Here is a 115,343-nt window from a genome sequence, read left to right on the forward strand (position 1 = left end):
ACGGGAGGTTGCTGTCCCCTACGCTCGTATGTGGAAAAACGGCGTAGCACCGGCAATGCTCCGTCAGGACAGAGACGTTGTCCACCTTGCCCAGTCTTCCTACGCCTGGGCCTTTATCGCGACCCGGTTTGATGCCGTTCCTTCGCTCGTCTCCGATTACACCCCGACCGGCGAATTCCAGGCCGTACCGGAAACAACCCGCAACCATCACCTGGTTACGTACAATCCGGCGAAGGGCGGGCATATCATCGACGCCGTGAAGGCCCACAGCTCTTCTTCCCTGGAGTGGCGCCCCATTGTCGGCATGACGCGATCGGAAGTTGTCAACACTCTGCAGGGGTGCGGCCTGTACGTTGACTTGGGCCATCACCCAGGCAAGGACCGTATGCCCCGTGAAGCGACCCTGTCCGGTGCTCTCACTGTGGTTGCGCGGCGCGGCTCCGGGGCTTTCTACGCCGACGTACCCATCCCATGGGAGCACAAAATCACCCCCGGTGAGGACGAAGTCTCCTCAGCTGCGGCCATGCTTCCGCAACTCATCGAGAACTTCGAAGCGGAAGTGGCCAAGCAGGACCGCTACCGTGAAACCATCCTGAACGAGCGTTCGCGCTTCAGGCGCGAAGTTGAAGATGTCTTCGTGAAGGGCCACCTGGGCAAGGACGCGTATGACTACGCTTAGCAACGCCCGGGCTGGGGCGACAACGGCATGATCAGAAGGATCGCGGCTTTCGCCGGTTTACCCCTGCTCGCCTCCCTCGCCTCTTTCATCCTCCTGCCCATCATTGCAAGAGTTGGCGGAACCCCGGCTTGGAACTCCTTGGCTGTGGGCCAAGCCGTCGGTTCCATCGCCGCCATCGTCATTGCACTGGGTTGGCCACTGACCGGGCCTTCCGCTGTGGCGTCCGCACGGGAAGAGGGCGTACGACGACGGCATTATGCCGTCAGCTTCGTCACCCGCTCATTCATGTTCGTCTGCGCTGTCCCGTTGTTGGCACTTGCCCTGATGTTCACCAGCGGAGCGGGCCAGTTTTGGATTGCTTTCCTCATGGCCTCCGCTCAAGCGGCTGCAGGCCTTACTCCAGCCTGGTACTGCATTGCCACCGGTCACGCCGGCCGAATCGCCAAATACGACGTCATCCCGCGGATGATTGCCACCCTCGGTGTAATACCGCTGCTGTTCGCAACGGGTGAGATTTACCTCTACCCTCTGGCGTTACTGGTTCTTGGCCTCGCCGGAACATTCTGGTTCAACAAGGATCACTCGAATCGGCAGGATTACCGTGGGCTGACTCCGGGCCCCATATTGAAGGAAATCTGGAGGTTGCGGGCAGGTGCGGGCATTACCGTTGCTGCGGGGGCCTACGCGTCCACGCCGATACTTGTAGTTCAGTTCGCCGCTTCGGCGGCCGGACTGGCCGCATTCGTGTCAGCCGAAAAGTTCTACCGCATCGGGCAGCTCGCAACGGCTGCCCTCGGCAACAGCCTTCAGGGCTGGGTCAGCGAATTCGGCACGGACCACAGGCGCCGGCGGAAGTTTTCCCTGATGGCCCTCGCTGGGCTGGGCCTTGCTGGCTGGCTGATGCTGGCCTTGCTTGGTCCTTGGGCCAGCGGGCTGCTCTTCGGGTCTGAACGGGCCGCGGATTTCCTGACATGTTTCTGGTTTGGCCTGTCCTTCCTCCTTGTATGCGTGACAACTTCTACCGGAGGCCATTGGCTTGTCCCCGCGAAGCGCATGCGAACCGTGTTTGCCAGCACCATCGCCGGTGCTGTGGTGGGCCTTCCGGCCATGATCATCCTTTCGCACCTCATGGGCGGACAGGGCGGAGCACTTGGCCTTGCCATAGGTGAAGTCGCAGTAACAGCCATCCAGTTGAGAGCCATCCTGGGTCTCCTCCGCGACAAGGCGTCAGATGAAAAAGTTGAGGGAGTGCCTTCATGAGCTGGGTCGGCGTCCTCCCGGCCGTTGTCCTGGCAGCAATGCTGCTATACGTGCCCGGAGCCGTGATTGCGGCCTGCCTCAAATTCAGGTTGGGGGCAATTCTCGGCGTGGCCCCCCTCCACTCGACGGCGGCGGCCGGACTCGCAGGCGTCATCGCTGGTTTGCTGGGTGTCTCTTGGGGCCTCCTGCCGTTTCTGTTGGTAAGTGCCATGCTGGCCGCAACCGCTCTGCTGGTCACCCGCGGATGCCCCTGGCGGATACGCCGGGTGCCCTGGCGCCATGTCCTGCCTTTCACGGCCATTGGCATTGCCACGATCTCGATTAGCTGGCGATTCGTTCAACTGGTCGGTTCCCCTGAGCACCCTTCGCAGGTGTTCGACAATGTCTTTCACCTGAACGCCATCCGGTTCATCCTTGATACGGGTAATGCCTCATCGCTCACACTGGCTTCGCTTCAGGGCGTGTCCGGCCTGGACGCCGTCTACCCCGCGGCATGGCATTCCTTCGCGGCGCTCCTCGTGCAACTGACCGGAGTAGACATCCCGGCTGCTCAAAACGCCCTCAATCTGGTCCTTGCGGCGATCGTCTGGCCGGCTTCCTGCCTGTTTCTGGTGTCCAAGACCATCTCGCGCAGGCCTGCTGCCCTTATCATCGCCTCTGTAATGGCCAGCACCCAAGTCGCATTCCCGTTCCTCATGATCGTCTGGGGGCCATTATTCCCGTATGCCATGGCAATAAGCATGATGCCCGTGGTGATAACGTCACTCGCGGGTCTTGCGCGCTTCAGGCGCACGCGCACCGAACCAGTCCGCAGTTGGACGTCATCCCTCGTTCTTTCTATGGCTGGCCTCGCATTTGCCCATACGAGTGCGATCAACACCACAATCGCGGTCAGCCTTCCCGTCGTGGCGTTACTCTGGTGGCGCCTCGGCAGAGAACGGGCAGCCTGGCGGTCCAGTGACTCCAAGAGCTGGCTTTTCATAGCAGGAACCATGGCTGTCCTTGTGCTGGGAGCTGCCCTCTGGTTTAAATTGCGTCCCGCGCCCTACGACAACTGGGGACCGTCAGTTAAGCCCGGGGCCGCCATCGGTGAAATCCTGACTGTGAGCACGATGCAATCGGCGATCCCGGCGGTCGTTGTCTCGGTACTCTCCGTTGTCGGATTACTCACCGTCTTCCATATGAAGAAGCTCCGATGGGTGGCTGTCGGATATGGAATTGTTGGGGCACTGTACGTAGTCGCAGCATCGTTTCCCAAGGGTCAGCTCCGGGATGCCCTTGTCGGCACCTGGTACCAGGACACCTACCGGTTGGCTGCCCTCTTGCCGCTGTTCGCAACGCCCCTTGCTGTCATCGGTGGGCTCCGTCTTTGGGATTCCTGGCGGGGCTCAGGGTATGGGGCCCAGTTGTCCCACGCACTTGAGGGACGCGTGCCCGGGCTCAAGGACCGGGGACCAGCGGCAACCGCCGTCGCTGCAGTCGCCGTCTTCACACTGCTTGCAACCTTCGCGGGCCCGCTCACGCACTACATCCGCGGCGCATCAACCGTCTACCGGTTCGACGCCTCCTCCGACTTACTGACACCCGATGAACTGGCGTTGCTGGAACGTGTTCCGAATCATGTGCCTGCTGACGCTGTAATAGCAGACAACCCTTGGAACGGAAGCTCACTGGCCTACGCTTACACAGGGAGACGCGTCCTGACAGCCCACCTATTCGCCGCGGACCACGCCGAGACAAAGACTATTGATCAACGGCTGAAGGAATCACCAGATAGCGCTGCTGTCTGCGCCGCGCTGAGAAATCAGAACGTGCAGTTCGTATTGGACTTCGGTTCGCGTTACCTGATCGACTTGCCCGGCTCGAAAACCTATCCCGGCGTAACTGACATAGGGAACGCCCGGGGCTTCACCCTCGTTGACTCGCAGGGCGAAAACGCGAAGCTTTACCGGATTACGGCATGCAACATAACCTGACCTGCTGCAGCTGCAGGCCAGCTTGCCAAATTCTGCTTCCCAACAGCACTAGGCTGGAAAGGTGATTCCCGTTTCCCACCGATCTTCAAGACTCCGGACTGCGGCTGTACTGTCAGGACTTCTATGCCTGACCGCCTGCTCAACCACTCCCCCAGGAACTATTCAAGGAGCCCTTACCGGCATCGGCAGCAACGCCGGGCGGGGAGCGGTAAGTGCCTGGGGAATTGCATGGGGAAATACAGTCAAAGGCACCTCCGTCAGCTACTCGCCCGACGGTTCCGCCGCCGGCCTTAAGGCTTTCCGGGACGGTCAGGCCCACTTTGCAGTAAGTTCTGCCCCACTGTCAGAGAATGATGCACGTGCAGTTGGCGGAATGTGCACTGCCAAAGGTGCTCTATCGATTGCTGCTGGAGTTTTGCCGGTCGGTGTGGCGGTTAAGATCAAGGGGGTGAATGATCTGATTCTCGATGCCCCAACCCTCGCAGCAATTCTTCAAGGCGACATCACACGCTGGAACGATCCCCGCATTCTGGATCTCAACCCGGGAACCTCCTTGCCGGATCTTGCGATCACAGTCATTGTCCAGGAGGGACCATCGGACACCGTAAGACCGATCAATGACTACCTAAGCCAGGAGCCAGGGGTTCAGTGGGAGCCGGAGGGACCGGATCGTTGGCCCTCCGCCGTCATCGGACAAACTTCGTCACCGCCCCTGGATCTCGCCAACAAGTTGGAGGGCACCAACGGAGGCTTGTCCATTCTGGACGGGAGTATCATCGGCAACCGGTTCGTCGCGGCGCAAATCGTCTTCGACGGTCAACCAAGACGCCTGCAGGCTTCCTCCGTGGTCGACGCCGTTACGACCGGCGAAGTGAAAGCATCACCAACCTCCGTAGTTCAGGCCCTTGATGGCCGCTCCGGCTACGCGTTAGGCACAGTCATCTACGTTCATCTCTGCCGGGAATACTCTGAGGAAGCCTTGGGCCGCCTCAGCCAGTCCTTTGGTGAAAATGTCCTAGCCGAGGAGTCGCAAAAGAACGCAAACGCATTTGCCTTTGTGATGTCCCCGAGCAAGAAGGCCGTAACCGAAGGACTGGCACTTGTTAGGACCATTGGAGACGGACAATGAGCATTTTCTCAAGCAAAGTTCAATGGCGGGGGCTTCCCCGTCCCCTCCCTACCTTCGGTCTCCTGACCGCAATCTTCTTCCTGCTGTTCGGGCTGTGGTCCATCGCCACCCCCTTGATGGGGGCTCCGGACGAACCCGCCCACACCATCAAGGCTGCAGCGGTTGTCCGGGGACAAGTCGTGGTGGAAGAGGGGACATCATTCGGCCATGGCGTTCATGTCCGGGTGCCTAACTACATCGCAAGCCTTCATGCCCAAAGCTGCTACAAATTCAACCGGGCACAGGCGGCCGACTGCACGGCCCCCATCTACGCAGACGACACCTTCACAAACATTGCGGTGACTTCTGCAGGGTCATATAACCCCATGTACTACTGGGTCGTGGGGCTGCCGACTCTGTTCATGTCGGGGGCACCGGCCATTTATGCCATGCGACTGGTGAGCGCCATCTTGTGTGCTGTATTCGTGGCCGCCGCTTTCACGGCCCTCACTGAATTAAGACGCCCGAAATATCCCGTCCTGGTGGCTGCACTGTCTATGACCCCGATGATCCTGTTCCTCGGCGGGGGCATCAACCCGAATTCCTTGGAAATCGTGGCCACGATGGCGGCATTCTCAGGATTCGTAGTTGTCCTGGACAACTGGAAGAACACCAAACGCGTGGTTCCTGCCCTGGCCACCGTCGCGGCTGCCACGGTCGTACTCGCCAACGCACGGCAGATTTCGCTGGTCTGGCTACTTTGTGCCCTGATCGTTGGCGTTTGCTCCTTCCGCTTCCGGCGGACACTGGCGGTTTTTTCCGACAAGCGTGTCCTGATGGCCGCGGCACTGGCCATTCCGGGCGCCGTCATGGGATTGCTGTGGATGTATATCTCCGCGAATGGACCCGCGAACGTCGGTGTGGCGCCGGAGGGGATTGCCAACCCGCACCCCGATGCCCCCTTGTACCGGGGGTTCATGATCATGCTTGACCGCACCTACGATTTCTTCCCCCAATACATCGGGATCATGGGTTGGCTGGATACGCCCGCACCCGAGTTGGTGAACCTCGTCTGGGGTGGACTCATGGTTGCTGGCCTGGTAGTGCCGCTTTGCGTCCGGCCACTACGTAACTGGACCGGCTACTGGGTGGCACTCGCCATGCTCTACCTGGTCCCAGCGCTGCTGCAGACCGCCCTTTGGCGCGGTATGGGCTTCATTTGGCAGGGACGCTACACGCTGCCGCTGGTTATCGTTTTATTTGTCAGCGTGGGCCTGGGATTGCGTAAACTCCGGTTCCCGGGCGGTCCTGCGGCCGTTCACGTTTCACGGGTCGTCTACTGGCTGATCGTATTTTGCCATACGCTGACTTTCGTTTACGTCCTGCGACGGTATGTGGTGGGGATTAGCGAAATCGCCAACTGGCAGACGCTTTTCTCATCACCCGATTGGCAGCCACCTCTCGGCTGGCTGCCTTTGACCACGGCCTACCTGCTGGTAACGGCATCGGCAGGCCTGCTCCTGTTCCGCTATCTCCACAATGGACAACCTCTAATACATCACAACACGTCGCGCGGCAATCCGGTGCCGCAACCCGCAGGCAGCGAGCAAGCGCTCGACGGTGCCAGCAGTGGCGCCACATTGGCGCCTGTTCACGCAACTGTGCCGGGGGCGACCCCACGCGAAGTTTCGGCCGCGCCGCGCCAACGCCCGGTTTAGCTTCCCCAGCAGTAGTCCTCGGTTCAGCGGGCGAAGCAGTAGTTTCCATGCAACGCTGGGGAGTTGCGTGCCACCGGTACTAAGTATTAGTACCGGTGGCACGAGTTCTGCGTTTAAGACCCCCTCGTATCGCCAGCCCAGGATCCCACGGTTGGTTCAACGCCCGCGCCCACTCCCTCGGACCCCGGAAAGTCCGCCGCGCATTGGCGTTTCTCTTTCATGGTTGGTGGACCGGGCCGGGGCATCCCACCGGACACCGCCGGGGCCCCTTCACGAAAACCGTTGAGCAGCAGGCTTATGAGGCGTGGGAGCGTCGAAATAATGCGGGCGGTTGGCTGTGTTTGTTTCCGCGCTCAGCGTTGGGCAGTGCCTTGACTGAAACTTAGTCCAGCTGGAAGCCCCAGGCGGCCAAGGCCGTCCGAGGTCAGTAATGCAGTTCCAAAAAACCTAGACTGTTTGCGCGGCTTCGGGGATGCGCTTAAATATCCAGTGCCGGTACAGGAAGTAGTTCCATCCGGTAGTCAGGACGGTAGCGGTGGTCTTGCCAATGATGTAGGACCAACCCAGGGCGTCAAAGCCGGTAACGATGACATCACTGACGACGATGTTCAGGACAACGAGCAACAGGTACTTAACCGCGCTGACGCTTCCCTTATTGGTCGCACGAAAGGTGAAGATCCGCTGCAGGAAGAAGTTGAAGATCAGACTGACGATAAATGCGATGGGGGTGGCAACCCAAAGAGCCACACCGAACGCTTCGTGCAGGAGCGCAAGAAGCCCCAGATCGAGGGCGAATGAAAGACCGCCAACCAGCAGAAACCGTACAACGGCGTTCTGGTACAAACCGACGGCGAAGCCGGGAACAGTGGGTGGCAAAACCTCGGACTCCTCAGGGGAAGACGATGCACTGGAAGCAGAACTGCGCATCGTTTTGTACATCCTCCTGGTTGGCTGAAGCATGCGGATTTGCCCCGCCGAACTCCAAAGTATTGTTAAACCTATCATGCAAAAATTCATCGCCCCATCGCTGTCGCCCGTGCTGAGATCCTCCCCGACCAGAGGAAGGCGGCCATCGCCGATGCGCGTGTTGTTGGTTGCATGGCTGCTGTTTGGCTTACTCGGAAGCGTTTGGAGCTTTGCTTCGCCGCTAATGTCAGTCCCTGACGAACCTGCCCACACAATCAAAGCGGCGGCTGTTGCCCGTGGACAACTGTGGGGAACGAGTTCGGGCGTTCAAGGAGCTCCCTTGACGGTCCAGGTTCCCGGTTACATCGCGGATCTCAACAACCATGTGTGTTTCGCGCAGCGTTCGAACGTGACAGCTGACTGTGCGACCCCGATTGACGCTTCAGACCGGGGCTGGAGAACCGGCAAGACCTCAGCCGGAAACTACAACCCGGTCTACTACGGCATCGTCGGGATGGGTAGCCGGGGCCTGAGCGGTGAGGCGGCAATATACGCAATGCGGCTCATCAGTGCCTGGATGGTGTCATTCTTCCTGGCAGCCATTTTTTGCGCGGCAACCGCCCTCCGCCGCTTCCACCGCCCCGTCATAGCAGCGTCAATTGCACTGACCCCTGCCGTCTTTTTTCTGACCGGGTCCATCAATCCCAATGCCCTTGAAATTGCGACCGCGGGAGCAGTGTTCATGAGCCTTTGCGCCATCTTTGAGCAATCCGCCGGCAAGACCCCCATCAGCAAACTGCTACTGGTGGTCGCTACGTTGTCCGGTACCCTCCTTGCCCATACCAGGCCGCTTTCCCTTCTTTGGCTGGCTATTGCTGCTGTCTCAGCCGTCCTGTGCTATGGAATCAGCACGCTCATCCGCACCCTCACCGTCCGCGGCTTCCAGGTGGCCCTGGTGGTGGTCGGCCTGTCCAGCTTGTTCGCCCTCTGGTGGGTAGTCTCGGCCAAGAGTTTTGACAGCCTCCTTGCCGGCGCCCCCATACCGGCTGAAGATGCTGCTGTGGCAATGCTTGATAAGACTGTCTTTTTTATGGTGGAGTACGTCGGAGTTTTGGGGTGGATCGACACTTTGCCCCCGCCCGCAGCCCTTTACACCTGGGTGCTGGGATTCGGGGCGATGCTCCTGCTGGCCTACACGGCGCGACCTGTCAGAGGACGCTGGGTGATGGCACTGCTGACGCTCACCGTGATTGTCGTTCCCACCGCACTGCAGGCCGGCTCCAGCGAAAAGTTGGGCTGGATCTGGCAAGGCCGTTACACGCTGGCAATGGTCGTAACGCTCATCCTGGCAGCCGGTGTCACCACAAGATTCCGCCCCTACCGGGTTACGCCCTGGACCAAGTCGATGGTGCGCTGGGGGCTGGTCCTCGGAGCCCTCGCACACACCTACGTTTTCCTTGAAGGCCTTAGGCGCTACACGATCGGAATTCAGGGACACACCAACTGGACTGAGATGTTCGAGCCAGTGTGGCAGCCTCCGGGCACGTGGCAAGTGCTCGCTCTCGCCTACATCCTGCTCCTTGCAGTCGCAGGTGCAGGCCTTTACCGCGTGCTGACTACTCCACAAGCCCCTTATCGGCCTCTCGACGCGGTACGCCAAAGGCAGTCATAGCCGTAAGCATTGGGGGGTCATCGGGATATTGCGTCGTTCCTGGCGGCAGGGCCATGCGCATGGCCCTCCGTCGGAGCGCCCTCTTCGAAAGTCCTGCGCCAAGCTTCAATTGATACGAGATCCGGGACAGCCGACCGGTATTCCTCGGCCAAGGCATCCCAATGTCTGTACAGCTGTGCGTGCTGCAGGGCTGACTGCTTGAGCATGGCCCTAAGCTTTGACGGATCACGCTTGTACCAGGATGACCCTGTTCCCTCAGCATTGGATACGATCACTGAGTCGTAATGAGCTATACGGAACCACCTATTATCAATGTGCGCGAGGTACGCCTGAGGACGCTCCAGCGACTCCTTGGCAGGTTGCTTCAGCAATTGCCGGGCGACTGTGACCAGACCCCACTTGACCATGTCCTTTTTGGCAGGCATTCCCACGTCCGCTGCTGTAGAGAGGCCGGCACCGATGGCCGGGGCCGGGAATTCATCCACATCTTCGCGCATCTGCGCATCGGAGTAGGACCTGCGCAGATCGTTGATCCAGCCAAGCTTGGTGCGGAGTGAAGGGTGGAGATGCCCTGGTCCTGTCAAAAGGTCATTCCTGGCTGCAAGGCGGTTGTGAGCAGTGAAGTACTGCAGAGACACGAGATGTTTGACGTCTTCTTGGAACGACTCCCGAAGCACATTTCCGCCCTTCGGATGAGGGCTGTGCAAAAGTGCAGTAATAAGCCGGTTGCGGTTGTGGAAATATGCTTGCCAACCCACGAGATCGTCTTTATCTATCCACGAGATGTGCCAAAGTGCAGCCCCGGGGAGCGACACTGTCCGGAATCCGGCAGCCCGCGCGCGGAGTCCGTATTCTGAGTCATCCCATTTGATGAAAAGGGGCAGGGGAAGGCCGACGTCGCGGATAACAGCCGTAGGGATCATGCACATCCACCAACCGTTGTAGTCGACATCGAAACGCCTATGCAGCCAAGGCGTCTGCCGAAGGTTGGATACGCTGAAGTCATGCCGCATCTGCATGTCCGGGTGTGGCTGGCTTGGTGAGAAGCGGCGTGCATCAATGGTCTCGCCCATCGAGTACAGGGTGCTTCTGCTGTACAGGTCGAACATGTGACCGCCGACGATGGTTGGGCTCTTGCACCGGCCGGAAAAGGCCATCATCCGCATGATGCTCTCGGGCTCCATCACCACGTCGTCGTCCAGTAAGAGGACGTAGTCGCTGCCGTTTTCGACGGCCTCATACATCCCGCGGGCGAAACCGCCGGAACCTCCTAGATTGGCCTGGTTAATGACCCGAAGCTTTGGGCCAAGAAGAGCTGCAACTTCCGCGAACCCGGGCTGGTCCACCACCTTACGGGAGCCCTGGTCAACGATGATCACTTCTTTGGCGAGTTCAAGCGCGTCGGGGTGGTCAGCGAGTGTACGTACATTAGCCAGACAGAAGTCCGGCTTGTCCATGGTCGTAATTTGTATCGTTACCGTTTCCCCTGTGCGCAGGGGCGGAGCGCCCTCCCATCGGGCTTCCTTCAAGACCAGGTCCCCGGCGCTTGCAGCAACGTCGAACCAGTACCAGCCACCGTCGCCAAACGGCCTTATCGACAATTCGAACTCGGTTTTGGACTCGCCGTCCACGCGCGCGCCATCCACGCGTTGTATGGTGCCGCGGGCATTCGACTTGTAAACGGCCACAGAGCCGTGCCCCGAAGTTTCCACAACCAGCCGAATGTCCCTAAGGTGGGTCCAACGGCGCCAATAGCTGGCTGGAAAGGCGTTGAAGTAGGTTCCCAGTGACAGCTGCTCACCTGATCGCACCCTGATGGAGTGGCGCGATAACAAATCATCGAAATGCACCTCGCGTTGGCCCGAACCCACGAGGTGCAACTTTTCAGCCACGGGCTTCGGGTTGCGTGCAAATTCGTCGCTCTCCTTAAAGCGAACGCCCGTTGCCGGGCCGGCGTCAGCGTAGAGGGACATCGTGTCCACCCCGGACTCCGGGGGGAAAATTACCCGCTGAAGTGTCGCCCAGCCCGGCGGGACAGTCATGCGTCCACGCCTCCGCTTTCCAGCTTTACGCCGCTCTCATAATGCGGCCGGATCTTGTTATCGAACATGCTCAGCGCAGAGCCGATGGCCATGTGCATGTCCAGGTACTTATAAGTGCCCAGCCGCCCGCCGAACAGGACGTCCTTCTCAGCAGCCGCCAGATCGCGGTACTTCAGTAGCCGCTCACGGTCCGCTGAAGTATTGATGGGGTAGTACGGCTCGTCGTCCTTCTCCGCAAAGCGCGAATATTCGCGCATGATGACGGTTTTCTCCGTCTGATAGTCCCGCTCGGGGTGAAAGTGGCGGGGTTCGATGACGCGGGTGTAGGGCACGTCGTCGTCGTTGTAGTTGACCACGGAGGTGCCCTGGAAGTCCTCCATGTTGAGCACTTCTTCTTCAAAGTCGATGGTGCGCCAGGAGAGGTCACCCTCGGCGTAGTCGAAGTAGCGGTCAACGGGGCCCGTGTAGACCACGGGGATGTTGCCAACAACTTTGTTCTTGCTGTATTCGTGCGACTCGTCGAAGAAGTCGGTGTTGAGTCGAACCTCGATGTTCGGGTGCTCGGCCATCTTCTCGATCCAGGCGGTGTAGCCGTTCGTCGGCAGGCCCTCGTACTTGTCGTTGAAGTACCGGTTGTCGTAGTTGTATCGCACCGGGAGCCGCGAAATGATGCCGGCAGGCAGGTCCTTGGGATCCGTCTGCCACTGCTTGCCCGTGTAGTGCTTGATGAACGCCTCGTACAAAGGCCGGCCGATGAGCTGAATACCCTTGTCGTTGAGGTTCTGTGGATCGGTTCCCGCAAGCTCGCCGGCCTGTTCCTGAATAAGATCCCTGGCCTGGCCCGGCGTGAGGTTGGCGCGGAAAAACTGGTTGATGGTGGCCAGGTTAATCGGCAGGGAGTAGACCTCGCCCTTGTGCACGCCGTATACCTTGTGAACGTAGTCCGTGAAGGTAGTGAACCTGTTGACGTACTCCCATACACGCTCGTTGGACGTGTGGAACAGGTGGGCACCATAGCGGTGCACCTCAATACCTGTCTGTTCTTCCTTTTCGCTGTAAGCATTGCCGCCGATGTGGTGGCGACGGTCGAGGACAACGACCTTTAAGCCGAGCTCAGTGGCGGCCTGTTCTGCGATTGTCAGGCCAAAAAAGCCGGACCCTACAATGACGAGGTCAGCGGTCACAAAATCTCCTGGTTTGAATGCGGGCAGCGCAACGGTACGCATTGTCTGCTGCTCTAGCCTACCCGAGGCGCTGCGGCGGCCGTCGAATCAGGCGCCGACGCGCCCATCGAGAGGTTGCTCCGGGCTCCGCAAGTGAAGTCGCAGCTTGCAGCGATCCTCACCGCCGTCGCCCGCGTTTTCCACATACGGAAACCCGTTCAACCGGCGCGGCGTACCGCTCACTAGCGTGGTTTAAAAGGCCGTGAGGATCTGTACCGATGAAACTCCATTGCACGCTGGTCCGCAGCCCGGGGTCCGGGCTGCAGGACCCACCACTCGAACTCACCATCAACGCGCCCGAAGGGACAACCGGCGAGGACGTTCATGCCCAACTGATCCGGAAGTTCGGGACGGGTCCTGTCTCCATCCAGGGTAAGGACATCGATTCGCTGAGCGTGGGAACGGCCCCACTGGTGAACGGTGCCATTCTTGTGGATGGGGATTGCCTGCGGAACGTCAAGAAGTCACGAGGACGGATGCCTGGCGAAGATGCCCAACTCGCCCTCGCAGTCCACACCGGCGTCGGGGCGGGTACCGTGGTGCCCTTGCGGCGAGGCTCCTACACCATCGGGCGGAGCGGAACCCGCATCGTAATCCCCGACCCCGAGCTTTCCCGCGAACATGCCCGCCTCGTTGTCACCGAGACGGACATTATGATCGTTGACCTCGACAGCGCCAACGGCATCCACGTCGACGGCGAGCGCGTCCGCTACGCCGTTGTCTCCACCGAGTCGAGCATCCGTTGCGGCAACACAACGATGTCGCTGGCTTTTATGGACGTGACGGAAAAAGCAATTGCCGACGCCGGGACCTCCACGCAGCCGCCCCTTACCGTCCTTGGCCGAACGGATGCCGGCAACAGGGCCTTGCTCCTGTTAACCGCCGTTCTTCCGTTAGTCATCGGGGTAGGACTTGCGTTGCTCACCGGCGTCTGGATGTTCCTGGCGTTTGCCGCCGCCTCGGCAGTGTCCGTTCTGGTCCCCCTCGCTTCGGGACGGCGGCAGCGCCGGGACCTCAGACAAGCCGTGGCAGCCGCCGTGGCAGAAGACCGGGAACGACGACGGCGGTCCGGCCCGTCCCTGGCACTCCTGGCCCTGGCTGCCGGTCAAAACCGCGGCACCACTGCTGTTTCCCCCGGTGAGGACGGGGTTTGGCTGCGGCTCGGGGAGGCTCGGCAGCCGGTTAATGTGAAAGTCGAACCGCCCACACCGTCGGTGACCCTTCCCTGCCTGGACGCGGTTCCCGTGACCTTGGACCCTGCAATGTCCATAAAATTCCGCGGGCCGGACATCGTGGCTGACGGCATCATCCGTTCCCTCCTGATGCAGCTGGCGGGCTACCCGAGGGGCCACGGCACACGAATCATCATTTACGGCGAAGCAGGTCGCCTTCCTTTGGCTGCCCGGTACCTGCGTAGCGTCACCCTCGCCGCTTCTGCGGTGGACACACTTCCCATCCTTAAGGAGGGCTTCGGGCGGGGCTACCAACACGGCGTCATCCTGCTGTTGGAAACTTCCTCCGGAGAGGACGACCGCAGCAGGATTGCCGAAAGCGCGGCGGCACTCGGTTGGCAGGTCCTCCGGTTTTCGGGGGCGGAAAGCGCCGGCACCTTTGACGTGGAACTTACCGAGCGGAAATCCCTCCTGCGGCTCGCGGCCGGCGACGTTGAATTCGTCCCGGATCTGGCACCGGGCGACGTATTCGTGAGTTTCTGTAGACGACTCGCCGCGCATCCGGAGCGGCGGGATATCGAGGAGCCGGCTGTCCCCACTGTGTGTGCACTCCCGGAGGTGCTGCCGCTCTCTCCGCACCATACTGCTGCCCGATGGAAAGCGAGCACCCGGGACCACGGCCTGCACGTTCCCTTGGGGCTCACCGCCACGGGAGTGCGCACCCTGGACCTCCAGACCGACGGCCCCCACCTCCTGGTCGCCGGCACCACCGGCTCCGGCAAGTCTGAACTGCTCCGCACCCTTACCTTGGCTTTGGCCCTCAGCCACCCACCCGACCGGGTCAATTTCCTCTTCGTTGACTTCAAGGGCGGTTCCGGGCTCGGTCCCCTCACGGAACTGGTCCACTGTGTCGGGCTGCTGACTGACTTGTCCACGCACGAACTCGAACGCACCCTTACTTCCCTCCGCGCGGAAATCCGGCTGCGCGAGGAGGCTCTCGCTTCCGCCCGGGTCCCGGACCTCGCCTCTTACCGTTCCACCGGTGCCTCACAGAACTTCCCACTCCCCCATCTGGTCATCGTCATTGATGAGTTCCGCATGCTCGTGGATGATGCCCCGGAAGTGCTCCGCGAACTGCTGCGGATCGCGGCGATTGGGCGATCGCTAGGAATTCATCTGGTTATGGCCACCCAACGGCCCCAGGGCGCCCTCACGGCGGATATCCGGGCGAACGTTACCTCAAGCATTGCCCTGAGGGTGCAATCGGAGATGGAGTCCATGGACATCATCAGTTCCAAAGCGGCCGCCGGCATCAGCGTTGACGCGCCGGGGCGGGCCTTCCTGGTTCGCGGCATGGAGGCTCCCCGGGAATTCCAGACCGCATCCCTGGGGCTAATCCGTAGTGGTGGCTCCCGCTCTGCGGGTGCCGTCAAGGTGGAGCTCGCCGTGGACTGCCTTGTACCAGCCGAGAGGGGCGGGCCTGAAAGTCCCCTCCCCGCCGGGCAAACACCTGCCCAGGCAGCAGCCCCGCTCGTAACTATGGCGCGGGACCTATGGCGTGAGCGGAAGGGACCGGCCTCCAGGTTGCCGGTCGCCCCTCCCCTCCCTTCGTTCCTGCCGGCCCCTCCCGAGACCACTTCGGCATCTCCAGCAAGCACTCGCAGGATCGCGGAATGGTCGATTCAGCTCGGACTGTTGGACCTGCCGGAACAGCAGAGACTGGTGCCCCTTGTGTGGAGTCCGGCGGCAGACAGTCACTTGGCCCTTATCGGTGCTCCGTCTTCCGGTGCCACAGAGGCCCTCGAATTGGCTGTTTCGCAGGTGCTGCTCAACCCCGTCGAAGCACACGGCTACATCCTCGACGCCGGTGGTACTTTCCCGGCTTTGGCCAAGCACCCGGCCATCGGGGCGCATGCGGGCCTGCATGAGCTGCGGCGCGCCGTCCGGGTACTTGAGCGTCTGAAGAAGGAGTTGGCACGCCGGCTGGGCCAAGGTGGCGGGCAGGGCGAAGTGCCGTTGGTACTCGTCATTTCCGGCTGGGGTTCGTGGGTGTCAGCATTTCGGGCCGGGCCTCTGGCCTGGGCAGAAGATCTTGTCCAGGACCTGGCCCGTGACGGGGGGCGAGCTGGGATTATTGTGATGGTTGCCGGCGACCGTGAACTGGTCAACTCCAGGGCATTGTCGGCATTTCCGAACCGGCTCTACTTCCCCACCGGCTCCAACACGGACAGCCGCGTTGCCTGGCCGCGGATGCCGGCCACTGCGGAGATCAAAGGGCGTGCCGTGGTGTTCGGTCCCGTTTCCGGAGCAGTGCCTGCCGTCTGCCAGCTGTACAGCGTCAGCCACCAGCACGCTGGGGATTCAGGACCAGCGGACCGCGGCCCGGAGAGCGCTGCGAGGGTGGACGGCCTGGAGAACGTGGGGAAGGCGGAGAGCCGGCTTTCCAAACGCCCCTTCCGCATCGACCCACTCCCGGCGTTGGTGCCTGGAGTGAAAATACGGGAATGGAAACCTTCCGGCCTCAGCGCACAGGACCTGACGGAGCGGGGAAAACGCGCTCCGGGCCGTCCCAGGTTGCAGGACATCCTCCTTGGCATTGGCGGTGAGGAACTCGAGCCAACCTCCTGCAGGTTGCAGGCGGCAGGGGTGTTCACTGTCCTGGGCGGACCTGGATCAGGGAAAACCAATTTCCTTCGCGCCCTGCCGGTCATGAATCCCGAAGGCCGCCAGTGGCTCTATCCCAAAAATGGCACCAACCCCCGCGACTTCTGGGAGCGGTCGCTTGCCACCGCGGCAGCAGGTAAAACACCAAAAGGTACAGTGGCGCTGGTCGATAACGCTGACCTTCTCCCCGCCGAAACCATGCGGGATGTGTCGGCCTTTAACACCTTGGGCCATCCGGTGGTCCTCACCGCGACCTACAGCCCACTGCTCCTGCAACGCGTGCCGCTGGTTATGGGCTCCCGTTCGGCCGGCATCGGCCTGCTGCTTGCACCCCGTTCCCTGTCCGACGGTGATCTTTTCGGAGTCCGGTTCGAGGTGGAGGCCAACGCACCACCGGGCAGGGGAATCCTCATTACGCAGGGCCTCGCCCGGAGCATTCAGGTGGGCTGGGCTGGTCCTGGGGCCGGGCCCGAGGCAGAGGTCGAACCCGAGGCCGAGGCATGACGCTGCGGAGCAGCGATCACCTGCAACCGCGGCGAACGAAGCCAGGGCGCAAGGAATGAGGAGCAGTGGCTGGCCCAAAAAACGCTAAACGGCCCGCGCGGTCAGAGGGCCGGCGTCGCGCTTCCGGTGCGGGATGCGAAACTGATGACTTTGTGGTGGAACAGCAGCACAATGGCGGTGACGGCCGGGACCACCATCGCCATTCCAGCGAAAGGAAGACCGCCAGTGAAAGTGGGAAAACCGATGGTCAGAACGAATAGTTGAGCCACCAGTGCGGCAGCCCTGGTCCACCGGTAACCCCGGTAAAGGAACACCGCGACGGAATACAGCCAGGCCGAAAATGCGAGCAGCAGCCCAAGGGTGAACACTGCACCCCAGAAGGAAAGCACCGGGCTGCCAGCTGCCAGCTGGTAGCCGTACCAGGCAGCAGCTGCCAGCAGGGCTGTCGCCTCCACTGCAACAATCAGCGCCACCAGAAGAACAGCTGCCGGCCGTGCAGGGTGGGCGTCACCACCGGCATGCTGCTCCGGGTCCGGCCCTTCTGACGCGTTCGGCGGGTCGGCGGGGTACTCAGGGGGTCTTGACACACTGGCACCCTACCGGACATAGTCGGACAGTGGTGAGGGCCAATACCGCCACTGTGACGTATCGCTCAGCGTTCCCGGGATTTCAAGCCTTATTACCCCTTGTTTACACAGCGTTAACATGACAGGCTTGATTCAGATGACCAACGGGGCCCTGCCGGGCCCCTTTCCTTTGTAGCTACTAGTGAATAATTTCACAAAGGGCTTTTCCCAGAAATGGAGCAACTGATCAGCATGGATTGGCGTAACCGCGCAGCGTGCCTCGAAAAGGACCCGGAACTGTTTTTCCCCGTAGGGAACACAGGCCCGGCGCTCCTGCAGATTGAGGAAGCGAAAAGCGTCTGCCGCCGGTGCCCGGTAGTGGACACTTGCCTGCAGTGGGCTCTCGAGTCGGGCCAGGATGCGGGCGTCTGGGGCGGCATGAGCGAAGACGAGCGCCGCGCCCTGAAGCGCCGCGCCGCCCGCGCCCGCCGGGCTTCCTGATTTCAATACGCATACAGGCGTAGCGAAACAGCTTTCGGACACCAAAAGGCCCTGGCCGCAAACCTGCAAGGTTGCTGCCAGGGCCTTTTGCTGTCTTACTTGGCCGCCAGGCTGAGTCGGATTTGAACGGCAGTTCCGCCGCCCTCCCGCGGCTGCCACTGGATGGTGCCGCCCAGTTCGCTGGTCACCAGGGTACGGACAATCTGCAGCCCGAGGCCTTCGACGTGGGGTGTGTCAGGCAGACCCACGCCGTCGTCGGCAATGGTGACGGTCAGCTCCTCGCCGTCGTCCCCTTCGGAGCGGTCAGCCAGCAGCCATACGGTACCTGTACGCCCCTCAAGGCCATGCTCAACAGCATTGGTGACCAGTTCATTGATGACCAGCGCCAAGGGAGTGGCGAAGTCGCTGGGCAGTTCCCCGAACATTCCCGAGCGCTCGGTCCTGACCTGCTGTGATGGCGAGGCTACTTCCGCGGACAGCCGGAACTGCCGCCCGATCAGCTCGTCAAAGTCCACGCTTTGCGTCAGGCCCTGGGACAACGTTTCGTGGACCAGCGCGATGGTGGCCACCCGGCGCATCGCCTGCTCAAGTCCCTGTTTTGCCTCGTCGCTGACCATGCGGCGGGACTGCATGCGCAGCAGCGCCGCGACAGTCTGCAGGTTGTTCTTGACCCGGTGGTGGATTTCGCGGATGGTGGCGTCCTTGGTCACCAACTCCATCTCCCGCCGCCGCAGTTCGGACACATCGCGGCAAAGGACCAGCGCGCCGAACCGCTGCTGCTCGTCGCGCAGCGGAATCGCCCGCAGGGACAGGCTCACACCGCGTGATTCAATCTCGCTGCGCCAGGGCATCCTGCCCGTGACCACCAGGGGCAACGTCTCGTCCACCATCCGGCGGTCTTTAAGCAGGCTGGCGGTGACCTCGGCCAGCGAGCGGCCCTCCAGCGCTTCACCATCGCCGAGGCGCCGGAAGGCCGAGACACCGTTCGGGCTGGCGTACTGGACTATGCCCTCGGCGTCCAGCCTAATCAGCCCGTCGCCCACACGGGGGGCGCCGCGGCGGGAACCCGTGGGCGAAGCGAAGTCGGGCCACAGCCCAAGGGTGCCCATTCGTAGGAGGTCATATGCGCACTGCCGGTAGGTCAGTTCCAGCCGGGACGGCATCCGCGAGCTCGACAGGTCCATATGTGTGGTGACCACCGCCAGGGTGCGGCCGTTCCGGACCATGGGTACGGCCTCAACCCGCAACGCCATGTCACTGCTCCAGTTGGTTTCGCTCGAGCGTTCGATGGAGCGGCTGTTCCAGGCCTTGTCCACGAGGGGCTGCAGATCCGAGCGGATGGGTTCCCCCACGAAGTCGCCGTGGAACACGGTATGCGTGGTGGAGGGCCGGACATGCGCCAGCGCCACGTACCCATGGTCCGGGTGGGGGAACCAGAGCGCCAGGTCCGCGAACGCCAGGTCCGCGACCATTTGCCAGTCCCCCACCAGGAGGTGCAGCCATTCCGCATCCCCCGGCCCGAAATCAGCATGCTCCCTGATGGGGTCGGTAAAGATTGCCACTGCACCTCCATTTGCAACGCCGCACTCGCTAGCGTCGAACGATTGACCTCAAGAGCCTCAATGCTACCGACAGTGAGGCCATGTCGTCGGCCTCGAGGGCATTGACCTCATCAAACATGCTCTTCGCCCGACCCAACTGCTCCGCGTTCCGCGCCTCCCAATCCTTCAGCCGCGCCTCCGGCGAGTCCGCGGCATCAGTAGCGTCCAGCACCGCCGTCGTCATGTCCGAGATGGTGGAATACAGGTCATCACGCAAGGCCGCCCTGGCCAGTGCCTGCCACCTGTCCTGCCGCGGCAGGCTGCTGATGCGCTCCAGCAGGGAGTCCGCATGGAACCGGTTAAAGACGGTGTAGTAGACGGCGGCAATCTCCTCCACGGGATCCTTGCGGACACGGGCGATCTTGGCGATATCCAGCAGGACGAAGCTTTCGAAGAGCTCCGCCCACCGCAGGGCGAGTCCTTCCGGAAGCTCCCATTCGCGCGCTTTCTCCAGCCAGCCGGTAACCCTGTCCCGGTCATCACCGCGCAGGTAGTCCAGCAGGCGGGCCCGCATGGGATCCATGAGGGGTTTGAATTCAGTCACGACGTCGGCAATCGGCCGGGAGACGCTGCCCTGACCCAGCAGCCAGCGGACAGCCCGGTCCAGCAGCCGCCGGATGTCAAGGTGGACAGTGCTCCAGTGCTCCGTGGGGAACGACGCCGGCAGGCTGTTCAGTTCCTCGACCATAACGTCGAGCTCGTAAACCTCCCTCAGCGCGACAAACGCTTTGGCGACAGCAACTTCCGAGGCCGACGTTTCTTCCATGGTCCGGAAGGCGAACGTGATGCCGCCCATGTTGATCATGTCGTTGGCCACGATGGTTGCAATGATTTCGCGGCGCAGCGGATGGGTGTCCAGCTCCGCGTTAAACCGTTCGCGCAACTGCTCGGGGAAGTAGGCCCGCAGCGTCTTCCTGAACCAGGGGTCGTCAGCCAGGTCGCTGTCACGCAGTGCGGAGGTCAGCTCGATTTTGGCGTAGGCGGCCAGCACGGACAGCTCCGGGGACGTCAGCCCCTGGCCCTGCTGCAACCGCTCCCTCAGCACCTCAGTGGTGGGAAGCGCCTCCAGCTCCCGGTTCAGGTCGGCCTTCTTCTCCAGCCAGTCCATCAGCCGTTCGTAGCTTGGGCTCCATTCGGCCACGCGCGTGCGGTCATTCAGCAGCAGGATGTTCTGGTCGATGTTGTCTTCGAGCACCAGCCGGCCCACCTCATCGGTCATCGATGCGAGGAAGCCTGCGCGCTCTTCGGCGCTGAGCTTCCCGGCAGCAACCATCCGGTCAACGAAGATCTTGATGTTGACCTCATGGTCGGAGCAGTCGACCCCGGCGGAGTTGTCGATGGCATCGGTGTTGAGGATGACCCCCTGCAGTGCGGCTTCGATGCGGCCGCGCTGCGTCATGCCCAGGTTTCCGCCCTCGCCCACCACCTTGACGCGCAAGTCCCTGCCGTCCACGCGGATGGCGTCGTTGGCTTTGTCACCCACGGAGGCGTTGGACTCAGTGCTTGCCTTGACGTAGGTTCCGATGCCGCCGTTATAGAGGAGGTCGGCGGGAGAAAGCAGGATTGCACGCAGGAGTTCCGGCGGGCTAAGTTCCGTTGTTTCCGCGGGAAGCCCCAGGGCAACGCGTACCTGTGCTGTTACGGGAATCGATTTTGCCTGGCGGGGGAACACTCCGCCACCTTCGCTGATGAGCGACTTGTTGTAGTCGTCCCACGATGACCTTGGCAACTCGAACAACCGCTGCCGCTCCACGAAGGAAGTTTCTTCGTCCGGGTTGGGGTCCAGGAAGATGTGGCGGTGGTCGAACGCTGCGAGAAGCCGGATGTGGCGCGAAAGGAGCATGCCGTTGCCGAACACGTCACCGGACATGTCACCCACGCCCACTACGGTGAACGGCTGGGTCTGCGTGTCCAGGTCAAGCTCGCTGAAATGCCGCTTTACGGATTCCCACGCACCCCGGGCAGTAATGCCCATCGCCTTGTGGTCGTAGCCCACGGATCCGCCGGAAGCGAATGCGTCGCCGAGCCAGAATCCGTATTCCTTGGCCAGCCCGTTCGCGATGTCCGAGAAGGTCGCGGTTCCCTTGTCGGCCGCGACCACAAGGTAGGAATCGTCGTCGTCGTGCCTTACAACGTCCGACGGCGGCACCAGCCTTTCGCTGCCACCCTCGGTGACCAGGTTGTCAGTGACGTCAAGGAGGCCGCGGATGAAGGTTTTGTAGCTTTCGATACCTTCCGCCATCCAGGCGGACCGGTCTGCTGTGGGGTCCGGAAGCTGCTTGGCGAAGAAGCCGCCCTTGGCCCCGGTGGGCACGATGACGGCGTTCTTCACTGTCTGTGCTTTGACCAAACCCAGGACTTCGGTGCGGAAATCCTCCCGGCGGTCGGACCAGCGCAGGCCGCCTCGGGCCACCTTGCCGAAGCGGAGGTGGACGCCCTCGACGCGGGGCGCATAGACCCAGATTTCGAACATGGGGCGGGGGAAGGGCAGCCCTTCAATCCGGGCGGGATCGAGTTTGAAGCTGAGGTGGGGCTTGTCCTGGTAAAAGTTGGTCCGGAGCGTTGACTCGATCAGGTTCACGAAAGTCCGCAGTACCCGGTCGGCATCAAGCGTGGCCACCTTTTCAATGGCCGCAGCCAAGTCCGCACGCACGGAAGCCTGCGCCTCCAGCCGTGCTTCAGCGTCCAGGGAAGGATCGAAGCGGGCGGCAAAGAGCGCGCTCAGCCCCTTGGTCACCTCCGGGTTCGCCAGCAGGGTATCGGCCATAAAGCCGAAGGAGTTGGCATTGCCCATCTGGCGCATGTAGCGGGCGTAGGCGCGCAGCACCGTGATCTGCCGCCACTGCAGTCCCTCGCGCAAAACCAGCCGGTCAAAGGCATCCGATTCAGCGGCGCCGGTAACGGCGGCTGAGAAGGAATCAGCCAGCAGTTGGCCGGTGGAGACGGGATCAACGCCCGCCGGATACTTCAACCCCAGGTCGTAGAGGAAGAAATCCCTTCGGTCCGCGGTCTCGATTTCGAAAGGCCGCTCGTCCAGCACCTCCAGCCCAAGGTTGTGGAAGAAAGGCAGGATCTGGCTCAGGCTCTTGGGCTCCAGCATGTAGAGCTTGACACGGGCGTCTTCCTCCAGCGTCGCCCCCGCTCCCTCCGGGAGGTAGACATGCACGCCGGGCCGTTCCTGCTTGGCACCGGCAGTTCGCTCCGCCGCCGCGCCGTACTTCTCGAAGCGGGCGATGTCTTCAAGGGCGTCCTCAACCTCGTAATCCACCCGGTAGCTTGCGGGGAAGGCCTCCGACCAGATGGCTGCCAGTTCCTTGGCCTCTGCAACATCGCGCCCTTCACGCAGGACTTCGGCGATGCCTTCGCTCCACGAGCGGGCAGCACGCACCAGACGTCTCTCCAATTCCTCGGCGTTGACGTTGCTGACGTCGGCACCCTTGGGCAGGCGGATACGGAAGAACAGCCGGGCGAGGGCCGACTCCGTCATCCGTGCCTCGTAATCAATGGACACGGCCTGGAATGTCTCGCGCAGTTCCTGCTCGATGCGCAGCCGGACGTTGGTGGTGTACCTGTCCCTGGGAAGGTAGACGACGGCGGACATAAACCGGCCGTAAATGTCGGGCCGCAGGAAGAGCCGGGTCCGCCGGCGCTCCTGCAGCTTTTGGATGCCAAGCGCGGTGGCGGCGAGGTCCGGAACCTCGATTTGGAAGAGTTCATCCCGCGGATACGTCTCCAGGATTCCCAGCAGATCCTTTCCGGAGTGGGAATCCGGCGGGAAGCCAGCGCTGCTCAGGACCGCATCCACTTTCTCCCGCACTATGGGGATGTTACGAACAGAGCCCGTATAGGCGCTGGTGGCAAAGAGGCCGATGAAGCGCCGTTCCCCATTGACGTTACCTGCAGAGTCAAAACTCTTGACCCCGATGTAGTCAAGGTATGCCGAACGGTGGACCGTGGAGCGGGAGTTGGCCTTGGTGATGACAAGGGCGCGCTTTTCGCGCGCCTTTCTCCGGCCCGTGTCCGTGAGGTGCTGGATATGCGGTGAGTCCGCAGCGGCGCGCAGCAGCCCCAGGCCACTGTCTTCCCGCAGCTCCAGGACATCTTCCCCGCCCACGTTGACCAGATCGTATTCGCGGTAGCCGAGGAAGGTGAAGTTGCCGTCGTCAAGCCAGTGAAGGAGGTCCTGGGCCTGCCTGAGCTCAGCGATCTGCGCCGGATTCGCAACCTTGTCCAGGCTCTCGGCGATCTGGAGCGCCTTTTGCCGCATATGCGGCCAGTCCTCCACCGCTGCCCGGACATCACTCAGTACGCGCTGCAGGCCTTCCAGCAGCGCCGCCTTGGCTTCGTCGGAGACGCGGTTAATTTCGACGGCGATCCATGACTCCATGTACGAGGCGTTTTCACCCTGCGCAATGAGGTGGGAGAGGTTGGGCATGGCAGCGGTATCGCCGCTGGAGATGCCGAGGTGGGAGGGGACCTTGTTGACCTTCACCAGGGCAGCCGTTTCCCTGCTGCGGGTGGCCACAAATAGGGGGTGGACCACCAGCCTGATGGCTGCGTGCTGCCGGACCAGTTCAGCGTTGACGGAGTCTACGAGGAAGGGCATATCGTCGGTAACGACGAAGACAACGCTGCTGTCTTCCTCATCGACGATGGCAATATTTGCATGGCCCGGTTTCCGTACCGACGCCGCCTCCCGGTGCGCTTCCGCACGTGCGGTCAGCACGTCTCCCGGATAACTCCGCGCGTCCTCTTCGGCTAGGTGCTGATAGTAGTCCCCGATAAAGCCCTCGTGGCCTTCTATCGAAAGGGGCTGATCCTCCACACTGGATCCAGACGACATGGACACACGCCTCCATCACAAGATTCTTGCTGCTTCCTTGCAGCTCTTACGGCGAGCCTAGCCTTTTAGCCTGCGCCCTGCTGTGGAAGAAAATACAGAGGTTTTGGTTTTTTGCTGGGCGTGTGCACAAACAAGTTCTGCGATGGCACGGCGGAGGGGCGATTCGGGTGCCGCTTCCAGCAGCAGCGACCCTCGCAGCAGTGCCGCATCTGCCGCTGCGCTGTCCTCCGGAAGGAAAGCCTTCAGTTCGGACGCCGGCCCGAATCGTTGCCATGCATCCCTCAGCTGCCGCTCCGGGCTACGGCCCACCGAGGAGGCCCTGACTTTGTTCATCACCACGATGGGTGCAGTCTGTGGAACGGCAGACTCAAGTTCGGCCAGACCCCGCACGAGTCTGGGCACGCCGACAGGATCAGCGGCGCCGACAGCGTAAACAGTGTCAGCCAGCTCCAGGGAGCGCAGAGTGGCCGCGTTTCTGCGGGGAGCCATGGTGTCAAAACTCAGCTCCTCGTCAGCCTCAAGGCAAAATCCAGTGTCTACCACAACCACCTCGGCAATTTGTTTCGCTCGTTCCAGGACCAGGGCAAGGGCGGATGCCCGGAGCTCGGTCCAGCGGTCCGCGCGGGTGATTCCGGTGAGGACCCGGAAAGAACCGAGTTTCGTGGCGACCGGTGTGGCCACCCGCTTCAGCGCGTCCGCGTCCAGCAGGCCCTGGTCAGCGAGCCTGCAGGCCTGTGCCAGGCCGGCGGACTCATCCATCAGGCCGAGCACAGCGGCTATGCTCGCGCCGTAGCTGTCGGCGTCGACGAGGATAACGGACTTTCCCTCGGCGGCCAGTTCACCGGCGATGTTCGCCGCAAGGACGGTCCGTCCTGGAGCCCCGGCCGGGCCCCAAACCGCGATGATCCGCCCTGGCCCTGGCTCCTCCGGGCTGCTTGGTGGCTCCGCCGGGACAGGGTTGAGGGCAGCGCCCGGGTCGGCAGCGCTGCTCCAGTGTGCGTCCCGGGCCCCGCCACCCGTCAGCTGGGCCACTGCCTCAGCAATCCTGTCTGACAGAACCGCCGATTCCACTCCTGTCAGGGCAGAAGCCACTCCTATCCCCCGCAGCCTTGCCGCTTCATCCGCCGAATCGGTCAGGGCAATGATGGCGACACCAACGGCTCCAAGCCGGTCCACCAGGGAAGCGGTCAGGCCCTCCGAACCGTCGGCAACCACCGCTGCCCTCGCCAGCCCGCTCTGGCACGCGGCCAGCAGTTCGGGCAGTTCGGCGCATCTTCGGACCACTGTGACGGGACCGTGCAGGCGTTCCAGCCCGCCGACCAGATCTTCCCGGCTCTGCCCGACGGTGACGACGGGAATACTCATCGGGCGCCGCCCCCCGGGTTCCAGACCACTGAAATTTTTGCTTCATTCGCCTGCGCTCCAAGCAGGCCGGGCATTTGGCTGTCTTCCACCAGCACCATCAGAACGGTGGTCCGGGACGACCCCAAGGCGGTGGACCCATCGGTCACTTCCGCTATTTCGGCACCTGGCAGGAGAAGCTTTGGTTCGCTGAAGCCGTTGCGGGCATCTGGCTGGGCTACCCATACATCCACCCTTGCGCCTGCCACTGCCTGCGCTGGAAGGGTCTCCTCGATGGTCAAGGCCACGGGCTTGCGGTCCAGTTCGTCCACTGCACCGAGGCTTGCGCGGGGAACGAGTTGGTCTTTGCCGATCCTTTGCACCGCAACCACATTCTCCGGCAGTCCGGACTCGGCGGTAATGTATTGCGCCTCCGTCTCCCCCAGGCGCACCTTGGCCCGGACCACGTTCTCCGACGTCAGCTTTTCGCCCACAGCGATGCCGTCGCGGGCCGCGTAAACCTCCGTGGTCCGGTCAGCGCTTGCCACCAGGAAGACGACCCCCGCCACGGATGCCAGCACAAGGAGAATTCCTACCAGCAAGCGGGGGTCTTTCCATGACGGTCGTTTCAGCCTTGCCGCCGTGGCAGATGACTCAGGAACCATTACCGTTTCTCCCCCTAGGTGCACCGTGTCTGCTCGCTGAGTCCTCATTGTTGCGGCAGCGGCGCAGGAACAAAAGACAAAATTTCAAACAAGACCAAATTGTGGATAACGACAGCAAACTGTCCGTTCCGGTGGCAATATGAATACATGCCCAGGTTTCTCACGCTTGCAGATGTCGCCGAGCAGCTTCAGATCAACTCTCCAGCCGCCTACGCCCTGGTCCGGAGCGGCGAGCTCAAGGCTATCCAGGTTGGCGGCCGCGGCCAATGGCGGGTCGAAGAAAAGATGCTTGAGCAGTACATCGAGGAACGGTATGCCGAAGCAAGCCGCATGATCCAGGAATCCAAGTCCAAGTCGGTGTGACTTCCTCCCCGCGAATTGCGTTCCCGCTTTCCGTCTCGCCCAAGCGGTTCGCCGGCACCTAAAGCTCATTGGTCCGCCGTGACCTGATCACAGCCAGTGCCGTGAAGGGAATAGTCGCAATGTGGCTGACCTGGTGGCTGCGGCGCACTTCGCCGGGAGTAAGTACAGCAAGGTCAATGTAGTCCCTTCCTACCCGGTCGATAACGCCTGCCAGCCGGACCAGTCCGACGGAGTTCCCGGTGAGTACCGACAGCTCCGCTCGGTCCCGGGCCATGCCGCGCAGGGCGTTCGCGAGCCCAATAGCCCGGCGCACAGACGATTTTTCCGCCACTGACAGGCGGCCCAGGCCAACGTAGCGCACCGCTGCTGTGTAGGGAATGAGCAGCTGGTGCTGTTCTTCATCCAGCACTAATGCCTCCCCGCCAGCGTGTGTAAGCGTGCCGGAAAAAGACTCCCCCGCCGCCAGGTAAACAGTTAGCCTGCAGCCCAGGACGGCCCGCAGCCGGTCGGCCAGTTCCAGGCCCACCATTTCCGCCCGTGCCCGCTCATTGATCTCGGAATCAAGGGCCTGTCGGTCCCCTTCCGCGAATTGGCTTTCGAGGTCGGTGAAAAGTGCATCCCAGCGCATCCGGCCAGCGTAGGGCTAAGGCTTCAACGGGTCAATGACCAGCACTTTTTCGCTCCAGCGTCTGGACAAACAAAGAACAAGAGGAGGAAACTTGCTCTATTGATGCCAAACAGCATCAAACTGCATCAAAGGAACAACGATGACGACACCAGCAGGACCCCGGCGATCCACCGACGCCATCAACGCGGCTGCCATCCTGCTGCTGGGTGCCCTTCTTTACGCCGCAGGTTCCGGGATCATGGAGCAATGGCAGCAGTCTTCCGCCCGGCAGCAGGGACTTCATCCGGAGCACCTCCTTGGGGCAGCCGCGGCCGCCGGCGGGGCCGCCCTGGTCAGCTGGTGGTGCCTCGCATTTGTCTTCGCGGGAGCCGCTGCAATTTTGGAGCGCACCGGCAGGATCCGCGCGGCGGCAGTGACCCGGAAACTTTCGCCCGCCCTAATGCAGCGGCTGGTGCTGGCTGGGCTTTCGTTGCAGCTGCTGTCCGGTCCGGCCGCACATGCCGCCGTGACGGTGCCCGGACCGGAGTGGACGCCCACGCAGGGCCGTGTTGCGTCGGCCCCTTCGGATACCGGGAGCGAAGCTCAGGAGTTCATGGGGCAGGCTCCGGCAGTCGAGGGTGCCACGGAGACAGCTCCTGCGGGATCAGTACAACAGGCGGCGGCTCCCGCTCAAGCAATATCAGGAGAGCGGGACAATCCTTCCCCGTCCGTTGAGGAACCCGCCGGTACCGACTCACTGTCAGTGCAGGAACCTCTGTCAGTGGAGGAACGCCGGGAAAACCCCGCAACACCCCCATCGGGCTTAGCCCCGGGCTGGCAGCCCGCTGCCCCGGTGGCCAGCCCTGGATTGCTGGCTGCACCGGCAGCACGCGCAGCCGACGACGCAGGAAGCGAAGCCGGTGCCGTGACCGTCCTGGCGGGAGACACGCTGTGGGATATCGCCGCACAGGCGATGGGACCAGGGGCCTCTGATGTGGAGATCGCCATGCACTGGCCCCGCTGGTACGAGGCCAACCGGGCAATCATCGGCCAAAATCCCGACGTGCTGCTCCCGGGACAAATTCTTCAACCGCCCTCCGGAGCCCATTAACGGCGGCAGCCTTCAAGTTATCCATAACCCCAGCCACTACCAAAGGAAAAGCACATGAGCGCAGCCACACCTATCCGAGCCGTCGAAGTGCCAGGGAGGACGGGGAACCCGGTGATCAGGAAGGTTCCGCCGCCGGCCCCAACCAGGATTCCCCCTCCAGGCCAGGCCGGGGCACCTCCGGTCCTGCGTCCGGTCGATGAGTTGTCAGAAGTACGAGCGGTCGCCCGCGGTACCGTCCAGGCGGCCATGGAAGTGCTTGCGGGTATTCGCCCCGTCCACCAGCTGGCGCGGCGGCTTGATCCCCGATGCCTGGCAGCCCTGCAGCACCGCGCCTGCCTGATCCGGCGCGAAATCACCCGGACGGGCAACCCCGCGCTGGCCCGGCTGCACCGGAATTCCATCGTCCGCTCGGTCCGCGTTTGCGAAGTGGCGGACGGCATTTACGAAGCCAGCGCCGTTGTAGTGGACGATGCCCGTGCGCGGGCTGTAGCGGTCCGGCTTGAGCGGGGCAAGCAGGTGTGGCGGGTGACTGAGCTTGTCATTGGCTGACGGGCCTGCAGCAGAGAACCAGGGCAGTGACGGGCTCATGCAGATTCACGTGCAGACGCAGGCAGGGCCGGGGAACGATGCCCCGGCCCTGCCCCTCATTCAATAATCGGTTTTTTGCAACCTGCGTGTCAGCGCTTCTTCTTCTTGGCAGATCGCCTCGTTGCGTCCTGTGCCGCCGCCTTTGCAGGATTACCTGAGCGGCCGGAGGACCGGGTTTCCACGCGGGTCTGGGTGCCGCCATCCTCACGGGGAGCAGTGTACTGCAGCTGGGCAGGCTGTTTCGGGGCTTCCAGCCCGGCGGCCCGCACCTGCGGCTCGACGTGCTCTGTGTGTCCGCCCTGTGCGTCTTCGACAACGACGTCCTGGGCAGGGGTGACTTCCACTTCGAGGTTGAAGAGGAATCCTACGCTTTCCTCCCGGATGGCCTCCATCATGCTCTGGAACAGGGTAAATCCCTCACGCTGGTACTCAACAAGAGGATCACGCTGTGCCATCGCGCGCAGGCCGATCCCCTCCTTGAGGTAGTCCATCTCGTAAAGGTGTTCCTGCCACTTGCGGCCAATCACTGACAGGACAACGCGGCGTTCCAGCTCCCTCATGCTCTCCGCGCCGAGAGCCTCCTCCCGGGCCTGGTAAACCAGCCGCGCATCGGACAGCAGTTCCTCTTTCAGGAACTCAACCGTAAGCCTGGACTTGCCGCCGGCTTCCTCGATGATCTCGTCCGCTGTAACGCTGACCGGATACAACGTCTTGAGGTTGGTCCAGAGCTGGTTGTAGTCCCAGTCGTCGCCGTTGCCCTCGGCCGTGGCTGCATCGATGAGGGCCGTGATGGTGTCCTCGATAAAGAACTGCACTTTTTCGTGCAGGTCATCGCCTTCAAGGATGCGGCGCCGGTCACCGTAAATGGCCTCACGCTGCCGGTTGAGGACGTCGTCGTACTTCAAAACGTTTTTGCGCTGTTCGGCGTTGCGGCCCTCCACCTGGCCCTGCGCGGAAGCGATGGCACGGGAGACGAGCTTGGATTCCAGCGCAACGTCGTCCGGCACCGAGCTGTTCATCAGTCGCTCCGCAGCGCCGGAATTGAAGAGCCGCATAAGGTCGTCAGTCAGCGAAAGGTAGAAACGGGACTCGCCGGGGTCGCCCTGGCGGCCGGAACGGCCGCGCAGCTGGTTGTCGATGCGGCGCGACTCATGCCGTTCGGTACCCAGCACGTACAGGCCGCCCAGGTCCAAAACTTCCTCGTGCTCGTCCTTGACGGACTGCTTGGCAGCTTCAAGGGCGGCCGGCCAGGCCGATTCGTATTCCTCGGAGTTCTCTTCCGGATCAAGGCCGCGCTTCGCCAGCTCCGCCACGGCAGTGAATTCGGCATTACCGCCAAGCATGATGTCCGTACCGCGGCCAGCCATGTTGGTTGCCACGGTGACGGCGCTCTTCCGGCCTGCCTGCGCCACGATGGCTGCTTCCCGGGCGTGGTTCTTCGCGTTCAGGACTTCGTGGCGGATTCCTTCCTTGGCCAGGAGCCGGGACAGGTACTCGCTCTTTTCCACGCTCGTGGTGCCCACCAGGACCGGCTGGCCCTTTTCGTGCCGCTCGGCAATGTCCTTCACGACGGCGTCGAACTTGACCGTTTCATTCTTGAAGACCAGGTCGGACTGGTCGATCCGCTGCATGTCGCGGTTGGTGGGAATGGCAACCACACCGAGCTTATAGGTGCTCATGAATTCCGCTGCCTCGGTTTCGGCAGTTCCGGTCATGCCCGAGAGTTTGCCGTACATACGGAAGTAGTTCTGCAGCGTTACGGTGGCCAGAGTCTGGTTCTCGGCCTTGATCTCCACGCCTTCCTTGGCCTCGATGGCCTGGTGCATGCCCTCGTTGTAGCGGCGGCCGGCCAGGATACGGCCGGTGTGCTCATCAACGATCAGCACCTCGCCGTCGAGGATGACGTAGTCCTTGTCCCGCTTGAAAAGTTCCTTGGCCTTGATGGCGTTGTTGAGGAACCCGATGAGGGGCGTGTTGGCGGATTCGTAAAGGTTCTGGATACCGAGGTAGTCCTCGACCTTCTCGATGCCGCTTTCCAGGACACCGACGGTGCGCTTCTTTTCGTCGACTTCGTAGTCCTTCTCCGGCTGGAGCCGCGTGACCACCTTGGCGAATTCGCTGTACCAGCGGTTGGTGTCGCCCTGGGCAGGACCGGAAATGATCAGCGGGGTACGGGCTTCATCGATGAGGATGGAGTCGACTTCGTCAACGATGGCGAAGTTGTGCCCGCGCTGGACCAGTTCGGATTTGTCCCAGGCCATATTGTCGCGCAGGTAGTCGAAACCGAACTCGTTGTTGGTGCCGTAGGTGATGTCCGCGGCGTACTGGTGGCGCCGCACCGCCGGGTCCTGGTTCGCGAGGATGCAGCCGCTGGTCAGGCCTAGGAATCGGTAGACACGGCCCATGAGGTCCGACTGGTATTCGGCCAGGTAGTCATTAACGGTGATGACGTGGACGCCTTTGCCGGTGAGCGCATTGAGGTAGGCAGGAGCAGTTGCCACCAGGGTCTTGCCTTCACCGGTCTTCATTTCCGCGATGTTGCCCAGGTGCAGGGCTGCGCCGCCCATCAGCTGAACGTCGAAGTGGCGCATCCCCAAGGTCCGTGAGGCCGCTTCCCGGACCGCGGCAAAGGCCTCGGGAAGCAGGTCATCAAGCTTCTCGCCATCCTGGTGGCGTTCGCGCAGCCGGTCCGTTTCCTCGCGGAGTTCGGCATCCGTGAAGGTCTTGAACGAATCTTCCAGGGCATTGATGGAGTCGGCATAGTTCCGCAGTTGCCGGAGCGTTTTTTTGTCACCGGTGCGGAGAAGTTTTTCGATAAGTGATGCCACGTGAAGATGCTCCCAGTCCTATGCCGCTGAATTCTGGCGTTTTTAGTCTACGGGAGAGACACAGCCCCGGGCCCCGTTTGTTCCCTCAGAGCGGATACGGGCTACAAGCCGGCAACAGCGTTCGCAAGGGCCCCGGACAGATCGCCGCGGCAACCTACCTCCACGTCACGAAGTCCGAGCCAGTCCGCCATCAAGCGAAGCTCGGCGGCGAGTTCGACGGCGGTGTCCAGCGGAGCGTCCGGCTCGGCGAAGGCGGACTTGGCCAACAGTTTCCCGCCTGTGCGGTCAGCCTTCAGGTCCACCCGCGCCACAATCCTGTCCCTCAGGAGGAAGGGAAGCACGTAGTACCCATAGCGCCTCTTGTGCTCAGGTGTGTAAATCTCAATGCGGTAGTGGAAGCCAAACAGTTCTTCCAGCCTGCGGCGTTCAAAGACCAGGGAATCAAACGGGCTCAGGAGGGCACGGCCGGACGCACTGCGTGGAAGCGTGGCCTTCACGTGACGAAACACCTCACGGTTCCAGCCGGCCACCTGCACCCGCTCCAGCCTCCCGCAAGCCACCAACTGCTCCACGGATGCGCCTGCGGCCTTGACCGGCGTTCGGAAGTAGTCGGCGAAACACCTCACCGTTCCGATGCCGTGTGCCTGGGCGGCGGCGTCAATAAGGCGGTTCAGCGCAGGAGCGCGACCAGCTTCCCGCTCCCCTGTTAGGGGCACGCCCGGCAGCACCTTGGCAGTCAACGTGTACTTGCGCTCAAACTGGTCAGTCCTGGAAGCCGCCGAAACCAGGCCCTCCTCAAACAGGTGTTCCAGTACCCGCTTGACGGCACTCCAGTTCCAGCCCCAATTGACCGCCTGCTTTTCCTCGACGTGGCCAATCCTCGCCGCTATTTCAGCAGCAGTCATGGGGCGGGCTGAAACGAGCGTTTCCAGGATCCTGGCGGAGATGGTTGCCCGCACAGCCGGGTCCATACCGGCGGCGCCTACCCATGCCCTTTTCTGCCAGAGCCGGAGGTCGGGAAAGTGTTCAGGGCGGATATAGCTGGCTTCGTGCGCCCAGTACTCCACCATGCGCCGCGGATGGGTACCCGACATCCGCTGGAGGATGCTGCGGTCGTAGTTCCCCAACCGGGAGAAGAAAGGGAGGAAGTGACTTCGGGCGAGGACATTGACGGAATCGATCTGGACGAGCTGGAGCCGGGCAAAGGTGCGGCCCACCGTCCGTGATGTCACGGGGCCGGCGGGCCGTCCTTTGTCGAGTCCCTGTGCTGCCAGAGCAATCCGCCGGGCCTGGTCCAGGCTCAGCGTCGCCGGCACATCAGTCCTCTCTGTGGATGGTGTTCACCATCCTAGGCCTTGGCTGCTGCGTCGTCCGCTCGGTACGCGATTACTTTTTCTTCAACGACGGTGTCACCCGGTTCGCATTCGTGGTCGAGGGTGATGACCCCATAGGTCCAGCCGCGGCGCCGGTACACGACGGACGGCGTATTCGTAGCCTTATCCACGAAAAGGTAGAAATCATGACCGACGAGTTCCATGTTGTCCACGGCATCGTCGAGGGAAAGCGAGGCGGCCGGGAAGACCTTGCGCCGTATCAGGACCGGGGAATCACCGGCCGGGATGTCATTGTCAACCTCATAGGGAGACTTCTCCGCGGGGGCCGGCGCGGTTTCGTTCCGGTGGCTCGCCTCGACATAGATCGGTTCGTGGGCGCTGGCAGGCTCCAGCGCGGCGGTTGCTTCGCGGACAGCTTTAGGGGTGTGCCGTCCGTGATGGACCTTCTTGCGGTCCTTGGCGCGGCGGAGCCGCTCAAGGAGCTTGTTGTACGCGAGGTCGAATGCAGCGAACTTATCGGCGGCGCTCGCTTCGGCACGGATCACCGGTCCCCTGCCCAGAACTGTCACCTCAACGGTCAGCTGGTCGCCGGTCTGCCGGGAACTGGTCTCCTTGGAAACCTTTGCATCAACCCGCTGGACTTTGTCCCCCAGCGACTCGATCTTTGATATCTTCTCCCCGGCATATTCGCGGAACCGGTCTGAAACTGTCAGATTTCGTCCGCTGATCATAAACTCCATGGTGCCCTCCAAATGACTTCGGTGACACGACGGCAGCACTTCCCTGGGCCGATCTGTTTGACAGTCAAGCCCCTCTCCGAGCCGCCATCGACAGGTACATTCTGTTCTTGGTACCCACCACCGACGTTAGTTCATAGCCTTCCGTTATTCATCCTTTCCTGGTTTATTTTTTTCTAAGTCACCCGCCCTTCCCCGGCCTTCGGCGGATGTGGCGCCGGAGCCTGAAGAATCGGTTGGGCGTGTCGCAGCCAGCACAATTGCGCCAGTCACTACTGCACCTGCGAGGTGCAGCGCTCGCGCTGCTTCCGCGAGTGTTGCGCCGGTGGTGAGGACGTCGTCGACGATGATGCAGCGTTGTCCGGGAACCTGGTTCCGCCCGCGGTGGCGGACCTGCATGGAGCCCCGTACGCGCTTTGCGCGGCCGCCGCGGTCCAGGCCTTTTTGCCCTCCGGGCAGCTGCAGGCCGCCCGTCCTGGTCTTTCCCAGCACGTCCTGCACCGCAAGTCCAGGCACGTGGCGCGACACCTCCCGCAGGAGCAGGTTGACGGGGCTGAAACCGCGTTTCAGGAAGGCAGCGTTGCTGCTCGGCACCGGGACCAGGCAGCCGACTTCCATTCCGGCTGCGGCAGAACGGACAGCACCGGCGAGCGCCCGCCCCAGACTGCTCCTGAGTGGATACTGGCCGTGCCGTTTAAAGGACAGCAGGGCCTGGGCGAGCTCCTCCCGGTAAACACCGGCAGCCACGACGGGCAGCAGCACGGTCCCGCCAACGTCCATCAGGGCAGGGGCTCCGCTTTCGGCCCGGAAGGGGTCGCGCGTCAGGCGGCGGATGTGGCGGTCGCATTGAACGCAGAGGGCCCGGTCTTCGGCTCCGCAGCACACGCAGTCAACCGGAACAGCAAGCGCAAGGAGGTCGGCGGCAGCCCCGGCCGCGTTGTCCATCAGGCGCAGGAGTGCGCCCTGATATTCGGAGCGGTGCGAGGCGGACCGTTCTGCTGCGGGTGCAAGGTCCGGGTCCAGCCGCAGCCTTCTTCCCGGCCCGGCTTCAGGGATGGATCTGTTGCTCACCGGACAAGGATCTGCCCGTCTGCCCTCCGAGGACAGGCCGCTTCCCGTCTATGTGGACAACGGCCGCAGGGGAAACGGCAAATCAGCCGGGGAACGAAGGGTCGATGGGTCCCTTGATCTGCGGCGACCAGCCGTTTCCGAGTCGCTGGAAGACGCCCTCCGCGGACTGCGCATAGATTTCCTCAGGGCCGTTTCCGGCGCTGAGTGCGACCAGGCCGGGCCATGGGGCCAGCTGTTGCGGCTGCCCCGAGGTGAGGGACAGCAGCTCAGGGGTGACGTTGGACGCCGCGGCCCCCTTCATCACGGCCACGGTGGTGTCGCTGACCCACACGCCCTGGTCCGGTTCGCTGTCGGTGGACAGGGTAACAGGCGGTGTCAGTTCCCGCGGTGTTCCGTCCCCGGCCCGGATGATGCCGCTGACCTGTACGCGGATCTTCCCGTTTTGTTCGGAGATCACCAGCGCCCGGACTCCTTCCCGCGAGATCCGAAAGTCCTTGACGGTTCGTCCCGCCAGCCAGGCAGGCGTCAGTGTTACCGACGGTACGGTGGCTCCCTCGGCCACGCCGGTGGGGCGGTAAGCAACAACTTCGGTTTCCCCTGAAGCTCCCGGCCCTGCAGACCACACCCATTCGCTCAGACCGAAGGAGGGGCGGGTCAGTGTGCTCCGCGTGGTCAATGCCCGTGCCGGCTGGCCGGGATTGATGCTGTACAGGGTGGTGCGGCTTTCGTTGAGGAAGGCCGCGGTCTGCGACACCGGGGATTCTGCGGGGAACCGCGGATTGAGGGAAGATACCGGCTGCATATCCGGCAGCGGCGACACCCTATTGTTCTCGTAGCGCACCAGGTCGTTGCCGCTGACGGCAATCTGGCGTGCGGGCACGCTCTTGTCCAGCAACGGCGGCAGGACGGAGCCGTTGTCCTCCACGCGGACCAGGTCCTGGTTGGCGCGCAGCTCGACGTTGACCACATCCGGCTGGCTGCGAAATGTCAGGGTCAGCTGCATCTGCATCCGGAGGCGGTCTTCGGGCGAGGTTTCAGTGAGCTCCTTGGCTGTCAGGTCCACCTGTGCCGCGCCTGAGACCACCGGCACCGACTCCCGGGCCAACTTGATGCCCGAGGGAAAGGCACTCACCACCGCACCGCGGAGGTAGGGGGCAGGCCCGGCCAGCAGCGCACTGGTCATCGCCTTGACGGTCTTGTTCTTGATGAACCAGCGGACATCAGGCACCGCGTACGTGAAGCTGGGGTCATAGAAGTAGATGGGGTAGGCACCGTAGATTACCTTGAACGTTTCTTCAGCAATGGCTGTGCCGTCCGGAAGGTCGGAGATCCGCCATTCCCCGTCCACCTGGGTGACCGTCACCGGGATCTTCTCGACAGTACCCTTTGGTGACTGGGTGGCGATGCCGTCGGCATCGACCGTGTAGGCGACGTCAAGCTCGTAGTTGTAGACATTTTCGGCCTCACCCGCCACCACCCGCGCTTCCCGGTACACAAGGGCCCGCTGGTCCGGCTTCCAGGAGACGGATGACGCCTGGGTCAAATACTGGCGTGCGACGGCGTAGTCGTCCTCGTAACCGCTGCCCGCCCGGTAAAAGTAGTCAATGATCGTTTCGGGTGTGGCGCCTGCCTGCGGCGCCGCCGGCAGGAACACGGGTGCGCTGAGGTTGCCCGCGCTGCCCTCATTGCTTTTGCCTATCGGACCGGAGGTGGGAATGCGGGCACAGGCGGCCAGCACAACGACCAGCAGGACCAGCAGTAAAGCCACCGGCTTTGCCCGGCGCAGGGCGTAGCCCGTCATGGGGTCTCCTTCGACGTCGACGCGGGAGCAAAGGCCGCTCCGCCGGCTTCCAGCACCACCATGTTTTTGTTATCCGCCTCATCGGGGAGCGTGATGTCATTGGGCTCCAGCTGGACCGGCGACTTGTCGATCTCTTGACCCTGGCGAAGTGGCAGAGTCAGCCGGAAGTTCGCCCCGTTGCCCTTTTTGCCCCACGCCTGGAGCCAGCCCTTATGGAGCTTGGTGTCCTCCATCGCTATGGACAGGCCAAGGCCGCTGCCCCCGGTGGTGCGGGCGCGGGCAGGGTCTGCACGCCAGAACCTGTCAAAGACGCGGGCGCCTTCAGCCGGGGTCATGCCGATGCCGTGGTCCCGGACTGCTATCCCGACGGCGGTCTGGCTGGCTGCCACCGTGACCCTTACGGGCTTGCCCTCGCCGTGCTCCACAGCATTGAGGATGAGGTTCCGAAGGATCCTGTCAATCCTGCGGGCATCCATTTCAACGATGATGCCGCCGCCGGGGGCGCTGAGGATGATTTCAGAGCCGTATTCGGCTGCCACGGGGGCCGCACCTTCAATGACGTGGGCCACCACCTGCAGGATGTCCTCCGGTTCAGCATCCAGCATGGCCACACCGGCGTCGAAGCGGGAAATCTCCAGCAGGTCCGAGAGGAGGGACTGGAAACGCTCCACCTGGTTGTACAGGAGTTCGGCGGAGCGTTTGTTGATGGGATCGAATTCTTCGCGGGCGTCGTAGAGCACTTCCGCGGCCATCCGCACCGTTGTCAGCGGAGTCCGCAGTTCATGGGAGACGTCGGACACGAAGCGCTGCTGCATCTGGGACAGTGTGGCCAGCTGGGTGATCTGCTCCTGGAGGCTGGCTGCCATGTGGTTGAAGGAGGCGCCGAGGCGGGCCACTTCGTCCTCGCCCCGGACCACCATGCGCTCCTGCAGCTGGCCGGCCGCGAGTTTTTCGGACACCATCGCCGCGTGGCTGACCGGACTGACGACGTTACGGGTGACGTACCAGGCGATGGCACCGATCATCAGGACCAGCACGGCACCTCCTGCCCACAACACGCTTTGGATCTCGTCGAGCGTCTGCTGGGCTGTGTTCAGATCGTATATAAGGTACAACTCGTAAACGGTGCCGTTGAAGGTCACTTTGTTGCCCACAGCAATGCCGGGACGGTCCTCGGTCCCCACCGGGATCACGGTGGAGGCCCAGTACTGGTCCTTCCCCGACTCCTGCACGGCCTTACGCAGTTCCGGCGGAATAACGCTGACGGTCAGCTGGTCCGACGCCCGTGACTCTACCCACCGGTTGCGGGGTTTGGTCTGTTCGGGCATGGCCTCGAAGACGTACCTCCGCTGGATGACCGAGCCTCGGCCCTCCACCGCATTGAGGGTGTCGTACACCAGGGTGATCACGCTGGACTGATCGGTGACCTGGGCGCCGTCGAACGTTTCCTGTACCTGCTTGACGTTGTAGCGGGTCTCCGACTCGGCCTGGGTCAGCCGCTCCTGGAACAGGTTGTTCGCGATCTGGTTGGACAAGTACGCGCCCACCACGGCAAACGAGGTGACCGCGAGCATCAGGGTGGTGAGGACCGTGCGGAACTGCAGCGACCGGCGCCACCGCCGGTGCAGGGCACGCCCAAGATAGCGGAGCGCCGGAAGGAACCGCCGAATTCCTGTTCGCACCAGCCGGGCAACGCGCAGGGTGACAATCAGGGTACGGCGCTGCCAGATCCGGGCGCGGAAGGACAGCCTCTGGAAGCCGGCTGTTACGGCGTCGGTGTGCTCCGGGGCCTTATGGGGCTCAGGCCGTTCAGGCCCGCCGTGGGATTCCGGAGAGTTTCCGGCAGCGGGCGCGTTGGCAGGTCCCCCCTTGGGAACTGCGGGGTCAGGCCCCTGCTTTGTAGCCGACACCACGCACCGTTAATACGACTTCCGGAGCTTCCGGATCCTGCTCGATTTTTGACCGAAGGCGCTGGACATGCACATTGACCAGCCGCGTGTCCGCGGCGTGGCGGTAGCCCCAGACCTGCTCGAGCAGCAGTTCGCGGGTGAATACCTGCCACGGCTTGCGGGCAAGGGCCACCAGGAGGTCGAACTCCAATGGCGTCAGGGAGATCCGCTCATTGCCCCTGCTGACGGTGTGCCCCGCGACGTCGATGGTGATGTCCGCAATCTTCAGGGTTTCCGGGGCCTTCTGGTCACCGGGCCGAAGCCGGGCACGGACGCGTGCCACCAGTTCGGCCGGTTTGAACGGCTTGGGCACGTAGTCGTCAGCTCCCGATTCCAGGCCGCGGACGACGTCGGAGGTGTCTGCCTTGGCAGTGAGCATCACGATGGGCACGTCCGACTCCGCGCGGATCTGCCGGCAAACCTCGATGCCGTCCACGCCGGGAAGCATAAGGTCCAACAGCACAAGGTCCGGCCTGGATGAGCGGAAAACGTCAAGCGCCTTGGCGCCGTCGGCGCAGAAGACCGGCTCGAAGCCGTCATTGCGAAGAACAATCCCAATCATTTCGGCCAGCGCTTCGTCATCGTCTACCACCAGAATGCGTGCCTTCATAGTTATATATTCCCTTATCCGGCAGGCTTTGTCCTGTTCAGGGCCCTGCGGCATGGCGAAAACGCTAGGTGGCCCGCCTGCGGAACTATAGGCTGGAGCCATGCCGGACGTCCCGGCGCCTATCCGTGTGCTGCGGCCCGGGCGGCGGCAGCGAGGCACTGGTACAGGGGGAAGGAACACGGGTGTCACAACAGGATCCGGGCGCGCACCAGCCCCAGGGCTGGCACACGCCCGCGGAAGGCGGTGGCGCCGGCAGCAAAGGCCCCGGCGCTGACGGCAGCCCGGGCGCCCGCAACAATGCCAGCGACGACGGCGACGACGGCGGACCCGGCTTGGGCCCGAACGTTCAGCCCGCGCCTCCCCCTCATGACGCGCCTCCCCCTAATGACCAGCCACGTTGGGGTGCCGCGCCCGCATGGGGCGGGCAGCCTCAGTGGGGCGGGCAGTCCCAGTGGGGCGGGCCACCCGCTTGGGGATCCGGGCCAGGGCAGCCGCAGTGGGGCACGCCGCAGTCTCTTTACCAGGGCCCGCAGTTAGGCCAACCGCCTTACGGCCAGCAACCCTACAGCCAGCCGCCTTACGGCCAGCCCCGCTACGTGGCCCCGCCCAAACCCGGCATCGTCCCGCTGCGCCCCTTGATGTTCGGTGAAATCCTGGACGGTTCCTTCCAGACGATCCGGCGGAACGCAAGGGCCATGCTGGGCGCCGCCGTTCTCGCGCAATCCCTCGCAGCAATCCTCGGCGCGGTGATCACGGCCGTAACAGCCACTTCCCTGGTCTCCTTCGAGGCGTGGGCGGAGAGCGCCAGTCCCGCCGATCTTGCTTCCCTCGGCCTGGGATTTCTGGCCGCCATCCTCCTGGTTCTTGTCCTGACGCTTTTTATCTCAGCCGTACTCCAGGGCGCAATGGTGGTGCCGGTGGCACGGTCCCTCCTCAACCGCCCCACCGGCTTCAGGCAGATGTGGGGTTTGGCACGGTCACGGGCCTGGGCGCTGGTACGCCTGGCCGCGCTGATTATGGCGGCGGTCCTGCTCGGATTCCTGGTCCTGGCGGCGGCCGCCGTGGGGCTGGTTGCCGGCATGGAAGGCGCGGGAGCCCTGCTGCTCATTCCCCTGGTGCCTGCTTTTATTGCCGTGTTCGTGTGGCTCTATATCAAGCTGATGGTGGCCCCTGCCGCCGTCGTCATTGAAGAACTTGGCGCCCTCGATGGCCTGCGCCGCTCCTGGGCACTCACCCGCGCCAACTGGTGGCGGATCTTCGGCATCACCCTGGTGGTGGCCATCATGGTGGGCATCATCGGGCAAGTGGTGATGATCCCGGTGAGCCTGCTGCCCACCTTCCTTGGCGGTTTTATCTCCCCGCATGGCGGGACTGAGCAGGAGGTAACCATCGCCATTGCAGTCGGCGTGGCCACGGCCGTCCTGGGTGCATTGATCGGCGCCGTCGGCTATGCCTTCCAAACGTCGGTGATGGCGTTGATCTACATGGATCTCCGAATGCGGAAGGACGGGCTGGACATTGCCTTGCTCCGCCTGCTGGAAACCGGTGCCGATTCGGAAGGAATCCCCGGACGCGGGATGACTGCCCCAGGGCCGGGCCCTCTTCCCGGGACGGGCCCCGGCGGAGCCTGGCCGCATGTCAGCTGAACCTCCGGTGCTCCCGGGGGCTGAGGAAGCCCGGCGCTGGGCAGCGGAGGAACTCGCCAAGTCCGAATACCGGGACGCCGAGCCCGGCTGGCTGGATTCGTTGTGGCGAAGTTTCCTGGACTGGCTGCTGTCCCTGGACGGGCCCGCCGGTGAAGCGGGCCCTGTGCCGAGCCCGGTCATCGGCATCGTTATTGCGGTCATCATTGCCGTCGCCGTGCTCCTGGCCCGGCCCCGCCTGAACCCGAAGACGCGGCAGCGCAAGCAGGTCTTCGAACCGGACAGTGAACTGAGAGCTTCCGACTACCGGCACCGTGCGGAGGCCGCGGCAGCGGCAGGCAAGTGGGGGGACGCCGTCGTCGACCGCTTCCGCGCGCTGGTCCGGTCGGCGGAAGACCGTACAGTCCTTGATCCGCAGCCGGGCCGGACCGCTGATGAAGTGGTCCTCGCCCTGTCAGTCCCGTTCCCCGTCGAAGCGGCACGCCTCGAGCAGGCCGCCAGGACCTTCGACGCAGTCCGCTACGGAAACTGGACGGCGGGCAGTTCTGACTACCAGGCAATCGCCACCCTCGATCACACTCTTGAGGCGATGAAGCCCGCCAGGAGCGTGGACCAGCAGGATGACGCCCGGCAGCAGGATCGGGCGGCGCTGCCGTGACCCCGATCGTTTCCGAAGCTGCGGGCACGGAGGGGGCCAGCGCCGAAACCAGGATTTCCGGCAGGAATTTGTTCCGGTGGCTCCGCCGGCACCGCGCCCTTGCTGCCCTGGGAGCAGTCGTTGCCGTGGCCTTGGTGCTGGTTGTCTGGGGACAGCTCGCCCCGAAGGGCGACGGCGTTTCCTTGTCCGTCCAAAACCCCGGACCGGAGGGGGCACGGGCTGTCGCCCAAATTTTGGGCCGTTACGGGGTTGATGTCCGGGGCGCCGATACGTTCGAAGGCGCGATGGCCGCCCTGGCCGGCGCGGACTCCCCCACCCTCCTGCTGTACGACCCGGACGGGTTCCTGGATGACTCCCGGCTGCGCGAGTTGTCCGGGGCCGTGGAGCGCGTGGTGGTTGTTGCGCCCCGGCTGCAGACACTTGCCGCGCTGGACAGCGGGATCAGCCAGGCCGGCGTGGTGCCCGAGACAACGTCCGTACTGGAACCCGGCTGCGCGCTTCCGGATGCGGAAGCTGCGGGTGCAGTCTCCGGCGAGGACGGCTTCGTGTACGACGGCGGGACGTCCTGCTACCGGCCCACGGGCTCCGCCGCCGGGCTGCTGGCGGTAAGCGGCGACGGGCACGTTTCGGTCCTGGGCAGCACGGCGATCCTCAGCAACGAACGGCTCGATGAGCTGGGTAACGCCGCCCTCGCCATCCGGACCCTGGGCACTTCGCCGGACCTGGTCTGGTACCTGCCCTCGGTGGCCGACCTGGATACGTCCGGTTCCCCGCAAACACTTGATGAGCTCGCACCGGACTGGGCCCGTTTCCTCGGCCTCTGGCTCGCCCTGGTGGCACTGGCGGCAATCCTTTGGCGGGGCCGGCGTCACGGGCCGCTGGTTTTCGAGCCGCTGCCCGTGGTGGTCAAGGCTGTGGAGACTGCAGAGGGCAGGGCCCGGCTGTACCACGACTCGCATGCAATCGAACAAGCCCGGGACAACCTTCGGGCCGGCACGCTGGTGCGGCTGGCCCGGAAGCTGCGGCTGGGGCCAGGTGCCACCGCGGACGACACGGCGGAAGCGACGGCCCGGTTCCTGGACCGGCCGTCGCAGGACATCAGACAACTCCTCAACGAACGTCCCCGCAGCGAGGCCCGGCTTGTGGCCTGGTCGCAGGAACTGGACACCCTAGAGAAAGAGGTCAGTAGCCGATGAGCGAACAAGGCAGCGGCCCCCGGGTCCTTGACAGTACCCATGATTCCGCCCGGCAGGCGCTGCTGGACGTGCGTCATGAGGTGGCAAAGGCAGTGGTGGGGCAGGATGCCACCGTCACCGGCCTGCTGATTGCCCTGCTGTCTCAGGGGCATGTGCTGCTGGAAGGTGTGCCGGGTGTGGCCAAGACCCTGCTGGTGCGGGCGTTGTCCGCAGCCCTGAGCCTTGACACCAAACGGGTGCAGTTCACCCCGGACCTGATGCCGGGAGACGTCACCGGGTCCCTCGTGTACGACTCCCACAGCTCCGAGTTCTCCTTTCGGGAGGGGCCGGTGTTCACCAACCTCCTGCTGGCCGACGAAATCAACCGGACCCCGCCCAAGACGCAGGCGTCGCTGCTCGAGGCCATGGAGGAGCGGCAGGTCTCGGTGGACGGTGTTTCCCGCCCGCTGCCCTCACCTTTCCTTGTTGCCGCCACCCAGAACCCGGTGGAGTACGAGGGCACTTATCCCCTCCCCGAGGCCCAGCTGGACCGCTTCCTGCTGAAGCTCACCATGCCGCTGCCGGAGCGCCGGGATGAGATCGAAGTCATCAGGCGCCACGCCCTCGGCTTCGATCCGCGTGACCTTGCAGCCGCCGGTGTCCGGGCGGTGGCAGGTGCGGCGGACCTGGAGCGGGCCCGGCAGGCGGTGGCCACCGTCGCAGTCGAGCCTGAAATCATTGCGTACATCGTGGACCTGGCGCGGGCCACCCGCTCGGCGCCGTCCTTCCACCTGGGCGTCTCACCCCGCGGTGCCACCGCCCTGCTGAACACGTCGCGGTCCTGGGCGTGGCTGTCCGGCCGGAGTTTTGTCACCCCGGACGACGTCAAGGCCCTGGCATTGCCCTGCCTGCGGCACCGGGTGATGCTGCAGCCTGAAGCGCAGATGGACGGGGTGCGGGTGGACGACGTCCTGGCCAGCATCCTCGCTTCCGTAGCCGTACCGCGCTGATGGCCATTTCCGGGCGCTTTGTGGTGCTGGTGCTGCTGGGCCTGGTGCCGGTCCTGCTGATGCCCGGATGGGGAACGGTCTGCCTCGTGGCCGGCTGCCTGCTTGCCCTGGCAGCCGTGGACCTGGCCCTCGCCGGTTCGCTCCGCCACGTCCGGGTGGTGCGCCGGGAGCCCGGCAACGTGACGCTGCATGGGACCGCGAACTCTGTTCTTACTGTCCGCAACGATGGACGGCGCCGGTTGCGCGGAACCTTGCGTGATGCCTGGCAACCCTCGGCTGGGGCCCAAAATCCCATCCAGGACATCGACGTTCCTGCCGGCGAAGGCCGGCGGTCCGTTGTGCGGCTGCAGCCTGCCAGGCGCGGAGACCTCAAGGCCCCCCACGTCACCGTCCGCTCCTACGGGCCATTGCTGCTGGCAGCCCGCCAGCGGACCGTCAGCTGCCCCGGCGTACTGCGGGTCCTGCCTCCTTTTAACTCCCGCAGGCACCTGCCGTCCAAACTGCGCAAGCTCCGCGAGCTCGACGGTAAAGCCGCCGTCCAGATCAGGGGTGCCGGCACCGAGTTTGATTCCCTGCGTGACTACGTCCGCGGCGACGACGTCCGGTCCATAGACTGGCGGGCTACGGCCCGCCGGTCTGCCGTAGTGGTGCGCACCTGGCGGCCGGAACGCGACCGGCGCGTTGTGGTGGTGCTGGACACGTCCAGGACCTCGGCAGCAAGGATCGACGACGAGCCCCGGCTGGATACCGGCATGGAAGCGGCCCTCCTGCTGGGAGTCCTTGCGGAAAGGGGCGGCGACCGGGTGGACTTCCTGGCCTTTGACCGCCGGACCCGGGCCAGGGCGGGATCTGCCGGGCAGGGCAATCTCCTCGGCCAGCTGGTCCAGGCGATGGCTCCGCTGGAAGCCGAACTGATCGAACTGGACTGGTCCGCGATCCCGGGGCAGGTCCGCGCTGTGTCCGCCCACCGGTCCCTGGTGGTGCTGCTGACCTCGCTGGAGGGCGGCGCACCTGAGGAGGGCCTCATTCCCACGGCGGTGCGGCTGGCACGCCAGCACGTGGTGGTGGTGGCTTCCGTCCGGGACCCCCAGCTCGGGACGATGCTGCGGGAACGTGACAGTGCAGCCGGTGTCTTCCGCGCCGCTGCCGCCGAACGCGCGCTTCTGCAGCGCGCAGCGGTCACCGCCGAACTCCGGCAGCATGGCGTGGAAGTGGTGGACGCCGAGCCGCAGGAGCTCCCGCCGCAGCTGGCGGATATGTACATCAGGCTCAAGGCTGCAGGTAGATTGTGAAGTCCCTATCGCTGTCCGTGCCCTCACGAGGAGGTCCCCCATGAACCTACCGATCTACCAGCAGGCCCTGGGATCGGACTTTAGCCGGCTGCAGCCCGAACTGCAGGAGTACTTTGCCCTGGCGCCGGGCAGTGGCCGTTACGGCGTGGGCGAGGGCACGTTCGACGTTGTGGGCTGCCGCCAGGACTGGCTGCGTCCGCTGCTGCGGCTGACCGGCGGGGAGGAGGCCTTTTTTCCGGAGTATGGGGAGAACATTCCGTTCCGGATCGAAAACCACGCCCACCAGGATCCCTTTGGCCGCTCCAGCCTCACCGCGCGGCGGGAAATCCGTTTCCCGGGGCGAACGCGGATCTTCCAGGACACCACCAGCGTGGCCCGCCCCGACGGCGCCACCCGGCTGGTTGACTACGTGGGGAGGTACCGGCGGCTGGTGACTGACCTGAACCTGAGCGTCACGGAAGAGGGACGGCTCCGCGGCGTTTCCGAGGCTTCACGGCTTTTCCTGGGTCCCCTCCGGATCCCCCTGCCCGCAGCTTTGGACGCCAAAGCCTATGCCGAACAGTGGTGGGACCCGGCCGAAGGCAGCAACGGCAAGCACCGCATCCAGGTCAAGGTGATCCAGCCGCAGATCGGCCTGGTGCTGGTCTATGCCGGCAGCTTCGATTACAGGCTGCGCGCCTACACCGGCGGGAGCGCCGCGCAGAGCTTCCTGCCGCGGTACGCGCAGCCGGACCGCTGGGAAAACCGGGTCTGACGCTCCTAGCCCTGCGCCAGCTGGTTCAGCCCGTCAGCGAGCTGCGTGAGCCGGCCCAGGACTGCCGTAGCGTCAGCCGGGCTGCGGCCGGCGAGACCTGCGGAGGGCGTCACGCGCACAGTGCTGAGGGCCGTCACCAGCAGGCCCAGCTGGTGCCAGGGGCGCCGTACCGCCTCGACGCAGTCAGACACCCTCGGCAGGGAGTTCCCCGCCAAGTCCACGGCCCCGATCCACAGACGTTTATCTGATTCCACGGCCCCGGCCAGCTGCTCCCATTGCCGGGCGGTCAGCGCCTTCACCGGAACAGCGATGCCGTCGGCTCCCGCCGCGAGGATCTGCTCGAAGGGCGCCTCAATTTCCGGAACAGCAATCACGATCTCGACGGCGCCTGCGGCCCGTAAAGCGTCCAAAACGATACGCCAGGACTCCCGCGCCTCGGAGGCTTGAACGGCACGCAGTGTGCGGTAACCGCTGGAGGTGGGAATCGTGCCGGCCAGGATAGCTGCGATGTCGGGCTCATCCACCTGTACCACCAGCCGGGCACCTGGAACCGCTGCCGAGACCCGGGAAAGATAAGTGCCGACGCCGGCAGCGAGTGAAGCTGCGAGGTCCCGCCGGGCACCGTAGTCGATGAGGGCGCGCTCGCCGTTGTGCAGGTGGAGGCCGGCCGCAAGGCTCATCGGCCCCACCAGCTGGACCTTCACCTCGGCAGCCTGCTTCTCTTCCGCACCGGCGACGTCGGCCAGGATGTTGATGTCAGTGGCAAGGGCCGAGGCAGCGCGGCGGAAGTCCTTGCCGGGACGGTCCACGAGCCGCCAACCGTAGGGCTGGACGTCCACCGCCAACTCCTCGAGGAGGCAAGCAGTACGCCCCACGGCATCTGAACCGACGCCCCGGTCCGGCAGCTCGGCGAGGAATGGCAGATGGGGGCTGCCCAGCTCGCCCCGGATGATCTTTGCCGCCTCCACCGGATCCTCGCCCGGCCAGGGCCCAAGTCCGGTGGCCGTTACCTCCCGCGGAAGCGCCTGGTTCCCGCTCGCGGCTTCGGGACCGGCTTCGTGCCGTTCTCCGGTCCTCACGCGAGTGCTGATGCCTGCGGGTGCTGTCCCGAGGCCGCCTCATGGTCTTCGGCGATCGCCTCGTGATGCCGGATGACCTCACCGATGATGAAATTCAGGAACTTCTCCGCGAATGCAGGGTCCAGATGGGCGTCTTCGGCCAGCCTGCGCAGCCGTGCGATTTGAGCCGCCTCGCGCCCCGGGTCGCCTGCCGGCAGCCGGTGGGTGGCCTTGAGGAATCCGACTTTCTGGGTTGCCTTGAAGCGCTCAGCCAGGAGATAGACCAGGGTGGCGTCGATATTGTCGATGCTGGAGCGGATGGAGAGCAGCTCAGCCATCACCGAGTTGTCCACCTGGCCGGCCAGGGAACTGGCGGAGGGGTCGTAGTCACCGGAGTCAGGAGCGTGGAGGTTGTGCTGCGTCATGGTTCAAGTCTATGGGAGGGCTCCCGTTTCGACCGGGTGTTAAGCGCCGGTGCCGGTATCCGGCACCGGCGCTTAACTAAGGCTCAGGCATCAGATCCCGAGCAATGCCCGGTGCTCTTCCCGACGTCTGGCCTGTTCCTGCGGATCCGGTACGGGAAGGGAGGCGATGAGCCGCCGGGTGTAATCATGCTGCGGGTTTCCCATCACCTGGCTCCCGATCCCCTGCTCCACCAGCCTGCCCTTGTACAGCACGCCCACCCAGGAGGACAGGATGTCCACCACGGCGAGGTCATGGCTGATGAAGAGGCAGGCGAAGCCGAACTCCTGCTGGATGTCCTTGAACAGCTCCAAGACCTTGGCCTGCACTGATACGTCCAGGGCCGACGTCGGCTCATCAGCTATCAGCAGCCGCGGGTTAAGGCTGAGGGCCCGCGCCAGGGATGCCCGCTGGCGCTGCCCGCCGGACAGCTCGTGCGGGTACCGTCCTGCGTACGACGCCGGCAGCTGGACTGATTCGAGCAGCTCGCCGACGCGTTTGCGCAGCTGCGCCGGGCTTGGCTTCGTGTGGATGACCATGGGTTCGGCGATGCAGTCCCCGATCGTCAGTTGCGGGTTGAAGGAGGCAGCAGGGTCCTGGAACACAAAGCCGATGTCCTTTCGGAGCGGTTTGAAGGTCCGCTCCCGGAGGTTCAGCATTTCGTAGCCCAGCACTTTGAGGCTGCCGCCGGTGGTCCTGTTCAGGCCTGCGATGGCCCTGCCGATGGTGGTCTTTCCGGAACCGGACTCCCCCACCAGTCCGAACACTTCACCCCGGGACAGGGTGAAGCTGACCCCGTCTACCGCCTTGAATGCGGGCGTTCCGAGCCTGCCGGGGTACTCGATGGTCAGGTCTCTGGCTTCCACCAGGACTTCCTCTTCCTGGTGCGCCCGGGCGGTCAGTCCTTGCGAGGCGGAGTTGTGCCCGAGATGGGGTACCGCGGCGAGCAGTTTTCGGGTGTAGTCCTGCCGCGGTTCCGCAAACAGGGTGTGGGCGGGCGCCTCCTCAACAACGTCCCCCTGGTACATCACCACCACACGGTCCGCGAGGTCCGCCACCACCCCCATGTTGTGCGTGATGAGCACAATGGACGTGCCGTACTTGTCCCGCAGGTCCCGCAGCAGTTCCAGGATCTCGGCCTGGACTGTGACGTCCAGCGCGGTGGTGGGTTCGTCGGCAACGATCAGTCCGGGATTCAGTGCCAGTGCAGCGGCGATCACCACCCGTTGCTTCTGTCCTCCGGAGAACTGGTGCGGGTAGTAGTTGACGCGGTGTTCCGGATCGGGGATGCCGACCTTGCGCAGCGCTTCAACGGCCCGGGACTTCGCTTCCTTGGCCGAAACCCGCTTTCCGCCGCCGCTTCCCGCATGGGCCCTGATGCCCTCGGCGATCTGCCAGCCCACCGTGAACACCGGGTTCAGTGCCGTGGAGGGTTCCTGGAACACCATGGCAACGTCGCGGCCGCGGATCTGGCGCAGACGCGCGGCGCTCACGCTGATCACGTTGGCCCCATTGATCAGCACGGTGCCGGAGCTGGTGGCGGTCTCGGGAAGCAGGCCCAGGATGGTTTTGGCGGTAACCGTTTTGCCGGACCCGGACTCCCCCACGATGGCGAGCACTTCACCCTTTCCGACCTCCAGGCTGACGTCCTTGACGGCATGGACGGGACCGCCGTCGGTGGCGAAAGTGACCTGGAGGTGGTCGATATCGAGAACCGGGCGGCCGCCGACGGACTCACCACCGTCAGAATGCTGCCCGGACAGCGGGTCGATGTTGACAGTCATGATGCCCTCACTTCTGTTGCGATGGCGGCGGTGTCCACCGGCGCCGGGGAGCTGCCCCCTGTGCTCTTGCGGCCGCGCAGGCGCGGGTCATTGAGGTCGTTGATGCTCTCGCCCACGAGCGTCAGGCCCACCACGGTCAGCACGATGGCCAGGCCGGGGAACATGCCGGTCCACCAAATCCCGGAGGTGGTGTCGGCAAGGGCCTTGTTGAGGTCGAAGCCCCATTCCGCGGCCGAGCTGGGTTCGATGCCGAAACCGAGGAACCCCAGGCCTGCGAGGGTGAGGATGGCCTCGGAGGCGTTGAGCGTGAAGATCAGCGGCAGGGTGCGGGTGGCGTTGCGGTAGATATGGCGGCTCATGATGCGGATGTTGGAGGCACCCACCACTTTTGCGGACTCCACGAACGGCTCGGCCTTCAACCTGACAGTCTCGGCGCGAATAACCCGGAAATACTGAGGAATGAACACCAGCGTGATGGCGGTGCCGGCGGCGAAGATGCCCCCGATGAGGCTGGACTGGCCCCCGCTGATAACGATGGCCATCACGATGGCCACCAGCAGCGACGGAAAGGCGTAGACAGCGTCGGCGATGACCACCAGGATCCGGTCGAGCCACCCGCCCAGGTAGCCGCTGACCAGACCAAGGACGACGCCGACGACGATGGACATGGCCACGGCGACGACAATCACCAGGATCGCGGTCTGCGCTCCCCAGATCACCCGCGACAGGACGTCGTAGCCTCCTACGGTTGTGCCCAGGAGGTGCTTGCCGCCCGGGGCCTGCTGGGTGGGGAAGTTGCCTTCGGCGTCGGAAAGCTGGGCGAAGCCGTAGGGCGCCAGCAGCGGGGCGAGGATCGCCGTCAGGACAAAAGCGGCGGTCAGGATCAGGCCTGCCACCAGCATGCCGCGCTGGAGCCCAACGCTTTTGTTGACATGCGAGATGACCGGCAGGCGCCGGTACCAGGGGGCCCGGGGACTTTCCATGGGGACGGGAACGGCTGGAATGCCCATGTCAGTACCTCACGCGGGGGTCGATCAGCGCGGCGATAATGTCCACGATGAAGTTGGTCATGGCGACGATGATGGCGAGCAGCACCACAATGCCCTGGACGGCGACGAAGTCACGCGCGGTGAGGTAGTTGGCCAGCTGGAATCCCAGGCCCTTCCACTCAAACGTCTTTTCGGTCAGCACTGCGCCGCCGAGCATCACGGCGATCTGCAGCCCCATCACGGTGATGATCGGAATCAGGGCGGGCTTGTAGGCATGCTTGGTGACCAGGCGGTATTCGCTCACTCCCCTGGACCGGCCGGCCTCCACGTAGTCCCTGCCCAGGGTCCCGATGACGTTGGTGCGGACAAGGCGCAGGAAGATCCCGGCCGTCAGGAGTCCCAGCGCCACCGCGGGCAGGACGGCATGGGCCATTACGTCGCTGAGCGCTGCCATGTTTCCGCTCCGAAGCGCGTCCAGCCAGTAGATTCCGGTGGGGGCCGCCAGGGATGTCAGGGCGAGTTCGCTGGATGTTTTGGCCCTGCCTGCCACCGGCAGCCAGCCCAGCCACACTGAGAAGGTCAGCTTCAGCAGCATCCCGGCGAAGAACACGGGGGTGGCGTAGCAAAGAATGGCGAAGACCCGCAGGACGGCGTCGGGCGCCTTGTCCCGGCGGTGCGCCGCCACCATGCCGAGCGGGATGCCTACCAGGAGGGCGACGAGCAGGGCGTTAATGGTTAGCTCCAGTGTTGCTGACCCGTAGGTGGTGAGCATTTCGACGACGGCCCGGTTGTCCGTGAGGGTGCGGCCGAAGTTTCCGGTGGCCAACTGGCCGAGGTATTCAAAGTATTGGACCAGGAGGGGCCGGTCGTAGCCGGCCGCCTGGATGCGCTCCTGAAGCTGGTCGGCGGGCAGCCGCCCGCCCATGGCCGCCGTGATGGGGTCCCCGGTGATCCTCATCAGGAAGAAAACCATGGTGACGAGGATGAAGATGGTGGGGAAGATCAGCAGGAAACGGATCAGGATGTACTGTCCCAGTCCCCCGCCGGAAGATTTTTTGGAGATTGGGAGAAGGCCGTCCGCGTCGCTTGGGGGCGCATCGATGAGTGTTGTCATGGGTACCTAAAGTTGTCGTTGCCGGCGCCGCGGCGCAGGAGTACAGCACCGTGACCAGCGCGGTGGGGCGGGACACGTACGCCTGGTTGCAGGTGCACGTCGTCCCGCCCCGTGTGCGGTCAGAGCCGGATGGTCGCTGGACCTACTTGGACATCACGCCAAGACGGGTTTTGAACGACGCGTCCAGGGTCTTTTCGACTCCCTGGACATCCGTTCCGGCCACCATGACCTGGGCACCCTGCAGCAGCGGCAGCGTGGACAGATCCTTGGCGATCGCTTCCTGGGCCTGGCCCAGCAGTTCACTCCGCTCTGCCTTGTCCGTGGTTACCAGCTGCTTCTTAACGATGTCCGTCACGGCAGGATTCTCGTAGTGGTTCCCGAGGAAGTTGCCGGGGATGAAGAACGGCGTCAGGTAGTTGTCGGCGTCCGAGTAGTCCGGGAACCAGCCGAGCTGGTAGACCGGATAGGCGTCCGCGCGGCGTTCCTTGGTGTAGGTGGTCCACTCCGTGGACTTGAGGTCCACGGTAAAGAGACCTGACTTCTCAAGCTGTTCCTTCACCAGGGCGTATTCGTCTGCAGCGGATGTGCCGTACCGGTCCGTGTACTGCAGCTTGAGGTCAACAGCCGAGGTGATGCCGGCGTCGGCCAGGACCTTCTTGGCCTTGTCCAGGCTGGGCTTGCCGCTGCCGTCACCGTAGAGGCTCTTCAGCGGTTCCGCGGCTCCCTCGAATTCCTTGGGGACGTAGGAGTAGACGGGAGTGTAGGTGTTCTTGAACACCTGGGAGGCGATGACGTCGCGGTCAACGAGGTGCGCGATGGCCTGGCGCACGGCCAGCGCCTTGGCGGGATCGGCCTCGGGTGTCTTGGCGCCGAACGGCATGGTGTCGAAGTTGAACACCATGTAGCGCAGTTCCCCGCCGGGGCCCTTGTGGACCTTGACCTTGGAGTCCTCTTCCAGGTCGGCCACATCGGTGGCCGTCAGGATGCGGCCCGCCACGTCGATGTTGCCCTGCTGAACGTCGAGTTTCAGGTTGTTGGGGTCCGCGTAGTGCTTGAGGGTGGCGCCATCGTTAGCGGCTTTACCCAGCATCCCTTGGTAGTCAGCGTTGGGTTTGAAACTGACCAGTTCGTTCTTCTTGTAGCTTTCAATGGTGTACTGGCCGGCAAAAGGCTTGGCGGCGATGATGGCGTCATCATCCATGATTTTGTCCGCGGGGAAGACTTCCTCGTCCACAATGGGTCCGGGGTTGGACGCGAGGACACCCGGGAACACCTGGTCGTTTGCGGCTCCGAGGGTGAACACCACGGTGTTGGGATCTGTCGCTTCGATCTTGTCCATATTGGCCAGCAGCGAAGCGGGGCCGTTGGGATCGTCGATGGCCTTCACGCGGTTGAACGAGAAAACGACGTCGGAGGAGTCAAGGGTGTGGCCGTTGGCGAACTTCAGGTCCGGCTTAAGCTTCACTGTGAATTCGGTAGGGCTGGTGAAGGAAGCCGACTCAGCGATGTCCGGGGTGGCCTCGGCGGTGCCGGGCTTGTAGTTGAGCAGGAAGGGGTAGATCTGGTTCATCACCATAAACGAACCGCCGTCGTAGGAGCCGGCGGGATCCAGCGTGACCACCTTGTCAGTGGTTCCGTAGGTGATGGCGCCACCGCCGGCGTCGCCGGTGGAGGTTCCGCCGCCGCCCGAGGGGCCTGTGCAGGCTGTCAGTGCAAGCGCGGAGATGCCTGCCAGCGCGATCGCGCCGTGCAGGGCCTTGTTGCTCTTCGTCATCTGTGAACTTTCTGTTCGATGAGTACGCGCCCGCCGGCCATCGTTGGGTGCCTTTGCCTGGACGGGAGCGCGCTGTGCTGATGCCTAGATTCAATCAGAGAGTCAACCCCCAACACGGACCATTTTGTGAGTTGAGACACAAAATTTACCTGAATGATCTGGTGCTCTCATTTGCTGGCGGCACAACGAAGAACGCCGCCCCGGCTGGACCGGGGCGGCGTGCGAAAAACTTTGGTTCTAGAGCGCTGCGCGCTGCAGGGAGCGGGCGGCGTCGATGGTCGCCTGGCCCAAGACCCTGCTGCCCTGGTAGAGGACAACCGTCTGACCGGGCGCGACGCCGCGCAGCGGGTTGGTCAACGTCACCACCAGCTGGGCGCCGGCACCTTCTTCGGAAGGCTCCATGCGGGCCGTTGCGGGAACGGGGTCCCCGTGCGCCCGGACCTGGGCGTAGCAGTCGAACTCTTCGCCTGTTTCCACTTCGGCAATGGGCAGCCCGGCCCAGGACACCTTGATGCCCCTGATTTCGTTGATGGCCAGCAGGGCCTCGGGACCCACCACCACCTTGTTTTCCTTGGGCCGGATCTCGAGGACAAACCGGGGCTTGCCGTCGGCGGCGGGGGTGCCCAGTTTCAGGCCGCGGCGCTGGCCCACGGTGAAGGCGTTGGCGCCGGGATGCTCCCCCACCTTGGTGCCTGTTTCATCCACGATGTCACCGGTGGTCATGTCGATCTTTTCGGCAAGCCAGCCGGCGGTGTCGCCGTCGGGGATGAAGCAGATGTCGTGGCTGTCGGGCTTGTTGGCCACGGAGAGTCCGCGGCGCTCAGCTTCTGCGCGCACTTCAGCCTTGGAGGGCGTGTCGGCCAGCGGGAACATGGAGTGCTTGAGCTGCTCGTGGGTCAGGACGCCCAGGACGTAGCTCTGGTCCTTGGCCCAGTCCGCGGCCCGGTGCAGTTCGCGGTTGCCGTTGGCGTCCTCGATGACCTTGGCATAGTGTCCCGTGCAGACGGCATCGAAGCCCAGGGCGATCGCCTTTTCCAGCAGCGCCGCGAACTTGATCCGCTCATTGCAGCGCATGCACGGGTTAGGCGTGCGGCCGGCCGCGTATTCGTCGATGAAGTCCTGGACGACGTCTTCTTTGAAGCGTTCGGAGAAGTCCCAGACGTAGTACGGAATGCCCAGCACGTCGCAGGCGCGCCATGCGTCACGGGAGTCCTCGATGGTGCAGCAGCCGCGGCTTCCGGTGCGCAGGGTGCCGGGCATGCGGGAGAGCGCCAAGTGGACCCCGACGACGTCGTGTCCCGCTTCAACGGCGCGGGCGGCGGCGACGGCGGAATCGACTCCGCCGCTCATGGCTGCTAGAACTCGCATACTGGCTTTCTGTTGGGGTATTTCCGGCTCCTGGCCGGATGGTGCTGCAGGAAAACGCTGGCTGAGCGTGCTGGTTGAAAAGGCAGGCTCGCGGAAACGATCTTCGCCTATCTATTCTACGGCCTCTGGCAAATGCAGGGTCAGCGAGCGCCCAAACCCTGCCGGGCAACGGTACCGGCCGTCTGGATGGAGGATTCGTGGCCGGCCATTCCTGCCTGCCGCGCCCGCGAATAGGCACCGGGAAGGGCGGCCAGCAGCGCATCGACGTCCTCTGCCTTGGAGGAGTGCCCCAGGGTGAAGCGCTGGGCCCCGCGCGCTGTTTCCTCGTCCAGTCCCATGGCGAGGAGTACGTGGGAGGGCCGGGGCACGCCCGCGGTGCAGGCTGACCCGGTGGACGATTCCACCCCTGCCAGATCCAGGAGGAACAGCAGGGAGTCCCCCTCGCAGCCGGGGAAGGTGAAGTGGGCGTTGCCGGGGAGCCTGCCAGGGGCGGGCGCACCGCGGAGGACTGCCTCCGGCACCTGCTCGCGGACGCCGTCGATCAGTCGGTCGCGGAGGGCGGCGATGCGCGCTGATTCAGCGCCGAGGTTCGCCGTGGCGGTTTCGGCCGCGGCGGCGAAAGCGGCGATCGAGGCGGTGTCCAGGGTGCCGGACCGGACGTCCCGTTCCTGGCCTCCGCCGTGCTGGACCGGGGTGAGTTTGACCGCCCTTCCCAGCAATAGGGCGCCAACCCCTACGGGTCCGCCGATTTTGTGCCCGGAGATGGACATCGCGTCCAAGCCTGACGCCTTGAAGCCCACCGGCAGCGATCCGAACGCCTGGACGGCATCGGAGTGCACGGGAACACCCACCGCGTGAGCCAGTTCCACCACGCGCTCGACGGGCTGGATGGTACCTACCTCATTGTTCGCCCACATTACGGTCACCAGGGCGATGGTGTCCGGGTCACGGCAAAGCTCAGCTTCCAGGAACCCCAGGTCCACCACCCCGTCACTGTCCACCGGAAGCCAGGTGACCTCGGCGCCCTCGTGCCGCTCCAGCCATTCCACGGTGTCCATCACTGCGTGGTGTTCGACGGCGGAGCACAGGATGCGCCGACGCGCGGGGTTTTCGGCGACGCGGGACCAGTACAGGCCCTTGACGGCAAGGTTGTCCGCTTCGGTGCCGCCGGAAGTGAAAATCACTTCGGAAGGATGGGCGCCTGCCGCTGCGGCAAGGGCTTCCCGTGCATCTTCCACGGCGCGGCGGGCCCTGCGGCCGGCGCCGTGCAGGGAGGAGGGGTTCCCGGTGCGGGCAAGTTCACGCGTCAGGGCTGCCAGGGCCTCGGGTGAGAGAGGCGTTGTGGCGGCATGGTCGAGGTAAACGGGCACCCTGTAATTCTAGCCGCCCTCACCTCCAGGCTGCCCGGGGCAGCTTTGGAGCCGCTTCAGGCCGGCGGCAGGATCCTGGCGCAGCAATGGCCAGGCACCTCTGCCGGTGCGACGCGGTCCGCGGAAGCGTCGAAGCGGCTTGCGGCGCCCCGCAGGAAAGCGCCGTTCATGGTGCACACCACGGCCGGATGCCCGTCGGAAAGGCGGTGGAAAGGGCAGTTCGGCAGGAGGAAACCGCCGTCGCCATCCGGCTCCGGACGGTAGCCGCACTGAACGAGGAAGTCCTCTAAAGTCTCGGCCGTTTCGGCCAGGGAACAGCCCTTCTGAAATGACTCCGCAGGCAGTGCGTTGCGGACGGGCTCGCCTTCGGTGGTGGACCGCTCGATCGCTGCTGCCATCAGCTCGCCGGCAAGGTCGTAGTTCCGGTCGGGAACTGACGCCCCGATTTCACCTGCCACCGGCCGGTACATTTTGGCCGGGCGGCCCGAGCCCGGTCCGGACTTCCCCGGCGGCTTGTGGAACTCCACCGCCAGCAGGCCGTCCTGAACCAGCCGGTCCAGGTGAAAGGAGACCGTGCTGCGGGGAATTCCGGTGGCACCGGCCACCTCGTCCCGGCCGACGGCTGCCGGGGAAGCGGCGACGAGCTCGAAAAGCTGGCGGCGCTTTTCATCACCAAGGGAGGCGAGTGCGGCCATCCGGCCCGCCCAGGAAAGTCTGCTCATCGTCCACCAATCCAAAGTCAAGATCTATTGATTATAGACCCTTCCAGGTTCTAAAATAGTAGAACCTACTTTTAGAAGGAGTTAGTTGTGAAAACCACATCAGCACTGGGCGTTAATGGCACAACAGTCATGGACCCGGCCCGGCAGGCCTTCCTGTTGCTGCGGACAGTTTTTACCGTCGCACCCATCGTCTTCGGACTGGACAAGTTTGTGAACGTGCTTGCGGACTGGACCATCTACCTCGCCCCGCACGCCACCGCCCTGGTGCCATTGCCCGCCCAAACCCTGATGTACGTCGTCGGGGTGGTGGAAATTGTTGCCGGCATCGCCGTAGCGGTCCGTCCGCAGTTCGGGTCGCTCCTCGTGGCCGCTTGGCTGGGCGGAATCATCCTCAACCTGCTGCTGCTCGGAGCCTTCTTCGACGTGGCACTTCGTGACTTTGGGCTGCTTGTCGGCGCCCTGGCCCTGAACCGGCTGTCCCGGCGGACCGCCACGCCGTCCAGCAGCTAGCTATCCGCCTCGGGATACGGGCCCGCGGGAGCCAAACCCGGGGCCGGGAACCCTGAAGGCCGGCAGGATCGTTGTCAGGGCAAAGGTCGATAAACTAGGCCGACAGGGCTGCCCCCGCGGACTGGCCACACCGACAGAAGGATGAGTGCTTGACCGAGAGCAGCTCGCATTACCAGGTGCTTCGGGTGGCAGTCACCGCCACCGAGAAGGAAATCAAGGTAGCCTATCGGCGCGCCGCCCGCATTGCCCACCCTGACCACGGCGGGGACGCTGCCGCCTTCCGTCGGGTAACCAGCGCCTACGAAACACTGATCGACCCCCAGCGCCGGAAAGCCTACGACCGCTCCTACGCGGCCGGTACCGCCGGGGAGAACCAGGATTCAGAGCCGCACTTTGATGCACCGCCAGCGGGCAGCCGGGCTTCGGCCACCGTGCACAGGACCGGCGGCAGCCGCAACACTGCGGGAGACCCTCCGATTTACGTCCCGCCCTACGGTTCCCCCGACGACGGCGTGGTCCCCCTCATCCCGCTGGCTGAAGCGAGCCAGCAGGTGCACGGCATGCCGCGCAAGCGCGGGATCTTCGGGGCCGAAGCCCGGATCCAGCGTGAGATGCGCACGGTCCAGCTGCTGACCCGCCAGGTGCTCCCCGCCATCCCTGCGGCGCGGCTCATCAACGGCCTCCAGTCGCCAGCCGACAACAGCCACATCGACCACGCCGTGCTGTCCGGCTACCGGCTGGCGCTGATCGGCTCCATGCTTTTGCCCAAGGGCGCCTACGCGTGGGATGGCAGGACGCTGAACCACGGCGGACGCTCCGTTGCCCCGCCGCAGCTGGCACACCTGGTCCGGGCCATGCAGGACATCTTTCCGGAACTGAACGTCACCGGCTGGACAGTAGTGCACAGCCCGGGCGGGAACCTGCACGAGCCCGTGATCGACCAGCACCGCCGGTCAGCCGGCGCCCTGGAGTCCGTCCGGATCGTCAACGCCGCGGGGATGGTCCGGGGGCTGAAGGAGTTCCTCGCATCCGGGCCGGCTCCCAACACCGTCAACGTTCCTGTCCTGGCCAGGTTGCTGCGCGGCATGCACTGACTGCGTTGACTAGGATGGGATGGTGTTCCGCATCCTCTTCCACGCCCCCGAAATCCCCGGCAATACCGGTAACGCAATCCGGCTGGCAGCCATCACCGGCGCTGAACTGCATCTGGTGGAGCCACTGGGGTTCGACTTCTCGGATGCGAAACTCCGCCGGGCCGGCCTCGATTACCACGACCTCGCCGTCGTCACCGTGCACCGGAGCATCGAAGACGCCTGGCAGCATCTCCAGCCGGAACACGTCTACGCCTTCACGTCAGATGGAACGGCCAGCTACACGGACATCGCGTACCAGCCCGGCGATGTCCTGATGTTCGGCCGGGAATCCGTGGGCCTGCCGCCTGAACTAAAAACGGATCCCCACGTCACTGCCACAGTGCGGCTGCCGATGCTGCCCGCGCTGCGCTCGCTCAACCTCGCCAACGCCGCCTCCATCGCCGTCTACGAAGCCTGGCGCCAGCAGGGTTTCGCCGGTGCGAGGACCTAAGACTCCGCGTCTGGTTCACTACGGCCTGCAAGAGTGCCACACCCTTGGCATGGGCTACTAAAACATTATGGGGCCCGGCCCATCCACCCCCGCAGCTGTGCCGAATCACTTCTGAGAACAATCCACAGCGATCAAGGAGCGGCAGGTGACACTTCTCCGGGAAGGTCCCAGGACAGACCACCGCATCCCCGGCGGCACTGCTAAGGATTCATCTCCTGGAGACTTATGCTTGGTAGTGATGGAAACTCCCAACGCGCCTCATTCCGAGGCTCCGGCCACGGTGACGGAAACACCGGCCGACGTCAGCAACCGACTTGTTGCCCTGCTGCAGCAGATAGGCGAGGGTGACAGCGCTGCTTTCGCGGAGTTCTACCGGCTGACATCCCGCCGCGTCTACGGTATGGCGCGCCGGGTCCTTATCGATGCTGAACTCAGCGAGGACACCACGCAGGAGGTATTTCTGCAGGTATGGCAAAACGCGGGCAAGTTCGATCCGACCGCCGGCAGCCCGCTCGCATGGCTCATGACCATCTCGCACCGGCGTGCAGTGGATAAGGTCCGGTCGTCCCAGTCGGCCACTGACCGCGAAGCCCGCTACGGTGCCAGCACCCAGGACATCGACCATGACAGCGTTTCCGACGAAGTGGGGAGCAGGCTTGAGGCCGAGGCCGTGGTCCGTTGTCTTGGCACCCTGACCGAGACGCAGCAGGAATCGGTCCGCCTCGCCTACTACGGCGGGCTCACCTATCGCGAAGTCGCAGAACGCCTGAACGCCGCAGTACCTACCATCAAGTCCCGCATCCGCGACGGACTGATCCGCTTGAAAACCTGCCTGGGGGTGAGTTGAAATGACCGAAATGAATAACGGACGCAGCGCCCGCCCGGGCGCCTTCGGTGACACCGTCCCGGCTGATCTCGCGTCCGGACGCGCCGTTGACCTGGCCGAGCTGTATGCACTGGATGCAGTGACGGACGAAGAACGCCATGCCATTGAGCAGTACATTTCAACGGCACCGGCGGCTGAACGGGACGCATTCCATGAACGGGTCCGCCAGTCCAGGGAAACGCTGACGCGCACGTTCAAGGTGGAGGAAGAGCCGCCGGCTGACCTTTTCGACCGCATCATCGCCCAGTTGCCCGCCCAGGATGGGCCCCGGGATTCCGGTGCGCCCGCCCCTTCAGCCAGCTTCCCGGCCGCCGGGGAAGACTCCCATGACGAGCTGGCCAAGGCGCGGCAGCGCCGGGCGGAACGGGGCCGTCCGGCCGGCGCCCGCCGCTGGCTCGCCGGAATCGCAGCGGCAGCAGCGATAGCTTTGGGCGGAGTTGGCGTCGGGTCCTACCTTGCGGACCAGAACAACCCCCTGAACCAGGTGGTCCGGGCAGGTGACCTCCGGGAGGCCTCAGTGAACGTGGCCGGGGGCGGTACCGCCAACCTCCAGATCTCCGCATCAGAGGACGCAGCCGTTATCAGGATGAAAGACGTTCCTGCCCCGCCCGAGGGCAAGGTTTACCAGATGTGGTTGATTCCCAAGGACGGTTCAGCACCCGTCTCGCAGGGGTTGATGGACGCCGAAGCACTCTCGAAACCTGCAGTGGTGGAGGGCATCTCCTCTGCCGCAGCGCTCGGGATCACCGTCGAGCCCGTCGGTGGCTCCGTCTCACCCACCCTGCCCACGGTCGCCGCCGCGCCCTTGGACGCATAGAACCGGCCTGGTAGAACCGTTCTGGCAAAGCATCAAAAAGCGCCCCGCGGCCTTCCGGAAGGAAAGCCGCGGGGCGCCTTTGTGTGCCCGGAACGCCTAGAAACCGGCTATGGTTCCGGGCCCGTTGACCGCTACCACATGGAACGCTTCAGCGCTGTGACCCGCAGGAAGCCCGGCACGTGCAGCATTGGCGTGCATGCCCTGGCGCACTGCCGATTCCATGGCTTCGACGTCCGGATGCTGGCTAACGTGGACATGGATTGCCTCCAGCTTGGCCTCCACATGCCCGGTGACGTCGACAAAATGGTTCTCCCGTTCGTCCGGCCCCGCGTACAGCCACAGCCACGGAAGCTTATACGCCTCCAGCCCTGCCTCGGCGAGTTCGGGGTAGGCAAAGGGATTCTCCACGGCCGGATAGACCGCCCGCGTCACGGCCTCCCCCACCGCCAGATGGTCCGGGTGGCTTTTCTGGATCCGCCGCCAGTTCCGTTCCGGATGCATGGAAAGCACGACGTCGGGACGCAGTTCACGGATGAGCTTCACCACACCCCGCATCACCTCATGCGAGGGTTCGAGGTAGCCGTCACGCTGATGGAGGTAATGGATGTCCGAAACCCCCACCAGTTCGGCAGCGCGGCGCTGTTCGGCGTCGCGCATGGCGATGATGTCCGCCCGGTGCGCCGGGTCGAAGCCGCCCGCATCGCCGTCGGTCATGATGCAATAGCTGACCTGCACACCGGCCGCCGTCCAGGCCGCGATGGTGCCGGCAGCACCGAAATCAATGTCATCGGGGTGGGCCGCAAAACAGAGCACCCGTCCAATCCGGTGCGTGGCCGGGTTGAACGGGTTCTCTGCCTGCGCACTGAAGGCAGTCAATAATCAGCCTTTACGCTTCTTGATCTCTGCCGTGGCCTGCGGGAGGACATCGAAGAGGTCTCCGACAATGCCGAAGTCCGCAATCTCAAATACGGGCGATTCGGCGTCCTTGTTTACTGCGACGATTACCTTGGCGGTTTGCATGCCGGCCTTTTGCTGGATGGCACCGGAAATACCGGCGGAGATGTACAGCTGCGGGGACACGGTCTTTCCGGTCTGCCCCACCTGGGCGTCGTGGCTGATCCAGCCGGCGTCGGTGGCTGCGCGTGAGGCTCCCACGGCCGCTCCCAATGCATCTGCCAGTTCCTCCACAGGTCCGAAGTCGCCGTCGAGCCCGCGTCCGCCGGCCACCACGATGCGGGCGTCGGTCAGGTCCGGGCGGCCGCTGGCAACCTTCTGCTCGCGGGCAGTGATCCGGGCCGCGGCTTCGGTACTGCCCGCGGGAACGTCAACAGTGACGGTTTCCGGCGTGCCGGGGGCGGCGGCCGGTTCCGGGACCACGTTGTTGGCCTTGATGGTCAGCACGGACACCGGCGTGGTGGTTTTGCATGCGGTGTTGTAGGAACCGGCGAGGACTGACTTGTGCGCCGTTCCGTCAGCATCCACGGCGACAACGTCAGTGATAACACCGGCATTGAGGCGGATTCCCAGTCGGGCGGCGATTTCCTTGCCCTCGGGAGAGTTGTCCAGCAGCACGATGGTGGCTCCGGTGCTCTGCGCTGCGGCTGAAAGGTAGGCGGCTTTGGGTGCCACAAGGTAGTCGTCCAGATCCTGCACGGAGGGGCGAAGGACAGCGGTGACGCCGTATTCGCCAAAGGCAGCTGAGACCTCGCTGTGCAGTTCCCCGTTGAGAGCAACAACGCTTTCCCCGAGGGAACGTGCCAGGGTCAGCAGCTCAAGGCTGCTCTTCTTGAGCGCGGTGCCGGGGTTGTCAATGAAAACAAGTACTTTTGCCATGTCGATGTTCCCTCTTAGAGCAGCTTCTGGGCGGCCAGGAAGTCAACCAGCTTGATGCCGGCGTCGCCTTCGTCGGTGATGATGGTGCCGGCGGTGCGCGGCGGCCGTTCCTCGGCGTTGGTCACTGTGGTCCACGAACCGGCGTGCCCCACCTGGACAGGATCCACACCGATGTCGGCGAGGGACAGGGTGGTGATGGTCTTGCGCTTGGCGGCGATGATGCCCTTGAAGTTGGGGTACCGCGGCTCGTTGATCTGGTCCGTCACGGACACCAGCGCCGGGAGGGCGGCCTCCACGGTTTCGGAGCTCGTGTCCGCATCGCGGCGGGCGACCAGCCGTCCGCCGTCCACTTCAAGTGACGAGGCGAACGTGACCTGGGGAAGTCCAAGGCGTTCGGCAAGCTGCGCGGGCACCAGTGAGGTCTCGCCGTCGGTGGACGCCATGCCGGTGATGATCAGGTCAACCGGCCCATCCTGGCCCAGGTACCGGACAGCTGCCGAAAGTGCCAGCGACGTAGCGGCTGCGTCGGAGCCGGCAAGGGCCTCATCGGTCAGGTGCACGCCCTCCGTGGCGCCCATCTGAAGGGACTTCTTGACGGAATTGACTGCGCCGGCCGGGCCCATGCTCAGGGCGATGACCTGGTTGCCTGCCTTGCTGCCACCGCGCGCCTCGGCCAGCTGCAGTGCCGCCTCGAGTGCGTACTCATCCAGTTCGGACAGGATGCTTTCGTCACGGTCCGTCGTGTAGCCCTCCCCGTTGAGGTGACGGTCGAACTGGGCGTCCGGTACATGCTTAACCAGGACGATGATCTTCAATGTCTTCTCCACTGTATCGACAGCAGCCTTCCATGCTTGGGGACAGCCAGCCGGGTAGGGTCATGGCCGCGGAATGCCCGGCATACGGGTAGCTCCTAGCTAACCATATAGGCGCACCCATGCGCCGTCTTCCGTTAACGCCTGTGTCAGCCGGGCTGGACAGGGACGTACCGGCTGCAATGACGACGGCGGCGTCCCCGCCGGGTGGGGACGCCGCCGTCGGGCGTTCGCTGGTTCTTCCTGCCTTGCCGAAGCCTGCTGTCAGCTGGCTGCGGCGCCAAGGGTAACGTCGAAGGTTTGCTCCGCGCCGTTGCGCAGAACGGTGATCTTAACCTTGGAATTGGCGGGCTGTTCCCTGACAGCCGCCGTCAGTTGCTCCGGTTCACCGATGGCCAGGTCATTGAACTTCGTGATGACGTCGCCCACCTTGATCCCTGCCTTGCCTGCCGCCGAGTCGGCTTCCACGGTGGCTACGTCTGCGCCCACCGAGAAACCGGAAGCGGCACCGGAAGCAGCCTTCTTCTTGACGCTGACGCCCAGCTGTCCGTGCGAGGCCTTGCCGGTGTCGATGATCTCCTTAGCCACCCGCTTGGCGTGGTTGATGGGGATGCTGAAGCCCACTCCAATGTTGCCGCTCGAGGAGGACAGCGAGCCGGATCCGGCCGAAGCAATGGCCACGTTGACGCCGATGATCTCGCCGCTGCTGTTCACCAGGGCACCGCCTGAGTTGCCGGGGTTGATGGCGGCGTCCGTCTGGATCACATTGATCGAGATCTCACCTTGCTCCGCCGTTTGCTGGCTCTGCCCGCCGCCGGGAGGCGCGAACTGGAAGCCCTGGTCGCCACCCTCAGCGTTGTCGCCCTCTTCAGGGGCGGCGGCCGAGGCGACACTGATGGTCCTGTTGAGCGTCGAGACGATACCGTCGGTCACCGTTCCGGTCAGGCCCAGGGGCGAGCCGATGGCAATGGCGGTATCGCCGACGTTGAGCCTGCCGGAGTCGCCCAGGGTGGCAGGGGTGAGGCCTGAGGCGTTGTCCACCTTGATGACAGCAAGGTCTGACAGGGGATCGGTACCTACCAGCTTGGCAGTGAGCACCCTGCCATCGCTGGTGCGGACTTCGAGGGCGGCGTTGGCCGTCTGTCCGTCGAGCGTAACGACGTGGGTGTTGGTGAGGATGTGGCCTTGGTCGTCCAGGATGATGCCTGAACCTGTCCCGCCGGCGCCGCTGCTTGAAGCACTGATGGTCACCACACTGGGGGATGCCTTCAGGGCGGCAGCCGTGATGGCGTTGACATCATCCTGGTTGTTGACGATGACAGTCCCTGGCTGGCTGTTGCTGCTCGTAGTGGCCGCAGAACCCGGACTGTCGAAGGCCTCACCGCCCGCAACTGTCGCTACTCCCCCGCCCACTAAACCGGCCGCGAGGATGCTGGCCACGAGGGTACCAACGCCAAACGACGCCTTCCTGCGCGGAGCGTCCTTCGGATTTGGGGCCAGGCCGACAGGGCCGCCGGGGGCGTTGTGCTGGCCCTGGCCGTAGTAGCTGTAGTGCGGCTGGGACCCGTGGGCTTCATTCGAAGGCTGGCTTGCATTCTGGCCGGAAGCGGACTCTCCGTAAAACGGCTGTCGCTGGGGATACGGCTGGCGCTGCGGGTACGCGGGGCGCGCTCCGGGAAGCTCCTGCGTGGGGTTGTCCCCCGGGTTCGTCCCGTCCAGCTGTTCGGTGGGGTATTGGCGCGGACCGGAAGTTTCGTTGGCTACGGGGTTTGAGGCTGCTGTGTGGTCCGCATCCTGAAGCTCCCCGGCGTTGTTCCCGGCCTGCGCGGAGTGCTCCTGCCAGGGATCCTGCCGGGCCGGGCCGCGGTTCTCAGGAGAGGCACCGGGGGTTTGGTTCTCAGTCATGGGACTTCCTTTCATCCTCGTCTGAATTAACTATGGACTCCCTGCCTGTAACAAGCTCGGATGTTTGCTGAGAGCTTGCTGTGGACTTCTTCGAGGCCCGTTGGTGCCCCTTCCGGGACGTTTCGCTGGTGGCATATTCGACTCGATGGACGGCCTGTGGGGTGCACCATAGAATCAAGATGATTGCCACAGCGACCTGCGGCTACACACATGCGTGGGGGCGCTGCTGCATTCTGAGACGACCGGTTCGTCCCGAATCGGTGTCAGGCGTGCTGAAGGGTTGCACATGCGGTCAAAGTTCAAACGTATTCTCGCCGTGATCGGCCTTACCGGCCTGCTGGCGGCGCCCGCTGCCGCGGCCTGGGCAGAGGACCCGGTCACCATTCCGTCCGGCCAGAACATCGTGGATAACGCGAATGTCCTAGGAAGCCGGAAGGGTGAAGTCCAGGAAGCGGTCCAGAAGCTCCTCGAGGATGACAAGTACAACCTTTACGTTGTCACCGTAGACAAGTTCACCAACCCGACAGTCCCTGCAGACTGGGCCGCAGCCGTTGCAACAAAGAAGGGCATGGGCAGGTCCGACGCGATCCTCGCGATAGCCAAAGACGACGGCAAATTCAGCTTTGTCCTGAACTCTGCCAGCCCCATCAAGTCCAAACAGGGGGCCATAAGCCAGAACGCGGTTACGGCCAACCTGGCCGGTGGAAACCCCGATTTCGCCCAGGCAGCAATTGACACGGCAGCGGCAATCGGAGATGCCGCCGGTGGCGGCAGCGGCAACGTTCCCTCCGGTGACGGTGCTGGTGCAGCCGTTCTTGTGGGAACGGGCGTGGTCGCCGCGGGTGGCGCCGGGGCATACCTTTACTTCCGCAACAAGCGCAAGAAGGCTGCCGTCCAGGCGTCGAGCGCGAGCTATGGCCCGCAGGGTGCGGAAGTTGATCCGTTGGCTTCCCTGAGCGTAGAGGAACTTCGCCGCAAGAGCGGTTCCCTCCTCATCGAGGCCGATGACGCCATCAAGTCCAGCGAGCAGGAACTCATGTTCGCCCAGGCACAATACGGTGATTCCGCCGTCGGCAACTTCACCAAGGCGCTGGAGGAAGCCAAAGGCCACATGACCGAATCGTTCAAGCTGCAGCAGCAGCTGGACGACCACATCCCTGACACCGAAGAGCAGCAGCGGACGTGGCTGGGCGAAATCATCCGGCGGTCGGAAGCCGCGCTGGCGTCGCTCCAGGAGCAGAAGGCGGACTTCGATTCCCTCCGCGAACTTGAGAAGAACGCTCCACGGGCACTGGCAGCCGTCAACGCCGGGGCCCGCGAAGCGGATTCGAAGATCGCCAGCGCCGAGCAGTCCCTTACGGCGCTCAGGGCAAAGTATGCCGAGAGCGCGCTGGCGCAGGTTTCGGACAACATCCTGCAGGCCAAGGAACGGCTGGCCTTCGTCCAGAATGCTTCGGCCACTGCGGAGCAGAAGCTGGCTGAGGGTGAAGGAAGCCTGGCTGCCGTTGCTGTCCGCGCCGCAGAAGAAAGCCTGCACCAGACGAACGTCCTCATCGATGCAATCGCCAAGGTTTCCTCCAGCCTGGATGAGGCCCGGAGCGGCCTTGAGGCGGCGGTAGTTGATACATCCCAGGACCTTGCCCAGGCAAAGGCAATGATCCAGTCCGGAACCCATCCGGAGCTTGCCGGACCGGTGGCGGCAGTTGAAGCTGCACTGGCCCAGGTGAAGTCCGAGATCCAGGGCGGGAAGATCGACCCCATCGCCACCCTGCAGCGCGTCGAAACCGCCCATCAGTCGCTCGACCAGTCGCTCACGGGCATCAGGGACCAGGAGGAACAGGCCCGCCGGGCCCAGGCCTCACTGCAGCAGACCATCATGTCTGCCCAGGCCCAGATCAGCGCCACCTCCGACTACATCACGGCCCGCCGCGGCGGCGTGGGTACCGAAGCACGCACCCGGCTGGCGGAGTCGCAGCGCAACCTGGACTACGCCTTGTCCATTGCACGCACCGATCCGGTAACCGCCCTCACTTACGCCCAGCAGGCACACGCCTTGGCTGCACAGGCAGCCCAGCTGGCGCAGGCCGATGTTGACCACTTCGACGGCTACGCCAACCAGGGCTACGGCCGCGGCGGCATGTTCGGCGGAGGCGGCGGCGGCGGACTGGGCGGCGCCATCCTCGGTGGCATCCTGATCAACTCCATCCTCAACGGAGGCGGTGGCGGCGGATGGGGCGGCGGCCACAGCGACGGCGGCGGATGGGGCGGCGGCGATTTCGGCGGCGGGGACTTTGGCGGTGGCGACTTCGGCGGAGGCGACTCCGGAAGTTTCTGACGGTCGGAGCCAAGCTTCGACAACCGCATATCCCGTCAGGCGAATAGACGCAGTACACCAACGTTCACTGATTTCAGTGGTCAACACAGAGCAGGACGAAAGGTAACACCATGGTTAAACAGTCCATTTTCGGCCGGGTCGCGCAGCTGGCAAAGGCGAATATCAACTCTTTGCTGGATAACGCTGAGGATCCGCAGAAGATGCTCGACCAGATGGTACGGGACTACACCAACAACATCGCCGAGGCGGAGTCCGCTGTCGCACAGACCATCGGCAACCTGCGGATGCTCGAGGACGACTACAACGAGGACGTCAAGAACTCGCGCGACTGGGGAAACAAGGCCCTTGCGGCGTCACGCAAGGCCGATGAGTACCGCGCCGAAAAGTTCGACAACCTGGCCAAGGTTGCCCTGCAGCGTCAAATGGCCGCTGAGAATGAGGCCAAGGGTGCAGAACCGAGCATCGCTTCCCAGCGCGAAGTGGTGGACAAGCTGAAGACCGGCCTGGACCAGATGAAGGGCAAACTCAACCAGCTGACCAGCAAGCGCAACGAACTGGTTGCCCGTTCCAAGACCGCTGCTGCCCAGGCGCAGGTGCACGATGCGATCAAGAGCATCGACATCATGGATCCCACGAGCGAAGTGGGCCGGTTCGAAGAGAAGATCCGCCGCGAAGAGGCCAAGGTCCGCGGGCAGCAGGAACTCGCCTCGTCAAGCCTTGATGCGCAGTTCAACCAGCTGGAGGACCTCGGCGAGCAGGTTGAGATCGAGGCACGGCTGGCTGCCCTGAAGTCGGGTGGCACCTCAAAGCCTGCCATCGGCGCCGCTGGTTCTGCCGCCTCCGACGAGTCCACTACAACCGAAATCGACTACGACAAGCTCTGACACGTGGGCAGGGAGCACTCTCCCCAGTAACACATCAAGGAAGGCCGGGGCCGCTGCCCCGGCCTTCCTGATGCCGCGGGTGTGTAGCGTGGTGGCATGGCTACCTCCGACGCAGCGTCCCTCGTCTGGCTGCGTGACGACCTCCGCCTTGACGATAACCCTGCGCTGACCCAAGCCGCAGCGGAGGGCCTGCCCATGACCGTCGTCTTCATTTTGGACGAGGAGTCGGAAGGGATCCGGCCGCTGGGTGGAGCCACCCGGTGGTGGCTCCACCATTCTCTGGCAGCGCTGGCCGCCACCTTGGAAAGCAAGGGTTCGCGCCTTCTTCTTCGCCGCGGGCCGGCGTCTGTTGTCATCCAGGAACTCGCGGCCGAAACGGCTGCCACGCATCTCTTCTGGAACCGGCGCTATGGATTGCCGGAGCGGTCTGTGGATGCCGATGTGAAGATGTGGGCCAGCGTTAACGGCATTCAGGCATCCAGCCACCAGGCCAACCTCCTGTTCGAGCCCTGGACCATTCGCACCGGCGCCGGGGGCCCCTACAAGGTCTTCACGCCCTTCTGGCGTACCTGCCTGGCCCACGGCGAAGTGCGCGACCCGCACGAATCGCCGCACCACCTGCCGTCCCCTGCGTTGGCAAGAGGAGGAGCGCTTCCTCCCGGCGACAACCTGGACAGCTGGAACCTCCTGCCCCGCTCCCCCGACTGGAGCAGCGGCCTTGCAGACACCTGGGAGCCCGGCGAAAAGGGCGCCCTGCGCCGCCTGGCGGATTTCCTGGACGGACCCGTGGAGGACTACGGCACCGGCCGCAACGTCCCGGGGGTGGAAGGCACCAGCAGGCTGTCACCGCATCTGCGCTTCGGCGAGGTCAGCCCGTTCAGGGTGTGGCGTGAGATCCGGCAACGGTTCCCGCGCAAGATACCGGCCGACGTCGGAATCTTCCGTTCAGAGCTCGGCTGGCGGGAATTCTGCTGGCACCTTCTGTACACCAACCCTGAACTCGCCACCCGCAACTACCGCGCTGAGTTTGACCGCTTCGAGTGGCAGTCGCTCACTGGTGACGAGCTAGGGGCATGGCAACAGGGCCGCACCGGTTATCCCCTCGTTGACGCCGGGATGCGGCAGCTGTGGCAGACAGGCTGGATGCACAACCGTGTGCGGATGGCGGCCGCTTCGTTCCTGGTCAAAAATCTGCTGGCGGACTGGCGCATCGGTGAGCAGTGGTTTTGGGACACCCTCGTGGACGCGGATGCCGCCAGCAACCCCGCCAACTGGCAATGGGTGGCCGGCTCGGGAGCCGACGCGTCGCCCTACTTCCGGATCTTCAACCCGGTGACGCAAAGCAGGAAATTCGACCCGGCCGGCCGCTACCTTCGCCAGTTCATCCCGGAGCTTGCCGGCCTCGACGGTAAGACCATCCACGAACCGTGGAAGGCCGCCGGTGTTGCCGGGTACCCGGCGCCGCTCGTGGGGCTGCCGGAGTCACGGGAGAGGGCACTGGAGACCTACAGCAGGCTCAAGGACTAGCGGGCAGCGCCGGCGCCGGCTCTGCGGCGTATTACCGGCTGACCTTGCCCATCAGGGACGCGATGGGCCGCAGGAAGATGGGGCGGGCCAGGAACCAGGCCGCCACCATGACCACAACCGAGGCGAGGAAAACCCAGAACCCGAACCAGCCGTCGCCGTCCTGCACTCCGTACATGTGGTTGAGGTTGCGCAGCGCCCCCGTGGCGAGCACCAGGAAGACGTGCACCGCGATGAAGGCAACAAAGTAGATCATCACGGGGAAGTGGACGGCCCGGGCCCATTCAATCGGGTAGGCCTTGTTGAGGCCGGCGGCCTTCTTTGGCCACGCAGAGGACATCCGCAGGCCAGTAATGAAGGCCAGTGGCGCCGCAATGAAGACCGTAACGAAGTAGGAGAGCAGCTGGAGCGCGTTGTAGTTCACCCAGCCGTTCTCCGTGGGCCAGTTCAGGGAAGCGTACTGCAGGGCGGCCGAGAGCGCGTTGGGGAAGACGTCCCAGCTGGTGGGAACGATGCGCATCCACTGACCGGTAGCGAACAGCAGAACCGCGAACACCAGGCCGTTGAGGATCCACAGGGCGTCCAGCGTGAGGTGGAACCACAGCTCCAGGCTGATCTTCGTTGGCGGGTTCTTTGTTTTGATCAGGCCCTTGTTGTTGCGGGTCCAGTGTCCACTGGGGCGCGTGGTGGTCCGCACTTGCCAGCCCGTGCGGATAATCAGCAGCAGGAAGAAGGCGTTCAGGAAGTGCTGCCAGGCAAGCCAGGCCGGGAATCCTACCGGCGCGTCCGCCGGCAGCTCCGACTGGCCCGGATAATCCGCCACGAAGGAGGCGACGGCCGGCAGGCCCATCAGCCACTTGGCGATCAACACCACGAGGACCAGTACCGCAAGAACCACGGGCACGCCCCAATAAAGTCGGGACCGCTTGCCCGCGGCAGCGCCGGGCTTCTTCGTGGGTGTGGACATCGAGCAACATTCCTCTCGAGAATGACTGGCGAAGTGCTCACGATCTGTGAGGCTCTGCGAAAGAGAATACTAGGAACTGCCGGCATTCAATGAAAAAAGAAGGCCCCATCCGGCTTGTCTGCCGGGCGGGACCTTCTCATAGTTGCGGGGACAGGATTTGAACCTGTGACCTCTGGGTTATGAGCCCAGCGAGCTACCGAACTGCTCCACCCCGCGTCGCTGAAACAACACTACCCTATTTTGGCGGCAGGTTTTTCCACCGCCATTTCAGGGCCCGCTTTCCGTCCCGACAGCTTTGGACGCTAAGCCCTCAGCCGCGACAGCCCGGTCCGACGCTTAAACAAAAAGTCCCGGACACTGTTTCCAGTGTCCGGGACTTCCGTCAGTTGCGGGGACAGGATTTGAACCTGTGACCTCTGGGTTATGAGCCCAGCGAGCTACCGAACTGCTCCACCCCGCGTCGCAAGAACTACTCTACCGGCCGGTGAACAGCAGGCCAAATCCGGAAGGCGTGATCTCCGTCTCGCCGGTCCGGCACCCGCTCCAGATGGAACGGGTGCCGGATGCCGCCGTCGTGGTCAGCTGCTGGGAGAGGGCGACGGCGTGGCTTCGGGTGTTGCCGTAGAGGCCGGCGCCGGAGTTGCCTCCGGAGCGGCCACCGGGATCTTGTTCTCTGCATCCAGGGCCCTCTGGAGCGCCGCTGAGATGCGCTTCTGCGCCTCGCCGTAGGCTGCGAAATCGCCGGCAGCCAAGGCAGCCTGACCGGACTGGATGGCGGCGTTTGCCTCATCCAGCGCCGCGCGAAGTTCAGCCTTGGCATCCGCTCCGGCCGGCGTCTCCGGAGCAGCCGGGTCTGTGGGCGTCTGGCCGTTGTTGTCCGAGTCGCCCGCAGCGGCACCCGAGTCGCCACCGAAAAGCTGCTTCAGCGCTTCATCGAGGGTCGGGGCGAAGCCGACCTTGTCGCCGAAGGCCACCAGGACGCGCTGCAGCGTGGGGTAGGACGTCTCACCGGTCGACTTGAGGTACACCGGCTGGACGTAAAGAATTCCGCCACCCACAGGGAGCGTCAGAAGGTTGCCGTTCAGCACGTCAGAGGCACCCTGGCGGAGCAGGTTAAGCGCCTGGGAAACGGTGGGATCGGAGTTGAACTTGTTCTGTGCCTGGCCCGGGCCGGGGACCTGGATCTCAGGCGGGATCTGCAGCAGCCGCAGCTTGCCGTAGCTCTCGGCCTTCACACCGGCCTGGTTGCCGGCGTCGGAGTCGGCGGCCAGGAAGCCGTAGAGGACGTTGCGTGCGTTTCCGTTGACGATCTGCGGAATGAACGATGACGTCAGCTGGAAAGCAGGCTTATCCTGGTCCGGCATCTGCAGCGACATGTAAAACGGCGGCTGCTTGACGTCATTGGTTGAATCCACCGTGGGGTCGTTCGGTACGCTCCACGCGTCCTTCGTCTGGTAGAAGCTGGACGGGTCCGTCACGTGGTACTCGCCCAGCAGCTGGCGCTGGACCTTGAAGAGGTCCTCGGGGTAGCGGACGTGGCTCATGACATCGCCGGACATTTCCGAGTATGGCTTCAGCGACGTGGGGAAGACTTTCTGCCAGGACTTCAGCAGCGGGTCCTGGTCGTCCCAGGCGTACAGGGTGACCGAACCGTCGTAGGCGTCTACCGTGGCCTTCACAGAGTTCCGGATGTAGTTGACGGTGCTGTTCGGCAGGGCGACCGCACGGCCGGACGTGGTTTGGGAATCAGCAGTCGCGTCCGAGAGCTGCTCCTGCTGGGAGTACGGGTAGTACTGGCTGGTGGTGTAGCCGTCCACGATCCACTTCACCCGACCGTCAACCACCGCGGGGTAGGCGTTGCCGTCCACGGTCAGGTAGGGGGCAACCTTCTCTACGCGCTCACGCGGGTTGCGTTCGTACAGGATCTGCGATTCCGGGTTGACGCCGTCCGAGAGCAGCAGGTCCGAGGACTGGAACTTGATGGAGTACAGCACCCTGTTGAAGAAGCTACCTACGTTCGGTCCACCGTTGCCTTCGAAGGTGTACTGCGTCTCTCCCTCACCTGATGGCCTGTCCTGCTCGCGGGGCGGAGCACCGTCCGGTGCACCCACGATGGAGTAGTCCGGAGAGTACTCGCCGAAGTAGATCCGCGGCTCGTAGCTGGAGTCATCCCCCAGCACACCCGTGGAGGGAATGCCTGATTGCAGGAACTCCGGCTTGCCGTCAACGGTGAACTTGTTGCCCTTGGCTGCCACCACGCCGTAGCCGTGGGTGTACACAACGTGCTGGTTGAGCCAGCCCTGCTGGTTTGTTTGCACGTTGGTGGGGTTCAGCTCGCGGACAGCGATAACGGTGTCCTGGATCTGCCCGTCCACCTCATAGCGGTCAACGTTCAGGGACTCCGGGAACCGGTAGTACGGGCGGTACTGTTCCAGCTGCGAGAACGCGTCCGAGATCAGGTTCGGGTCCAGCAGCCTGATGTTTGCCGTGGTCTGGGCATCCGGCGCCAGCGCGCCGGTGCTGGCGGTGTTGGTGGCATCGTAGCGGTCCACCTGGATGGCATCCAGTCCGTAGGCGGCACGCGTGTTGTCGATGTTGCGCTGGATGAACTCCTTTTCCAGCGTCTCTTCCGACGGGCGTACCTGGAACTGCTGGATCACCCAGGGGTAAACGCCGCCGGCCAGGATGGACGTGATGACGAGCATCGCCGTGCCGATCACAGGCAGGCGCCACCGGCCGATAACGGCGGCCACGATGAACAGGATGGCGACGAGTGCTGCGGCCACCGCCAGGATGGACTTCGTGGGAATCACGGCGTTCACGTCCGTGTACAGGGCGCCGGCCCAGCGTCCGCTGTTGCTCTGGACGGCCGAATAGCGGTCAAGCCAGAAGTTGATGCCCAGGAGGAGCAGGAAGACGGCACCCGTCACGGCGATGTGGATCTGGGCGGCGCGGCTGGTGAAGACGCCCCGTTCCATCAGCCGGATACTGCCGTAGAGGTAATGGGTCAGGATGCCAGCGATGCCGGCAATCACCACCACGCTGATCAGGAACCCGGTCACGAAGCCGAGGAACGGCAGCGTCATCAGGTAGAAGCTGATGTCCAGATTGAATTCCGGATCCGATTTTCCGAAGGGTTCCTGGTTGAAGAAGAGAAGGACCCTCTGCCACTGGCTGGATGCGGCGCTTCCGGCGAAGAGGCCGAAGAGGACCGGCAGGCCCACCATAACCACCCGGCGGACAGGTTCCAGCTGCGCCTGATAGCGGTTGAGGTTGTCGCGGATTTCCGAGTCGGGGGCGTACACCGGCCGGGACTGGTAGGCGATCCGGATGGCGAAGAAGACCGCAAGGAACATGATGGCGAACCCGGCAGCAAAGATCCCGATCCGCGCCAGGTTCTCGGTGATGAACACTTCGATAAAGCCGAGCTGCCGGTACCAGAGGACATCGGTCCAGACGTTGGCAAAGAAAATGAAGCCCACAACTACCAGGGCAACAACGATCAGGGTGGGCGTCAGCGCGCCGCGTCTTGAAGGGGGTTTACCTGTGGACATGGTGCTGGCGGGACGGGACAAACTCGGTACCTCATAGCTGGTCGTCAGAATATTCGAAGCGGTGCGTGCGAGCGACGTACTTACCGGTCAAACGCTGGTTTCGTCCGTCTTAATTGCCACGAGTGGCAGTAATGCTTAGTTCCTGCCCAGTCTAGTTGCTTGTGCATGCCGGCAGGCCGGATGTGTCCCCGCCGGAACCGGCAAGCTCGACGGCGCGGCGGGCCTCCGCGAGGTTCTCGACCTTGACCACCTGGAGACCGTCGGGAATATTGCCCACCACTTCCCCGCAGTTGGCAGCGGGAGCGAGGAAGAGCGTGGCTCCCCCGGACCTTGCACCCTGCATCTTCTGCCCGATGCCGCCTATGGGCCCCACCAAACCGTCCGGGGTTATGGTTCCGGTGCCGGCCACGTGTTTTCCTCCTGTGAGGTCCCCCGGGGTGACTGTGTCGATGATGCCGAGTGAGAACATCAGTCCCGCGCTGGGGCCCCCGACCTTTTCGAGCGAAATCTCCACGTCGAAGGGGAACGTGAACAGGTACTTGAGCATGACACCCAGGATGAAGCGCCCCGCACCGTTGTCTTTAGGGGTAATCACCTGCGTGACCTGTTGGCCACCGCGCTCCACTACCACCGTGACTGGCGCACCCTTGCCCGCAGCCAGTTCCTCCTGGATGACGGCCAGTGAGGTGATTTCCTTGCCGTTGATGGTCTCGAGGATGTCCCCGGGCTCAATTTTTCCGGCGGCGGCGGAACCTTCGGAGAGGTCTGCCGCCTGAAGCTGCTGCCCGAAGGGAATGTCCAGCTCATTGAGGGCCGAGGCCACCGCGTTCTCCTGGGACGTGGTCATGGCCACTGAACTCTGTTCTTGTGCCTCTTCTTTGGTTGTACCGGTGGGGTAGATCAATTCCTCGGGGTACACAGCCTTTGACGGGTCCAGCCAGGCGGAGAAAACGCTCAAAATGCTCACAGGGCTGGTGGGGCCGCCGCTCACGTAGACGGTGGTCAGATCGAGGTTGCCCTCTGCCAGATAGGATTCACGCCCGGTGACTTTGATGACCGGGCTTCCCTGGCTCTGGCCCAGGGTGTTGTACGTAGGACCGGGTGTTTCGACGACGTACGGGACCGGCAGGGTGCCCACCGCGATTCCGAGCACCAGGGCCGCCACTCCGGCCACCATCATGGCCGAGGTTTTCCTGTCCCGGCGCCCCGGGCTGCCCGGGAACAGTGGAGTGTCAGCCGCTGGGGAAGAGCTCGGGGCATTGGCGGGCGCGCCGCCTTCAGGGCCGCCTGGTTCCCCATCCCAGGGAACGGAAGAGGGCTCGGCAGCGTGGTCCTCTGAGGGGTGGCCGCCACGGGTTGTAGTCACTGAACCAACACTACGCGGTGCCGGCAGGCGGAGTTCTTTGCCTACAGCGAACGGCAATGCACTCCGGCAGACAGCCGACCAGCACCGGGGTACCGTGAAGGTTGATTAACAGTCACACCGACGATCGGCGGGATCATGACCTCCAACCCACTTAATCCGTCCAACGGCGACGACACCCCCAAGGACCCGTTGGCAGAGATGCTGCAAAACCTGATGGGCGGCAAGGGGATGGAGAATTTCGATCCTGCCGAGCTGGCGAAGGCTGCCGGCCTTCCCAACGACCCCAACCTCCTGGCCCAGATGTTTTCGCAGGTCCAGGCGATGATGAGCGTGCCGTCCGAGGGTCCGGTGAACTGGAAGCTGGCCCACGAGAATGCCCGGCGGGTCGCGGCAGCCAGCGCAGATCCATCGGTCACGTCGCAGCAATCCCGTGAAGTGGACGAGGCCCTGCGGCTCGCTGAACTGTGGCTCGACCCCGTCACCGATCTTCCCGCTACAGGCCTGATCGGCCGCGCGTGGTCCCGTGCGGAGTGGGTGGAGGCGACCCTTGGCACCTGGAAGAGGCTGACCGAGCCGGTGGCCAACAGCATCGCCAATGCGCTTTCATCCGCGATGACCGAACAGATGCCTGAAGAGATGAAGTCCATGATGGGCGGAGCCTCGTCAATGCTGCAGAACATGGGCGGCGCCATCTTCGGCATGCAGCTGGGGCAGGCCATCGGCGCCCTGTCCACGGATGTGGTCAGCTCCACCGACATCGGAGTACCCCTCGCCGACCTTGAGATGGCGCTGCTGCCCATCAACGTCGCCGCTTTCGGCCAAGGGCTTTCCCTGCCCGAGAATGACATTCGGCTCTTCCTCGCGGTCCGGGAAGCTGCCCACGCACGGCTCTTTGTCCAGGTTCCCTGGCTGCGGGGCCACCTGCTCGGCGCCATCGAGGCCTACGCGAGGGGCATCCATATCGATACCTCCCGTATCGAGGAACTGGCGCGGGATCTTGATCCCAGCAATCCCGAGGGTATCCAGGAAGCCCTTTCGCAGGGCGTATTTATGCCCCAGCGGACACCTGCCCAGGAGCAGGCCCTGGAGAAACTGGAAACCGCGCTCGCGCTGGTGGAGGGGTGGGTGGACGAACTCACTGCGGCGGCTACCGAAAAGGTTCTTCCGTCTGCGGGCGCCCTCCGGGAAACCGTCCGTCGGCGCCGTGCCACGGGAGGTCCGGCCGAGCACGCGTTCGCTTCGCTGGTCGGTTTGGAACTGCGCCCCCGCCGGCTGCGGGATGCGGCCACACTCTGGGCCACGCTGAAAGAAGAACGCGGCATTGAAGGCCGGGACGCGATCTGGCACCACCCGGACCTGCTGCCCACCGGCGAGGACCTGGATGATCCCCGCGGGTTCAGCGGACGCCGGAAACTGGCCGAAGCCAGCGACACGGAGGTGGACGACGCCCTGCAGAAGTTGCTGAGCGGCGGGTTTGATGATGCCTCGTCCAACGGAAACAATGACGCCGACGGCGGGCAGGACGGGAAGCCGGCCGAGGACCCGGATGCCGACGGGCAGGACGGCGGGCCTAAAAGCTAAGCCGGCCTAATCGGCGTCGTCCGCCCAGCGCTCCCCGCCTGGCCGGACGGCACCGGTTCCGTCACCCGCTTCACTGCCGGGAAGGCCCCGGGCCATGGCAAAGGAGACCCCTTCCAGGAAAGCCTTAGCCCGTGCGGTGTCCGGGTATTCCTCCAGCAGCTTCCAGAACGCCGCATTGTGGCTGGCCACCAGGAGGTGGGCGAGCTCATGGAGCAGTACATAGTCGATCACCCACTGGGGCATGGGGCGGAGCTTGTCCGAAAGGCGGATAGTTCCGTCCGCGGGGGTGGCCGAACCCCACCTTGAATTCTGGTTGCTGACCCAGCGCACCGACGCCGGCACGGCTTTTCCGCCGAGGTACCGTTCGGACAACTGGGCGGCGTGGGCGGCCAGGGCGGCGTCCGAGGCGGGGCGCTTGCGGCCGGAAGCTGAACGCCGTTCCCCCTGGCGATGCAGCTTGGCCAGCATCCGCTGGACCCATTCCTTTTCCTGGGCAGCCGAGAACCGCGCCGGGATGGCCACGACGGCCGTCCCGTTCTCCCAGAACGCCGCAACGGTCCGGGTGCGGCGGGCGGAGCGGCGCACCTCTACCGGCGCGCCGCCCTCGGTGGTGATCACAGTGCGGTGCTTTCCACCAGGACCCGCAGAACGTCTTCCCCGTAGCGTTCCAGCTTTGACGGCCCCACTCCCGCCAGCGCCGCAAGTTCTTCCAGGGAGGTGGGCCGGGCTTCGGCAATGGCTGTAAGCGTTGCGTCGGTGAACACGACGAAGGCGGGAACGTCCGCGGACAGCGCCACCTCGCGCCGCCAGGTCCGCAGGGCGTCAAAGGTCTGTTCCTCATAGCTCGGCGGGCAGGCGTTGCACCGCCCCACTTTGCGTTCCGCCCCGGTGGCCAGCATGCTGCCGCAGACCCTGCAGACGGCCGGGGCGGCCGCCTTGCGGCGGGGCAAAGGCCCCTTGCCCCTGATATTTGAGCCTGCGACGGAATCCGGGCGCAGCCCGTCCAGGAACCTGGAGGGCTTGCGGTTGGCCCGGCCCCCGGGAGTCCTGGCCGTGGACCAGGACAGTGAAAGGTGTTCGCGGGCCCGCGTGATCCCCACGTAGAGGAGCCGCCGTTCCTCGTCCACGGATTCCGGGGAATCGGCAAAGGAGATGGGCATCAAACCTTCGCTGAGCCCCACCAGGAACACCGCGTCCCATTCCAGGCCCTTGGCCGCGTGCAGCGAGGCGAGGGTCACGCCCTGCACTGTGGGTGCATGCTGGGCCAGCGAACGCTCCTGGAGTTCGTTCACAAAGTCTGCCAGGCCAAACTCCGGTCCACGTGTCTGGACGAGTTCGTCCGCGAGGGCCACGAGCGCCGCGAGGGACTCCCAGCGTTCACGGAGCGCACCGCCGTTGTGGGGTGCTGCCTCGGTATAGCCGAGGGACGCAACGATGTCCCGGACCAGCTGGCCCAGAGGTTCCGGCGACTCCGCCGGGACCGCCCGGGTGGCTGCCCGCAGCTGGAGGATGGCATCGCGTACTTCCTTGCGGGCAAAGAAGCGCTCTCCGCCGCGCAGCTGATAGCCGATGCCGGCGGCAGCAAGAGCCTGTTCATAGGCCTCGGACTGCCCGTTGGTGCGGAACAGGACAGCCACCTCGCTGGCCGGAGTGCCGGCGTCGAGCAAGGCCTTGATCTTTTGTGCCACCGTGGCAGCTTCCGCTTCATCGTCCGAGCACTCGGTGAACTGAGGGGCAGGCCCGGCCGGCCGCTGGGCCACGAGCTGGAGCGGGGCAGCCCAGGCGGCATCAGCGGCAGCTCCACTGCTCCGCCTGGCCGCAAGGAGATCGTTGGCGAGCTTGACCACCTGCGGCGTGGAGCGGTAATCCCTGATCAGTTTCACGACGTTGGCCTGCGGATAGCGGGCCTTAAATTCCAGGAGATGCTTCGGTGAGGCCCCGGTGAACGAATAAATGGTCTGGCTGGCGTCCCCGACGACGCACAGCTCGTCCCGTCCTCCAAGCCACAGTTCGAGGAGCCTTTGCTGCAGCGGGGAAACGTCCTGGTACTCGTCCACCACAAAGTGCCGGTACTGCTCGCGGACGGTGGCGGCAACCTTTTCGTCCTCCTGCAGGATGCCCACGGTGATTAGGAGGACGTCCTCGAAGTCAATGACATTGCGGTCCGTCTTGACATCTTCGTAGGACTGGAAGACCCGGGCGACGGCGGTGAGGTCGAAACCGCCCGGCGCACCCCGGTCCTGCGCGTTTTCAAGGTAGTTGGCGGGCGTCAGCATGGACACTTTGGCCCACTCGATTTCGGAAGCAAGATCGCGGATGGAGGCCCTGTCCGTGCTCAACCGAAGCCGGCGGGCTGCCTCGGCGAGCATCTGGGCCTTGTGGTCCAGCAGGTTGGGCAGCGTCCCGCCGACAGCCTGCGGCCAGAAGAACTGCAGCTGGCGCAGTGCTGCTGCGTGGAACGTACGGGCCTGGACGTTACCGGCCCCAAGGTCGCGCAACCGGCTGCGCATCTCCGCCGCCGCGCGGGCAGTGAAGGTCACGGCCAGCAGCCGCTGGGGAGTGTAGACGCCGGAGTGCACACCATAGGCGATGCGGTGGGTGATGGCCCGTGTCTTTCCCGTGCCGGCCCCGGCAAGGACGCACAGCGGGCCGTTAAGGGTGCTGGCCACTTCGCGCTGCTCGGCATCAAGGCCGCCCAGGATCCGGTCCTCCAGGGAAGCTGCGCCATCAAAATTTTCTGTAGTCACTTTGCTGCTTTTTCGTCTCGACTACCGCGTGTTGGAGTCTGATGGATAAGTAGGGCTTCAGGCGCCAACCCGGTCCTGAATACGTCCGCCGAACCAGTGCTCTATCAGGGAGCGGGCAATCGACAGCCGGCTGGAGATGGTGATCTCTCCGGTGAGCACGGCGTCCTGGAGTTCCTCACGGCTGAACCAGCGCGCCCTGGTCACCTCCACGCCGTCGGGTGTTGCCTCGGCGTCTTCGGTGACGGCGGTAAATCCAAGCATAAGGGAGGCAGGGAACGGCCAGGACTGCGAGCCAAGGTACTGGCACGCGGCAACCCTTACTCCCACTTCCTCCTGGATCTCCCGGACCACTGCCTGCTCCAGGGACTCCCCCGGTTCCACGAACCCTGCCAGCGTTGAATAGTTCCTGGCATCACGGGCCCCGCCACCGCCAAGGAGCAGGCGGCCGTCCGGGCCCACTACGGTAACGATGATGGCGGGGTCGGTCCGCGGGTAGTGTTCAGACGAATCGGAAGGGCAGCGCCGCACCCATCCCCCGGCTTCCACATCGGTGGGCGAACCGCAGCGCGGACAATGCGTGTGCGTGGCATGCCAGTTGGCAATGGCGCTGGCTTCAACAAACAGGGCTGTATGTGTTGGGCTCAGTCCGGCGGCAACGTCCCGGAATCCTGCCCACGAAGCATCCGAGGGTATCCCGGCAGTTCCAGGCTCCGCCGCTTCCCGCAGGACGAACAGCAGCAGTTGGGTGCCCGGGGCAAGATCCGAATCGGGCAGGGCGGAACCAAGGTAAACCGTCAGCTCCGGCGCGGCACCTGCGGCGGCCAATGCATCAAGGAGCGGCCGGGCCGCCGCGATGAACAGCCCGCCGCCGTGGATCAGCCCCTGCCTGCCGGAGAGGACAACGGCCAACGTGTCCGGAGCGGCGAGTAGCTCCTCCACCATTCCCGGTTGTGCCCGGGCGACAGATCCGCGGTCAACCAGCGCGGGGGGCACCGGAAGTACCGTGTCCATCAGGTGGTTCGCCGGCAGCCGGGCCGCCTTGCCCAGGTTGACCGGTGCTACAGACTCCGCATGGCTCATGTGTCCACCGTACTGACTGGGACCGACAATTGATATTTGGGGCGCACCACCCCCTTGCCGGGCTCCCCTGCCTACCCGGATTTGGACTATATCTGAAGACTCGCCGTCCTTGGACCGGTATCTTCGACTGGACGCAATCTACCGTGGAACGGTGAGAAGAAAACCGATTGAACTGGCAGCCGTTGCAACCGCGGCAGTCCCCGGACTGACCCCAACGGCCGTTGGCTCTGCCCCGGATGACCCTGCGGACTTCGACTCCGCCCTGCTGCTGGATTCCGAGGGCAAGCGCTGGCGTGTCCGCTCACCGCGGCACGCCGAGGCAAGCGCCCGGCTCGAGACGGAATTCCTCGTGCTGCGCGCCTTCGCCCCGGCGATCAGGGCCGAACTTCCCTTCCTCATGCCCACAGTTGCCGGCAGCGTGCGGCTGGGAACGTTGAGCACGTTTGTCTACTCGCATCTGGCCGGCAGCACGCACAGCGTCGAGGAACTGACCGCAGGCCCGGACGCCCTCGCCCGTGAAATCGGCGTCGCTCTTGCCGCCATCCATGACCTTCCCCATTCGCTGGTCAGCAACGCCGACCTGCCCAGCTACACCCCTAACGAGTTCCGGCAGCGCCGGCTGAATGAACTTGACCAGGCCGCGACCACCGGGAAGATCCCGCCCGCCCTGCTGCTCCGCTGGGAACACGCCATGGAAGACGTATCCCTGTGGCGCTTCAACCCCAGCGTGGTGCATGGCGACCTTCACGAGGACAACCTCCTGGTGGAAGGCCAGCGTGTGACTGCGGTCACCGGCTGGACCGATTTGAGGATCGGTGATCCTGCCGACGATTTCGCCTGGCTTGTTGCCTCCAATGAGCAGGACTTTGTCAGCGCGGTACTGGAGGCCTACACGGCCGGCCGCAGGGATACCCCGGACAACCACCTCCTGCGCCGGGCAGCACTTTCCGCGGAGTTCGCGCTGGCCCAGTACCTGGTGAAGGGGATCGCCTCGGACGACCCCGGCATCATCTCAGAGGCAGAAGAGATGCTTGGCACGCTCGCCCGGGACATCGAAGAGCACGGCGGGCAGCCGATCAGCGTGGAGCCCCAGCCGCCGGCGGGTGCACCGGCTGCTGGCTTCCCCACAGTGGCGGAAGCGGGCGCCACTGCCGCAGGCACAGACACAGCCGCAGCCGCAGCCGCAGGCAAAGTGCCGGCGGTCATGGCGGCCGGCGCCGGTCCTTGGGGTTCCGCGCCGGCCGTTACGGTAGCACCGCTGCCGGTCCCGCCGGCGGTCCACGTCACCGCTATCCCGGCGGAAGCCCCGGCTGCCTCCGCAACAGGGAAATCCGCGGGGAACAACGGGCCGACGATGGACAGCGGGCAGGCCAAGGCGGAGGACAAGAAGGAACTGGACGATACCTCCACGGCTGCCATCTCCATCGTCGACGTCACGAAGAACTGAGGGCAGCGGTCACGATCTCCTCCAGCTCGCCGGCTGTACCAATGTCGTGGGGCCGCACAACCTCGTTGTCCGCGACGTAGAAGAAGGCCGCCCGCACTTCCTCGAGCGGCACCTCCTTCAACCGCGCCCAGGCAAGCCGGTACACCGCGAGCTGCACGGACTTGGTCCTGAGCTGCGCCGCGGACGGGCGCCGTCCGGTTTTCCAGTCCACGAGGTCCCACCGGCCGTCGGCGTCCCGAAAGACCGCGTCAATGCGGCCACGCACCACGACGTCGCCCACGCGCGTCTCTACCGGAACCTCAACAAAGGCGGGCGAGCGTTCAGCCCAGGGCGATGCCTTGAAGGTTGCCACCATGGCGTCAAGGTCGTAGGCAGCATCAAGGTGGTCGTCCGAGCCGGGAGCTTCACCGAGGTCGAGCATTCCGGCGGCGCCGAAATACTCCTCCACCCATGCATGGAAGGCCGTGCCCTTCCGTGCTGACATGCCGGGTTCGCGCGGCACGGGCCTGCGGAGCCTGCCAAGCACCGCGGCGGGGTCCTCCCGCAGTTCCACCAGGGTGGATGCGGAGATGTGCCCGGGCAGGTGCACTTCGCGGCCGGCACTCCTCCTGGTGCGCCGCTCCAGCAGCAGCGCCGCTTCCCGGGCCCATCCCCGTGCCACACCTGTCAGCTCCTTACGGGGATCAACCTGCCCCGCGGGTACATCTGGTGGAAGCAGGCCCGCAAGGGCTTCCCCGTCCCGGTTCCCCAGGGCGGCAAGTACCTTGGCGGCGGCTGTCTCCATAGCCTGCCGCCGTCCGCCTGAAAGGCGAAGGCGGTTCCCGGTGCGCGGGTCCACAGGCCCCTCCAGGGGGTCGTAAGGCCAGGTGGCAACTTCCGATTCAAGGGTGAGCGGGCTCTCCTCCGGAAGAGCGGCTTCCTCAAGCGACCCCGGATGGACTGTCGCAGCAGCCCGCTGCCCACCCCCGGTCGCCTTGGTGAGTGCCTCGAGTTCGGAGAGGAACGGTGACATGTCGGCACGCCCCGCCCTCGAGCCCACCCACGCAGGGCTGGACGCCCAGAGGACGTGTTTGGCCCTGGTGTAGGCCACGTAGGCGAGGCGGCGTTCCTCCGACTCCCCGTGCGCTTGGACGGCCGACTTGAAGTCCTTTTCCGCGTCCAGCCAGCCCTTCTGGTCAGGCTGCTCGAGGTCCCACTGGGGAAGGTCGGCACGGTCACCCCGGAGCGGCCAGGGCAGGGCAGCCGAGCCGCTGCTCCACCGGGAGTCCCTGTCGCTGGGGAAGGCCCCGGCATTGAGCCCGGGGACAAAAACCACATCCCATTCGAGGCCCTTCGACGCGTGGACTGTCAGCAGTTGCACAGCCTCCCGGTTCACTTCACTGGCCGGCGCTTCCAACCCGTTTTCCTCAGCAGCGGCGGCCTCCAGCCAGGACAGGAACGCGAGGATGTCCACACGCTGGGACGTGCGCAGGAACCCCGCGGCGGCGTCCTGGAAGGCGTCAAGGTTGCGGCGGGCCTGGTGGATGCTGATGCCTGGCCGCGCGGCCACTTCGATGTCCAGCAGCATGGACCGCTCAACCTCGCCCAGCAGGGTGGTGAGGTCATCGCCGAGGTAGCTCCGTAGCTGCCGCAGTTCAGTCGAGAGCCGGGCAAGCCGGCTCCGGGCACCGGCACTGAGCGACCTGCCGTTGGCGGACGCCCAGCCCTCCCGGGGCAGCCAGTCCAAGGCTTCCACCAGGCTGGCGCCGTCGGTCAGATCGCTCTCGAGGACCGTTTCACTGGCTTCGTCCGGCTGCTCGTCAGACTGCTGGGCGACCTGTCCGCGCCGCCGCGCCAACTGGCTGGACCAGTCGCGCAGCGCCATCAGATCAGCCGGGCCGATGCGCCAGCGGGCGCCTGCCAGGAGGCGCATCAGCGAGTCGGAGCGTCCGGGGTCGGCAAGCACACGCAGGGTGGCCACGAGGTCCACGATTTCGGGGGTATCCAGGAGCCCGCCGAGCCCAACTATTTCATAGGGAATTCCCCTGGCTTCAAACTGGCGACGGATGGTCTCCATCTGTGCGCGCCGGCGGCAGAGCACGGAAAGGGCGGGCGGTACGGGAGTTCCGTCCGGTTTAAGCTCAAAGTCCGTCACCCGGTACTTCAGAACGTCCTCGGCGAGTGCCGACGCTTCATCGACATCCGTCCCGAAGCGCCCCAGCACAACCGTCCCCTCAACTGCGACCGGGCTGGGCTGCAACGGAGGCACATTTGCTGCCGCAGGCCCTCCCCCGCCGGCCGGTCCCCGCTGGGCTGCTGCCTTGCCCAGGGACTCGGACATTACGTTGGCGGCCGAAAGGATGGACCGGCCATTCCGCCAGGCCGTCGTCAGGTAGGACGTGGGGGCAGGAGCCCACGTCCCGGCGCCTGCGGGACCACTGGCCACGGGGAATTCCCGGACAAAGTGGAAAAGCTGCCCGGCCGAGGCTCCGCGGAAACCGTAGATCGACTGGTTGGGGTCGCCCACTGCGGTCACCGCATGCCCGCCTCCGAAGAGCCGGGAGAACAGCACCAGCTGGGCATAGGAGGTGTCCTGGAATTCGTCGAGCAGCACCACCTTGTACCGCTGCCGTTCCATGTGTGCGGCCAACGGAACTTCCTGCGCCACCTTGGCGGCGAGCGCCACAAGGTCTCCGAAGTCAAGGGCGCCCCGCGCCCGCTTCGCTGCTGCGTACCGGCCCACCATGTCCGCCACGCTGGCCCTGGTCCGCAGCATCCCGGCAAGCTCGGCCGCCGACTGTGGCGGGTTCTTCTTTTTGCCCGCCTGGTACGGAAGGGATTCAAATTCGGACAGCCGGGCCATCAGCCAAGCTTCCACGTCCTCGGGTTCCTGGAGGTGCTCCGCGCACTCCCCCGCCAGCTGGATGACCGCCTTCACCAAGGTGGACTTCGCAGACCGGAAGTGGGCGTACTCGCCGTCGTAGGCCTCAACCACTTCGCTCGCCAGCTGCCAGGCCTGCGCGCCGCCGAGGAGGACAACGTCCCGCTCCACGCCCAGCCGCAGTCCGTAATCGGACACGATCCCGCTGGCGAAGGAGTGGTAAGTGGACACCTTGGGCTCGAGGGAGTCGCTGCTGGCCAGCTGCCCGGGGAACAGCTGGTGTGCGCTGTCCTGGCTGGCCAGCCGCTGCAGGGCGGCGAGTTTCGCCCGGATCCGGGACGCGAGCTCGCCGGCGGCCTTGCGGGTGAACGTCACACCGAGGACTTCCTCTGGCCGGACCCAGCCGTTGGCCACCAGCCAGACGACGCGGTCGGCCATGGTGGCGGTTTTGCCCGATCCGGCCCCTGCGATGACCAGCCGCGGCGCCAGCGGCGAACTGATGATTTCCGACTGCTCCCGGGTGGGGACGTTCTTTTCTCCCAGCAGCAGCGAGAGTTCCTCCGGCGTGAACCGTGGTTCGGGGACGTCCGGTGCGGCCACGGCTGTTTCCGCGCTCATTCGGTGACCTGCCTTCCCCGGACGCACAACGGACACACTTCGGGGAGCCGGCAGCCGTGTCCGCCATGGCTTCCCTTCGCTGGATCATGCCGTGCCGGAAATTCGCTGCCGGCCATCACGGCGGCGGCCTCCTGCACCATGTCCAGAGCCCAGTTCTCCTGGGGGTCAAGCGGTTCCTGCTGCTGGATGCCCGGATTTTTTGTTCCCGTTCCAAGTTGGGCGAGTACTGCACCGCCGGGAACGGCAGGCGTACTGCCCCCGGGGCTTTCGCTGAAGCCGCCGGCGAGGACTGCGGCCTGATAGGCGCCCAGCTGCGGGTGGGTGGAGAGTTCCGCCTTACCCGGCTGGCGTTTTCCGGTTTTGAGGTCCACGATGACCAGCCTGCCCTCATTGTCGATTTCCAGGCGGTCCACCTGGCCGCGGAGGACCGCCGCGCGTGCCGTACCGTCGTCTACAGCCACGTCCGGGAGTGCCACCTCAAAGTCCTGCTCGACCCCCAGCAGGCTCCGGCCTTCGCTCCTCATGACCAGCACATACTGGGCAAGCTTGCGGACCATGGCCTCCGCCCGCTGGAAATCCAGTCTCCCCTCCCAGTTGTCCTTCATCCCCAGCGCCGGCCACCGGCGCACCAGTTCCGCGACGTACTCCGATCCTGACGCATCCGGCAGTTCCTGTGCGATGGCGTGGACCAGCGTGCCCAGGCTTCTGGCGAAATCGGTGGCCGCCTCACCTCCTGCAGCCTGCACGAACCAGTCGAGCGGTGACTTCTGGACCGTCTCGACCTTCGACGGTGACACAAATACCGTTCCGCCGGGCGGAACCACGGGATCGGATGAGGTCAGCTGTGGCAGCCCCCACCAGCTTCCGGGATGCGCGCCGGCCACAGGAGGTTCGGCAGCCGCGAGCCGGGCGAGGACCCTGACCGCTTCCTCCGCCTCAGCCGCATGCTTTCCATCCAGCTGGGCATGTTGCCGCAGTTCGGCAACCAGCGCACGCAGGGTCATGGGGCGCTCCACCGGCGTGAACGCCCGCCCCGTCTGGTCCTGGTTGAGGGGGGAGACGTAATCCAGGAAGGAGGACGGCTGTTCGTCCTCCGAGGAGACGGCAGTGCAGATCAGGAGCTCCCGTGCCCTTGACACAGCCGTAGAGAAGCTGCGCAGTTCGTCATACCGGATATCCCGCAAACGGCTCAGCGGATCCCGCTGCAGCGCGTAAGGTACCCCGTGCTCGACGGCGTCCGCGTACAGGGTGCTGCCCAGGAGTTCGCCGCGTAGCCGCGTGTTCGGCCATACGCCTTCCTGGAGCCCTGCCACCAGGACCACAGGCCATTCCCGCCCTGCTGCGCTGGCGGGAGTCATCAGTTCGACGGCGTCGTCCAGCTGGGCGCGGGCGGCCAGCGTGTCCATGGGGAGCTCCTGGTTCAGCAGGTACTCCAGGAACTGCTCCGGTCCGGCACCGGGCATCTGGTCGACGTACCGTTCGGCGGTGTGGAAAAGCGCCATCATGGCGTCAAGGTCCCGGTCCGCGCGGGCGCCATGCGGACCGCCGGACAAGGCGGTTTCCGTCCAGGCAGTGGAAAGACCGGTGGAATGCCAGAGGGCCCACAGCACCGACTCGGCGTTGGCACCCGGTTCGAATGCAGCTTTCCGTCCTGCCTGGATCATGCCTGCCGTGCGGCGCGCCGCACGGCCTTCCATGCCGAGGGTTGACAGGGCTCCCGGTTGGAGCAGGGCTTCGACGAGCAAGGCGTCACTGGTGCGGCCCCCGCCGCCCAGGAGCTCTTCGCGCCTTAAGGACTGCCGCAGCCGGCGCAGCTCGATGGAGGTGGCACCGCCGATGCGGGACGTCAAAAGCGATACAGCCGTTTCGGGTGTCAGCAGTGCGGGGTCAAGCGCGACTGCGAAGGCGTCCAGCAGGGGCCGAACCGCCACTTCGTCCCGGACGGCCGACTCGGCCACAGGCACACGAACCGGGACCCCCTGGCCGGACAGGTAACGCTGCAGCTCGCTGACCTGTCCTCCATTACGCACAATCACCGCGATCTCGGCAAGGTCCCGGCCGTGGTTGATGTGCTGGTCCAGGATGCGCTGGGCCACATACCGGAGTTCATGCACGGCTGTCGGCACGAGATGGGCTTCCACCACTCCCTGCGCGCGGTCCCCCACCGGCTGCTCGAGTTGCCTGGCCAACTGCCCGCCCGCCCGCTGTGAGATACGTGCGGCAACGCCCAACCACGCGTCCGCCAGGGCCTGCGTGTGCCGGTGTGCGTATCGCAGGGGCCGCTCCAGGGCAGGGGCGTGCGGCGACAGCAGGCGCGGCAGTTCGGCCACGAGATCCGGGCGCGCTCCCCGGAAACCCTGGACGACGGTGTCCGGGGAGAAGGCAATGAAGCAGTCCATTCCGCGGGCGATGTCCGCCAGAAGCTCAAAGACGGCAGGGTTGGCCTCCTGCACGTCATCAACAACGATTACCTGCAGGCGCTCACGTTCGGCAGCCAGGAATTCAGGGACGTCCTGGAAGACCTGCCGTGCGGCCGTGATGATCCCGGCGGGATCAAAGGCCTCGGGCATTCTCAGGTCCAGGACGTCGCGGTACTCCGCGTACAACCCGGCTGCGGCAATCCAGTCAGGCCGGTCGCACTGGCTGCCCAGCTGGGCGAGGTCAGCGGCCGTCAGGCCCGACTCAATGACCCGGTCGAACAGCTGCCTCACTTCCTGCCGGAAGCCGCGGGTCTCCAGGGCTCCGGCCAGATCGTCAGGCCACGGCAGCTCCAGCCCTGGCAGGCGGTGGCCTTCGAGGAGTTCCTTGATGATGAGGTCCTGCTCCGGACCGGACAGGAGGCGCGGCGGCCGTGAGAGGGGCAGCACTCCCTCGGCCTTGGCCCGCCGGAGGACATCAAAAGCGTAGGACGCCCAGGTGCGGGCCGGCGTCGTGCTCAGGCTTCTGTCCAGCCGGGCGGTGAACCGGTCACGAAGGGAATCAGCCGCGAGCCGGGTTGGGGCCAGGATGAGCATCCGCTCGGGGTCAACCCCGTCCCGCAGCACCCGCGTGACCGCGGCTTCGATCAGGACAGTGGTTTTGCCCGTGCCCGGCGCCCCCGGTACCAGGACAGGCCCGGATCCCTGCGCCACGTCAACAGCTGCCTGCTGATCGGAGGTCAGCGACGGGGCTTCAGCGTGGATCCGCCGCGGCGGCAGCAGTTTGAGGCCCGGAGAACCGGGCTGGGCAGGGCGTCCTGTCCAGCCGTCGTCCAATACTTCAGCTGCTGTATCGAATTCGGCTTCAAGGCCGGCTGCTGATGGGTGCCGGTACTCGTCGCGGGGACCTGTGAAGGGAACTGTTACTGTCACGCCGACATTCCATCATCAGCCACCGACAATTTATGCAGCCGACGCTCCAACTCCCCCGCAACGGCGTCGATGTGCTCAAAATCTTCAGCTGTCGGCGCCCAGCGTGCGGCGGAAAGGTCCACCCGCCAGGAGCCCTCCCCGGTCCGCAGGCAGGTTTCGTAGTCGCCGGTGAGGGGAGTGCCCTCCTGGAGGTAGTGGCGCAGGGCTTTCACTTCATGGCCCTCCGGGGCCTGTCCGCTCGCCTTGAGGATGCGCCACCACGGGACGCCGCTGCCGTAGTGGCTCATGACAGTGCCGATCTGCCTGGGCCCGCCTGATCCCAGCAGTTCGGCGACGTCCCCGTATGACACTGCGGATCCGGCCGGAACCAGCCTCACGATGGCCAGTACCGCCTCCACATACTCAATCCGCATTGATCCAATCTAGCCGCAGTGGCGCTCCCGGGAATTGTCGGTGGCCCCCGTTAGCGTGGATGCATGAGCACCTGGAACACCCTTCCCCGCGCAGCCTTCGACCTGGAAACCACCGGCCGCAATTCGCGTGCCGCCCGGATAGTGACGGCCTCAGTCACTGTGGTGGACCACAGGGGTGAGGTCATCGAGGAACATGAGTGGCTGGCCGATCCAGGGGTTGAAATACCCACCGAAGCCAGTGATGTGCACGGCATCACCACTGAACAGGCCCGGCGCGAGGGCAGGCCTGCCCGCGAGGTGACGCAGGAACTCGCGGCAGTGCTGCAGGGGCTTTTCGACGCCGGTACGCCGGTTATCGCGTTCAACGCCAGCTACGACTTCACGGTGCTTGCAGCCGAGTCGGCCCGCTACGGGGTCCCGCAACTTACCCGGTTTCCGGTATTGGACCCCTACATCATGAACAAGCAGGTGGACCGGTACCGCAAGGGCAAGCGGACCCTCACTGCCTTGTGCGAAGAGTATGGCGTGGTCCTGGACAACGCCCATACGTCGGCCGCCGATGCCCTGGCTACCCTGAAGGTCCTGGATGCGATGGCCGGGAAATTCCCGAAACTGAGCATGCCCGCCAGCCAGCTGCACCAGCTTCAGGTGGACTGGGCCGTGAGCCAGGCTGCAGACTTCCAGGGCTACCTCCGCAAGACCAAGCCGACAGCCGTCATCGAGGGTGACTGGCCCGTACTCCCGCCGCAGGACGCAAGCGCCGGCGGCTTCTAGCCCGTCAGCCGCGCTGCCTCTGGCGAGATATATTTCACAGTCATATCGCTTCACAAGACGGCTTGGTTTTCGGCACCGAGGATTCGCTGCGACGGCCACTGCAAGCTTCAGCAGGACGGGCGCAACGGCCCTAAGCCGAATCTTCTTCGGCAGGGCGCGGCCCGCGTCCGCGCTTCTTCACCTTCCAGGCCGAAAACACCGAAGTGAGACAATAAAGTTTTGCGGTCACCCCTGCCCCGGCCTTGCTTGACCAGCACCGGGCAGGTGCCAGGCGCCACCAGCGCAGCCTTGCGGCCCGGTTGACTTATGACTCAATGAAAGTGACAACCTGATGAAAATCAAAGCGATGAAGTGGCTCACAACCGCTCCCGTGGCACTCGCCCTCGCGGTTTCCCTCGCGGCATGCGGCTCAGGATCTGCCGAGCCCAGTGGTACGCCCACGGACGCCCTCGCCGGCAGTGACCAGCAGACGCTGGATAAGTACACCACCGCCGACGTCACCCCGGTGGACCAGATCGACAAGGCCAAGCTCGGCCTCAACACCGAAGGCAAGCTTGAGGTGGGCACCCTCTCGGACGCCCCGCCGAACATCTTTATTGACCCCTCCGGCAAGTTCACCGGTTACGACAACGAACTGCTGCGTGCCATCGCCGGCAAGCTCGGCCTTGAGGTCGAATTCGTTGCCACGGACTTCTCGGCACTCCTTTCGCAGGTGCAGACCAAGCAGTTCGACGTCGGCTCCTCCTCCATCTCCACCACGGACGCCCGCCGCCAGAACGTCGGCTTCACGAATGGCTATGACTTCGGCTTCATGGCAGTCGTCGCCAAGACCGACAGCGACGTCAAGGGCTTTGCCGACCTCACCGGCGACCTCCGCATCGGCGTTGTCCAGGGCACGGTCCAGGATGACTACGTCACCAACACGCTGAAGCTTGAACCGATCCGCTTCCCGGATTACGCCACCGTGTACGCCAACGTGCGCAACGGCCAGGTGGACGCGTGGGTCGCCCCGTCCCAGCAGGCTACCGGCCAGGTGAAGGAAGGCGACGGCACCGCCATCGTCGAGTCCGTCGTCAACACGCAGAACTTCACCGCCTATGCCGTGGCCAAGGACAACCAGCCGCTGATCGATGCGCTGAACTCCGGCCTGGATGCCGTTATCGCTGATGGAACCTGGTCCAAGCTGACCAAGGAGTGGTACCCGGACCGCGAGATGCCGAGCGACTGGAAGCCGGGCAGCAAGGCCGCCACGGTTCCCCAGAGCTGATTGAGCCGCAACGTCTATGGATCTCTTGGACCAGCTGGCTGACACCTTCTTCAACTGGGAGGAAATGGCCAAAGTCATTCCCGCCCTGCTTATGGTCGGTTTGCCCAACACCCTGATACTGGCTGTGGCCTCCGGCGTCCTGGGTTCCCTGCTGGGGCTGGCGCTTGCCATGATGGGGATCTCCCGCAACGCGGGGGCCCGGTGGGTGGCGCGCATCTATACCGATGTCTTCCGTGGACTCCCTGCCATCCTGGTGATCCTGGTCATCGGTATTGGACTCAGTCCCATCGCCCGGGAAATCACCGGGTCCCGGAACCCGTACCCGCTGGGCATCCTTGCCTTGACGCTCATCGCGGCAGCCTACATCGGTGAAATCTTCCGTTCGGGCATCCAGAGTGTGGAGAAGGGGCAGCTGGAAGCATCCCGGGCACTTGGCTTCAGCTACGGCAGTTCCATGCGCCTGGTGGTGGTGCCGCAGGGCATCCGGCGGGTCCTTCCCGCACTGGTAAACCAGTTCATATCGCTGTTGAAGGATTCCTCCCTGGTGTTCATGCTTGGCCTGGCGGCCTCTGACCGGGAAATCTTCCGCATCGGAAATGACGCCATGGCCAACACGGGCAACCTCTCTCCGCTGGTGGCCGCAGGCGTCCTGTATCTGATCCTGACCGTCCCGCTGACCCACTTCGTGAACTTCATCGACAACCGGCTGCGTACCGGCAAGCCGGAAAAGAAGGAACCGGATGAGCTGGCAGCACCTATCGGCAAGGGGGCACACGCATGACGGAGTTCGCGTCCGGAACCCTGACCGGCAAGAACCTGCACCTGTCCTTCGGGCACAACCATGTTCTCCGCGGCATTGACCTGCACGTGGAGAAGGGCACCACTGCTTCGGTGATCGGTCCTTCCGGATCGGGCAAATCCACCCTGCTGCGCGTGATGAACCGGCTGATCGAACCCGATCAGGGCGACATCCTCCTGGATGGCCGTTCGGTCCTGAAGGACAACCCGGATGAGCTCCGGCAGCGGATCGGCATGGTGTTCCAGCAGTTCAACCTGTTCCCGCACAAGACGGTGGTGGACAACGTGTCCCTGGCCCTGAGGAAGCTGCGTAAGCTGCCACAGGAACAGGCCCGCGCCGAAGCCCTGGAGCAGCTGGACCTGGTGGGCCTGAAGCACAAGGCCGACGCCCGCCCGGCAAACCTCTCCGGAGGCCAGCAGCAGCGCGTCGCGATCGCCCGGGCACTGGCCATGAAGCCGGAAGTCATGTTCTTTGACGAGGCTACGTCCGCACTGGATCCCGAGCTCGTCAAGGGCGTCCTGGCGCTCATGACGGACCTCGCAAAGGGCGGCATGACCATGGTGGTGGTGACGCACGAGATGGGCTTCTCCCGGAATGTCTCGGACACGGTGACATTTATGGACGCCGGCGTGGTGGTGGAGTCTGGTCCTCCGCAGCAGATCTTCAGCGAGCCCCGCACGGACCGCCTGAAGAACTTCCTCTCGGACGTTCTGTAGCTCCTGGTCAATACACAAAGAAATCCCCGGTTGCATCATGCAACCGGGGATTTTTTATGTCCAGCGGGAAAAGAAATGCCCGACGGCGGAATCAGCCTTGTGCGGCTGCTGCCGCCTTTGCTGCGGCCGGAAGTGCGTCGAAGATCCGGTTCATTGCGGCGTCGTCATGCGCGGCGGACAGGAACCAGGCTTCGAAGACCGACGGCGGCAGGTAGACGCCCCACTCCAGCATCGAGTGGAAGAACGGCGCGTAGCGGAAACTCTCCTGCGCCTGGGCATCGGCGTAGTTGTGCACGCCGCGCGCCGAGGTGCCGAAAGCCACGGAGAAAAGGTTCCCGGCGAACTGGATGGAATGGTCCACCCCGGCCGCGTCAAGGGCGCTGGACAGTGCGGAAGAGAGCTCAAGCGAGCGGACATCGATGTACGAGTACACGTCCCGGGTTGCATGGGTCAGGGTGGCAACACCGGCGGCCATCGCCACCGGGTTCCCGGAGAGCGTCCCGGCCTGGTACACCGGGCCGGTGGGGGCAAGGTGGTCCATGATGTCGGCACGTCCGCCGAGGGCCGCCGTCGGCATTCCCCCGCCGATGACCTTGCCGAAGGTGAGCAGGTCCGGCGTCCAGGGTTCAGCGGCGTCCGGCGCGCCACCGGTGAGGCCCCAGTAGCCCGAGTAGCCGGTGCGGAATCCGGTGAGCACCTCGTCCACGATGAGCAGCGCCCCGTGTTCGCGGGTGATGCGGGACAAGCCGAGGTTGAAGCCCTCGTCCGGTGTTACCACACCCATGTTGGCCGGCGCCGCTTCGGTGATGACGGCGGCGATGTTGGGTCCGTGGGCGGCGAATGCTTCCTTTACGGCGGTGAGGTCGTTGTACGGCAGCACCAGGGTCTCGGCAGTGGTGGCCTCGGTGACACCGGCTGAGCCCGGCAGGGCGAGTGTTGCCACGCCCGAACCTGCCGACGCCAGGAGACTGTCCAGGTGCCCGTGGTAGCAGCCTGCAAACTTGACGATCAGGTTGCGGCCGGTGAAGCCGCGGGCCAGCCGGACGGCCGTCATGGTTGCTTCGGTGCCGGTGGAGACCATCCGGAGCCGCTCGACGGCGGGCACCCGTTCCTGGACGATGGCAGCGAGGTTTGCCTCGTCGGGGGTGGAGGCGCCGAAGGACAGGCCGCGGTCCACCGCCGCGTGGACGGCCTCCAGCACGGCGGGGTGTGCGTGGCCCAGCAGTGCCGGCCCCCAGGAACAAACAAGGTCCACGTATTCCTTGCCGTCGGCATCCGTCAGGTACGGTCCCTTGGCGGAAACCATAAAGCGCGGGGTTCCGCCCACGGACCCGAAGGCCCGTACGGGTGAGTTGACTCCGCCCGGCATCAGCTGGCGGGCGCGGTCGAAAAGTGCCTCGTTGCGAGGATTGCTGGAAGTCATGGTTCCCATTCTCTCAGTTGGCCGGCACATCAGGTGCCGAGCAATTCCGCCACACGGGGGGCCACGGCCGTGCCCAGGAGCTCGATGGAGCGCATCATGGCGGAGTGCGGCAGCGGGCCGTTGCTGTACTTGAGGTCGAAGCGGTCCACGCCCAGGTTTTGCTTGAGCTGGACGATCTTCCGGGCCACTGTTTCCGGCGACCCGACGTATAGAGCACCCTCAGGCGCGCACAGGGCGTCGAACTCCCCCCGTCCGGCAGGTCCCCAGCCGCGCTCAGCCCCGAGCTTGTTCCGCAGCTTCAGCCAGTGCGGGAAGAGTTCCTCCCGGGCCTGCTCGTCGGTATCTGCCACATGGCCGGGCGAATGCGTGGCAACCTGCTGCATCGGGTGGCCGTACTTGGCCATGGCTTCCCGGTACAAGTCCACGAGCGGCCGGAACGAGCGCGGCTGCCCGCCGATGATCGCAAAGATGACCGGATAGCCATACTGTGCGCACCGCAGCACTGATTCAGGTGTTCCGCCGACGCCGATCCAGGTGGGCAGCAGGTGGCGTTCCAGGGGCGGGTAGACGCTGAGGCCGGAAAGGGCTGGCCGGGTGCGGCCTTCCCAGTGGACCGGCTTCTGCGCCCGCACCTTGTCGAACAGCTCCAGCTTCTCTTCGAACAGGAGCTCATAGTCGGCGAGGTCCAGCCCGAACAGCGGGAAGGACTCAATGAATGATCCGCGGCCCAGCATCACTTCGGCCCGGCCGTTCGAGAGGGCGTCCACGGTGGAGAAGCGCTGGAAAACCCGGATGGGATCATCCGAACTCAGGACCGTAACTGCGGAGCCAAGGCGGATCCTGGTGGTGCGGGCGGCAGCGGCAGCGAGGAAAACCTCGGGCGCGGATACCGCGTAGTCCTTGCGGTGGTGTTCACCCACACCGAAGGCGTGGAGTCCGACGGCGTCCGCCAGCTCAGCCTGTTCGAGCAGCTGGCGCAGCACCTGGGCATGCGTCTGTGGGCTCCCGTCCCGGTGCTCGCCGACGTCGCCGAACGTGTTCAGCCCGATCAGGATCCGGTCCGCGCCCACCGGGGCCGTGGGAAGGGGCGGGATTTCGCTCATCGGGACTCCTTCAGCCAGCCGGCCAGTTCAGCTGCCCAGTAGGTCAGCACCATGTGCGCGCCGGCCCGGCGTATGCCGAGCACGGATTCGGTGATGGCCGCACGCCGGTCAATCCAGCCGTTCGCGGCGGCAGCCTCGATCATGGCGTACTCCCCGGAGATCTGGTAGGCCGCCACGGGGACCGGGCTCATCGCCGCCACGTCGGCGACGATGTCCAGATAGCTCATGGCCGGCTTCACCATCACTACGTCTGCCCCCTCGGCGAGGTCCAGTTCAACCTCGCGAAGGGCCTCGGTGCGGTTGCCCGCGTCCATCTGGTACGTGCGCCGGTCCCCCTTGAGCTGGGAGTCCACGGCTTCCCGGAAGGGGCCGTAGAAGGCCGAGGCGTACTTGGCGGCGTAGGCAATAACGGAAGTATTGGTGTGCCCTGCCTGGTCCAGGGCGGCGCGGATGGCGGCAACCTGGCCGTCCATCATGCCGGAGGGCCCCAGCATGTGGGCACCGGCGTCGGCCTGTGCCACGGCCATCCGGGCGTAGATCTCGACGGTGCGGTCGTTGTCCACATAACCCTCGGCGTCCAGTACGCCGCAGTGCCCGTGGTCGGTGAACTCGTCCAGGCAAACATCGCTCATGACCACCAGATCGTCACCGACCTCTGACCGGACATCCCGGATCGCCTTGTTCAGGACACCGTCAGGGTCAAGGGAGGCCGTGCCCTCGGCGTCCCGGGTCTCCGGGATGCCGAAGAGCATAATGCCGCCAAGGCCGAGCTCAACGGCTTCTGCCGCCGCCCGCTTGAGCGTCTCCGTGGTGTGCTGGACCACCCCGGGCATCGACGTGATCGGGTTCGGCTCGGTGAGGCCTTCCCGGATGAAGGCCGGGAGGATCAGCTCGGCCGGGGCCAGCCGGGTTTCAGCGGTCAGCCGGCGCATGGCCGGGGTGGTACGCAGGCGGCGGGGGCGTTGGCTCAGAAAAGTCATGGTCCTGTCCTTGGGAATGGTTCGAGGTAGGGGCGGAAGGTCCGGCTGGCGGTTTTCGGGCACGTCAGGGTGGTTGCCGGCCGGCATCTCCAGCGGCGCCAAGGGCCGTTCCCACGGCGGCCACCAGCCCTTGCGGCGTGGGCTCGCCGGCAATAGCTGCCACGGGCAGGCCCAGGGCGGCGGCCTGTTCCGCTGTCGACCTTCCGATGGCCACAAGGCGGCAGCCGTGCAGGGGCGAGAGCGCATGGATGCGCCGGACGGCGCTGGGCGAGGCTGCCACCACAGCGTGGATCCGCCCGGCCGCGATGTCGGCGGCAGCTGCTTCCGGCGGGAGAAGGGAGTACGACGGCGTGCCCCGCCCTGCTCCCCCATCCCCCGGCGGGATGGCCAGCCTGTGCTCCGCTGCCGCCGGATAGTCCACGGTGCGGTAGGCGGCTACAGCCGTGACGGTGCTGCCTGCCGCCGTCAGGCCTTCAGCAAGGCGTGCAGGTGCAATGTCTGCCTGGGGAAGCAGTACCTTGCCTGGGCCGTCGGGCCACACCTCGAGCAGTCCCGAGGCAGACTGTTCGCCCCGGGGCATCAGGTCCACGGGCAGTCCGGCGGCTTCAAGGAGCCGCCGGCAGGCCGGTCCGATCGCAGCGATCCGGGTGGGGCCCGGGATCCATTGGCGCAACGTAAGGCCCCGTTCGGTTGCCTTGGCGGTGAGCACATGGACTGTGGTGGCGCTGCTGATGACCAGCCAGTCGAACGCGCCGGCACCCAGCGCATCGCAGGCCACGTCCAGCGAGTGCTGGTCAGCGGCACGTTCGAAGTCAATCAGCGGCAGCAGGAGGGCCACGGCGCCGGCCTCTTCGAGGGCCGCCACCAGGGCCAGCGAGCGTTCCGGACTGCGGGTGATCAGTACCCGGGCCCCGCTAAGCGGCTTCCCGCTCCCGGACCCGGTTACGGCCTGGGCGGTGCGGTCCGCCATGTTTACCCCTCCCCGCGCAGGGGGTCGTGGACACGGCGGGAAAGCAGTCCCATGGCCGGCTCAGGAAGCCTGCAGGTCTGCGATATCGGCGGCACCTGCGGCCAGGAGGACTTCGGCCAGTTCGATGCCCAGCAGGGTGGCCCCAACTTCCGTGAGACCGTCGGTGGCCCGCTTGTCCCGGACCGAAGCGGTGCCGTCAACGGCACACACAACGGCTTCCAGGTGGAGCATGCTGCCCTTCCGGAAGGCGTAAGCACCCACGGGTGCGGCACAGCCGGCTTCGAGCCGGGCCAGCAGGGCCCGTTCAGCCGTTACCGCAAGCCGGGTGTCCGGATCGTCCAGCGCGGCGAGTGCCTGCGCAAGGACGTCCCGGGAACCCTCCGTGGAGCCCGGCCTGGGCGGGGCGTCGGCTGTACGGCACTCAATGGCGAGGGAACCCTGACCGGCAGCGGGGAGCATAACCTCCGTTTCGAGGTACTCGCTGACGGCGTCCAGCCGGCCGATGCGTTCCAGGCCCGCCGCCGCGAGGACTACGGCATCGAGGTCGCAGGACTTCCCCGGAACCACCTGCTCCGTTACGTTTCCGGGCAGTCCTGGCACCCTGCCCAGGCGGGTGTCCACGTTGCCGCGGATATCCCTGATCTCCAAGTCCGGGCGGGCAGCGCGGAGCTGGGCGGCGCGCCGGGGCGACCCCGTCCCCACGGTGGCTCCGGATGGAAGATCGGCAAGTTTGAGACCGTCGCGGGCGCAGAGGACGTCACGGACGTCCACCCGCTTCGGAGTTGCTGCCAGGCTGAGCCCCACTGCGGCCCCGGTGGGCAGGTCCTTGAGCGAATGGATGGCGACGTCGCACTCGTTGCGCAGCAGCGCATCGCGCAGCGCGGCAACAAAAACGCCGGTGCCGCCCATTTGCGACAACGAGCCGGTGAGGACGTCGCCGTCGGTCCTGATGTGCACGAGTTCCACCGGGAAGCCCCCGACGGCGGCCAGTTGGTCAGCGGTCTGCTGGGTCTGGGTGAGCGCCAGCTTGCTGGCGCGGGTTCCGATGCGTACGGTCACTGCTGCCGCGCTCCCCCGGCCGTGCCTGGTTGAGCCGTGCCTGCCTGTTGTGCCGGCGCTTCGGCCGGATAGGGATCGTGGCCGGTGCCCACGGTGGTGTCCGCCCCTGCGATGGTGGGCTTCTCGCCGCGGAAGTTCGCGCAGCATCCCGGGCGGCAGACGTCGTACCAGGGGCCAAGGGCCGTCACTGCCGGGCGGTCGCTGATGTTGTTGGCCACGGTCCGCTCGGAAATCAGGTCCACCAAGCCGTTGACGAATGTGCGGTGGGTGCCGGGAGTGGGGACGCGGGTGGCTGCGAGTCCCAGGTTGGCGCAGGTTTCCAGGGCTTCCGTGTCCAGGTCCCAGACAACTTCCATATGGTCGCTTACGAAGCCGAGGGGCACAATAACGATGCCTTTGATGCCCTTGCCCGCGAGCTCTTCGATGGCGTCGTTGATGTCCGGTTCGAGCCACGGCACGTGCGGGGCCCCGGAACGGGACTGGTACACCAGCGACCAGGGGGCGGTAAGGCCTGATTCCTCTTCCACCCGCTGGATGACGGCGGCTGCGGTGGCCAGGTGCTGGGCAACGTACGCGGAGCCCTCTTCGAACTCCCGGGGTTCGCCCTCGGACCGGCCTGCCGCATCCGCGTCCCGGGTAGGGATGGAGTGGGTGGCGAACAGGATCTGGACGGGCGCGTCGGGTGTGCCCGCGGCTGCCAGCTTTTCCCGGACCTCCGCCAGGCCTGCAGCGGTGCCTTCGATGAAGGGCTCCACAAAGCCGGGGTGGTCGAAGTACTGGCGCACCTTGTCCACTTCCAGCCGGCCGTCCAGTCCGGTCTCGGCCAGTGCCATGCCGATGTCCTCGCGGTACTGGCGGCAGCTGGAGTAACAGGAGTACGCACTCGTGGTGATCATCAGCAGGCGGCGGTGCCCGGCATCGTACGCGTCCTGCAGGGTCTGCGGGATGTACGGTGCCCAGTTGCGGTTGCCCCACAGCACGGGAAGGTTGATGCCGCGGGCGGCGAGCTCGGCTTCAAGGGCTGCCTTCAGCTCGCGGTTCTGCCGGTTGATGGGGCTGATGCCGCCGTTGGCGCGGTAATGGTGGGAAACTTCCTCAAGCCGCTCATCCGGGATGCCGCGGCCGCGGGTGACGTTGCGGAGGAACGGAATCACGTCCTCTTGGCCTTCCGGTCCGCCGAAGGAGGCGAGGAGGACGGCGTCGTAGTTCTTGGGGGCCATGCGGCCGGCTTCCGTAACGGGATTGATGGCAACCGCGTTGGCGGGGTCGCGGGCTTCGAGGGGGCTCATGCCAGCACCTCGGCAACTTCTTCCGGGGAGATGCGGCGACCGGTATAGAAGGGGATCTCCTCCCGGACGTGGTTGCGTGCTTCCGTGGAGCGGAGGTGCCGCATCAGGTCCACCAGGTCCACGAGCTCGGGCGCCTCCAGGCCAAGGATCCACTCCCAGTCGCCCAGGGCGAAGGAAGAGACAGTGTTGGAAATGACCTGGGGAAAGTCCCGGCCCAGCAGGCCGTGGTCGCGGAGCATTTTGCCCCGCTCGGCCTCGGGCAGGATGTACCACTCGTAGGAGCGGACGAACGGGTAGACGCACAGCCATTCTGCCGGTGCGACGCCGCGGGAGTAGGCGGGGGTGTGGTTCTTGGCGAACTCAGCCTCGCGGTGCACGCCCATGGCGGACCAGACAATCTCCGTTCCGGCGAAGAGGGTGCTGCGGCGGATGTCACGGATGGCCTGCTGCAGGGCTTCGGGTTTGGGGCCGTGGAGCCACACCATTACGTCGGCATCCGCCCGCATGGCGGAAACGTCGTAGCTGCCGCGGTGGGTCACGCCCGCCTGGGCCAGCCGCTCCAACAGGGCCTCGAAGTCCGTGGCAGCAGCGGCGCTGCGGATCAGCGCCTCCGAACGCTTGAAGACCGTCCAAAGGGTGAAAAACTGCTCGGCTGATTCTTCGGTTTTAGTGACAGATTCGGCAGAAGTGTGGCTCATGGTTACAAGTTTGCCCCTTCGTACCCGAAAGTCGAAACCAGCGAGTTCTACAGCCCGTAGAAGTGCTCAACGTCACAGCAGCGCCCCGCTCTTCCGGATCCCCGGCAACCCGCCCTAGGGGTTTCGCAGGCGGAAGAAGACCAGGCCGGCGGCGCCGGCCACCCCTACCAGCCCCGAGCCAAGCCACACCAGGGCGCTCTTCGGCTCGGGCTGCGCAGCCAGCACCGCGCTGCTCCGGACGCTGTTGCCGTAGGGGGTTGCAGCGTATGGCGTCCACCCTGGCTGGGTGTGTGGCACGGCGTAAACCGGCACATATCCGCCCTGTCCGCCCACTTCAACCGGCCCGGCTGCGGTGGCTCCATCTGCGGTAGCTTCACCTGCTATAGCTTCACCTGCGGCGGCATCGGCCGCGGGCTGGTCCGCCGTCGTCCTGGCAGGATCCCCGCCCACGGTGGATGCGGCCGGGGCAGGCTGTGCCGGCGTCGTCCCGGCCGCCGCTGCGGATGCTTCCGGGGCAGCAGGGGCGCCGGCACCCGGTGATTCCGGCACCGCCACGGGAGCCGAGGGCGCAGCGCCGGCCGCGGTACGGGAAGGTGCAGGGGAAGACTTCGCAGGAGCCGACGTCGCCGAGCGCGTGGCTGTCGGTGTGCCGGCTGCGGGGACGCTGGAGGTCGGAACCGGGGACACCGTTGGAACCGGGGACGCTGGAGCGGTGGCTGAAGGCGCCGCCGTTGCGGTCGGCTTTTGGGTGGCCCTTACAGCGGGACGGAGGGCAGGCGGGATTGCGGAGGCGGAAGGAGCAGGAACCGGGCTGGGACCGGCGGCCTCCGGGGAATCCCCGTCCTTGCCCTTGTCCGCGGGAGAGTTGCCGTTGAAGTTCTGCCCCTCGCGGTTTTGGCGAGGCCCGCCTTCCCGTGCGGCAGCAGACTGACCCTTCATTGGGGCCACCACCGGGAGGGATTGGGTGTCCACAGCGGGGGCTGCAGGGTCACCGGGACCGGGCACTCCCTCTTTGGCTTGGGACGCCGGAACGCCGGTGGTCAGAACCAGTACCGCTCCGACTGCCGCAGCTGCTGCGCCACGTCGGATCCCCCTCTGGATACCGGTTCGGGGCATGGAAAAATCAGACCTGTTGTGAAGCATAGTCATCGACACTAGCCATGTCGGGTGGCGAAGTGAAAACCAGCCAAGCGCGATACGGCGGCCCAGCGGAGCCCTGTTCCAGCATCACCACGCGGCTGACCAGCGGCGATGGTCAGCCGGCCAGGTTCCGGATTTGCTTCTTCGTGTCGGACACCACTGCGGCGAGTCCGTTCCCGGCCACCCAGCCGCCCACCACGGCCAGTCCGCCCACCGCGCTGCAGGCTTCCCGGATGGCCGTTACCCGTGCGCGGTGTCCGACGGCGGCAAAAGGCAGGGAGCCGCGCCACCGGACAACGTCCCACGCCACAACGTCCTGGCGGCCGATGCCAACGCCAAGCAAGGCCGCTGCGTCCGTAAGCGACGCTGCCAACAGCCCGTCGTCGGTATCGGGTCCGCCGGGCTGGTTGCCGTTATCGTCGACGCGCCCATAGGAGAGCCGGATGACATGCCTGCCGGAGCCGGCTGCCGCCGCCAGCCAGTCCCATTTGCCGGTGGCGTGGGTCAAAGCCTTTGCCTGGATGCCGGGAGTCTGTGGTGCAACGAGGATGCCGGTGCCGCGGGGACAGCGGTCGAGTTCAGGCTTGTCCAGGACCAGGGTGACAAGCTGCACGTCAGGCCCTGAACCGGGCTGCTGTCCGGCAATTGCGGGCACTGCCTTTTCCAGCAGTCCGACGGCGGCCGGGCCGTCCACTGCGACTACCAGCAGGCCGGCGTCGAACGTTTTCCCGGCGGCTTCCACGCGCCATCCTTCGGCTGTCCGGGCCACCGTTGTTGCGCGCCTTCCGGACAGGAGGGTGACGCCCCGGTCCTGGAGATCGTTGACCAGCGCGGTCACCAGGGTGTGCATTCCGCCTTCGAGGCCGGCGACGGCGGAGCCTGCCTTGGCGGGTCCGGCGCTGTTGCGCCGCTGGGCGGCCACGGCGGCAGCCAGGGAGCCATGCTGTCGGAGTCCTGCACGGAGTCCCGGAGCCACCATGTCCACGTCGAGGAGTCCCGGGTCAGCAGAGTGGACGCCTCCCACAACGGGCGCCACCAGCCGTTCAAGGACCCGGCGCCCCATGCGCGCCCGGACGAGGGCGGAGACGCTGACGACGTCCGCGTCCGTGCCGATAGATGCGGGCAGGATCCTGTCGAGGGAGGCGCGAAGCGAGCCGAGCAGCCCGAGGGACCGGCGGACTTCGGGGTCCCAGGGGTTCGCCGGGATCCCCAGCACGCCTGTCTTGGGAAGTTCGCGGGGGCCGTCCGGGAGCTGGACCCAGGCCCCGCCAGGCCTCGGCGCAACAATCCTGTCCGAAAGGCCGAGTTCCCCGGCAAGGCCTGCAACGGCGTCGGACCGCGTGGCGAAGGACTCAGCCCCACTGTCCAGGGTGAGGCCCGCTACAACATGGCTGCCCACGCAGCCGCCCCACTCCCCGCCGGCTTCAAGGACCGTCACCGGGTGCCCGGCAGCGGCCAGTTCCCGGGCTGAGAGGAGACCGGAGATTCCCCCGCCCAGCACCAGCGCGGATGCGGCATCCACCGGGTGAGTCGCCACGAATTACTCCGGCGAGATGGAGTGGATGAGCTCTACAACCCGGGTGAGGACGGCAGGGTCGGTCTCGGGAGGAACGCCGTGGCCCAGGTTGAGGACATGGCCGGGCGCAGCCGCCCCGGCGGCGATAACAGAGCGGACGTGGGCCTCGAGGATCTCCCAGGGGGCGGACAGCAGGGCCGGGTCGATGTTTCCCTGCAACGGGACCGATCCGCCCAACCTGCGGTTGGCTTCGTCCAGGGGCAGGCGGTAGTCAACGCCCACCACATCCACGCCAACGTCCCGCATGGCCACGAGAAGCTCGGAGGTCCCGGTGCCGAAGTGGATGAGCGGAGCACCCAGGTGCCGCACGTGGTCCAAGGCACGCCTCGATGCCGGAGCCACGAACTTTGTGTAGTCGGCCAGGCCCAGCGAACCGGCCCACGAATCGAACAGCTGCCCGGCGGAGGCACCGGCCTCCAGTTGGGCCTGCAGGAACAGGCCGGATGCGTCGGCAGCCCAGTTCGCCAGGGCGCGCCAGGTCTCCGGGTCCGCGTGCATCATGGTGCGCGGACCGAGGTGGTCGCGGGACGGCTTGCCCTCCACCATGTAGGCCGCCAAGGTGAAGGGGGCCCCGGCGAAGCCAATCAGCGGGGTCTTGCCGAGTTCTGCCACCGTGAGGCGGACCGCTTCGCGGATAGGTTCGAGCGCCTCCCAGGTCAGCTGCGGCAGGGCGGCAACGTCCGCGGCAGTCCGCACGGGCTTGTCCAGGACCGGGCCCACTCCGGGGACGATGTCCACCCCCACGCCGGCCAGCTTGAGCGGAATAACAATGTCGGAGAAGAAGATCCCGGCGTCCACGTCATGGCGGCGGACCGGCTGGAGGGTGATCTCCGAAGCGAGCTCGGGCCGCAGGCAGGAATCCAGCATGGCGATGCCTTCGCGGACCTTGAGGTACTCCGGCAGGGAACGCCCGGCCTGCCGCATGAACCAGACCGGTCGGCGGCTCGGCTTTCCGCCGCGGTAGGCCGTGATCAGGGGCGAGTCTGCGGTGCGGCCATCCACCAGTGGATGGTCTGCAGCGAGGGCGCCGGCAGCGGACATGGCAGGGCTGGAAGTCATGCCTTTGATTGTGCCGAAAAACAGCAGCAAAAGATAACGACAGGCTGTCACGGCAGGGGCCGTTTCCCTTGCAGTGTCGGGAATCACAGCCCCGGCCGGCGGCTTCCCGCCCGGGTGGTTGTTCTACCGAGGAACGAAAAAGCTATGATTGGTCTGCTGTGGTTCTTTTTTCATTGGTGGCTACACACGCCGACATCGATCTTGAGACCGTTGCTCAGTTGAGCAACGGTGCCTCCGGGATCGCCACATCCGCTCTCTCCGGATCGCCGGCCGTGACGGGTGCGGTTGTCCTTGCCACCTGCAACCGGTACGAAATCTACGGCGAGGCTTCCCACCCTGACGATGTTGAAGCCGCCCGTGCCGCGCTTGTATCCCAGATCAGTGAAGTCAGCGGACTCAGCGAACCACTGGTCTCCCGCTCCTTTAGCACCCGCACCGGCCCGGAAGTGAGCCAGCACCTCTTTGCCGTCAGCGCCGGGCTGGACTCCGCAGTGGTCGGAGAACGTGAGATCGCGGGCCAGGTACGCCGGGCACTTATAACGGCCCAGCACGAAGGAACTGCCAGCTCCGGGCTCGTCCGTTTATTCCAGGCAGCATCCAAAACGGCGAAGGACGTCGGTGCCCAGACGGCGCTCGGGTCCCGGGGCTTGTCCATCGTGTCGGTGGCACTGGACCTGGCAACTGACCTTTCCGAAAATCCTGACTGGTCGGCCAAAAAGGTAGTGGTCTTCGGTACCGGAGCCTACGCCGGCGCCACCATGGCGCTGCTGCGTGAGCGCGGCTGCACCGATATCTCCGTCTTCTCCTCATCCGGCCGCGCCGAAGGCTTTGTAGCCACCCGCGGCGGCACGGCCCTTGACGCCGAATCGCTCCGTCCCGCCGTCGCTGCCGCGGACGTGATGATCGGCTGCAGCGGCTCGGACACCCGTGTGGAGGCCGATGAACTCGCCCTGGTGCGCGCAGATTCGCCGCAGGCGCTGATTGCCATCGACCTGGCCCTCACCCATGATTTCGACCCCGGCGTGGGCGAGCTGGAAGGCGTTGAGCTGTTGACCCTGGAATCCGTGCGCCTCGCCGCACCGCAGGAACAGGCTGAATCACTGGCCCAGGCAAGCGGCATCGTCAGCGGCGCCGCCAAGGCGTTCGAACAGGAACGCGAGGCCCGCTCCGTGGATTCGGCGATCGTTGCGCTGCGGCGGCACACCATGAACGTCCTGGACGCGGAAATGGAAAAGGTCCGTGCCCGGCACGGCTGCACTGCGGCGGCTGAGGAAGTAGAGTTCGCACTTCGGCGCATGGTTAAGCAGCTGCTTCATGTGCCCACGGTGCGCGCCCGCGAGCTCGCGGCCAATGGCCAGCAGGACGAGTACGTCGCCGCGCTGGAGGCCCTCTACGGCATCACCGTTGAGCAGCCGGCCGCCCGTGCCGTTCCCCAGGCCGAATGCCCGGTGGACCACAAGGGCCTCGAAAGCGCCTGACCAGCCCAACGCCCCATCACGTCCCGCGCCACGCCCCACCACCACCTCCCCTCGTAATCCCACGCTCTCGCACTAGTCCGAAAATGGAGGGGACGTGACCGTGGTCGGTGCGCACTGGTGCACCCGTCATGGTCTGGCGGGTGTTTGTATAAAGGTGGGGTGCGGGTCAGGCTGCGGGTGTGAGGGTGACGGTGTAACCGAGGGCTTCGAGCTGGCGGATGTGGCCGCGCTTTCTGCTCTCGGGGTCGGTGCGGCGGCTGAAGTGGTCCGCGCCGAGGTCGTGGAACTGGGCGTCGGGGTCTTGGAGCAGGTGCCAGATGATGATGAGGATGGACCGTCCGACGGCGACGATGGCGCGTTTCTTGCCCCGGCGCCGGGCGATCCTTCGGTAGCGTTCGCCCAGGAAGGTATCCGTTCTGCCGACTCCGACGGCGGCCTCGCCCAGGACCCGGGCGAGGTAGCGGTTACCGTGTCCGGTGGAGCCGTTGCCCTTCGTTTTTCCTGCGGAGGAGCTGATGCCTGGGGAGAACTTTGCCCAGGAACACAGGTGCCCCTCGGTCGGGAACCGTGACATGTCGGCCCCGATCTCAGCGAGAATAACGGCGGCGGCAATGGGGCCGATGCCCGGGATCTCATCCAGGCGTGCCGCCGCTTCCGCGAAAGGGGCCAGGTTCGCCTCGATCTGTTCATCGACCGCGGCGATGTCGGCGTCGATGCCGTCGATCCGGGCCAGCATCCGGGCCAACAGGAAGCGGTGGTGGTCATCGAAGTGGCCGGTGAAGGCCTCCTCGAGTTCGGTGATCTTCGTCCGCATCCGGGTCCGCGCCATTTGCGCGAGCACGCCGGGGTTCCGTTCGCCTGCGATGAGCGCGGCCATCATTTCCCGCCCGGATACCCCGAAAATGTCCGAAGCGACGACGGAGAGCTTGATGCAGGCGTCTTCGAGTAGTTTTTCGACCCGGTTCTTCTCCGCGGTCCGGGTTCCGACCAGATCGATCCGGTACCGGGTCAGGTCCCGCAGCTGCCGGATTGGGGCGGGCGGGACAAAACTGGGCCTGATCATCTGCCGTTCGGCCACCTTGCAGAGCCACACCGAGTCGAGCACGTCCGTCTTCGGACGCCCCGGCAGGTGCCTGACATCCCGGGCGTTGACCAGCCACGGCTCGAGCCCGTGCGCCTCCAGGAGGTAAAACGCCGGCTTCCAGTAATCGGAGGTCGCCTCCATCACCACCCGCTCGATACGCAGGTCCACCAGATGGTTCGCCAGTTCCGTCAAGGACCGGCTCATCGTCGAATGAGTGGAGACCTCCTGCAGCCGTTTCCTCGGGTTCCCCTCCGCAGGGACCCGGACACAACACACGAGTTCGGCTTTGCCGATATCCAGGGCAGCGACCCTGGCAATGATCTGTTCCTCATCCTGGGTTGCGGCCAACATGGCCTACTCATCTCCTCGCCCGAAATATCCGCCAATAGATAAAGCGGCCGCCCGCGGGGATCACCGGGGGAAATCGGAAATCTAGTCCTCGTTCTCGGCAAAAGAAACAGTGAAGGGCCCACGGCGGGATCCCCGGCGCCCGGCTTAATGACGGCCTGAAAGAACCATAGTGACTACGGCGTCGCAGGCGACCACAGGCACATTTTCAGCCCGGAACGGGCGCCCCGCAAGGGGCATACAGGCTTAATGCGTTATTTCCACCGACGCTCTCTCCCTCTTCTGAAGGAAGGGAGCGAGCGTCGGTTAAAAGCACGCGTTAAGTGAGAGAGCGTCCCGTAAACGGGTGCGGAAGGTGATGGGGCGTTATAGGGGCGCTCCGGCTCCGGCTCCGGCTCCGGCTCCGGCTCCGGGCTTAGTAGACGGGTTTGTTGGGTTCCACCTCGCGCACCCAGGCGAGGATGCCGCCGTCGAGATGGCTGACCCGCTGATAGCCGGCCTTCTGAGCCGCTGCCAGGACGTTTGCCGAACGTGTCCCGGCCTTGCACAGGAACACAATATCCTTGTCCTGCGGCAGCTCCTGCCACGCCTCCCCGGCAAGGATGCGTCCTTGCGGGATAAGCACCGCGCCGTCGATCCTGACGATTTCGAATTCGCCGGGCTCCCGGACGTCCACCAGCTCAAAATCCTTCAGGCCGGCCTTCCGGGACGCGAGCATGGTGGCCAGCTGGGTGGCGGTAACGGTGTGTTCCGTGTCCGCCGGCGCGGGCGTAATGCCGCAGAAGGCCTCATAGTCCGTCAACTCCGTAATCGGCTCCGCTGCCGGATCCTTGGAGACGCGGATTTCCCGCCAGCTGCCGCCCAGGGCGTCGAACAGGGCAACCCTGCCCAGCAGTGAGCGTCCGACGCCGGTGATCAGCTTTACTGCCTCCGTCACCATCAGTGACCCCACGGCAGCGCACAGCATGCCGAACACCCCGCCCTCGCCGCACGAAGGGACAGAGCCTGCGGGCGGCGCCTCAGGGTAGAGGTCACGGTAAGTGGGTCCGTGCTTTTCCCAGAAGACGCTCACCTGCCCGTCGAAACGGAAGATGGAGCCCCAGACGTAGGGCTTGCCCAGGATGGCAGCGGCGTCGTTGACCAGGTAGCGGGTGGCGAAGTTGTCGGCGCCGTCCAGGATCAGGTCGTAGCCGGCAAACAGCTCCAGGGCATTGGAGGCATCGAGCCGGACATTGTGCAGCCGGACGTTGACCAGCGGGTTGAGGGCGGCAATGGCGTCCCGCGCCGAGTCGGTCTTCGGCCGTCCAACGTCGGCCACCCCGTGGATGACCTGGCGCTGCAGGTTGCTGAGGTCAACGGCGTCGTCGTCGATGATCCCCAGTGTTCCCACCCCCGCGGCGGCAAGGTAAAGCAGCGCCGGGGACCCGAGCCCGCCGGCCCCGATCACCAGTACTTTGGCGTTCTTGAGCCTCCGCTGCCCCAGTGCGCCGATCTCGGGAATGATGAGGTGCCGCGAGTAGCGCTCCACCTCGTCAGGTGTGAACTCCCCGGCCGGTTCAACCAGCGCAGGCAGTGAAATAGTCGAAACATTTGCGGTGAATGTCGAAGCCATACTTCAATGTATGCCCCGGGATACCGCCGGGTCATATTACCCCGACGTAGAGTGGGGGTAACTGCAAGGGAAAGAAGGACAACTGTGGTCCATGAAGCACGGACTGGCCGCCCGTCCGCAGCCGAACCGCAAACCGGCTCGCGCCCCGCCGGACAACGGTCCGCCCGGCTTCCCCGGGACGAGAGGCGCGCACAACTTCTTTCCGCAGCACAGGAAGTCTTCGTGGCCAACGGCTATCACGGCGCCGCCATGGACGAAATCGCAGAGACAGCCCACGTCAGCAAACCGGTCCTCTACCAGCACTTCCCCTCGAAGCGGGAACTGTACCTGGCCCTGCTCGAAAGCCACCTGGCATCCCTGACTGACCTGATGCTGGGGGCACTGAACTCCACAACAGACAATGATGAACGAGTGCAGGCCGTTATGCGGGCCTACTTCCAGTTCATTGCCAACGATGACCAGGCCCACCGGCTCGTTTTCGAATCGGACCTCATCAACGATCCGGATGTCAGCGCACGGCTGGAAACGTTCAACCGGACCTTTGCTGATGCCATTGCGCGCGTCATCGCCGAGGACACCAAGCTTCCCCACCTGGAGGCAGAACTGCTGGGCCGCGGACTTGCCGGGATGGCGCAGGTCAGCGCCCGGTACTGGCTTGAAACTGACGGGAACCTGGACCTGGATGTGGCCAGCGACCTCATCTACCGTTTAGCTTGGCGCGGAATCTCTCGCTTCCCCAAAGAGTCCTAGACTACAAATAAGACATAACCCGAGTAACGTGAACCGGCTGGGAGGCCCCTGTGGAAATTAAGATCGGCGTTCAAAATGTTGGCCGCGAAATTGTGCTGGAATCAGTCCAGGACCCGGACTCCGTAGCCAAGGTTGTAGAGGAAGCCATCACCAGCGGCAGCGAACTGCGCCTGAAGGATGACAAGGGACGCCTGATCATTGTTCCCGGCAAGGCACTGGCGTATGTAGAAATCGGCGCCGAGGAACAGCGCCGCGTAGGTTTCGGCCAGTTCTAGCCCCCTGCCCCGCTCAGGGGCGAGCATTCCAAGGAGAGCCATGCTTTCGCTGACCATTGTGGTGCTGGTGACAGCCGCCGCAGGTTTCATCGTCTGGGCCAACGACAAGCGGCACACAAAATACGGTGTCGTCCTGCCGGTCGGCGTTGCCGTCGGTGTGGGAGCTGTCAGCTGGATCATCCTTATGGCTGCCGGTTTTGGCTACCTGCCGGGAACGACCTGGCTGCCCTGGGTCCTGCCCATGGTTCTGGGCGCAGCAGCGCCAGTCGCCGTGGTCCTGTACGTGGGCCGCACGCGGGCCCGGCACGATCTGGAACGGCTTACGGCCGCGCTGAGGCTTTAGCCGGAGCCATCCGCCCTGAACACCAAGCACGCCTGTGACCACTGCCCTCCGGGGTGGTGGTCACAGGCGTTTAAGCGGCTGCTGGGTGCCTAGCCGGTTCGGCAACCGCGTGGACCGCGGCGGCGGCTTCACTCACTGCCTCGGCTGCGCCCACGTCGCGGGCGGTGACTTCTCCCCCGGCGTCATGCGAGGTGTACAGGAGGAACACCCGGTTGTAGCGCCAGTCCAGGTCCGGATGGTGGTTTTGTTCTTCGGCAAGGCGCCCGACGGCGGCAATCAGCTCAAGTGCGGCAGCCGCCGTCGGCATCTTGTACACCGTCACCAGGGCACCTTGCGTGTACCGCCAGTCGGTCAGGACGGCCAGTGCGTCCTCGAGCCGCTCGGGAGAAAGGATGTCCTTGCCGGCCATGGCTGCTCCTCGCCTTATGGTTGGCGGCCGCGGCACGGGGAGCGGGCTACAGGAACTCTGCCCGGCCCTCCATGGCCGATGACGCCAATGCATGTTCGCGGCGCGGGATCCTGCCCGCCGCTTTCGCCAGCCTACCGGCGATCACGGCATGTTTGAAGGCTTTCCCCATCAGGGCGGGGTTCTGCGCCCGGGTCACCGCTGTAGCCAGCAGTACGGCGTCGCACCCCAGTTCCATGGCCAGCGCCGCGTCCGAGGCGGTACCGATGCCGGCGTCCAGAACCACCGGAACTGAGGCACGGGACACGATCAGCTCAATGTTGTGCGGGTTCAGGATGCCAAGCCCCGTGCCGATCGGCGCCCCGAGCGGCATGACCGCGGTGGCCCCGAGGTTCTCCAGCCGCAGCGCAAGGACCGGATCGTCGTTGGTGTAGGCGAAAACCTTGAAGCCCCTGTTGACGAGCTGTTCCGTAGCGTCCACCAGTTCGACGGCGTCCGGCAGCAGGGTGTGTTCATCCGCAATGACTTCCAGCTTCACCCAGTCGGTTTCGAGGGCCTCCCGGGCAAGTTCTGCCGTCAGCACTGCATCCCGCGCAGTAAAGCAGCCTGCCGTGTTGGGCAGCACGCGGATGCCATGGTCAACGAGCAACTGAAAGAGCGAGCCCGTCTCCGCGGTGGAATACCGCCGCATTGCCACTGTGGTCAGCGCGGTACCGGAGGCCAGGAGCGCCGCCCCCAGGCCGTCCAGGCTCGGCGCGCCGCCGGTACCCATGATCAGCCGGGATGCCAGCGCGACGCCGTCAATCACCAGCGGATCGTCGTGGCCCGCCAGGCTTGGAGTAGTGATGGTTTCGGTCATGGTGTCAGCCTCCCTGCACTGCCGTGACGAGTTCGACCTCGTCGCCGTCCGCGAGCGCGGTGGTGAACCACTGGCTGCGGGGTACTACCTCGGAATTATGGGCAACGGCCACGCCAAGCTTCTGGCCGTCGGTTGCCTGCCCGTTGGCAGCCAAGGGGCGGCCAGTGACCTGGCTGACGAGCACGGTGATGGAGGCGCCCTCGGGCACAGGGTGCCGGGTTCCGTTCAAGGTGATGTTCATGCTGTTTCCTTCGTGGGCGAGGTGTGGGTGAGGACGTGGCTGGCTGAGCCGGTGGTGTAGCGGCCGCTGCTGGCGGAAAAGCGGGAGGGGTTGAAGGCCGTCCACCGGGGGTCCTCGCGGCCGTCCAGCAGGTCCCGGCAGACGGCGGCGGCCGCCGGTGCCAGCAGGACGCCGTGGCGGAAGAACCCGGTGGCGATGATGAGGCCGGGAACGGACCCTGGCTCCCCGCGGGCGGGCGCGTCCGGAGCATGAACGCGCCCCAGCAACGGCGCATTGTCCGGCGTTCCGGGGCGGGCGCGGGCGGTGGACTCCAGCAGCTCGAGTTCGGCGACGGCAGGGACCAGTACCTGCGCGTCGCGGAGGAGCTGGTACACGCCCCCTGCGGATACGGCGTCCGCGGCCGACGGCGCATCCTCACGCTGGGTTGCCCCGATCACCACCGTGCCGTCCTTGCGGGGAACGATGTAGACCGGAACGCCGTGCACCAGCCCGCGGACCGTGGACGTCACCAGGGGCTGCAGATGCCGGGGCACTGCCAGCCGCAGGATGTCCCCATGGACGGGCCGCAGTTGCAGGTTCAGCCCTGCGGGCAGCCCTTCAAGTGCTGCCGCGTGCAGCCCGTTCGCCACTACCGTTTCCGCGGCCAGCACGGTTCCCCCGCCCGCCAGGCGCACGCCGGCAACAGCTCCGTCCTGCCACAGCAGCCCGGCTGCCTTGGCCCGTACGGCATAACGGCCGACGACGTCGGCTGCTTCAGTGCCACATTCCGCGGCTTTGTCCCTGTTCCCGCCGCCGTCAGCCGTGCCTTGGGCCAATGCGGCCTGCAGGCACGCCACCAACAGCCGCGGATCCACCTGATGGTCGGCCGGGGTGTCCAGGGCACAGGCAATCCCGGGGCTGAGCAGGGGCTCACGTTGCCGCGCGCTCCGGACGGTCAGCGGCTCGACGGTAAGGCCGTTGGCCTGTTGGACGGCGCGCAGGTCCATCAGCGCCCGGCGGTCGGCGGCATCGGCACCCACGGCGAGGGTCGGCGTCGTAATGTATCCCGGATCTGTTCCCGACGCTGCGGTGAGGCCGGCGGCAAAACCGGGCCAGCGGGCCGAGGCATCCAGCATGAATTCGAGGAGGTCCTCCTCCTGGTAGTGCAACTCGCTCACCGGGGCAAGCATCCCGGCAGCGGCCCAGCTGGCCCCCGAACCCGGTGCGTCATCGATCACCACCACGGAACGGCCCGAACGCATCGCCTCCCACGCGATACCGTGGCCGATAACTCCCCCGCCAATCACCGCCACATCAGCATGGATGGTGCTGTCCGCGTCCGCGGTCAGGGGCTCTGATGATGCGCCCATTTGTCTCCTTCCCTACGCCGGTATTAGCCGGATCAGGTCAAGCGGTCGGCTCTGACGCCCTCTCAGCCCGGCGCTGTGTGACAGCTGCCGCGGGCTCCCGCAGTACGAGGCCAGTGTAGAGGAACTAGGCTTTCCCCCATGAATGTGTCCCACACCCCGGCCGCCGGTACCGATGTCCTCAGCAGCGCCAAGATCAGCAACGGCGTCAACGCCGCCCGCCTCTACCTCTGCACCGACGCCCGCAGGGAGCGCGGCGACTTCGACCAGTTCGTGGACGCAGCGTTCGCGGGCGGGGTGGACATTATCCAGCTGCGGGACAAGGCCATCGAAGCAGCAGAGGAGCTGGAACTCCTGGCGGTACTCAAGGAAGCGGCAGAGCGACATGGCCGGCTTTGGGCTGTCAACGACCGCGCCGACATCGCAGTGCTGTCCGGGGCACCCGTCTTCCACGTGGGCCAGAAGGACCTGCCCCTGGACGCTGCGCGCACCCTGCTCAACGGCAACGCCGCCATCGGCCTGTCCAGCCACACCCCTGCCCAGGTGGACGCGGCGCTCGGTGCGGCCGCCGGTCCCGCCGGACTGGACTACTTCTGCGTGGGTCCGGTATGGGCAACGCCCACCAAACCGGGGCGGGCAGGGGTGGGACTGGAGCTGGTGAACTATGCCGCCGAAGCTGCCCGGCCGGCGGAGCAGGAGGGACAGTCCGACGGCGGTGTTCCCTGGTTCGCGATCGGCGGCATTGACCACGGCAACGTGGAGCAGGTGGTGGACGCAGGCGCACGGAGGATTGTGGTGGTCCGGGCCATTACGGAAGCGAGCGATCCCGCAGCCGCCGCCGCCGCGCTGCTCGCCGCCCTGGATGCCCCCTCCTCCTGACATCGCCGCTCCGGGGCCGGATGCCTGCATTCCGGCCCGGATTCGGGCTAGGCTGGCTTTCGTGTCACACCATCGGCTGGCCCCCAACGTCCACGAGCACAACAACGCGCTTGAGGAAGCACTCAGTGCCCTGAGGACAGAACTGGAGCTGCCGGGCGCCTACCCTGAGGATGCGGTGGCTGACGCGAAAACGGCCGTTGAATCCCTGCAGCTCCCCGCGTACGACCTCACCGCCGTCGAATTCATCACCATCGACCCGGCCTCGTCCACCGACCTGGATCAGGCGCTGTTTATTGAAGCCGACGGTGACGGCTACCACGTGCTGTACGCCATCGCCGACGTGCCGGCGTTTGTGGCCCCCGGCGGGCCCCTGGATGCCGAAACACGCCGCCGGGGCCAGACGTTCTACGCCCCCGACGGGCGGATCCCGCTGCATCCGGAAGTCATCAGCGAACAAGCGGGCAGCCTCCTCCCCGGCCAGGACTGCCCGGCGTTCGTCTGGGACTTCCGCCTGGACAGCGCCGCCGAGGTGACGTCCGTGGCCGTGAAGCGGGCCCGGATGCGCAGCCGCGCGAAACTGAGCTACAAGGGCGTGCAGGCGGAGCTCGACGCCGGCACCGCCTCGCCGGTGCTGCAGCTCCTGAGGGAAGTGGGGCTCAAGCGGGTGGACCTTGAACGGGCCCGCGGGGGTGCGAGCCTGAACATGCCGGAACAGGAAATTGTCCAGCTTCCCGACGGCGGCTACCGGATCGCCGCCGCTCCCCAGCTTCCAGTGGAGGACTGGAACGCGCAGATATCCCTCATGACCGGCATGGCAGCGGCGGGCATGATGCTGGCGGGGAAGGTGGGCATCCTGCGCACCATGCCATCGCCGGACGAGCGCTCCCTGAACCATTTCCGGCTGCAGACCGAGGCCCTTGGCAAGCCCTGGGACGGCGAGGTCAGCTACGGCGAATACCTGCGCAGCCTGGATTCCACAGATCCCCGCCAGCTTGCCATCCTGCACTCGGCCGGCATGCTGTTCCGGGGTGCCGCTTACACGGCCTTTGACGGTTCCGTCCCGGAAGACGCAGTCCAATCCGCCATTGGTGCCGCCTATGCGCATACCACCGCTCCGCTGCGCCGTCTCGTGGACCGCTTTGTCCTGGTCATCTGCGAGGCGTTGAGCAACGGCGGCCAGGTA

At 64.9% G+C, this 115,343-nt stretch carries 92 protein-coding genes, 2 tRNA genes and 1 riboswitch (2 of these 95 running past the window's edge); of the genes, 37 read left to right on the forward strand and 57 right to left on the reverse strand.

All coding sequences use genetic code 11. From position 1 onward, the window contains the following. The 5 genes from M1D93_RS12410 to M1D93_RS12430 form a co-directional block, all read left to right on the forward strand. Nucleotides 1–679, forward strand: the 3' portion of a protein-coding gene (locus tag M1D93_RS12410) for a hypothetical protein (protein WP_461171834.1). It extends 365 nt beyond the left edge of the window; 679 of the gene's 1,044 nt are visible here — the last part of the coding sequence; its start codon lies off the left edge, out of view; it ends in the stop codon at nt 677–679. A gap of 27 nt (nt 680–706) precedes the next feature. Beyond that, nucleotides 707–1,939 (forward strand): lipopolysaccharide biosynthesis protein, encoded by a 1,233-nt coding sequence (locus tag M1D93_RS12415; protein ID WP_461171835.1) that lies wholly within the window; start codon nt 707–709, stop codon nt 1,937–1,939. After that, nucleotides 1,936–3,915 carry a DUF6541 family protein gene (locus M1D93_RS12420; protein WP_461171836.1) on the forward strand — a complete coding sequence of 660 codons (1,980 nt, stop codon included), beginning with the start codon at nt 1,936–1,938 and terminating at the stop codon, nt 3,913–3,915. Before M1D93_RS12415 ends, M1D93_RS12420 begins: the two co-directional genes overlap by 4 nt. Nucleotides 3,916–3,976: 61 nt before the next feature. After that, nucleotides 3,977–5,044, forward strand: coding sequence for a substrate-binding domain-containing protein (locus M1D93_RS12425; RefSeq protein ID WP_461171837.1), 1,068 nt, complete (start codon nt 3,977–3,979; stop codon nt 5,042–5,044). Continuing rightward, a complete protein-coding gene (locus tag M1D93_RS12430) occupies nt 5,041–6,741 on the forward strand; it encodes a DUF2142 domain-containing protein (RefSeq protein ID WP_461171838.1) in 1,701 nt (566 codons plus the stop codon). The genes M1D93_RS12425 and M1D93_RS12430 overlap by 4 nt, the downstream gene beginning before the upstream one ends. A 447-nt stretch (nt 6,742–7,188) precedes the next feature. Here M1D93_RS12430 and M1D93_RS12435 read toward each other — a convergent pair whose 3' ends face one another. Continuing rightward, nucleotides 7,189–7,617, reverse strand: coding sequence for a GtrA family protein (locus M1D93_RS12435; protein ID WP_461171839.1), 429 nt, complete (start codon nt 7,615–7,617; stop codon nt 7,189–7,191). A gap of 274 nt (nt 7,618–7,891) precedes the next feature. Between M1D93_RS12435 and M1D93_RS12440 the strand changes: the two genes are divergently transcribed. Further along, complete coding sequence (locus M1D93_RS12440) at nt 7,892–9,319, forward strand: DUF2142 domain-containing protein (protein ID WP_461171840.1); 1,428 nt, start codon at nt 7,892–7,894, stop codon at nt 9,317–9,319. Nucleotides 9,320–9,336: 17 nt separating this feature from the next. On the opposite strand, the gene M1D93_RS12445 is transcribed toward M1D93_RS12440, so the two are convergent. Next, nucleotides 9,337–11,292, reverse strand: coding sequence for a glycosyltransferase (locus M1D93_RS12445; protein ID WP_461175007.1), 1,956 nt, complete (start codon nt 11,290–11,292; stop codon nt 9,337–9,339). Between the two features lie 65 nt (nt 11,293–11,357). Continuing rightward, a complete protein-coding gene (glf, locus tag M1D93_RS12450; RefSeq protein ID WP_461171841.1) occupies nt 11,358–12,545 on the reverse strand; it encodes a UDP-galactopyranose mutase in 1,188 nt (395 codons plus the stop codon). 257 nt (nt 12,546–12,802) lie between these two features. On the opposite strand from glf, the gene M1D93_RS12455 reads away from it, so the two are divergent. Further along, nucleotides 12,803–16,924, forward strand: a complete 4,122-nt coding sequence (locus M1D93_RS12455; RefSeq protein WP_461171842.1) for an FtsK/SpoIIIE domain-containing protein — start codon at nt 12,803–12,805, stop codon at nt 16,922–16,924. 101 nt (nt 16,925–17,025) lie between these two features. Here M1D93_RS12455 and M1D93_RS12460 read toward each other — a convergent pair whose 3' ends face one another. Further along, entirely contained in the window at nt 17,026–17,511 is a 486-nt protein-coding gene (locus tag M1D93_RS12460; protein WP_461171843.1) for a hypothetical protein, read from the reverse strand. Nucleotides 17,512–17,742: 231 nt separating this feature from the next. On the opposite strand from M1D93_RS12460, the gene M1D93_RS12465 reads away from it, so the two are divergent. Further along, nucleotides 17,743–17,991: a WhiB family transcriptional regulator gene (locus M1D93_RS12465; protein ID WP_015937605.1), complete on the forward strand. Its 249-nt coding sequence runs from the start codon at nt 17,743–17,745 to the stop codon at nt 17,989–17,991. Nucleotides 17,992–18,086: 95 nt separating this feature from the next. On the opposite strand, the gene M1D93_RS12470 is transcribed toward M1D93_RS12465, so the two are convergent. Genes M1D93_RS12470 through M1D93_RS12485 form a run of 4 tightly spaced genes read right to left on the reverse strand, consistent with a single transcriptional unit; the run spans nt 18,087 to nt 26,441 of the window. Then, on the reverse strand, nt 18,087–19,553 hold the full coding sequence (locus tag M1D93_RS12470; RefSeq protein WP_461171844.1) for a sensor histidine kinase: 1,467 nt from the start codon (nt 19,551–19,553) through the stop codon (nt 18,087–18,089). A gap of 28 nt (nt 19,554–19,581) precedes the next feature. Further along, entirely contained in the window at nt 19,582–24,435 is a 4,854-nt protein-coding gene (locus tag M1D93_RS12475) for an NAD-glutamate dehydrogenase (RefSeq protein WP_461171845.1), read from the reverse strand. Nucleotides 24,436–24,492: 57 nt separating this feature from the next. After that, on the reverse strand, nt 24,493–25,800 hold the full coding sequence (locus tag M1D93_RS12480) for an AAA family ATPase (protein ID WP_461171846.1): 1,308 nt from the start codon (nt 25,798–25,800) through the stop codon (nt 24,493–24,495). Next, a complete protein-coding gene (locus M1D93_RS12485; protein ID WP_461171847.1) occupies nt 25,797–26,441 on the reverse strand; it encodes a hypothetical protein in 645 nt (214 codons plus the stop codon). Before M1D93_RS12485 ends, M1D93_RS12480 begins: the two co-directional genes overlap by 4 nt. 147 nt (nt 26,442–26,588) lie before the next feature. Here M1D93_RS12485 and M1D93_RS12490 point away from each other — a divergent pair, with 147 nt between their 5' ends. Continuing rightward, a complete protein-coding gene (locus tag M1D93_RS12490) occupies nt 26,589–26,804 on the forward strand; it encodes a helix-turn-helix domain-containing protein (protein ID WP_045729765.1) in 216 nt (71 codons plus the stop codon). Nucleotides 26,805–26,862: 58 nt separating this feature from the next. On the opposite strand, the gene M1D93_RS12495 is transcribed toward M1D93_RS12490, so the two are convergent. After that, nucleotides 26,863–27,432, reverse strand: a complete 570-nt coding sequence (locus M1D93_RS12495; protein WP_461171848.1) for a hypothetical protein — start codon at nt 27,430–27,432, stop codon at nt 26,863–26,865. A gap of 139 nt (nt 27,433–27,571) precedes the next feature. On the opposite strand from M1D93_RS12495, the gene M1D93_RS12500 reads away from it, so the two are divergent. Both M1D93_RS12500 and M1D93_RS12505 read left to right on the forward strand, forming a co-directional pair. Then, nucleotides 27,572–28,522 (forward strand): LysM peptidoglycan-binding domain-containing protein, encoded by a 951-nt coding sequence (locus tag M1D93_RS12500; protein ID WP_461171849.1) that lies wholly within the window; start codon nt 27,572–27,574, stop codon nt 28,520–28,522. 54 nt (nt 28,523–28,576) lie between these two features. After that, entirely contained in the window at nt 28,577–29,071 is a 495-nt protein-coding gene (locus M1D93_RS12505; protein ID WP_461171850.1) for an Rv3235 family protein, read from the forward strand. Nucleotides 29,072–29,199: 128 nt separating this feature from the next. Here the strand turns inward: M1D93_RS12505 and secA are convergent, their stop codons facing one another. The 8 genes from secA to M1D93_RS12545 all read right to left on the reverse strand — a co-directional run bounded on the left by secA (nt 29,200) and on the right by M1D93_RS12545 (nt 39,808). Beyond that, nucleotides 29,200–31,938, reverse strand: coding sequence for a preprotein translocase subunit SecA (gene secA / locus M1D93_RS12510; RefSeq protein ID WP_461171851.1), 2,739 nt, complete (start codon nt 31,936–31,938; stop codon nt 29,200–29,202). A 101-nt stretch (nt 31,939–32,039) separates the two neighbouring features. Beyond that, nucleotides 32,040–33,254 (reverse strand): winged helix-turn-helix domain-containing protein, encoded by a 1,215-nt coding sequence (locus M1D93_RS12515; RefSeq protein ID WP_461171852.1) that lies wholly within the window; start codon nt 33,252–33,254, stop codon nt 32,040–32,042. 32 nt (nt 33,255–33,286) lie between these two features. After that, nucleotides 33,287–34,012, reverse strand: a complete 726-nt coding sequence (gene hpf / locus M1D93_RS12520; RefSeq protein WP_461171853.1) for a ribosome hibernation-promoting factor, HPF/YfiA family — start codon at nt 34,010–34,012, stop codon at nt 33,287–33,289. 144 nt (nt 34,013–34,156) lie between these two features. Then, nucleotides 34,157–35,080, reverse strand: coding sequence for a ComF family protein (locus tag M1D93_RS12525; RefSeq protein ID WP_461171854.1), 924 nt, complete (start codon nt 35,078–35,080; stop codon nt 34,157–34,159). Between the two features lie 82 nt (nt 35,081–35,162). Further along, on the reverse strand, nt 35,163–36,881 hold the full coding sequence (locus M1D93_RS12530) for an LpqB family beta-propeller domain-containing protein (protein WP_461171855.1): 1,719 nt from the start codon (nt 36,879–36,881) through the stop codon (nt 35,163–35,165). Beyond that, the gene (mtrB, locus tag M1D93_RS12535) at nt 36,878–38,629 is read right to left on the reverse strand and encodes an MtrAB system histidine kinase MtrB (RefSeq protein ID WP_461175008.1); all 1,752 of its coding nucleotides are present in this window, start codon (nt 38,627–38,629) and stop codon (nt 36,878–36,880) included. The genes M1D93_RS12530 and mtrB overlap by 4 nt, the downstream gene beginning before the upstream one ends. Nucleotides 38,630–38,765: 136 nt before the next feature. After that, nucleotides 38,766–39,440, reverse strand: a complete 675-nt coding sequence (gene mtrA, locus M1D93_RS12540; RefSeq protein ID WP_163162297.1) for an MtrAB system response regulator MtrA — start codon at nt 39,438–39,440, stop codon at nt 38,766–38,768. Between the two features lie 185 nt (nt 39,441–39,625). Next, complete coding sequence (locus M1D93_RS12545; protein WP_461171856.1) at nt 39,626–39,808, reverse strand: hypothetical protein; 183 nt, start codon at nt 39,806–39,808, stop codon at nt 39,626–39,628. Nucleotides 39,809–40,036: 228 nt separating this feature from the next. Between M1D93_RS12545 and M1D93_RS12550 the strand changes: the two genes are divergently transcribed. The 6 genes from M1D93_RS12550 to M1D93_RS12575 are packed head-to-tail and all read left to right on the forward strand — an operon-like array spanning nt 40,037 to nt 45,972. Beyond that, on the forward strand, nt 40,037–41,086 hold the full coding sequence (locus M1D93_RS12550; protein ID WP_461171857.1) for a DUF7847 domain-containing protein: 1,050 nt from the start codon (nt 40,037–40,039) through the stop codon (nt 41,084–41,086). Continuing rightward, a complete protein-coding gene (locus M1D93_RS12555; RefSeq protein WP_461171858.1) occupies nt 41,076–41,741 on the forward strand; it encodes a DUF4129 domain-containing protein in 666 nt (221 codons plus the stop codon). The genes M1D93_RS12550 and M1D93_RS12555 overlap by 11 nt, the downstream gene beginning before the upstream one ends. Then, entirely contained in the window at nt 41,738–42,937 is a 1,200-nt protein-coding gene (locus tag M1D93_RS12560) for a DUF4350 domain-containing protein (protein WP_461171859.1), read from the forward strand. The genes M1D93_RS12555 and M1D93_RS12560 overlap by 4 nt, the downstream gene beginning before the upstream one ends. Next, nucleotides 42,934–43,926, forward strand: coding sequence for an AAA family ATPase (locus M1D93_RS12565; RefSeq protein WP_461171860.1), 993 nt, complete (start codon nt 42,934–42,936; stop codon nt 43,924–43,926). Before M1D93_RS12560 ends, M1D93_RS12565 begins: the two co-directional genes overlap by 4 nt. Next, a complete protein-coding gene (locus M1D93_RS12570; protein WP_461171861.1) occupies nt 43,926–45,218 on the forward strand; it encodes a DUF58 domain-containing protein in 1,293 nt (430 codons plus the stop codon). Before M1D93_RS12565 ends, M1D93_RS12570 begins: the two co-directional genes overlap by 1 nt. Before the next feature lie 40 nt (nt 45,219–45,258). Next, nucleotides 45,259–45,972, forward strand: coding sequence for a DUF4166 domain-containing protein (locus M1D93_RS12575; RefSeq protein WP_461171862.1), 714 nt, complete (start codon nt 45,259–45,261; stop codon nt 45,970–45,972). 5 nt (nt 45,973–45,977) lie between these two features. Here the strand turns inward: M1D93_RS12575 and M1D93_RS12580 are convergent, their stop codons facing one another. From M1D93_RS12580 to M1D93_RS12620, 9 genes are all read right to left on the reverse strand, one after another. Beyond that, complete coding sequence (locus M1D93_RS12580; RefSeq protein ID WP_461171863.1) at nt 45,978–47,051, reverse strand: uroporphyrinogen decarboxylase/cobalamine-independent methonine synthase family protein; 1,074 nt, start codon at nt 47,049–47,051, stop codon at nt 45,978–45,980. Further along, the gene (locus M1D93_RS12585; protein WP_461171864.1) at nt 47,048–47,455 is read right to left on the reverse strand and encodes a chorismate mutase; all 408 of its coding nucleotides are present in this window, start codon (nt 47,453–47,455) and stop codon (nt 47,048–47,050) included. The genes M1D93_RS12580 and M1D93_RS12585 overlap by 4 nt, the downstream gene beginning before the upstream one ends. 90 nt (nt 47,456–47,545) lie before the next feature. After that, nucleotides 47,546–49,276, reverse strand: a complete 1,731-nt coding sequence (locus M1D93_RS12590; protein ID WP_461171865.1) for an ABC transporter ATP-binding protein — start codon at nt 49,274–49,276, stop codon at nt 47,546–47,548. After that, nucleotides 49,273–50,286, reverse strand: coding sequence for an ABC transporter permease (locus M1D93_RS12595; protein ID WP_461171866.1), 1,014 nt, complete (start codon nt 50,284–50,286; stop codon nt 49,273–49,275). Before M1D93_RS12595 ends, M1D93_RS12590 begins: the two co-directional genes overlap by 4 nt. A gap of 1 nt (nt 50,287) precedes the next feature. After that, nucleotides 50,288–51,379 carry an ABC transporter permease gene (locus M1D93_RS12600; RefSeq protein WP_461171867.1) on the reverse strand — a complete coding sequence of 364 codons (1,092 nt, stop codon included), beginning with the start codon at nt 51,377–51,379 and terminating at the stop codon, nt 50,288–50,290. A gap of 142 nt (nt 51,380–51,521) precedes the next feature. Next, nucleotides 51,522–53,153, reverse strand: coding sequence for an ABC transporter substrate-binding protein (locus M1D93_RS12605; protein WP_461171868.1), 1,632 nt, complete (start codon nt 53,151–53,153; stop codon nt 51,522–51,524). A gap of 237 nt (nt 53,154–53,390) precedes the next feature. Next, a complete protein-coding gene (gene mnmA, locus M1D93_RS12610) occupies nt 53,391–54,503 on the reverse strand; it encodes a tRNA 2-thiouridine(34) synthase MnmA (RefSeq protein WP_461175009.1) in 1,113 nt (370 codons plus the stop codon). Nucleotides 54,504–54,661: 158 nt separating this feature from the next. Next, nucleotides 54,662–55,891 carry a cysteine desulfurase family protein gene (locus tag M1D93_RS12615; RefSeq protein WP_461171869.1) on the reverse strand — a complete coding sequence of 410 codons (1,230 nt, stop codon included), beginning with the start codon at nt 55,889–55,891 and terminating at the stop codon, nt 54,662–54,664. A gap of 56 nt (nt 55,892–55,947) precedes the next feature. After that, nucleotides 55,948–56,613: a helix-turn-helix transcriptional regulator gene (locus tag M1D93_RS12620; protein WP_461171870.1), complete on the reverse strand. Its 666-nt coding sequence runs from the start codon at nt 56,611–56,613 to the stop codon at nt 55,948–55,950. Between the two features lie 129 nt (nt 56,614–56,742). Between M1D93_RS12620 and M1D93_RS12625 the strand changes: the two genes are divergently transcribed. The 5 genes from M1D93_RS12625 to M1D93_RS12645 all read left to right on the forward strand — a co-directional run bounded on the left by M1D93_RS12625 (nt 56,743) and on the right by M1D93_RS12645 (nt 60,410). Then, a complete protein-coding gene (locus M1D93_RS12625) occupies nt 56,743–57,123 on the forward strand; it encodes a hypothetical protein (RefSeq protein ID WP_461175010.1) in 381 nt (126 codons plus the stop codon). Nucleotides 57,124–57,272: 149 nt separating this feature from the next. Then, on the forward strand, nt 57,273–58,217 hold the full coding sequence (locus tag M1D93_RS12630; RefSeq protein WP_461171871.1) for a J domain-containing protein: 945 nt from the start codon (nt 57,273–57,275) through the stop codon (nt 58,215–58,217). Nucleotides 58,218–58,239: 22 nt separating this feature from the next. After that, the gene (locus M1D93_RS12635) at nt 58,240–58,707 is read left to right on the forward strand and encodes a tRNA (cytidine(34)-2'-O)-methyltransferase (protein WP_461175011.1); all 468 of its coding nucleotides are present in this window, start codon (nt 58,240–58,242) and stop codon (nt 58,705–58,707) included. A gap of 238 nt (nt 58,708–58,945) precedes the next feature. Further along, on the forward strand, nt 58,946–59,554 hold the full coding sequence (gene sigK / locus M1D93_RS12640) for an ECF RNA polymerase sigma factor SigK (RefSeq protein WP_461171872.1): 609 nt from the start codon (nt 58,946–58,948) through the stop codon (nt 59,552–59,554). Nucleotides 59,555–59,564: 10 nt separating this feature from the next. Next, nucleotides 59,565–60,410, forward strand: a complete 846-nt coding sequence (locus M1D93_RS12645) for an anti-sigma factor (RefSeq protein WP_461175012.1) — start codon at nt 59,565–59,567, stop codon at nt 60,408–60,410. 96 nt (nt 60,411–60,506) lie between these two features. Here the strand turns inward: M1D93_RS12645 and M1D93_RS12650 are convergent, their stop codons facing one another. The 4 genes from M1D93_RS12650 to M1D93_RS12665 form a co-directional block, all read right to left on the reverse strand. Continuing rightward, entirely contained in the window at nt 60,507–61,286 is a 780-nt protein-coding gene (locus M1D93_RS12650) for a PIG-L deacetylase family protein (protein ID WP_461171873.1), read from the reverse strand. 3 nt (nt 61,287–61,289) lie between these two features. Beyond that, a complete protein-coding gene (locus tag M1D93_RS12655) occupies nt 61,290–62,243 on the reverse strand; it encodes an electron transfer flavoprotein subunit alpha/FixB family protein (RefSeq protein WP_461171874.1) in 954 nt (317 codons plus the stop codon). Nucleotides 62,244–62,257: 14 nt separating this feature from the next. Further along, nucleotides 62,258–63,058: an electron transfer flavoprotein subunit beta/FixA family protein gene (locus tag M1D93_RS12660; RefSeq protein WP_461175013.1), complete on the reverse strand. Its 801-nt coding sequence runs from the start codon at nt 63,056–63,058 to the stop codon at nt 62,258–62,260. A 261-nt stretch (nt 63,059–63,319) separates the two neighbouring features. Next, nucleotides 63,320–64,960 carry a S1C family serine protease gene (locus M1D93_RS12665; RefSeq protein WP_461171875.1) on the reverse strand — a complete coding sequence of 547 codons (1,641 nt, stop codon included), beginning with the start codon at nt 64,958–64,960 and terminating at the stop codon, nt 63,320–63,322. A gap of 286 nt (nt 64,961–65,246) precedes the next feature. Between M1D93_RS12665 and M1D93_RS12670 the strand changes: the two genes are divergently transcribed. From M1D93_RS12670 to M1D93_RS12680, 3 genes are all read left to right on the forward strand, one after another. Continuing rightward, nucleotides 65,247–67,295 carry a TPM domain-containing protein gene (locus M1D93_RS12670; RefSeq protein ID WP_461171876.1) on the forward strand — a complete coding sequence of 683 codons (2,049 nt, stop codon included), beginning with the start codon at nt 65,247–65,249 and terminating at the stop codon, nt 67,293–67,295. A gap of 110 nt (nt 67,296–67,405) precedes the next feature. After that, entirely contained in the window at nt 67,406–68,179 is a 774-nt protein-coding gene (locus M1D93_RS12675) for a PspA/IM30 family protein (RefSeq protein ID WP_461171877.1), read from the forward strand. Between the two features lie 96 nt (nt 68,180–68,275). Beyond that, nucleotides 68,276–69,706, forward strand: coding sequence for a cryptochrome/photolyase family protein (locus M1D93_RS12680; protein WP_461171878.1), 1,431 nt, complete (start codon nt 68,276–68,278; stop codon nt 69,704–69,706). Between the two features lie 31 nt (nt 69,707–69,737). Here the strand turns inward: M1D93_RS12680 and M1D93_RS12685 are convergent, their stop codons facing one another. From M1D93_RS12685 to M1D93_RS12705, 5 genes are all read right to left on the reverse strand, one after another. After that, entirely contained in the window at nt 69,738–70,670 is a 933-nt protein-coding gene (locus M1D93_RS12685) for a cytochrome b/b6 domain-containing protein (protein WP_461171879.1), read from the reverse strand. Between the two features lie 142 nt (nt 70,671–70,812). Next, nucleotides 70,813–70,886: transfer RNA gene (locus tag M1D93_RS12690), tRNA-Met, on the reverse strand. Between the two features lie 170 nt (nt 70,887–71,056). Beyond that, nucleotides 71,057–71,130, reverse strand: a tRNA-Met gene (locus tag M1D93_RS12695). 118 nt (nt 71,131–71,248) lie between these two features. Then, nucleotides 71,249–74,224 (reverse strand): UPF0182 family membrane protein, encoded by a 2,976-nt coding sequence (locus M1D93_RS12700; protein ID WP_461175014.1) that lies wholly within the window; start codon nt 74,222–74,224, stop codon nt 71,249–71,251. Nucleotides 74,225–74,375: 151 nt separating this feature from the next. After that, entirely contained in the window at nt 74,376–75,590 is a 1,215-nt protein-coding gene (locus M1D93_RS12705; RefSeq protein WP_461171880.1) for a YlbL family protein, read from the reverse strand. 135 nt (nt 75,591–75,725) lie between these two features. Here M1D93_RS12705 and M1D93_RS12710 point away from each other — a divergent pair, with 135 nt between their 5' ends. Further along, nucleotides 75,726–77,171, forward strand: a complete 1,446-nt coding sequence (locus M1D93_RS12710; RefSeq protein WP_461171881.1) for a zinc-dependent metalloprotease — start codon at nt 75,726–75,728, stop codon at nt 77,169–77,171. Between the two features lie 6 nt (nt 77,172–77,177). Here M1D93_RS12710 and M1D93_RS12715 read toward each other — a convergent pair whose 3' ends face one another. The 3 genes from M1D93_RS12715 to nudC are packed head-to-tail and all read right to left on the reverse strand — an operon-like array spanning nt 77,178 to nt 80,998. Beyond that, nucleotides 77,178–77,789, reverse strand: coding sequence for a YgjP-like metallopeptidase domain-containing protein (locus M1D93_RS12715; protein WP_461171882.1), 612 nt, complete (start codon nt 77,787–77,789; stop codon nt 77,178–77,180). Further along, nucleotides 77,786–79,918 carry an ATP-dependent DNA helicase UvrD2 gene (locus M1D93_RS12720; RefSeq protein ID WP_461171883.1) on the reverse strand — a complete coding sequence of 711 codons (2,133 nt, stop codon included), beginning with the start codon at nt 79,916–79,918 and terminating at the stop codon, nt 77,786–77,788. The genes M1D93_RS12715 and M1D93_RS12720 overlap by 4 nt, the downstream gene beginning before the upstream one ends. A gap of 57 nt (nt 79,919–79,975) precedes the next feature. Beyond that, nucleotides 79,976–80,998 carry an NAD(+) diphosphatase gene (nudC, locus tag M1D93_RS12725; protein WP_461171884.1) on the reverse strand — a complete coding sequence of 341 codons (1,023 nt, stop codon included), beginning with the start codon at nt 80,996–80,998 and terminating at the stop codon, nt 79,976–79,978. A 151-nt stretch (nt 80,999–81,149) separates the two neighbouring features. Between nudC and M1D93_RS12730 the strand changes: the two genes are divergently transcribed. Beyond that, nucleotides 81,150–82,445 carry a macrolide 2'-phosphotransferase gene (locus tag M1D93_RS12730; RefSeq protein ID WP_461171885.1) on the forward strand — a complete coding sequence of 432 codons (1,296 nt, stop codon included), beginning with the start codon at nt 81,150–81,152 and terminating at the stop codon, nt 82,443–82,445. Here M1D93_RS12730 and M1D93_RS12735 read toward each other — a convergent pair. The 3 genes from M1D93_RS12735 to M1D93_RS12745 all read right to left on the reverse strand — a co-directional run bounded on the left by M1D93_RS12735 (nt 82,432) and on the right by M1D93_RS12745 (nt 89,686). Further along, a complete protein-coding gene (locus tag M1D93_RS12735) occupies nt 82,432–85,923 on the reverse strand; it encodes an ATP-dependent helicase (protein ID WP_461171886.1) in 3,492 nt (1,163 codons plus the stop codon). The genes M1D93_RS12730 and M1D93_RS12735 overlap by 14 nt on opposite strands. Beyond that, entirely contained in the window at nt 85,920–89,177 is a 3,258-nt protein-coding gene (locus M1D93_RS12740; RefSeq protein ID WP_461175015.1) for an ATP-dependent helicase, read from the reverse strand. The genes M1D93_RS12735 and M1D93_RS12740 overlap by 4 nt, the downstream gene beginning before the upstream one ends. A gap of 92 nt (nt 89,178–89,269) precedes the next feature. Beyond that, nucleotides 89,270–89,686: an MGMT family protein gene (locus M1D93_RS12745; protein WP_461171887.1), complete on the reverse strand. Its 417-nt coding sequence runs from the start codon at nt 89,684–89,686 to the stop codon at nt 89,270–89,272. A 63-nt stretch (nt 89,687–89,749) separates the two neighbouring features. Between M1D93_RS12745 and M1D93_RS12750 the strand changes: the two genes are divergently transcribed. From M1D93_RS12750 to M1D93_RS12765, 4 genes are all read left to right on the forward strand, one after another. Further along, nucleotides 89,750–90,460: an exonuclease domain-containing protein gene (locus M1D93_RS12750; RefSeq protein ID WP_461171888.1), complete on the forward strand. Its 711-nt coding sequence runs from the start codon at nt 89,750–89,752 to the stop codon at nt 90,458–90,460. A gap of 331 nt (nt 90,461–90,791) precedes the next feature. Continuing rightward, nucleotides 90,792–91,727 (forward strand): ABC transporter substrate-binding protein, encoded by a 936-nt coding sequence (locus M1D93_RS12755; protein ID WP_461171889.1) that lies wholly within the window; start codon nt 90,792–90,794, stop codon nt 91,725–91,727. Between the two features lie 16 nt (nt 91,728–91,743). Beyond that, the gene (locus tag M1D93_RS12760; protein WP_461171890.1) at nt 91,744–92,508 is read left to right on the forward strand and encodes an amino acid ABC transporter permease; all 765 of its coding nucleotides are present in this window, start codon (nt 91,744–91,746) and stop codon (nt 92,506–92,508) included. After that, complete coding sequence (locus M1D93_RS12765) at nt 92,505–93,242, forward strand: amino acid ABC transporter ATP-binding protein (RefSeq protein ID WP_461171891.1); 738 nt, start codon at nt 92,505–92,507, stop codon at nt 93,240–93,242. The genes M1D93_RS12760 and M1D93_RS12765 overlap by 4 nt, the downstream gene beginning before the upstream one ends. 91 nt (nt 93,243–93,333) lie before the next feature. Here M1D93_RS12765 and hemL read toward each other — a convergent pair whose 3' ends face one another. The 10 genes from hemL to hemE form a co-directional block, all read right to left on the reverse strand. Further along, nucleotides 93,334–94,665 (reverse strand): glutamate-1-semialdehyde 2,1-aminomutase, encoded by a 1,332-nt coding sequence (gene hemL, locus M1D93_RS12770; RefSeq protein WP_461171892.1) that lies wholly within the window; start codon nt 94,663–94,665, stop codon nt 93,334–93,336. Between the two features lie 29 nt (nt 94,666–94,694). Beyond that, the gene (locus M1D93_RS12775; RefSeq protein ID WP_461171893.1) at nt 94,695–95,768 is read right to left on the reverse strand and encodes an LLM class flavin-dependent oxidoreductase; all 1,074 of its coding nucleotides are present in this window, start codon (nt 95,766–95,768) and stop codon (nt 94,695–94,697) included. Beyond that, complete coding sequence (gene hemB, locus M1D93_RS12780; protein WP_461171894.1) at nt 95,765–96,748, reverse strand: porphobilinogen synthase; 984 nt, start codon at nt 96,746–96,748, stop codon at nt 95,765–95,767. Before hemB ends, M1D93_RS12775 begins: the two co-directional genes overlap by 4 nt. A 64-nt stretch (nt 96,749–96,812) precedes the next feature. Further along, nucleotides 96,813–97,718, reverse strand: a complete 906-nt coding sequence (locus M1D93_RS12785) for a uroporphyrinogen-III synthase (protein ID WP_461171895.1) — start codon at nt 97,716–97,718, stop codon at nt 96,813–96,815. 60 nt (nt 97,719–97,778) lie between these two features. Continuing rightward, nucleotides 97,779–98,777, reverse strand: a complete 999-nt coding sequence (gene hemC / locus M1D93_RS12790) for a hydroxymethylbilane synthase (RefSeq protein WP_461171896.1) — start codon at nt 98,775–98,777, stop codon at nt 97,779–97,781. Next, a complete protein-coding gene (locus M1D93_RS12795) occupies nt 98,774–100,066 on the reverse strand; it encodes a ferrochelatase (RefSeq protein ID WP_461171897.1) in 1,293 nt (430 codons plus the stop codon). Before M1D93_RS12795 ends, hemC begins: the two co-directional genes overlap by 4 nt. Further along, entirely contained in the window at nt 100,063–100,764 is a 702-nt protein-coding gene (gene hemQ / locus M1D93_RS12800) for a hydrogen peroxide-dependent heme synthase (RefSeq protein ID WP_461171898.1), read from the reverse strand. The genes M1D93_RS12795 and hemQ overlap by 4 nt, the downstream gene beginning before the upstream one ends. Before the next feature lie 114 nt (nt 100,765–100,878). Continuing rightward, nucleotides 100,879–101,880 (reverse strand): hypothetical protein, encoded by a 1,002-nt coding sequence (locus M1D93_RS12805; protein WP_461171899.1) that lies wholly within the window; start codon nt 101,878–101,880, stop codon nt 100,879–100,881. Nucleotides 101,881–102,019: 139 nt separating this feature from the next. After that, the gene (gene hemG, locus M1D93_RS12810; RefSeq protein ID WP_461171900.1) at nt 102,020–103,441 is read right to left on the reverse strand and encodes a protoporphyrinogen oxidase; all 1,422 of its coding nucleotides are present in this window, start codon (nt 103,439–103,441) and stop codon (nt 102,020–102,022) included. Between the two features lie 3 nt (nt 103,442–103,444). After that, a complete protein-coding gene (hemE, locus tag M1D93_RS12815) occupies nt 103,445–104,539 on the reverse strand; it encodes a uroporphyrinogen decarboxylase (protein WP_461171901.1) in 1,095 nt (364 codons plus the stop codon). A 158-nt stretch (nt 104,540–104,697) separates the two neighbouring features. Between hemE and M1D93_RS12820 the strand changes: the two genes are divergently transcribed. Further along, nucleotides 104,698–106,017, forward strand: a complete 1,320-nt coding sequence (locus tag M1D93_RS12820; protein WP_461171902.1) for a glutamyl-tRNA reductase — start codon at nt 104,698–104,700, stop codon at nt 106,015–106,017. 166 nt (nt 106,018–106,183) lie between these two features. Here M1D93_RS12820 and M1D93_RS12825 read toward each other — a convergent pair whose 3' ends face one another. Both M1D93_RS12825 and moeB read right to left on the reverse strand, forming a co-directional pair. Beyond that, nucleotides 106,184–107,452 carry an IS110 family RNA-guided transposase gene (locus M1D93_RS12825; protein ID WP_461171903.1) on the reverse strand — a complete coding sequence of 423 codons (1,269 nt, stop codon included), beginning with the start codon at nt 107,450–107,452 and terminating at the stop codon, nt 106,184–106,186. A gap of 412 nt (nt 107,453–107,864) precedes the next feature. After that, nucleotides 107,865–109,061: a molybdopterin-synthase adenylyltransferase MoeB gene (gene moeB, locus M1D93_RS12830; RefSeq protein WP_461171904.1), complete on the reverse strand. Its 1,197-nt coding sequence runs from the start codon at nt 109,059–109,061 to the stop codon at nt 107,865–107,867. An 84-nt stretch (nt 109,062–109,145) separates the two neighbouring features. On the opposite strand from moeB, the gene M1D93_RS12835 reads away from it, so the two are divergent. From M1D93_RS12835 to M1D93_RS12845, 3 genes are read left to right on the forward strand one after another with little or no spacing between them, the layout of a single operon-like run. Next, on the forward strand, nt 109,146–109,811 hold the full coding sequence (locus tag M1D93_RS12835) for a TetR/AcrR family transcriptional regulator (protein WP_461171905.1): 666 nt from the start codon (nt 109,146–109,148) through the stop codon (nt 109,809–109,811). Nucleotides 109,812–109,861: 50 nt separating this feature from the next. Next, a complete protein-coding gene (locus M1D93_RS12840) occupies nt 109,862–110,086 on the forward strand; it encodes a DUF3107 domain-containing protein (protein WP_461171906.1) in 225 nt (74 codons plus the stop codon). Between the two features lie 40 nt (nt 110,087–110,126). After that, on the forward strand, nt 110,127–110,429 hold the full coding sequence (locus M1D93_RS12845) for a hypothetical protein (protein WP_461171907.1): 303 nt from the start codon (nt 110,127–110,129) through the stop codon (nt 110,427–110,429). Between the two features lie 70 nt (nt 110,430–110,499). Here the strand turns inward: M1D93_RS12845 and M1D93_RS12850 are convergent, their stop codons facing one another. The 4 genes from M1D93_RS12850 to thiO all read right to left on the reverse strand — a co-directional run bounded on the left by M1D93_RS12850 (nt 110,500) and on the right by thiO (nt 113,284). Beyond that, nucleotides 110,500–110,838: a 4a-hydroxytetrahydrobiopterin dehydratase gene (locus tag M1D93_RS12850; protein WP_461171908.1), complete on the reverse strand. Its 339-nt coding sequence runs from the start codon at nt 110,836–110,838 to the stop codon at nt 110,500–110,502. A gap of 46 nt (nt 110,839–110,884) precedes the next feature. Continuing rightward, on the reverse strand, nt 110,885–111,694 hold the full coding sequence (locus M1D93_RS12855; RefSeq protein ID WP_461171909.1) for a thiazole synthase: 810 nt from the start codon (nt 111,692–111,694) through the stop codon (nt 110,885–110,887). 4 nt (nt 111,695–111,698) lie between these two features. Beyond that, complete coding sequence (thiS, locus tag M1D93_RS12860; protein ID WP_163162188.1) at nt 111,699–111,935, reverse strand: sulfur carrier protein ThiS; 237 nt, start codon at nt 111,933–111,935, stop codon at nt 111,699–111,701. After that, the gene (gene thiO / locus M1D93_RS12865) at nt 111,932–113,284 is read right to left on the reverse strand and encodes a glycine oxidase ThiO (RefSeq protein ID WP_461171910.1); all 1,353 of its coding nucleotides are present in this window, start codon (nt 113,282–113,284) and stop codon (nt 111,932–111,934) included. The genes thiS and thiO overlap by 4 nt, the downstream gene beginning before the upstream one ends. Then, nucleotides 113,277–113,395, reverse strand: a riboswitch (TPP riboswitch). Its footprint overlaps the gene before it by 8 nt. 27 nt (nt 113,396–113,422) lie before the next feature. Between thiO and thiE the strand changes: the two genes are divergently transcribed. Together thiE and M1D93_RS12875 are read left to right on the forward strand one after the other, a co-directional pair. After that, the gene (thiE, locus tag M1D93_RS12870) at nt 113,423–114,160 is read left to right on the forward strand and encodes a thiamine phosphate synthase (RefSeq protein ID WP_461171911.1); all 738 of its coding nucleotides are present in this window, start codon (nt 113,423–113,425) and stop codon (nt 114,158–114,160) included. Nucleotides 114,161–114,221: 61 nt separating this feature from the next. Continuing rightward, on the forward strand, nt 114,222–115,343 hold the 5' portion of the coding sequence (locus tag M1D93_RS12875) for an RNB domain-containing ribonuclease (RefSeq protein WP_461171912.1). 372 nt of this gene lie beyond the right edge of the window; the window shows 1,122 of its 1,494 coding nt (coding positions 1–1,122); its start codon is at nt 114,222–114,224; its stop codon lies off the right edge, out of view.

The organism is Arthrobacter sp. Z1-9 (genome assembly GCF_054792695.1).

What these genes read in the sequence shown, in the direction of transcription:
- M1D93_RS12735 (WP_461171886.1), bottom strand. Translation starts at nt 85,923, where the DNA reads ATGAGCGCGGAAACAGCCGTGGCCGCACCGGACGTCCCCGAACCACGG.
- M1D93_RS12490 (WP_045729765.1), top strand. Translation starts at nt 26,589, where the DNA reads ATGCCCAGGTTTCTCACGCTTGCAGATGTCGCCGAGCAGCTTCAGATC.
- M1D93_RS12480 (WP_461171846.1), bottom strand. Translation starts at nt 25,800, where the DNA reads ATGAGTATTCCCGTCGTCACCGTCGGGCAGAGCCGGGAAGATCTGGTC.
- M1D93_RS12620 (WP_461171870.1), bottom strand. Translation starts at nt 56,613, where the DNA reads ATGAGCAGACTTTCCTGGGCGGGCCGGATGGCCGCACTCGCCTCCCTT.
- M1D93_RS12700 (WP_461175014.1), bottom strand. Translation starts at nt 74,224, where the DNA reads ATGTCCACAGGTAAACCCCCTTCAAGACGCGGCGCGCTGACGCCCACC.
- M1D93_RS12430 (WP_461171838.1), top strand. Translation starts at nt 5,041, where the DNA reads ATGAGCATTTTCTCAAGCAAAGTTCAATGGCGGGGGCTTCCCCGTCCC.
- M1D93_RS12760 (WP_461171890.1), top strand. Translation starts at nt 91,744, where the DNA reads ATGGATCTCTTGGACCAGCTGGCTGACACCTTCTTCAACTGGGAGGAA.
- M1D93_RS12485 (WP_461171847.1), bottom strand. Translation starts at nt 26,441, where the DNA reads ATGGTTCCTGAGTCATCTGCCACGGCGGCAAGGCTGAAACGACCGTCA.
- M1D93_RS12500 (WP_461171849.1), top strand. Translation starts at nt 27,572, where the DNA reads ATGACGACACCAGCAGGACCCCGGCGATCCACCGACGCCATCAACGCG.
- hpf (WP_461171853.1), bottom strand. Translation starts at nt 34,012, where the DNA reads ATGGAGTTTATGATCAGCGGACGAAATCTGACAGTTTCAGACCGGTTC.
- M1D93_RS12785 (WP_461171895.1), bottom strand. Translation starts at nt 97,718, where the DNA reads ATGGCGGACCGCACCGCCCAGGCCGTAACCGGGTCCGGGAGCGGGAAG.
- M1D93_RS12850 (WP_461171908.1), bottom strand. Translation starts at nt 110,838, where the DNA reads ATGGCCGGCAAGGACATCCTTTCTCCCGAGCGGCTCGAGGACGCACTG.
- nudC (WP_461171884.1), bottom strand. Translation starts at nt 80,998, where the DNA reads ATGAGCCATGCGGAGTCTGTAGCACCGGTCAACCTGGGCAAGGCGGCC.
- mnmA (WP_461175009.1), bottom strand. Translation starts at nt 54,503, where the DNA reads ATGAGCGGCGGAGTCGATTCCGCCGTCGCCGCCGCCCGCGCCGTTGAA.
- M1D93_RS12495 (WP_461171848.1), bottom strand. Translation starts at nt 27,432, where the DNA reads ATGCGCTGGGATGCACTTTTCACCGACCTCGAAAGCCAATTCGCGGAA.
- M1D93_RS12755 (WP_461171889.1), top strand. Translation starts at nt 90,792, where the DNA reads ATGAAAATCAAAGCGATGAAGTGGCTCACAACCGCTCCCGTGGCACTC.
- M1D93_RS12530 (WP_461171855.1), bottom strand. Translation starts at nt 36,881, where the DNA reads ATGACGGGCTACGCCCTGCGCCGGGCAAAGCCGGTGGCTTTACTGCTG.
- hemE (WP_461171901.1), bottom strand. Translation starts at nt 104,539, where the DNA reads ATGACTTCCAGCCCTGCCATGTCCGCTGCCGGCGCCCTCGCTGCAGAC.
- M1D93_RS12750 (WP_461171888.1), top strand. Translation starts at nt 89,750, where the DNA reads ATGAGCACCTGGAACACCCTTCCCCGCGCAGCCTTCGACCTGGAAACC.
- M1D93_RS12590 (WP_461171865.1), bottom strand. Translation starts at nt 49,276, where the DNA reads ATGACTGTCAACATCGACCCGCTGTCCGGGCAGCATTCTGACGGTGGT.
- M1D93_RS12670 (WP_461171876.1), top strand. Translation starts at nt 65,247, where the DNA reads ATGCGGTCAAAGTTCAAACGTATTCTCGCCGTGATCGGCCTTACCGGC.
- thiS (WP_163162188.1), bottom strand. Translation starts at nt 111,935, where the DNA reads ATGAACATCACCTTGAACGGAACCCGGCACCCTGTGCCCGAGGGCGCC.
- M1D93_RS12665 (WP_461171875.1), bottom strand. Translation starts at nt 64,960, where the DNA reads ATGACTGAGAACCAAACCCCCGGTGCCTCTCCTGAGAACCGCGGCCCG.
- hemQ (WP_461171898.1), bottom strand. Translation starts at nt 100,764, where the DNA reads ATGAGCCACACTTCTGCCGAATCTGTCACTAAAACCGAAGAATCAGCC.
- M1D93_RS12445 (WP_461175007.1), bottom strand. Translation starts at nt 11,292, where the DNA reads ATGTCCCTCTACGCTGACGCCGGCCCGGCAACGGGCGTTCGCTTTAAG.
- M1D93_RS12845 (WP_461171907.1), top strand. Translation starts at nt 110,127, where the DNA reads ATGCTTTCGCTGACCATTGTGGTGCTGGTGACAGCCGCCGCAGGTTTC.
- moeB (WP_461171904.1), bottom strand. Translation starts at nt 109,061, where the DNA reads ATGGCTTCGACATTCACCGCAAATGTTTCGACTATTTCACTGCCTGCG.
- thiE (WP_461171911.1), top strand. Translation starts at nt 113,423, where the DNA reads ATGAATGTGTCCCACACCCCGGCCGCCGGTACCGATGTCCTCAGCAGC.
- M1D93_RS12455 (WP_461171842.1), top strand. Translation starts at nt 12,803, where the DNA reads ATGAAACTCCATTGCACGCTGGTCCGCAGCCCGGGGTCCGGGCTGCAG.
- M1D93_RS12765 (WP_461171891.1), top strand. Translation starts at nt 92,505, where the DNA reads ATGACGGAGTTCGCGTCCGGAACCCTGACCGGCAAGAACCTGCACCTG.
- M1D93_RS12655 (WP_461171874.1), bottom strand. Translation starts at nt 62,243, where the DNA reads ATGGCAAAAGTACTTGTTTTCATTGACAACCCCGGCACCGCGCTCAAG.
- thiO (WP_461171910.1), bottom strand. Translation starts at nt 113,284, where the DNA reads ATGGGCGCATCATCAGAGCCCCTGACCGCGGACGCGGACAGCACCATC.
- M1D93_RS12745 (WP_461171887.1), bottom strand. Translation starts at nt 89,686, where the DNA reads ATGCGGATTGAGTATGTGGAGGCGGTACTGGCCATCGTGAGGCTGGTT.
- mtrA (WP_163162297.1), bottom strand. Translation starts at nt 39,440, where the DNA reads ATGAAGGCACGCATTCTGGTGGTAGACGATGACGAAGCGCTGGCCGAA.
- M1D93_RS12795 (WP_461171897.1), bottom strand. Translation starts at nt 100,066, where the DNA reads ATGAGCCCCCTCGAAGCCCGCGACCCCGCCAACGCGGTTGCCATCAAT.
- M1D93_RS12440 (WP_461171840.1), top strand. Translation starts at nt 7,892, where the DNA reads ATGTCAGTCCCTGACGAACCTGCCCACACAATCAAAGCGGCGGCTGTT.
- M1D93_RS12775 (WP_461171893.1), bottom strand. Translation starts at nt 95,768, where the DNA reads ATGAGCGAAATCCCGCCCCTTCCCACGGCCCCGGTGGGCGCGGACCGG.
- M1D93_RS12505 (WP_461171850.1), top strand. Translation starts at nt 28,577, where the DNA reads ATGAGCGCAGCCACACCTATCCGAGCCGTCGAAGTGCCAGGGAGGACG.
- sigK (WP_461171872.1), top strand. Translation starts at nt 58,946, where the DNA reads ATGGAAACTCCCAACGCGCCTCATTCCGAGGCTCCGGCCACGGTGACG.
- M1D93_RS12680 (WP_461171878.1), top strand. Translation starts at nt 68,276, where the DNA reads ATGGCTACCTCCGACGCAGCGTCCCTCGTCTGGCTGCGTGACGACCTC.
- M1D93_RS12585 (WP_461171864.1), bottom strand. Translation starts at nt 47,455, where the DNA reads ATGACGCAGCACAACCTCCACGCTCCTGACTCCGGTGACTACGACCCC.
- M1D93_RS12685 (WP_461171879.1), bottom strand. Translation starts at nt 70,670, where the DNA reads ATGTCCACACCCACGAAGAAGCCCGGCGCTGCCGCGGGCAAGCGGTCC.
- M1D93_RS12415 (WP_461171835.1), top strand. Translation starts at nt 707, where the DNA reads ATGATCAGAAGGATCGCGGCTTTCGCCGGTTTACCCCTGCTCGCCTCC.
- M1D93_RS12855 (WP_461171909.1), bottom strand. Translation starts at nt 111,694, where the DNA reads ATGACCGAAACCATCACTACTCCAAGCCTGGCGGGCCACGACGATCCG.
- M1D93_RS12465 (WP_015937605.1), top strand. Translation starts at nt 17,743, where the DNA reads ATGGATTGGCGTAACCGCGCAGCGTGCCTCGAAAAGGACCCGGAACTG.
- M1D93_RS12555 (WP_461171858.1), top strand. Translation starts at nt 41,076, where the DNA reads ATGTCAGCTGAACCTCCGGTGCTCCCGGGGGCTGAGGAAGCCCGGCGC.
- M1D93_RS12710 (WP_461171881.1), top strand. Translation starts at nt 75,726, where the DNA reads ATGACCTCCAACCCACTTAATCCGTCCAACGGCGACGACACCCCCAAG.
- M1D93_RS12600 (WP_461171867.1), bottom strand. Translation starts at nt 51,379, where the DNA reads ATGACAACACTCATCGATGCGCCCCCAAGCGACGCGGACGGCCTTCTC.
- M1D93_RS12475 (WP_461171845.1), bottom strand. Translation starts at nt 24,435, where the DNA reads ATGTCGTCTGGATCCAGTGTGGAGGATCAGCCCCTTTCGATAGAAGGC.
- M1D93_RS12805 (WP_461171899.1), bottom strand. Translation starts at nt 101,880, where the DNA reads ATGCCCCGAACCGGTATCCAGAGGGGGATCCGACGTGGCGCAGCAGCT.
- M1D93_RS12675 (WP_461171877.1), top strand. Translation starts at nt 67,406, where the DNA reads ATGGTTAAACAGTCCATTTTCGGCCGGGTCGCGCAGCTGGCAAAGGCG.
- M1D93_RS12605 (WP_461171868.1), bottom strand. Translation starts at nt 53,153, where the DNA reads ATGACGAAGAGCAACAAGGCCCTGCACGGCGCGATCGCGCTGGCAGGC.
- M1D93_RS12575 (WP_461171862.1), top strand. Translation starts at nt 45,259, where the DNA reads ATGAACCTACCGATCTACCAGCAGGCCCTGGGATCGGACTTTAGCCGG.
- hemB (WP_461171894.1), bottom strand. Translation starts at nt 96,748, where the DNA reads ATGACTTTTCTGAGCCAACGCCCCCGCCGCCTGCGTACCACCCCGGCC.
- M1D93_RS12825 (WP_461171903.1), bottom strand. Translation starts at nt 107,452, where the DNA reads ATGTTGGCCGCAACCCAGGATGAGGAACAGATCATTGCCAGGGTCGCT.
- hemL (WP_461171892.1), bottom strand. Translation starts at nt 94,665, where the DNA reads ATGACTTCCAGCAATCCTCGCAACGAGGCACTTTTCGACCGCGCCCGC.
- M1D93_RS12595 (WP_461171866.1), bottom strand. Translation starts at nt 50,286, where the DNA reads ATGGGCATTCCAGCCGTTCCCGTCCCCATGGAAAGTCCCCGGGCCCCC.
- M1D93_RS12625 (WP_461175010.1), top strand. Translation starts at nt 56,743, where the DNA reads ATGGACCCGGCCCGGCAGGCCTTCCTGTTGCTGCGGACAGTTTTTACC.
- M1D93_RS12645 (WP_461175012.1), top strand. Translation starts at nt 59,565, where the DNA reads ATGAATAACGGACGCAGCGCCCGCCCGGGCGCCTTCGGTGACACCGTC.
- M1D93_RS12420 (WP_461171836.1), top strand. Translation starts at nt 1,936, where the DNA reads ATGAGCTGGGTCGGCGTCCTCCCGGCCGTTGTCCTGGCAGCAATGCTG.
- M1D93_RS12570 (WP_461171861.1), top strand. Translation starts at nt 43,926, where the DNA reads ATGGCCATTTCCGGGCGCTTTGTGGTGCTGGTGCTGCTGGGCCTGGTG.
- M1D93_RS12565 (WP_461171860.1), top strand. Translation starts at nt 42,934, where the DNA reads ATGAGCGAACAAGGCAGCGGCCCCCGGGTCCTTGACAGTACCCATGAT.
- M1D93_RS12545 (WP_461171856.1), bottom strand. Translation starts at nt 39,808, where the DNA reads ATGAGGGGGAGGCGCGGGCTGAACGTTCGGGCCCAAGCCGGGTCCGCC.